This window comes from Burkholderia sp. Bp9140 (assembly GCF_003853425.1).
In the GTDB taxonomy this organism is placed as follows: domain Bacteria; phylum Pseudomonadota; class Gammaproteobacteria; order Burkholderiales; family Burkholderiaceae; genus Burkholderia.
Genome location: NZ_QTPQ01000018.1, coordinates 1 through 113,502, shown reverse-complemented (window position 1 = coordinate 113,502; position 113,502 = coordinate 1). Strand labels below are relative to the sequence as shown.

General features: G+C 68.6%; 104 protein-coding genes and 1 pseudogene (1 of these 105 only partly in view). 60 read left to right on the top strand and 45 right to left on the bottom strand.

Translation table 11 applies throughout. The annotated features are described in order from the left end of the window. Together DIE21_RS16900 and DIE21_RS16895 are read left to right on the top strand one after the other, a co-directional pair. A protein-coding gene (locus DIE21_RS16900) for a chemotaxis protein CheC (protein WP_124498771.1) crosses the window boundary here: on the top strand, positions 1-46 show its end. The gene continues 581 nt to the left of window position 1, outside the view; only the last 46 of its 627 coding nucleotides appear in the window; its start codon lies off the left edge, out of view; its stop codon occupies positions 44-46. Further along, complete coding sequence (locus DIE21_RS16895) at positions 43-993, top strand: GGDEF domain-containing protein (protein ID WP_124498770.1); 951 nt, start codon at positions 43-45, stop codon at positions 991-993. The genes DIE21_RS16900 and DIE21_RS16895 overlap by 4 nt, the downstream gene beginning before the upstream one ends. A 19-nt stretch (positions 994-1,012) precedes the next feature. On the opposite strand, the gene DIE21_RS16890 is transcribed toward DIE21_RS16895, so the two are convergent. After that, the gene (locus tag DIE21_RS16890; protein WP_124498769.1) at positions 1,013-1,897 is read right to left on the bottom strand and encodes an alpha/beta fold hydrolase; all 885 of its coding nucleotides are present in this window, start codon (positions 1,895-1,897) and stop codon (positions 1,013-1,015) included. A gap of 218 nt (positions 1,898-2,115) precedes the next feature. On the opposite strand from DIE21_RS16890, the gene DIE21_RS16885 reads away from it, so the two are divergent. From DIE21_RS16885 to DIE21_RS16865, 5 genes are all read left to right on the top strand, one after another. Then, a complete protein-coding gene (locus tag DIE21_RS16885) occupies positions 2,116-2,448 on the top strand; it encodes a hypothetical protein (RefSeq protein ID WP_124498768.1) in 333 nt (110 codons plus the stop codon). A 258-nt stretch (positions 2,449-2,706) separates the two neighbouring features. Further along, a complete protein-coding gene (hpnD, locus tag DIE21_RS16880; RefSeq protein ID WP_124498767.1) occupies positions 2,707-3,555 on the top strand; it encodes a presqualene diphosphate synthase HpnD in 849 nt (282 codons plus the stop codon). 4 nt (positions 3,556-3,559) lie between these two features. Continuing rightward, a complete protein-coding gene (hpnE, locus tag DIE21_RS16875; protein WP_124498766.1) occupies positions 3,560-4,813 on the top strand; it encodes a hydroxysqualene dehydroxylase HpnE in 1,254 nt (417 codons plus the stop codon). 15 nt (positions 4,814-4,828) lie between these two features. Beyond that, positions 4,829-6,802, top strand: coding sequence for a squalene--hopene cyclase (shc, locus tag DIE21_RS16870; RefSeq protein WP_124498765.1), 1,974 nt, complete (start codon positions 4,829-4,831; stop codon positions 6,800-6,802). Between the two features lie 3 nt (positions 6,803-6,805). After that, positions 6,806-7,513: a phosphorylase gene (locus DIE21_RS16865; protein ID WP_124498764.1), complete on the top strand. Its 708-nt coding sequence runs from the start codon at positions 6,806-6,808 to the stop codon at positions 7,511-7,513. Positions 7,514-7,627: 114 nt separating this feature from the next. On the opposite strand, the gene DIE21_RS16860 is transcribed toward DIE21_RS16865, so the two are convergent. Next, positions 7,628-8,632, bottom strand: a complete 1,005-nt coding sequence (locus tag DIE21_RS16860) for a VacJ family lipoprotein (protein WP_124498763.1) — start codon at positions 8,630-8,632, stop codon at positions 7,628-7,630. Next, the gene (locus DIE21_RS16855) at positions 8,625-11,258 is read right to left on the bottom strand and encodes an MMPL family transporter (RefSeq protein ID WP_124498762.1); all 2,634 of its coding nucleotides are present in this window, start codon (positions 11,256-11,258) and stop codon (positions 8,625-8,627) included. Before DIE21_RS16855 ends, DIE21_RS16860 begins: the two co-directional genes overlap by 8 nt. Before the next feature lie 328 nt (positions 11,259-11,586). Here DIE21_RS16855 and DIE21_RS16850 point away from each other — a divergent pair, with 328 nt between their 5' ends. Next, positions 11,587-12,183 (top strand): phospholipid-binding protein MlaC, encoded by a 597-nt coding sequence (locus DIE21_RS16850; RefSeq protein WP_124498761.1) that lies wholly within the window; start codon positions 11,587-11,589, stop codon positions 12,181-12,183. A 121-nt stretch (positions 12,184-12,304) separates the two neighbouring features. Here the strand turns inward: DIE21_RS16850 and DIE21_RS16845 are convergent, their stop codons facing one another. The 8 genes from DIE21_RS16845 to glcD all read right to left on the bottom strand — a co-directional run bounded on the left by DIE21_RS16845 (position 12,305) and on the right by glcD (position 23,056). Beyond that, positions 12,305-12,949 (bottom strand): response regulator transcription factor, encoded by a 645-nt coding sequence (locus tag DIE21_RS16845; RefSeq protein ID WP_124498760.1) that lies wholly within the window; start codon positions 12,947-12,949, stop codon positions 12,305-12,307. Positions 12,950-12,981: 32 nt separating this feature from the next. Then, on the bottom strand, positions 12,982-14,364 hold the full coding sequence (locus DIE21_RS16840) for a cache domain-containing protein (protein WP_124498759.1): 1,383 nt from the start codon (positions 14,362-14,364) through the stop codon (positions 12,982-12,984). A 128-nt stretch (positions 14,365-14,492) separates the two neighbouring features. Next, positions 14,493-16,055: a sensor domain-containing diguanylate cyclase gene (locus DIE21_RS16835; RefSeq protein WP_124498758.1), complete on the bottom strand. Its 1,563-nt coding sequence runs from the start codon at positions 16,053-16,055 to the stop codon at positions 14,493-14,495. A gap of 531 nt (positions 16,056-16,586) precedes the next feature. Continuing rightward, positions 16,587-18,761: a malate synthase G gene (locus DIE21_RS16830; RefSeq protein WP_124498757.1), complete on the bottom strand. Its 2,175-nt coding sequence runs from the start codon at positions 18,759-18,761 to the stop codon at positions 16,587-16,589. Between the two features lie 41 nt (positions 18,762-18,802). Continuing rightward, complete coding sequence (locus DIE21_RS16825) at positions 18,803-19,207, bottom strand: heme-binding protein (protein WP_124498756.1); 405 nt, start codon at positions 19,205-19,207, stop codon at positions 18,803-18,805. 22 nt (positions 19,208-19,229) lie between these two features. Beyond that, positions 19,230-20,450 carry a glycolate oxidase subunit GlcF gene (gene glcF, locus DIE21_RS16820; protein ID WP_124498755.1) on the bottom strand — a complete coding sequence of 407 codons (1,221 nt, stop codon included), beginning with the start codon at positions 20,448-20,450 and terminating at the stop codon, positions 19,230-19,232. A gap of 24 nt (positions 20,451-20,474) precedes the next feature. Continuing rightward, a complete protein-coding gene (glcE, locus tag DIE21_RS16815) occupies positions 20,475-21,557 on the bottom strand; it encodes a glycolate oxidase subunit GlcE (protein ID WP_124498754.1) in 1,083 nt (360 codons plus the stop codon). Further along, entirely contained in the window at positions 21,557-23,056 is a 1,500-nt protein-coding gene (gene glcD / locus DIE21_RS16810; protein WP_124498753.1) for a glycolate oxidase subunit GlcD, read from the bottom strand. Before glcD ends, glcE begins: the two co-directional genes overlap by 1 nt. A gap of 223 nt (positions 23,057-23,279) precedes the next feature. On the opposite strand from glcD, the gene glcC reads away from it, so the two are divergent. Beyond that, positions 23,280-24,050 (top strand): transcriptional regulator GlcC, encoded by a 771-nt coding sequence (gene glcC / locus DIE21_RS16805; protein ID WP_124498793.1) that lies wholly within the window; start codon positions 23,280-23,282, stop codon positions 24,048-24,050. A gap of 196 nt (positions 24,051-24,246) precedes the next feature. After that, the gene (locus DIE21_RS16800; protein WP_124498752.1) at positions 24,247-25,728 is read left to right on the top strand and encodes a nitronate monooxygenase; all 1,482 of its coding nucleotides are present in this window, start codon (positions 24,247-24,249) and stop codon (positions 25,726-25,728) included. 103 nt (positions 25,729-25,831) lie between these two features. On the opposite strand, the gene DIE21_RS16795 is transcribed toward DIE21_RS16800, so the two are convergent. The 6 genes from DIE21_RS16795 to DIE21_RS16770 form a co-directional block, all read right to left on the bottom strand. Beyond that, entirely contained in the window at positions 25,832-26,953 is a 1,122-nt protein-coding gene (locus tag DIE21_RS16795; RefSeq protein WP_221622390.1) for a Fic family protein, read from the bottom strand. A 245-nt stretch (positions 26,954-27,198) separates the two neighbouring features. Beyond that, positions 27,199-28,050 carry a carbohydrate ABC transporter permease gene (locus DIE21_RS16790; protein ID WP_124498751.1) on the bottom strand — a complete coding sequence of 284 codons (852 nt, stop codon included), beginning with the start codon at positions 28,048-28,050 and terminating at the stop codon, positions 27,199-27,201. A gap of 17 nt (positions 28,051-28,067) precedes the next feature. After that, positions 28,068-29,021 (bottom strand): carbohydrate ABC transporter permease, encoded by a 954-nt coding sequence (locus DIE21_RS16785; protein WP_124498750.1) that lies wholly within the window; start codon positions 29,019-29,021, stop codon positions 28,068-28,070. A 54-nt stretch (positions 29,022-29,075) separates the two neighbouring features. After that, complete coding sequence (locus tag DIE21_RS16780) at positions 29,076-30,335, bottom strand: ABC transporter substrate-binding protein (protein ID WP_124498749.1); 1,260 nt, start codon at positions 30,333-30,335, stop codon at positions 29,076-29,078. Between the two features lie 63 nt (positions 30,336-30,398). Beyond that, positions 30,399-32,390, bottom strand: a complete 1,992-nt coding sequence (locus DIE21_RS16775) for a beta-galactosidase (protein WP_124498748.1) — start codon at positions 32,388-32,390, stop codon at positions 30,399-30,401. 9 nt (positions 32,391-32,399) lie between these two features. Further along, entirely contained in the window at positions 32,400-33,548 is a 1,149-nt protein-coding gene (locus tag DIE21_RS16770) for an ABC transporter ATP-binding protein (protein ID WP_124498747.1), read from the bottom strand. A 190-nt stretch (positions 33,549-33,738) separates the two neighbouring features. On the opposite strand from DIE21_RS16770, the gene DIE21_RS16765 reads away from it, so the two are divergent. Further along, a complete protein-coding gene (locus tag DIE21_RS16765; protein ID WP_124498746.1) occupies positions 33,739-34,776 on the top strand; it encodes a LacI family DNA-binding transcriptional regulator in 1,038 nt (345 codons plus the stop codon). Between the two features lie 50 nt (positions 34,777-34,826). Continuing rightward, a complete protein-coding gene (locus DIE21_RS16760; protein WP_124498745.1) occupies positions 34,827-35,303 on the top strand; it encodes an OsmC family protein in 477 nt (158 codons plus the stop codon). 70 nt (positions 35,304-35,373) lie between these two features. Here the strand turns inward: DIE21_RS16760 and DIE21_RS16755 are convergent, their stop codons facing one another. Next, on the bottom strand, positions 35,374-36,324 hold the full coding sequence (locus DIE21_RS16755) for a LysR family transcriptional regulator (protein WP_124498744.1): 951 nt from the start codon (positions 36,322-36,324) through the stop codon (positions 35,374-35,376). 114 nt (positions 36,325-36,438) lie between these two features. Here DIE21_RS16755 and DIE21_RS16750 point away from each other — a divergent pair, with 114 nt between their 5' ends. From DIE21_RS16750 to DIE21_RS16680, 15 genes are all read left to right on the top strand, one after another. Beyond that, positions 36,439-38,190, top strand: a complete 1,752-nt coding sequence (locus DIE21_RS16750; protein ID WP_124498743.1) for an IlvD/Edd family dehydratase — start codon at positions 36,439-36,441, stop codon at positions 38,188-38,190. Between the two features lie 102 nt (positions 38,191-38,292). Continuing rightward, positions 38,293-39,222 (top strand): dihydrodipicolinate synthase family protein, encoded by a 930-nt coding sequence (locus DIE21_RS16745; protein ID WP_124498742.1) that lies wholly within the window; start codon positions 38,293-38,295, stop codon positions 39,220-39,222. Between the two features lie 17 nt (positions 39,223-39,239). Continuing rightward, a complete protein-coding gene (locus DIE21_RS16740) occupies positions 39,240-40,169 on the top strand; it encodes a Gfo/Idh/MocA family protein (protein ID WP_124498741.1) in 930 nt (309 codons plus the stop codon). An 80-nt stretch (positions 40,170-40,249) separates the two neighbouring features. Further along, positions 40,250-41,254: an arabinose ABC transporter substrate-binding protein gene (locus DIE21_RS16735; protein ID WP_124498740.1), complete on the top strand. Its 1,005-nt coding sequence runs from the start codon at positions 40,250-40,252 to the stop codon at positions 41,252-41,254. Positions 41,255-41,274: 20 nt separating this feature from the next. Next, complete coding sequence (gene araG / locus DIE21_RS16730; RefSeq protein WP_124498739.1) at positions 41,275-42,837, top strand: L-arabinose ABC transporter ATP-binding protein AraG; 1,563 nt, start codon at positions 41,275-41,277, stop codon at positions 42,835-42,837. Positions 42,838-42,868: 31 nt separating this feature from the next. After that, on the top strand, positions 42,869-43,891 hold the full coding sequence (gene araH, locus DIE21_RS16725) for an L-arabinose ABC transporter permease AraH (protein ID WP_124498738.1): 1,023 nt from the start codon (positions 42,869-42,871) through the stop codon (positions 43,889-43,891). A gap of 51 nt (positions 43,892-43,942) precedes the next feature. Further along, positions 43,943-44,845 carry an SMP-30/gluconolactonase/LRE family protein gene (locus DIE21_RS16720; protein WP_124498737.1) on the top strand — a complete coding sequence of 301 codons (903 nt, stop codon included), beginning with the start codon at positions 43,943-43,945 and terminating at the stop codon, positions 44,843-44,845. Positions 44,846-45,016: 171 nt separating this feature from the next. Then, positions 45,017-45,520: a MarR family winged helix-turn-helix transcriptional regulator gene (locus DIE21_RS16715; protein WP_124498736.1), complete on the top strand. Its 504-nt coding sequence runs from the start codon at positions 45,017-45,019 to the stop codon at positions 45,518-45,520. A gap of 219 nt (positions 45,521-45,739) precedes the next feature. Then, on the top strand, positions 45,740-46,570 hold the full coding sequence (locus DIE21_RS16710) for a p-hydroxycinnamoyl CoA hydratase/lyase (protein ID WP_124498735.1): 831 nt from the start codon (positions 45,740-45,742) through the stop codon (positions 46,568-46,570). 47 nt (positions 46,571-46,617) lie between these two features. Then, positions 46,618-48,066: an aldehyde dehydrogenase gene (locus DIE21_RS16705; protein ID WP_124498734.1), complete on the top strand. Its 1,449-nt coding sequence runs from the start codon at positions 46,618-46,620 to the stop codon at positions 48,064-48,066. Beyond that, complete coding sequence (locus DIE21_RS16700) at positions 48,063-49,970, top strand: feruloyl-CoA synthase (protein WP_124498733.1); 1,908 nt, start codon at positions 48,063-48,065, stop codon at positions 49,968-49,970. Before DIE21_RS16705 ends, DIE21_RS16700 begins: the two co-directional genes overlap by 4 nt. Before the next feature lie 230 nt (positions 49,971-50,200). Beyond that, entirely contained in the window at positions 50,201-51,406 is a 1,206-nt protein-coding gene (mhpT, locus tag DIE21_RS16695; RefSeq protein WP_124498732.1) for a 3-(3-hydroxy-phenyl)propionate transporter MhpT, read from the top strand. 60 nt (positions 51,407-51,466) lie between these two features. Beyond that, on the top strand, positions 51,467-52,615 hold the full coding sequence (locus DIE21_RS16690) for a porin (protein WP_124498731.1): 1,149 nt from the start codon (positions 51,467-51,469) through the stop codon (positions 52,613-52,615). Between the two features lie 28 nt (positions 52,616-52,643). Further along, complete coding sequence (locus DIE21_RS16685) at positions 52,644-54,368, top strand: tannase/feruloyl esterase family alpha/beta hydrolase (RefSeq protein ID WP_124498730.1); 1,725 nt, start codon at positions 52,644-52,646, stop codon at positions 54,366-54,368. 230 nt (positions 54,369-54,598) lie between these two features. Next, the gene (locus DIE21_RS16680; protein ID WP_124498729.1) at positions 54,599-55,216 is read left to right on the top strand and encodes a PolC-type DNA polymerase III; all 618 of its coding nucleotides are present in this window, start codon (positions 54,599-54,601) and stop codon (positions 55,214-55,216) included. Between the two features lie 2 nt (positions 55,217-55,218). On the opposite strand, the gene DIE21_RS16675 is transcribed toward DIE21_RS16680, so the two are convergent. Further along, positions 55,219-55,695 carry an Lrp/AsnC family transcriptional regulator gene (locus DIE21_RS16675; protein WP_124498728.1) on the bottom strand — a complete coding sequence of 159 codons (477 nt, stop codon included), beginning with the start codon at positions 55,693-55,695 and terminating at the stop codon, positions 55,219-55,221. Between the two features lie 180 nt (positions 55,696-55,875). Here DIE21_RS16675 and DIE21_RS16670 point away from each other — a divergent pair, with 180 nt between their 5' ends. Both DIE21_RS16670 and DIE21_RS16665 read left to right on the top strand, forming a co-directional pair. Continuing rightward, complete coding sequence (locus DIE21_RS16670; protein WP_124498727.1) at positions 55,876-57,111, top strand: diaminopropionate ammonia-lyase; 1,236 nt, start codon at positions 55,876-55,878, stop codon at positions 57,109-57,111. Between the two features lie 38 nt (positions 57,112-57,149). Beyond that, a complete protein-coding gene (locus DIE21_RS16665) occupies positions 57,150-58,334 on the top strand; it encodes a M20 aminoacylase family protein (protein ID WP_124498791.1) in 1,185 nt (394 codons plus the stop codon). Positions 58,335-58,383: 49 nt separating this feature from the next. Here the strand turns inward: DIE21_RS16665 and DIE21_RS16660 are convergent, their stop codons facing one another. Continuing rightward, positions 58,384-59,742 carry an aspartate aminotransferase family protein gene (locus DIE21_RS16660; RefSeq protein ID WP_124498726.1) on the bottom strand — a complete coding sequence of 453 codons (1,359 nt, stop codon included), beginning with the start codon at positions 59,740-59,742 and terminating at the stop codon, positions 58,384-58,386. 325 nt (positions 59,743-60,067) lie between these two features. On the opposite strand from DIE21_RS16660, the gene DIE21_RS16655 reads away from it, so the two are divergent. Beyond that, complete coding sequence (locus DIE21_RS16655; protein WP_124498725.1) at positions 60,068-62,062, top strand: glycosyl hydrolase family 28 protein; 1,995 nt, start codon at positions 60,068-60,070, stop codon at positions 62,060-62,062. Positions 62,063-62,136: 74 nt separating this feature from the next. On the opposite strand, the gene DIE21_RS16650 is transcribed toward DIE21_RS16655, so the two are convergent. Both DIE21_RS16650 and DIE21_RS16645 read right to left on the bottom strand, forming a co-directional pair. After that, positions 62,137-62,643, bottom strand: a complete 507-nt coding sequence (locus DIE21_RS16650) for a GNAT family N-acetyltransferase (RefSeq protein ID WP_124498724.1) — start codon at positions 62,641-62,643, stop codon at positions 62,137-62,139. 455 nt (positions 62,644-63,098) lie between these two features. Then, positions 63,099-63,710, bottom strand: a complete 612-nt coding sequence (locus DIE21_RS16645) for a glycine zipper 2TM domain-containing protein (RefSeq protein ID WP_124498723.1) — start codon at positions 63,708-63,710, stop codon at positions 63,099-63,101. 473 nt (positions 63,711-64,183) lie between these two features. Here DIE21_RS16645 and DIE21_RS16635 point away from each other — a divergent pair, with 473 nt between their 5' ends. Further along, positions 64,184-65,383, top strand: a complete 1,200-nt coding sequence (locus DIE21_RS16635) for an amidohydrolase family protein (RefSeq protein WP_124498721.1) — start codon at positions 64,184-64,186, stop codon at positions 65,381-65,383. A gap of 68 nt (positions 65,384-65,451) precedes the next feature. After that, complete coding sequence (locus tag DIE21_RS16630; RefSeq protein WP_124498720.1) at positions 65,452-66,636, top strand: amidohydrolase family protein; 1,185 nt, start codon at positions 65,452-65,454, stop codon at positions 66,634-66,636. Between the two features lie 28 nt (positions 66,637-66,664). On the opposite strand, the gene DIE21_RS16625 is transcribed toward DIE21_RS16630, so the two are convergent. Then, the gene (locus DIE21_RS16625; protein WP_124498719.1) at positions 66,665-67,531 is read right to left on the bottom strand and encodes a LysR family transcriptional regulator; all 867 of its coding nucleotides are present in this window, start codon (positions 67,529-67,531) and stop codon (positions 66,665-66,667) included. Between the two features lie 137 nt (positions 67,532-67,668). Here DIE21_RS16625 and DIE21_RS16620 point away from each other — a divergent pair, with 137 nt between their 5' ends. Next, positions 67,669-68,079, top strand: coding sequence for an ankyrin repeat domain-containing protein (locus DIE21_RS16620; protein WP_124498718.1), 411 nt, complete (start codon positions 67,669-67,671; stop codon positions 68,077-68,079). A gap of 2 nt (positions 68,080-68,081) precedes the next feature. Here the strand turns inward: DIE21_RS16620 and DIE21_RS37815 are convergent, their stop codons facing one another. Genes DIE21_RS37815 through DIE21_RS16610 form a run of 4 tightly spaced genes read right to left on the bottom strand, consistent with a single transcriptional unit; the run spans position 68,082 to position 69,256 of the window. Next, complete coding sequence (locus tag DIE21_RS37815; protein WP_260432507.1) at positions 68,082-68,213, bottom strand: hypothetical protein; 132 nt, start codon at positions 68,211-68,213, stop codon at positions 68,082-68,084. Beyond that, complete coding sequence (locus tag DIE21_RS37810) at positions 68,150-68,374, bottom strand: hypothetical protein (protein WP_260432506.1); 225 nt, start codon at positions 68,372-68,374, stop codon at positions 68,150-68,152. Before DIE21_RS37810 ends, DIE21_RS37815 begins: the two co-directional genes overlap by 64 nt. Next, positions 68,340-68,780 carry a nucleotidyl transferase AbiEii/AbiGii toxin family protein gene (locus tag DIE21_RS37805; RefSeq protein ID WP_260426731.1) on the bottom strand — a complete coding sequence of 147 codons (441 nt, stop codon included), beginning with the start codon at positions 68,778-68,780 and terminating at the stop codon, positions 68,340-68,342. Before DIE21_RS37805 ends, DIE21_RS37810 begins: the two co-directional genes overlap by 35 nt. Then, positions 68,777-69,256: a helix-turn-helix domain-containing protein gene (locus DIE21_RS16610; protein WP_124498717.1), complete on the bottom strand. Its 480-nt coding sequence runs from the start codon at positions 69,254-69,256 to the stop codon at positions 68,777-68,779. Before DIE21_RS16610 ends, DIE21_RS37805 begins: the two co-directional genes overlap by 4 nt. A gap of 138 nt (positions 69,257-69,394) precedes the next feature. Between DIE21_RS16610 and DIE21_RS16605 the strand changes: the two genes are divergently transcribed. The 3 genes from DIE21_RS16605 to DIE21_RS16595 all read left to right on the top strand — a co-directional run bounded on the left by DIE21_RS16605 (position 69,395) and on the right by DIE21_RS16595 (position 71,433). Beyond that, positions 69,395-69,616, top strand: a complete 222-nt coding sequence (locus DIE21_RS16605) for a hypothetical protein (RefSeq protein WP_124498716.1) — start codon at positions 69,395-69,397, stop codon at positions 69,614-69,616. A gap of 128 nt (positions 69,617-69,744) precedes the next feature. Further along, on the top strand, positions 69,745-70,545 hold the full coding sequence (locus DIE21_RS16600; RefSeq protein ID WP_124498715.1) for an ABC transporter substrate-binding protein: 801 nt from the start codon (positions 69,745-69,747) through the stop codon (positions 70,543-70,545). Between the two features lie 39 nt (positions 70,546-70,584). Then, the gene (locus DIE21_RS16595) at positions 70,585-71,433 is read left to right on the top strand and encodes a phytanoyl-CoA dioxygenase family protein (protein WP_124498714.1); all 849 of its coding nucleotides are present in this window, start codon (positions 70,585-70,587) and stop codon (positions 71,431-71,433) included. A gap of 100 nt (positions 71,434-71,533) precedes the next feature. On the opposite strand, the gene hutC is transcribed toward DIE21_RS16595, so the two are convergent. Next, on the bottom strand, positions 71,534-72,271 hold the full coding sequence (hutC, locus tag DIE21_RS16590) for a histidine utilization repressor (protein WP_124498713.1): 738 nt from the start codon (positions 72,269-72,271) through the stop codon (positions 71,534-71,536). Positions 72,272-72,302: 31 nt separating this feature from the next. Next, the gene (locus DIE21_RS16585; protein ID WP_124498712.1) at positions 72,303-72,845 is read right to left on the bottom strand and encodes a helix-turn-helix domain-containing protein; all 543 of its coding nucleotides are present in this window, start codon (positions 72,843-72,845) and stop codon (positions 72,303-72,305) included. A 134-nt stretch (positions 72,846-72,979) separates the two neighbouring features. Here DIE21_RS16585 and DIE21_RS16580 point away from each other — a divergent pair, with 134 nt between their 5' ends. Genes DIE21_RS16580 through DIE21_RS16570 form a run of 3 tightly spaced genes read left to right on the top strand, consistent with a single transcriptional unit; the run spans position 72,980 to position 75,410 of the window. Beyond that, positions 72,980-73,762, top strand: a complete 783-nt coding sequence (locus tag DIE21_RS16580; RefSeq protein WP_124498711.1) for an aldolase — start codon at positions 72,980-72,982, stop codon at positions 73,760-73,762. Between the two features lie 50 nt (positions 73,763-73,812). Continuing rightward, a complete protein-coding gene (locus DIE21_RS16575) occupies positions 73,813-74,709 on the top strand; it encodes a dihydrodipicolinate synthase family protein (RefSeq protein WP_124498710.1) in 897 nt (298 codons plus the stop codon). Beyond that, the gene (locus DIE21_RS16570; RefSeq protein ID WP_124498709.1) at positions 74,706-75,410 is read left to right on the top strand and encodes an MOSC domain-containing protein; all 705 of its coding nucleotides are present in this window, start codon (positions 74,706-74,708) and stop codon (positions 75,408-75,410) included. The genes DIE21_RS16575 and DIE21_RS16570 overlap by 4 nt, the downstream gene beginning before the upstream one ends. 17 nt (positions 75,411-75,427) lie before the next feature. Here the strand turns inward: DIE21_RS16570 and DIE21_RS16565 are convergent, their stop codons facing one another. Then, entirely contained in the window at positions 75,428-76,192 is a 765-nt protein-coding gene (locus DIE21_RS16565; protein ID WP_124498708.1) for an SDR family oxidoreductase, read from the bottom strand. 413 nt (positions 76,193-76,605) lie between these two features. Here DIE21_RS16565 and DIE21_RS16560 point away from each other — a divergent pair, with 413 nt between their 5' ends. Then, positions 76,606-77,316 (top strand): YceH family protein, encoded by a 711-nt coding sequence (locus DIE21_RS16560; RefSeq protein ID WP_124498707.1) that lies wholly within the window; start codon positions 76,606-76,608, stop codon positions 77,314-77,316. Positions 77,317-77,401: 85 nt separating this feature from the next. Here DIE21_RS16560 and DIE21_RS16555 read toward each other — a convergent pair whose 3' ends face one another. Further along, positions 77,402-77,827 carry a hypothetical protein gene (locus DIE21_RS16555; RefSeq protein ID WP_124498706.1) on the bottom strand — a complete coding sequence of 142 codons (426 nt, stop codon included), beginning with the start codon at positions 77,825-77,827 and terminating at the stop codon, positions 77,402-77,404. 28 nt (positions 77,828-77,855) lie between these two features. Further along, positions 77,856-78,410, bottom strand: coding sequence for a hypothetical protein (locus DIE21_RS16550; RefSeq protein WP_124498705.1), 555 nt, complete (start codon positions 78,408-78,410; stop codon positions 77,856-77,858). A gap of 458 nt (positions 78,411-78,868) precedes the next feature. Between DIE21_RS16550 and DIE21_RS37230 the strand changes: the two genes are divergently transcribed. From DIE21_RS37230 to trhA, 6 genes are all read left to right on the top strand, one after another. After that, on the top strand, positions 78,869-79,015 hold the full coding sequence (locus tag DIE21_RS37230; protein WP_185640655.1) for a hypothetical protein: 147 nt from the start codon (positions 78,869-78,871) through the stop codon (positions 79,013-79,015). 95 nt (positions 79,016-79,110) lie between these two features. Beyond that, the gene (locus DIE21_RS16545; RefSeq protein ID WP_124498704.1) at positions 79,111-80,241 is read left to right on the top strand and encodes a 3-deoxy-7-phosphoheptulonate synthase; all 1,131 of its coding nucleotides are present in this window, start codon (positions 79,111-79,113) and stop codon (positions 80,239-80,241) included. Between the two features lie 299 nt (positions 80,242-80,540). Beyond that, positions 80,541-80,969: a PRC-barrel domain-containing protein gene (locus DIE21_RS16540; protein ID WP_124498703.1), complete on the top strand. Its 429-nt coding sequence runs from the start codon at positions 80,541-80,543 to the stop codon at positions 80,967-80,969. A 282-nt stretch (positions 80,970-81,251) separates the two neighbouring features. Further along, positions 81,252-83,330, top strand: coding sequence for a carbon starvation CstA family protein (locus DIE21_RS16535; RefSeq protein WP_124498702.1), 2,079 nt, complete (start codon positions 81,252-81,254; stop codon positions 83,328-83,330). A gap of 12 nt (positions 83,331-83,342) precedes the next feature. Beyond that, a complete protein-coding gene (locus tag DIE21_RS16530) occupies positions 83,343-83,549 on the top strand; it encodes a YbdD/YjiX family protein (protein ID WP_014900797.1) in 207 nt (68 codons plus the stop codon). A gap of 212 nt (positions 83,550-83,761) precedes the next feature. Further along, complete coding sequence (gene trhA, locus DIE21_RS16525; protein WP_124498701.1) at positions 83,762-84,382, top strand: PAQR family membrane homeostasis protein TrhA; 621 nt, start codon at positions 83,762-83,764, stop codon at positions 84,380-84,382. Positions 84,383-84,403: 21 nt separating this feature from the next. Here the strand turns inward: trhA and DIE21_RS16520 are convergent, their stop codons facing one another. Both DIE21_RS16520 and DIE21_RS16515 read right to left on the bottom strand, forming a co-directional pair. Beyond that, on the bottom strand, positions 84,404-84,835 hold the full coding sequence (locus DIE21_RS16520; RefSeq protein ID WP_124498700.1) for a nuclear transport factor 2 family protein: 432 nt from the start codon (positions 84,833-84,835) through the stop codon (positions 84,404-84,406). 118 nt (positions 84,836-84,953) lie between these two features. Continuing rightward, positions 84,954-85,307 (bottom strand): DOPA 4,5-dioxygenase family protein, encoded by a 354-nt coding sequence (locus DIE21_RS16515; RefSeq protein WP_124498699.1) that lies wholly within the window; start codon positions 85,305-85,307, stop codon positions 84,954-84,956. A 494-nt stretch (positions 85,308-85,801) separates the two neighbouring features. On the opposite strand from DIE21_RS16515, the pseudogene DIE21_RS16510 reads away from it, so the two are divergent. After that, positions 85,802-86,068, top strand: a pseudogene (locus DIE21_RS16510) (hypothetical protein); the annotation flags it as partial. Between the two features lie 199 nt (positions 86,069-86,267). Then, on the top strand, positions 86,268-86,528 hold the full coding sequence (locus tag DIE21_RS16505) for a hypothetical protein (RefSeq protein WP_124498698.1): 261 nt from the start codon (positions 86,268-86,270) through the stop codon (positions 86,526-86,528). Positions 86,529-86,678: 150 nt separating this feature from the next. On the opposite strand, the gene hpnH is transcribed toward DIE21_RS16505, so the two are convergent. Both hpnH and ispH read right to left on the bottom strand, forming a co-directional pair. Next, the gene (hpnH, locus tag DIE21_RS16500; RefSeq protein ID WP_124498697.1) at positions 86,679-87,839 is read right to left on the bottom strand and encodes an adenosyl-hopene transferase HpnH; all 1,161 of its coding nucleotides are present in this window, start codon (positions 87,837-87,839) and stop codon (positions 86,679-86,681) included. Positions 87,840-87,851: 12 nt separating this feature from the next. Beyond that, a complete protein-coding gene (gene ispH, locus DIE21_RS16495) occupies positions 87,852-88,793 on the bottom strand; it encodes a 4-hydroxy-3-methylbut-2-enyl diphosphate reductase (RefSeq protein ID WP_124498696.1) in 942 nt (313 codons plus the stop codon). Between the two features lie 433 nt (positions 88,794-89,226). Between ispH and DIE21_RS16485 the strand changes: the two genes are divergently transcribed. Next, on the top strand, positions 89,227-90,414 hold the full coding sequence (locus DIE21_RS16485; RefSeq protein ID WP_124498695.1) for a glycosyltransferase: 1,188 nt from the start codon (positions 89,227-89,229) through the stop codon (positions 90,412-90,414). A gap of 110 nt (positions 90,415-90,524) precedes the next feature. Here DIE21_RS16485 and DIE21_RS16480 read toward each other — a convergent pair whose 3' ends face one another. Next, entirely contained in the window at positions 90,525-91,841 is a 1,317-nt protein-coding gene (locus tag DIE21_RS16480) for a phage tail protein (protein WP_124498694.1), read from the bottom strand. Between the two features lie 108 nt (positions 91,842-91,949). Next, a complete protein-coding gene (hpnA, locus tag DIE21_RS16475; RefSeq protein ID WP_124498693.1) occupies positions 91,950-92,957 on the bottom strand; it encodes a hopanoid-associated sugar epimerase in 1,008 nt (335 codons plus the stop codon). A 204-nt stretch (positions 92,958-93,161) separates the two neighbouring features. On the opposite strand from hpnA, the gene DIE21_RS16465 reads away from it, so the two are divergent. The 3 genes from DIE21_RS16465 (at position 93,162) to DIE21_RS16455 (ending at position 95,881) form a co-directional block, all read left to right on the top strand. After that, entirely contained in the window at positions 93,162-93,458 is a 297-nt protein-coding gene (locus DIE21_RS16465) for an acylphosphatase (RefSeq protein ID WP_124498692.1), read from the top strand. A gap of 12 nt (positions 93,459-93,470) precedes the next feature. Then, a complete protein-coding gene (gene rarD, locus DIE21_RS16460; protein ID WP_124498691.1) occupies positions 93,471-94,370 on the top strand; it encodes an EamA family transporter RarD in 900 nt (299 codons plus the stop codon). Positions 94,371-94,756: 386 nt separating this feature from the next. After that, complete coding sequence (locus DIE21_RS16455; RefSeq protein ID WP_124498690.1) at positions 94,757-95,881, top strand: OpgC domain-containing protein; 1,125 nt, start codon at positions 94,757-94,759, stop codon at positions 95,879-95,881. Between the two features lie 55 nt (positions 95,882-95,936). Here the strand turns inward: DIE21_RS16455 and DIE21_RS16450 are convergent, their stop codons facing one another. Beyond that, positions 95,937-96,143: a hypothetical protein gene (locus tag DIE21_RS16450; RefSeq protein ID WP_124498689.1), complete on the bottom strand. Its 207-nt coding sequence runs from the start codon at positions 96,141-96,143 to the stop codon at positions 95,937-95,939. 120 nt (positions 96,144-96,263) lie between these two features. After that, a complete protein-coding gene (locus tag DIE21_RS16445; protein ID WP_124498688.1) occupies positions 96,264-97,787 on the bottom strand; it encodes a peptide MFS transporter in 1,524 nt (507 codons plus the stop codon). A gap of 785 nt (positions 97,788-98,572) precedes the next feature. Here DIE21_RS16445 and DIE21_RS16435 point away from each other — a divergent pair. The 7 genes from DIE21_RS16435 to DIE21_RS16405 all read left to right on the top strand — a co-directional run bounded on the left by DIE21_RS16435 (position 98,573) and on the right by DIE21_RS16405 (position 106,455). After that, positions 98,573-99,151 (top strand): cupin domain-containing protein, encoded by a 579-nt coding sequence (locus DIE21_RS16435; RefSeq protein WP_124498687.1) that lies wholly within the window; start codon positions 98,573-98,575, stop codon positions 99,149-99,151. 178 nt (positions 99,152-99,329) lie between these two features. Next, complete coding sequence (locus DIE21_RS16430) at positions 99,330-100,943, top strand: peptide ABC transporter substrate-binding protein (protein ID WP_124498686.1); 1,614 nt, start codon at positions 99,330-99,332, stop codon at positions 100,941-100,943. Positions 100,944-100,954: 11 nt separating this feature from the next. Then, positions 100,955-101,893 (top strand): ABC transporter permease subunit, encoded by a 939-nt coding sequence (locus DIE21_RS16425; protein ID WP_124498685.1) that lies wholly within the window; start codon positions 100,955-100,957, stop codon positions 101,891-101,893. A 13-nt stretch (positions 101,894-101,906) separates the two neighbouring features. Beyond that, on the top strand, positions 101,907-102,809 hold the full coding sequence (locus DIE21_RS16420) for an ABC transporter permease (protein ID WP_124498684.1): 903 nt from the start codon (positions 101,907-101,909) through the stop codon (positions 102,807-102,809). Between the two features lies 1 nt (position 102,810). After that, positions 102,811-103,803 carry an ABC transporter ATP-binding protein gene (locus tag DIE21_RS16415; RefSeq protein ID WP_124498683.1) on the top strand — a complete coding sequence of 331 codons (993 nt, stop codon included), beginning with the start codon at positions 102,811-102,813 and terminating at the stop codon, positions 103,801-103,803. Beyond that, a complete protein-coding gene (locus DIE21_RS16410) occupies positions 103,800-104,822 on the top strand; it encodes an ABC transporter ATP-binding protein (RefSeq protein WP_124498682.1) in 1,023 nt (340 codons plus the stop codon). Before DIE21_RS16415 ends, DIE21_RS16410 begins: the two co-directional genes overlap by 4 nt. 160 nt (positions 104,823-104,982) lie before the next feature. Continuing rightward, positions 104,983-106,455, top strand: a complete 1,473-nt coding sequence (locus tag DIE21_RS16405; RefSeq protein ID WP_124498681.1) for an OprD family porin — start codon at positions 104,983-104,985, stop codon at positions 106,453-106,455. Between the two features lie 66 nt (positions 106,456-106,521). Here DIE21_RS16405 and DIE21_RS16400 read toward each other — a convergent pair whose 3' ends face one another. The 4 genes from DIE21_RS16400 to DIE21_RS16380 all read right to left on the bottom strand — a co-directional run bounded on the left by DIE21_RS16400 (position 106,522) and on the right by DIE21_RS16380 (position 111,194). Continuing rightward, entirely contained in the window at positions 106,522-107,514 is a 993-nt protein-coding gene (locus DIE21_RS16400) for a DedA family protein/thiosulfate sulfurtransferase GlpE (RefSeq protein WP_124498680.1), read from the bottom strand. A gap of 163 nt (positions 107,515-107,677) precedes the next feature. Then, positions 107,678-107,947 (bottom strand): hypothetical protein, encoded by a 270-nt coding sequence (locus tag DIE21_RS16390; RefSeq protein ID WP_040138862.1) that lies wholly within the window; start codon positions 107,945-107,947, stop codon positions 107,678-107,680. Between the two features lie 244 nt (positions 107,948-108,191). Continuing rightward, entirely contained in the window at positions 108,192-110,501 is a 2,310-nt protein-coding gene (locus DIE21_RS16385; protein ID WP_124498678.1) for a phosphocholine-specific phospholipase C, read from the bottom strand. 492 nt (positions 110,502-110,993) lie between these two features. Next, on the bottom strand, positions 110,994-111,194 hold the full coding sequence (locus DIE21_RS16380; protein ID WP_124498677.1) for a hypothetical protein: 201 nt from the start codon (positions 111,192-111,194) through the stop codon (positions 110,994-110,996). Positions 111,195-111,353: 159 nt separating this feature from the next. Between DIE21_RS16380 and DIE21_RS16375 the strand changes: the two genes are divergently transcribed. Beyond that, positions 111,354-112,949: a thioredoxin family protein gene (locus DIE21_RS16375; RefSeq protein WP_124498676.1), complete on the top strand. Its 1,596-nt coding sequence runs from the start codon at positions 111,354-111,356 to the stop codon at positions 112,947-112,949. 39 nt (positions 112,950-112,988) lie between these two features. Here DIE21_RS16375 and DIE21_RS16370 read toward each other — a convergent pair whose 3' ends face one another. Then, complete coding sequence (locus tag DIE21_RS16370) at positions 112,989-113,240, bottom strand: DUF4148 domain-containing protein (RefSeq protein WP_124498675.1); 252 nt, start codon at positions 113,238-113,240, stop codon at positions 112,989-112,991. Positions 113,241-113,502 lie beyond the last annotated feature (262 nt).

Here is a 113,502-nt window from a genome sequence, read left to right as displayed (position 1 = left end):
CCGGCTGATGGGCGATGCGCTCGACGCGTTGCTGTCCGCGCTATGACCGCTATCGCCACCTCCACCGCCGCGTCGCTGAGCGACCTCGTGATCGAACGGGTGGGCTTCGGCCTGTTCGTGCTCGACCGCACGATGACCGTGCTGATGTGGAATCGCTTCATGCAGGACCACAGCGGCATCCCGGCTGCCGACGTGATCGGCCGCAACCTGTTCGACTGCTTTCCGGCGCTGCCGCGCGCGTGGCTCGAGCGCAAGCTCGAGAGCGTGTTCCAGCTCGGCAGCTTCGCGTTCAGCTCGTGGGAGCAGCGGCCCTACCTGTTTCGCTTCGAGCACGACCGGCCGATCACCGGCGGCGTCGACTACATGCAGCAGGACTGCACGTTCATGCCGCTTACGCGCGGGCGCGAAGTCGAGGCCGTCTGCGTGACGATCTCGGACGTCACGCACGTGAGCGTGATGCAGCGCGAGCGCGAGGAGGCGGTCGCGAAGCTGCGCGAACATGCGAATCGCGACGGCCTCACCGGCATCGCGAATCGTCGTTTCTTCGAAACGCGGCTCGGTGACGAGTTCGCGCGCTGGCAGCGCTACGGCGGCGACCTGTCGGTGCTGCTGTTCGACCTCGACCACTTCAAGACGATCAACGACCGGTTCGGGCATGCGGCCGGCGACGCGGTATTGCGCGAGACGGCGCGCCGCGTTGCGTCGATCGTGCGCGCGCAGGATACGTTCGGCCGTTTCGGCGGCGAGGAATTCGCGCTGCTGCTGCCGTGCACGAATCTCGACGAGGCGATGCGGGTGGCCGACAAGGTGCGTGACGCGATCGGCGGCACGCCGGTCGACGCGGAAGGCGTCAGCGTGCCGGTGACGGCGAGCGTCGGCGGCGCGAGCGCGACGGCGGGCGCGCCGACGTCCGACGTGCTCGTCAACGAGGCCGACACCGCGCTCTATCGCGCGAAGCGGCTCGGGCGCGACCGGTCGATCGCGTACACGTAACCGCCGCGCCGCGCGCCGTTCAGCTTTTCGCGATATCGGCGAGCACGCCCGCCAGCACGGCCGGCTGCGACACGAACGGCGAATGGCTGCTGTCGAGCTGGTGCACGTGTGTCGGGTTGCCGGGCACGAACGTGTCGGCTTCGTCGATGAAGCGCTGCTGCAGCGCGGGCAGGATCACGCGATCCGCCAGGCACTTGATGTAGTGACGGTCGATCGCGCCCCAGCGTGCGGCGGTCGTCGGGATCGCGGTCGCGAACGGTGCGGCCGGCACGTCGCAGGTCATCAGGTTCGCCACCGCCTCGAAGTCGGCCTGCGGCACGTCGTCGTACAGCGCGCGCTTCGTCAGCTCGCGATACGCGGGTTCGCCGCTGCGCGGATCGATCCGCAGCGCGCCGGCGACGCGCGGGCTCGCCAGCATCAGCGGGCCCAGCATTTCACCCTTGTTCTCGGGCGCGCGCACGTAGTCGAGGCCCGGCACGCCCGACGCGGGCATGAACGCCGCGAGATAGACGATCTTCGCGATCTTCTCCGGCGCGCGTTCCGCCGCGGCCGTGATCGCGAGGCCGCCCATGCTGTGCCCGACGAGCACGACCTTGCCGCGGCCGAGCGCGTACGCGTCGTCGACGGCCTGCATCACCTGCGTCGCGTAATCGTCGAGCGTGGTATTCGCGACCGGCGACGGTTCGGCGCCGAAAGCGTCCTTGTCGAGCGGCCGTGCGAGATAGGACGCGGGAAAGCGGGCGTTGATGCCGTGCGCAGGCAGGTCGCGCGCGATCGACAGGTAGCCGCGCGCGGCCAGTGCGGCCGCGACGTGCGCATAGCACCACGCACCGTGCCACGCGCCGTGCACCAGCACGAAAACGGGATGGCCGGATTGCGGGGTGGCGGTTACGATCGTCTCCATGGTGTCCGTCTTTTTTTGAGAAAGAGGTTCATCTTAGACGAAGCCGCGCAGGCGCAGCCGCGTGCGTCCGGGCAGAACGCGCGGCCCGACCGTGCGCGTGCCTGGACCGCTTGTCGCAATGAGGCCCTTTTGTCTCGTACAGGCCACATTTCGTCCTGATCTGATTTGAATTTGCGCCGAAGCGCGCTAATTTGACACTTTGCTCCCGATTGCGCCCCATGAACGTCGACTACCTCTTCTACCGGCGGCCGGACAAGCCTGGCCCCTATTCCCTCGACGACCTGGGCGAGACCGCACCGCCGATCGGCCCGAGCGACGTGGTGCGCGCGGGGATCGCACGCGTGTTCGAGCAGATCGACTGGCAGGAGTCGCCCGACGTCCCGGGCGCGTGGTTCGGCACCGGCGGCCCGTCATTCCAGTTCACGGCGGAGCCCGATGGGCGCGTGACGAGCTTCATGGGCTCGCGGCTCGAGCGCCGTTCGATGCTGCAGCTGACCCGCGAAATGGGGCTCATCGCGCTCGATCTGCAGCGCGACATCGTCTACGGCTGACGGGCGGCGCGACGCCGTTCCACGCCGGGGCCGGCCACGCCGGCCCGCCAGCGTTCCGGCGGCCCGCCGGGCGCCGCGCATGTCCGCCATCGAACTTCAAAGATTGCTATACTTTCGCCCAATTCCGGCTTCCGGCCGGTAATTTGTGCCTGTCTGCGTCGATCGTTCGCATATCTCGCACGCATTTGACGCCCTGACCAACCCAGCCGGGCATGGCTTCTTCAATCGCCCCGCGTGGGTGTCTCCGTGGAGCTCGTCTTGGCCGTTTCCAATCTCGTCGTGGACGAACAAGAAACCGACGCCGCTGCCGTCACATCGGGCAGTTCTTTCTATCTGGCGATGCGCATCCTGCCGGCGGTGCAGCGCGACGCGATGTTCCAGGTCTACGCGTTCTGCCGCGCGGTCGACGACATCGCCGACAGCGACCTGCCGCGCGCTGAGCGCAACGCGGGCCTCGATCGCTGGCGCGCGGACATCGACGCATGCTTCGCCGGCCAGCCGCCGCGCCACCTGGTCGCGCTCGAGCGCGAGATCCGCGCGTTCGACCTGAAGCGCGAGGACTTCCACGCGATGATCGACGGGATGGCGATGGACGCGGCCGAAGACATCTGCGCGCCGGACGAACCGACGCTCGACCTGTTCTGCGATCGCGTGGCGAGCGCGGCCGGCCGTCTGTCGGTGAGGATTTTCGGGATCCCGGAAGCGGAAGGCATCGAGCTGTCGCACCACCTGGGCCGCGCACTGCAACTGACCAACATCCTGCGCGACATCGACGACGATGCGGCGATCAACCGCTGCTACCTGCCGCGCGAGCTGCTCGCGCGCGAAGGCATCGTGATCACCGATCCGGCGACGATCGTGCGCGACCCGGCGCTGCCGCGCGTCTGCGCGACGCTCGTCGAACGCGCGCTCGCGCATTTCCGCGCGGCGGACGCCGTGATGGATACCTGCACGCGTGCGCAGGTGAAGGCGCCGCGCATCATGTCGGGCGCGTATCGCTGCATTCTCGAGGCCGCGATCGCGCGCGGCTTCGCCGCCCCGCGCGCGCCGCTGCGCAAGCCGAAGGCGCGGATGCTGATGATCGCCGCGCGCTACGCGCTGTTCTGAGCCGATGCCCAGAACCGTCCACGTGATCGGTGCAGGAATCGCGGGCCTGTCGGCTGCCGTCGAGCTGCAACGCCGCGGGCGGCGCATCGTGCTGCACGACGCACATGCGCACGCGGGCGGCCGCTGCCGCTCGTGGTTCGACGGGACGCTGAACACGACGCTCGACAGCGGGCTGCACCAGGTTTTCGCGGGGCAGCCCGCGACGCAGCGCTACCTGCGCGCGATCGGCGCGGCCGATCAACTCACGGGGCCCGCGCTGGCTGAATGTCCCGTGGTCGACGTCGCGTCGCAGCAGCGCTGGACGCTGCGCTTCGGCAACGGACGCTGGCCGTCGTGGCTGTTCGACGCCGCGTCGCGTGCGCCGGGCACCACGCCGCTCGACTACCTCGTGCTGCCCTCGCTCGCGTTCGCGCGCACCGGCCGCTCGCTCGCACAGACGATGCGATGCGACGGCGTGCTGTGGGATCGTTGGCTGCGGCCGTTTTTCCTCGGCGTGCTGAACGTCGAGCCGCGCCACGCGAGTGCCGAGCTCGCGCGCGCGGCGCTGTGCGGCACGTTTGCCGCGGGCGGCCCCGGCTGCCGCCCGCTCGTCGCGCGCCATGGGCTCGGCAGCGCCTTCGTCGAACCGGCGCTGCGGATGCTGCAGCACGGCGGCGCGCAGATCAGGCTGAACTCGCGGCTCGACGCGTTCGAATTCGGCGCGCACGGCAATGCGCTCGACGCGGTCACGGTCGGCGGCGAGCGCGTGGATCTCGCGCCGGGCGATGCGGTCGTGCTGGCCGTGCCGCCCGAGGTCGCGCAGCCGCTCGTCCCGGATCTCGCCGCGCCCGACACGTTCAGTGCGGTCGTGACCGCGTATTTCGCGGTCGACACACCGGCCGGCAGCCCGCTGCAGACGACCGTCGTCAACGGCATCGTCGACGCGGTGCGCGCCGGCGACGGCCCGCTCGCGGCCACGATCCGCGACGCGGGCCGCTGGCTCGACATGCCGCGTGACGTGCTCGCGCGGCGCATCTGGGAAGACGTCGCGCGCGTGACCGGCGCGAACCCGGAAACGATCCCCGCGTGGCAGCTCGTCGTCGAGCCGCGCGCGGGTTTTGCGGCGGTGCCGTCGCAGGAAATGAAACGTCCGGCCGCGCGCACGCGCTGGACCAATCTCGTGCTGGCGGGCGACTGGATTGCCACCGGCTTGCCCGCCACGATCGAGGGCGCGATCCGTTCCGGCCAACTGGCCGCGGACGTGCTCCAGACACAGTAAGTAACAGAGGGACCGATGAACGATCTCACCGAAATGGCTACCCTGTCCGCCGGCACCGCACCGGCCGGGCTCGACGCGGCCGTTGCCAGCGCGACCGACGCGCTGCTGGCCGCGCAGAACGCGGACGGACACTGGGTCTACGAACTCGAGGCCGACTCGACGATTCCCGCCGAATACGTGCTGCTTGTCCACTATCTCGGCGAGACGCCGAACCTCGAGCTCGAACGGAAGATCGGCCGCTATCTGCGCCGCATCCAGCAGGCCGACGGCGGCTGGCCGCTGTTTACCGACGGCGCGCCGAACATCAGCGCGAGCGTGAAGGCGTATTTCGCGCTGAAGGTGATCGGCGACGACGAGAACGCCGAGCACATGCAGCGTGCGCGCCGTGCGATCCACGCGATGGGCGGCGCCGAGATGTCGAACGTGTTCACGCGGATCCAGCTCGCGCTGTACGGTGCGATTCCGTGGCGGGCGGTGCCGATGATGCCGGTCGAGATCATGCTGCTGCCGCAGTGGTTCCCGTTCCACCTGTCGAAGGTGTCGTACTGGGCGCGGACCGTGATCGTGCCGCTGCTGGTGCTGAACGCGAAGCGTCCGCTCGCGAAGAACCCGCGCGGCGTGCGCATCGACGAGCTGTTCGTCGACCCGCCCGTCAATGCAGGGCTGCTGCCGCGCCAGGGCCACCAGAGCGCCGGCTGGTTCGCGTTCTTCCGCGTGGTCGACCATGCGCTGCGCGCGGCGGACGGCCTGTTCCCGAGCTACACGCGCGAACGGGCGATCCGCCAGGCCGTGTCGTTCGTCGACGAGCGCCTGAACGGCGAGGACGGCCTCGGCGCGATCTATCCGGCGATGGCCAACGCGGTGATGATGTACGACGTGCTCGGCTACGCGGAAGATCATCCGAGTCGCGCGATCGCGCGCAAGTCGGTCGAGAAGCTGCTCGTCGTGCAAGAGGACGAAGCGTATTGCCAGCCGTGCCTGTCGCCGGTGTGGGACACGTCGCTCGCCGCGCATGCACTGCTCGAGACCGGCGATGCGCGCGCCGAGGAGGCCGTGATCCGCGGCCTCGAATGGCTGCGCCCGCTGCAGATCCTCGATGTGCGCGGCGACTGGATCTCGCGCCGCCCGCACGTGCGGCCCGGCGGCTGGGCGTTCCAGTACGCGAACGCGCACTACCCGGACGTCGACGATACGGCGGTGGTCGCGGTGGCGATGGATCGCGTGCAGAAACTCAGGCAGAACGACGCGTTTCGCGATTCGATCGCGCGTGCGCGCGAGTGGGTCGTCGGGATGCAGAGCAGCGACGGCGGCTGGGGCGCGTTCGAACCGGAAAACACGCAGTACTACCTGAACAACATCCCGTTCTCGGATCACGGCGCGCTGCTCGATCCGCCGACGGCCGACGTGTCGGGCCGCTGCCTGTCGATGCTGTCGCAGCTCGGCGAGACGCCGCTGAACAGCGAGCCGGCGCGCCGTGCGCTCGACTACATGCTGAAGGAGCAGGAGCCGGACGGCAGCTGGTACGGCCGCTGGGGGATGAACTACGTGTACGGCACGTGGACGGCCCTGTGCGCGCTGAACGCGGCAGGCCTGACGCCGGACGATCCGCGCGTGAAGCGTGGCGCGCAGTGGCTGTTGTCGATCCAGAACAAGGACGGCGGCTGGGGCGAGGACGGCGACAGCTACAAGCTGAACTACCGCGGCTTCGAGCAGGCGCCGAGCACCGCGTCGCAGACGGCCTGGGCGCTGCTCGGCCTGATGGCGGCCGGCGAGGTGAACCACCCGGCCGTCGCGCGCGGCGTCGAGTACCTGGTCGCGAACCAGAACGAAGAGGGCCTGTGGGACGAGACGCGCTTCACGGCGACGGGTTTCCCGCGCGTGTTCTACCTGCGCTACCACGGCTATCGCAAGTTCTTCCCGCTGTGGGCGCTCGCGCGCTATCGCAACCTGAAGCGCGACGACACCACGCGCGTGACGGTCGGGCTGTAACGCGTGGCGCCGACGCAGCACGACGGCACGTTGCCCGTCATCGCCGTCACGGGGATGGCGTTCGAGGCACGCATCGCGCGCGGTCACGGCGTCGAGGCCGTGTTCGCCGCACGGGCCGACCGGCTCGAGCGCGCCCTGACCGAGGCGACCGCGCGCGGTTGCGCGGGCATCGTCAGCTTCGGCACGGCGGGCGGCCTGGCGCCCGACCTGGCGCCCGGCGCGCTCGTGATCGCGGACGCGATCGACGGGCCGTTCGGTCGCGTGCAGACCGATCCGGGCTGGAGCGCGCGGCTCGTCGCCGCGCTGCACGACACGCCCGTGTGGGCGCGCGTCACGCGCGGCACGATCGCGGCGGTCGGCGCGCCGGTGATCAGCGAGCAGGAAAAGACGTCGCTGCATCGCACGAAGTGCGCGCTCGCCGTCGACATGGAATCGCACATCGCCGCGGCCTTCGCGGCGTCGCGCGGCGTGCCGTTCGCGGTGTGCCGCGCGATCGTCGACCCGGCATGGCGCACGCTGCCGCGCGCGGCGACGGCCGGCCTGCGCGACGACGGCAGCACCGCGATCCTGCCGATCCTGCGCGAACTGCTGAAGCAGCCGTCGCAGCTCGGCCCGCTGCTGCAGGTCGCGGGCGACGCGCGCGCGGCGCGCACGACGCTGATCCAGGCGCGGCACGCGTTCGAGCGTGCGGGCGCGATGCGGATCGTCTGAGCGGCGTTCGCCGCTGTCCGCCTCTCCCCTTCCTTTTTTCGTCCGCCGATGCGCAAAAAAAAGAGCGCTGCATGATGCAGCGCTCTTCGGCGTTCCGGCGGATTTCGTGGCGCGTTACTGCGCGGCCGGACTGCTCGCGGGTACCGTGGGCATTGCCGGCGCGATCGGCGCGCCGTTGGCGGCCGGCGTGGTCGCCGCTCCGGCCGACGCGGCCGCCGGTGTCGCGGCGGGCGCGCTCGCGGGTGCCGCGCCGTCCGCACCCGGATCGTCGTACTGCGGCAACCCCGGCGCGGCCGGCGCGTTGTTCGGCGCGGTGCCCGATGCGCCGCCCGACTCGCCCGGATCCTCGTAGTTCGGCAAGCCCGGCACGGCCGGCGTGGCCGCCGGCACCGCGCCTGCTTCACCCGGCTCGGTGTAGTTCGGCGGCGCGGCCGCCGCCGACTGGCCGTGATACGTCAGCGACTTGCGCTGCTGCAGATACGCATCGCGGACGAACGAGTACGGATCGAGTGCCGCCTGCTTCAGCAGATCGGTCGCGCCGAGCAGGTCCGAACGCGCGCTGACGAACTGCGCGATGTACATCGGGTTGCGCACGGCCGGCTCGATGTAGTTGAGCAGGTTGAAGCGGACATCGACCGCGCGGCCGACGCCGTCGCGGATCGTGCTCGGCCCGAACACGGGCAGCACGAGGTACGGGCCGGACGGCATGCCCCAGCGCGCCATCGTCAGCCCGAAATCCTGGTGATGCTTCGGCAGCCCGGCCGGCGTCGCGATGTCGATCAGGCCGCCGACGCCGAACACCGAGTTCATCGCCACGCGCATCAGGTCCTGCGTCGCATCGGTGATGCGCAGCTGCAACAGGTTGTTCGCCATGTTGCCGAGATCGCCGAGGTTCGAGAAGAAGTTGCTGATCGCGGTACGCACGGGCGTCGGCGTGATCTTCTGGTAACCCTTCGCGATCGGCACGGCGATGTTCGTGTCGACCGTGTCGTTGAACTTGTACATCGCCCGGTTCATCGGCTCGAGCGGGTCGTTGGGGTTGCGGTTCGGGCCCGTCGCGCAGCCGCTCAGCACCGCGCCGGCAGCGACGGTCGCCGCAATGATTCGCACCTTATTCATTGTTTCCTTGCATTTGGTTCTTGGCGCGTTTGACGCGCGGTTTGCCCATCAGGACGGGCTGAAACACCACGGCGCCGATCAGCGTGCAGGTCAACGCCAGCGCGAGCAGCTTGCCCATGCTCGACGTGCCCGGATGATGCGACAGCCACAGGCTGCCGAAGGCGGTTGCGGTCGTCGCGGCGCTGAACAGCACCGCGTGCGTGAGGCTTGAATGCAGCAGGCCCGTCTGGCCCGCGCGCCACGCCATCACGAAGTACACCTTGAACGCGACGCCGACGCCGAGCATCAGCGGCAGCGCGATGATGTTCGCGAAGTTCAGCGACATGCCGAGCACGACGCACATCTCGAGCGTCACGAGGCCCGACACGAGCAGCGGCACCAGCGTGCGCAGCACGTCGCCGAAGCGGCGCAGCGTGATCCACAGCAGGATCGTGATCGAGAGGATCGACCACAGCGCCGCGTGCAGGAACGCGTTGATGATCGTGTCGGCCGAATGCAGGATCGAGATCGGGCCGCCGATCGCGCCCGGCTCCGCGGCCTTCACCGCCTTCGCGAAGCGGCGCAGCATCGTGTCGTCGTTCGGGTCGACGCCCTTCGGCACCTTGGGCGAAATCTGCACGAGCGCATGGCCGTCCGGCGCGATCCAGTCGCGCACGAGCTGCGGCGGCAGCGATTCGCGCGTGACGTCCTGCGGCTGCAGCAGCGTCGCGAGCTGGTTGAGCGCGATGCGCAGCGTGTCGGAGAACGCGCGCTCGGCGCGGTCGCGCGTCGCGCTGTCGGCCGCGGCGAGCTTCGCGAGCGACGCCGACAGATGCTGTGCGGCGGCCGCGCCGGGGCCCGGGTGATCTTCCGCCGCATAGCTCAGCAGGTCCGACACGCGCTTGAGCGCGGTGACGCGCTGCGCGTCGGTCGCGCTCGGCGCGGCCGGCTGCGTCAGCGCGGGCAGCAGGTCGCTCGCGGCCGCGGCGATCGCCGCGCGCTTGGCCGGCTGGTCGGCCGGGACGAAGGTCGTGAGCGTCGTCGTGCGGCCGACTTCCGGCAGCGCGTCGAGGCGCTTCGCGGCCGCGTCGGCATCGGCGAGCGACGGCGCGAGCAGCGTGACGTCGTTGACGGCCGCTTCGGGCGAATCCTTCAGCGCGAGCAGCGTCGCCATCGATTCGCTGTGCGGATCCTTCAGGTGCAGCGGGTTGAAGTCGAAGTGCAGGAACGCGAGCAGCGGCAGCGCGCCGATCACGACCGCGAGCGTGCCGATCAGGATCGGCTTGCGATGGCGGTCGAGGAAGTCGTCGACCGGCGCGAGCCACGGGAAGCCCGGCGTCTTCGATTCGCCCGGCGGTGCGAACAGGCGCAGCAGCGCGGGCAGCAGCGTGAGCGTGGTCAGCAGCGCGACGAACATCCCGACGCCCGCGATCAGGCCGAGCTCGGACACGCCGCGATAGGCGGTGGGGATGAACGAGAAGAAGCTCGCCGCGACGGCCGCGGTGGCGAGCGCGAGCGGCATGCCCATCGAGTGCGCGGCACCGATCAGCGCGTGATCGATGCGCGGATCGCGGAAGCGTTCCTCGCGGTACTTCACGCCGTACTGGATCGAGAAGTCGACGCCGAGGCCGACGAACAGCACCATGAACGCGACCGAGATCATGTTCAGCGAACCGACCATCGCGAGGCCGAGCGCGGCCGTCACGACGAGGCCGACGAACAGCGTGACGAGCACCGAGCCGATCATCCGCTTCGAGCGCAGCGCGAGCCACAGGATGACGAGCACGGCGAGCAGCGTGAGCGCGCCGTTGAGTGCGGCGCCGTCCTCCACCGACGCGAATTCATCGTCGGCGAGCGGCTGTTCGCCGGTCAGGCGCACGACCGCGCCGTAGCGTTGCTCGAGGCCGAGCGCTGTCGCGGTGTCGCGGATCACCTGGGTCGTTTCCGCACCGGCCTTCAGCGCGCCGTAGTCCACGACCGGCTGCACGGTGACGAACGCGCGTGCGGGCTGGCGCGCGGCGTCGCTGTCGACCAGCCCGCGCCACGAGAACGCGGCCGGCTTGCCGGCCAGCACGTCGTCGACCGTCGCGGCGCTGCGTGCGAGCAGCTTGGCCATCGCGGGCAGCTTCACCTGGCCGGTCAGGAGCGGCTGGCCGAGCGTGGTGGACAACGTGGTCGCGAGCCCGGTCAGGCTCGGGTTCTTCGCGAGTTCGTTGACGAGCGGCCGCGCGCTCGCGAGCTGCGACGTGGTATCCGACACTTCCTGCGGCGACAGGAACAGCAGGCCGTTGTGCTCGAAGAACGGGCCGCCGCCGGGTTCGGCGACCTGGCCGATGCGGCCGGCGTCGGCCTGCTTCTGCAGTGCTCCGGTGAGCACGTGTGCGGCGGCAGTCGCGAATTCGGGGGCGGGCGCCTCGACCACCGCGAGGATCGTGCCGTTGCGTTGCGGGAAGGCCTTGTCGACGGCCTTGCCGAGCGCGGCCCATTGAGGCTCCGCGTCGACGAGCTTGCTGATGTCGGTATTGATCTTGAAGTGCTGGGCGACATAGACGCCGCTGAAGGCGGCAATGACGAACGACAGCACGACGACCCAGACGGGGCGGCGTACCGACCATGCAACGAGTCGGACGATGAGAGATGTCACCATGTGGCGGTGGGGAGGGGCTGGCAAGGGCAAAGGAACGAGTATACCGGCGCAACGTGGCGTCAGTCGCGACGTTGGAGCGTAAAGGGGCGGGAAGGATATTTGCGCCGGGCCGCACGAATCGGCGCGGAGGGCCCGGCGATTTGTATGGGGATATTTATATAATTGGCCGGAACCGCGCCGCAGCGGGCCCTGTGACAAAAAGGGTTCAAAGGTAACAGTCGGTCACTGCACGGCAGGCGGGCGTCCGGGCCGCTATACTTCGACCCACCGGCCGATGCAGTCGATGCAATCCGCCGGGCCGTTTTTTCTCATCGAGTGCGATATCCGTATGAAACGTCATCTGTTTGCTTTCGTCGCGGCGGCCGCCGTGTCGGTTTCCGCTTTCGCGCAGAGCGCGCCGGTCGACGTCGTCCGCACGGCGGTCGAAGGCACCGTCAACGCGATGAAGGCCGATCCGGGTGCGCGCGGCGGCGACATGACGAAAGTCACGCACGTCGTCGAGCAGCGCTTCCTGCCCGCGACGAACTTCGAGCGCACCACCCGCATCGCGGTCGGCGATGCGTGGAAGCAGGCGACGCCGCAACAGCAGCAGGAGCTGTACAAGCAGTTCAAGCTGCTGATGACGCGCACCTATGCCGCGTCGCTCGCGCAGCTCGGCAGCCAGGACGCGAAGTTCTCGTTCAAGGCCGGCGGCGCGTCGGGCGCCGATGCGCTGGTGCAGTCGACGGTCACGACGCCGGGCGACAGCCAGTCGGTCGGCTACCGGCTCGGCAAGGTCGGCAGCGACTGGAAGATCTACGACATCGACATGTCGGGCGCGTGGCTGATCCAGGTCTACCAGGGGCAGTTCAAGAGCCAGCTCGCATCCGGCGGCATTGACGGCCTGATCGCGTATCTGCAGAAGCACAACTCGCGGACGAACTGATCGGCGCGACGCGGTCCATTTTATTCAGCATGCATGCAGGGCGCCCGAGGGCGCCCTTTTTGCTGGCTGTTCGCCGGCGGTTTCGCGTCCGGAATGGCGCTGCGCCGGCATCGGGACGTCCCTACCGCCGCCGATGCTCGACCGCGAACTTGATCAGCTCCGCCTGCCCTTCGATCTCGAGCTTGCGTTTCAGGTTGAGCCGATGGGTTTCCACCGTGCGCACCGACAGCCCTGTCTGCTGCGCGATCTGCTTGCTCGACAGCCCCTCGGCCAGTGCGTCGAGGATGTCGCGTTCGCGCGGCGTCAAGCGGTCGAGCGGCGACGCGGTCGCGCTCGCCTGGATCATCCGCGCGGCGAGCCCTTCGCTGAAGAAGGTCTGCCCGGCCAGCACCGCGCCGATCGCACGCACGATCTCGCTCGCCGGCGAATCCTTCAGCAGGTAGCCGCTCGCGCCGGCGCGCACGGCCTGCGTCACGTATTCGACGTTGTCGTGCATCGACAGCATCAGCACGCGAATTCCCGGAAAGCGCTCGTGGAATACGCCGGCGAGCGTGATGCCGCTCATCCCGTTCATGCCGACGTCCATCAGCGCGAGATCGGGCTCGAGCGATGCAGCGAGCGCGAGCGCCTCGTCCGCGTTGCCGGCTTCGCCGACCACGGCCAGGTCGGCCGCCTCGAGCCGCATCCGCAGGCCGTCGCGCACCAGCGGGTGATCGTCGACGAGCAGCAGTCGGGCGGCGGGCCGGGCGGTGTCGGGGGCGCTCATGGGCAAAGGTCTCCGGTGATGGTGGCGCGTCGTCAGGCGGCGGCGCGCAGCGGCACGCGCGCGGCCACGACGGTGTGGCCGACCTGCGACGTGATCGTCAGCGTGCCGCCGAGCGCGTCGAGGCGCTCGCGCATGTTGCGCAGCCCGATGCCGCGGCGCGCGTCGGTCTGCGTACGCTCGGCATCGAAGCCGCAGCCGTTGTCGGCGATGGTCAGCGTGACGGCATGCGCGCCGACGTCGAGCGTGACGGCCGCGCGCGACGCCCGCGCATGATGCACGATGTTGCTGAGCGCTTCCTGCGCGATCCGGAACAGCGCCGTATTGACCGGCGCGGGCAACGGCCGCGCGCCGCTGTGCGCGACCTGCGCATAGCCGATGTCGATGCCGCTTTCCGCGCCGAGTTCGCGCACGAGCTGCTCGAGCGCGGCCGCGAGGCCGAGATCGTCGAGCATCGCCGGGCGCAGCGCATGCGAGATGCGCCGCACCTCGCGCAGCGTGTCGCCGAGCCGCCCGACACCCGACGCGAGCGCCTGCTCGGCTTCGGGCATGCGCGTCGCGCCGCGCTCGAAGCGGGCGAGCGCGGATTCGAGCATCAGCTTCGCGGACACCATCATCTGGCTGATCCCGTCATGCAGCTCGCGCGACAGCCGCTCGCGCTCCTGCTCCTGCGATTCGACGACGCGCTGCGCGAGCTGCTTGAGCTTCGCGTCGGCGCTGCGCGACTCGCTGACGTTCAGCACCAGCGCGCAGACGGCGATCGCCGCCGCGCCGGTCAGCGCGATCGCGGTGAGCCAGCTCATCGTGCGCTCGATGTTCGCGGACGCGCGCGCGTCGATGCGTTGCAGCGCGGTATCGACGTCGTCGAGATAGATGCCGGTGCCGACCATCCAGCCCCAGCGTTCGAGCGCGACGACGTAGCCGAGCTTCGGCGCGGCCTTGCCCGTCGACGGCCGCTGCCACGTGTAGCGCACATAGCCGCCGCCGTGCGACGCGGCGCCGATCAGCTGCTGGATCGTCAGCGCGCCCTGCGGGTCGCGCATCGACCAGAAGTTGTGGCCGACGCGCTCGGGCTCGCGCGGATGCATCAGCGCATTGCCGTGCAGGTCGTATACAAAGAAATAGCCGTCGGGGCCGAAGTCCATCTTCTGCAGCATCGCGAGCGCCTGCGTGCGCAGCAGTCCGTCGTCGCGCGCATTGCGGCCGCTCGCGTCGTAGAGCGGCATGATCGCGCTGGTCGCGAGCTCGACGTAATGCTTCAGCTCGACTTCCTTGCTCGACAGGTAGGCGGCCTGGATCGTCGCGTGCTGCGTGCGCGCGAGCGACGTCGCCTGCTGGCGCACGCCGAAGCCGATGCCGGCGATCGCGAGCAGGAACGGCACGATGGCCAGAAGGAAAATCTTTGCCTTGAGTCTCATGGTGGTGCGAAGCGGGCGCGGGCCGGCGGCGGGCGCGTGCGTCGCGCGGCGGCGCGGCGAGCCGACATTGTCGGCGATTTTGCCTGCAGGCGACGGGGTGGCGGCCGGACGGCCGGCCGACGCTCGGGTCAGGCGCGCCGCGACATGCGATCGACGGACGGGGCCGCCTGCACGACGACCTGATTGCGCCCGAGTTCCTTCGCGCGATACAGCGCGTCGTCGGCGCGCTTCAGCGCCGCCTGAATGCTGTCGTCGTACTCCGGATAGCAGGTCGTCACGCCGATGCTCGCGGTCAGGCGCCCGGCCGTGCCGGTGTCGTGCCGGATGCCGAGATCGAGGATGCCGGTGCGGATCGATTCGGCGATCGTCACGGCGCCGTACGTGTCGACGTCGGGCAGCACGACGACGAACTCCTCGCCGCCGTAGCGCGCTGCGTAGTCGGCCGGACGGCGCAGCGAGCCGGCGATGCAGCGGCCGACCGCGGCGAGCGCGTCGTCGCCGGCCTGGTGGCCCTGCGTGTCGTTGTAGCGCTTGAAGTGATCGACGTCGACGAACAGTAGCGACAGCGCGAGCTGCGAGCGCGCGGCACGACGCCATTCGCGCGCGAGCGTGACGTCGAGCATCCGGCGGTTGTCGAGGCCGGTGAGGCCGTCGGTGCGCGCAAGCGCCTGCAGTTCGGTTTCCGCGCGATGACGCTTGCGCAACTGCACGTCGAGCAGCAGCGACAGGGCGACGAAGCCGAGCGCGAGCATGGCCATCGCCGAGCCGATCGGGATCGCGCGGTCGTACCACGCGGCGTAGGTGTCGGCTTCCGAGCGCGCGACCATGATGATCAGCGGCAGATGTTCGAGGTGCCGGAACACGTACAGGCGGCGCACGCCATCGATCGACGCGGTATCGGCGAAGCTGCCTTCGCTGGCGGTCATGAAATGCCGGAACGTGCTCGCCTTGCTGATGTTGCGGCCGACGATCGCCGGATCATACGGCTGGCGCGCGAGCATCAGGCCCTTGGTATTGATCAGCGCCATCGACCCGCGATCGCCGAGCGAGAGGCGCGCGAACAGGTCCTGAAAATATTCGAGCCGGATCGACATCACGGCGACGCCGCCGAACGACCCGTCGGGCCGCGTGATTCGCCGGCTGAGCGCGACGCTCGGCGAGCCGGCGCGCAGTCGCGAATGGTATGGATCGCTGACGTACAGGCCGACGTCCGGGTGATCGCGGTGCACGGTGAAGTACGCCTCGTTGGCGAAGTTGGCCTTGCGCGGCACGTCGCTCTTGCCGTCGACCGCGATGTCGCCGTTCGCATCGAGCACATAGATGCCGCCAAGATATTTGGCCGTCGTCGCGCGGTCGAACAGCACCTGGCGGCGCAGCCGCATCGGCAGCGCGGTGACCGTCGGATCGTTCTCGCCTTCGACCACCGCCTGCAACGACAGCGAATAGAACTCGATGTTGCGCTCGATGTCCCACGACGCCATCAGCGCGATGTTCTGCTGCGTGGTGCGGGCGCGGTCGCGTGCGTCGATGCGGCCTTCGTACAGCACGATTGCGCAAAGGAGCAGCAGGAGCAGGCCGATCAGCAGCCCCGAATAGAAGATCAGGTGCGGTAGCAGGCGCCGGCGCAAATGAGCGGCGACACGGCCCGTCAGACCGGATTCGCTGGGCATTGCGTAGTCGGTTTCTGCCATGGTCCGTGGATCGATAGCCATCGTCGCCATGCGGCGGGCCGATGCGAATGTTCGTATGATTGATTGGCCGGCGGCGATCCGGTACGCGGCCCCCCGATGCGCATTCCGCCCGACCGACCGGAAAAACAGGTGCCGATTATCGGTATTTGCGGCCGGATAAACCGCCAGGTCACCCATTCCCCGATAGATCTGCCGCGATTCGACGATCCGACGAATCGGGCGGCGCGGATTGGTCCGAGTATAACGCGCGCATTCGTATGCGCGGAAAATGTTGTGGATCGTTGACCCGGATCAAATTATCGCGGCGACCGATACTTGCCAATCGTGCGCGGAGCGTTGCAGCGCAAGGCTTTGTGCCAAGGTCGGGCGCGCCGCGCATTCCACGCGCCGCCGATTTTCATGCTTTAACGGCCGGGCGATGCGGACCGATTATCCATTTCAGCGTTCGCGTCAATTCGCCTATGAAAACGGGCGGCCGTATCGGCCGCCCGTTTCGAGAAATCGCATGCGGGAAAGCCCGCATGCGGTGGTTCAGGCGCCGCGCTGTTGCGCCTTGAACGCGAGCCGGAACCGATGCAGCAGCGGCTCGGTATAACCGCTCGGTTGCGACGTGCCCTGCAGCGCCAGCGCGCACGCGGCCTTGAACGCGGTCGACTGGTCGTAGCCGGGCGCCATCGGGCGATAGTTCGGGTCGCCCGCGTTCTGCTGGTCGACGACGCGCGCCATCCGCTTGAACACGTCGAGCACGAACGCCTCGGTGATCACGCCGTGGCGCAGCCAGTTCGCGATGTGCTGGCTCGAGATGCGCAGCGTCGCGCGGTCTTCCATCAGGCCGACGTCGTGGATGTCGGGCACCTTCGAGCAGCCGACGCCCTGTTCGACCCAGCGCACCACGTAGCCGAGAATGCCCTGCGCGTTGTTCTCGACCTCGCTCAGGATCTCGCTCTCGCTCCAGGCGGCGCGCTCGACGACCGGCACGGTCAGCAGCCCTTCGAGCAGCGCGTCGCGCTCGCTCGCGTACGGCGTCTTCTCGAGTTCCTGCTGGACGGCCTGCACGTCGACGAGGTGGTAGTGCAGCGCGTGCAGCGTCGCGGCGGTCGGCGACGGCACCCACGCGGTGTTCGCGCCGGCGCGCGGATGCGCGATCTTCTGCTCGAGCATCGCGTGCATCAGGTCCGGCATCGCCCACATGCCCTTGCCGATCTGCGCGCGGCCGCGCAGGCCGGCCGACAGGCCCGCGAGCACGTTGTTGCGCTCGTATGACTGGATCCACGCCGACGACTTCATGTCGCCCTTGCGGATCATCGGGCCCGCTTCCATCGCGGTGTGCATCTCGTCGCCGGTGCGATCGAGGAAGCCGGTGTTGATGAACGCGACGCGCGCGGCGGCTGCCGCGATACAGGCGGCGAGGTTCACGCTGGTGCGGCGCTCCTCGTCCATGATGCCCATCTTCAGCGTGTTGCGCGGCAGGCCGTACAGATCCTCGATGCGCGCGAACAGCGTGTCGGCGAACGCGACTTCGACCGGGCCGTGCATCTTCGGCTTCACGATGTAGATCGAGCCCGTGCGCGAATTGCGCTTCGCCTGCAGGTCGTGCAGCGCGCACAGCGTCGTGACGACGCCGTCGAGAACCCCCTCCGGAATCTCGTTGCCGTCGCGGTCGAGCACCGCGCCGTTGGTCATCAGGTGGCCGACGTTGCGCACGAACAGCAGCGAGCGGCCGTGCAGCGACAGCGTGCCGCCGGCCGGCGTCGTGTATTCGCGATCGGCGTTCAGGCGGCGCGTGAAGGTCTTGCCGCCCTTCGCGACTTCCTCGACCAGCGTGCCCTGCATCAGGCCGAGCCAGTTGCGGTAGAGCTGGACCTTGTCGTCGGCGTCGACCGCCGCGACCGAATCCTCGCAGTCGATGATCGTGCTGACCGCGGCTTCGAGCACGACGTCCTTCACGTTCGCGAGATCGGCGCGACCGATGGGGGTCGATGCGTCGATCTGGATCTCGAGGTGCAGGCCGTTGTGCTGCAGCAGGATCGCGGACGGTGCGTCGGCCGCGCCCTGGTAGCCGACGAATTGCGCCGGCTGCGCGAGGTGCACGACCCCCTTGCCGGTTTCGACGGCGAGCTGGCCGTCCTGCACGCGGTAGCGCAGCGCGTCGTGGTGCGAGCCGCTCGCGAGCGGCGCCGCGTTGTCGAGCACGCCGCGCGCGTAGTCGATCACGTGCTGGCCGCGCGTCGGGTTGTAGGCCGTGGTGCGCTCCGCGCCGCCGTCCTCGGGCAGCGCATCGGTGCCGTACAGCGCGTCGTACAGGCTGCCCCAGCGTGCGTTCGCGGCGTTCAGCGCATAGCGCGCATTCGACAGCGGCACGACGAGCTGCGGGCCGGCCTGCGTCGCGATCTCGCTGTCGACGTTCGCGGTGGCTGCCGCGGCGCTCGACGGGACCGGCACGAGGTAACCGATTTCTTCCAGGAATGCGCGATACGCGGCGTGGTCGCGCACCGGGCCGGGGTGCGCGCGATGCCACGTGTCGAGTTCCTGCTGGAGGCGGTCGCGTTCCGCGAGCAGTTCGCGGTTGCGCGGCGCGAGGTCGTGCACCAGGGCCGAGAAACCGCTCCAGAACGCGGCCTTGTCGATACCGGTGCCCGGCAGTGCTTCGTTTTCAATGAACTGGCTCAGCGCTGGCGCGACTTGCAGTCCTGCTTGGTCGATCATCGTGATTCCTCCCGGGGAAAAATGCGCGCGCGGCTTGGCTGTTATACCGCGACGCTTTGTATGCCGGCGCGGGCAATCTGCGCGTCCTGTTCGGACTTTACGCCAGACACACCGATCGCGCCTGCAATGCAGCCGTCCACCGTGACCGGCACGCCGCCTTCGAGCAATCCCGTCAGCGGCACGCTCAGAAACGCGGTGCGGCCACCGTTGATCATATCCTCATACGCCTTCGTCTCGCGACGGCCGAGCGCCGCCGCGCGCGCCTTGTCCTGCGCGATACAGGCGCTGGCGGCCGACGCGCCGTCGAGGCGCGCGAACGCGAGCAGGTGGCCGCCGTCGTCGACGACGGCGATCGATACGGCCCAGCCGTGCCGCTCGGCTTCCGCGCGGGCGGCGGCGAGCATGCGTTCGACATCGGCGAGTTCGAGTTCGGGTTTCGTTTTCATGGTGTTCCTCCGGAATCAGCAGTCAATTGACGAGTCGGTTGTCGACGAGCTCGATCCAGTGGCGCACGGGCGTGCGGCCCGCACCGTTCAGATGAGTCTGGCAGCCGATGTTGGCCGTGACAATCAGGTCCGGCCGTGCGGCTTCGAGCGCGTCGAGCTTGTTGTCGCGCAGTTTCGTCGCGAGTTCGGGTTGCGTCAGCGCATAGGTGCCGGCCGAGCCGCAGCACAGGTGGCCGTCGGCGACAGGCGTCAGATCGAAGCCGAGCCGCGTCAGGATGCTTTCCACCGCGCCGCCGAGCCGCTGCGCGTGCTGCAGCGTGCACGGGCAGTGCACCGCGACGCGGCGCTGCGTCGCATCGGCCAGCGCGTCGAGCGGTTCGGCCGCGATCACTTCCGCGAGGTCGCGCGCGAGCGCGCTGACGCGCCGCGCCTTGTCCGCATAAACGGGGTCCGAACGCAGCAGGTCGCCGTATTCCTTCACGAACGCGCCGCAGCCGCTCGCCGTCAGCACGATCGCTTCCGCGCCGGCCTCGATCGCGGGCCACCACGCATCGATGTTGCGGCGGGCGCGCGCGAGCCCGGCGTCCTGCGCGTTCAGGTGGTATTCGGTCGCGCCGCAGCAGCCGGCTTCGCGCGCGGGCGTCACGCTGATGCCGAGCCGGTCGAGCACGCGCGCCGCGGCTGCGTTGGTGTTCGGCGACAGTGACGGCTGCACGCAGCCTTCGAGCATCAGCACGCGCCGTGCATGGCGCACCGGCGGGCGCGGCGTGGCCACGGGCACGGCGGCCGGGATCTTGTCCTGCAGCGCGCCGGGCAGCAGCGGGCGTAGCGCGCGGCCGGCCTTCAGCAGCGCGGCGAACGTTGCCGGCCGCGGCACGACGTGACGCAGGCCGGCGCGCAGCAGGCGCTCGCGCGCGGGACGCCGCGCGCGCTTCTCGGCTTCCGCGCGGCCGATGTCGAGCAGCGTGTGGTAGCGCACGCCGGACGGACAGGTCGTCTCGCAGTTGCGGCAGGTCAGGCAGCGGTCGAGATGCTGCTGCGTGCGCTCGCCGCACGGCTCGCCTTCGAGCATTTGCTTGATCAGGTAGATGCGCCCGCGCGGCCCGTCGAGCTCGTTGCCGAGCACCTGGTAGGTCGGGCAGGTCGCGTTGCAGAAGCCGCAGTGCACGCACGCGCGCAGGATCGCTTCCGCTTCGTCGGCCCGGTCGAGGGCCTTGCTTGCTTCGCTGAGATTGGTTTGCATCGGCGGTTCGAAGTCGGGTTGGCGTCAGACGTCCGCGTACAGGCGGCCAGGATTGAAGATCGCATGCGGATCGAGTTGCGCCTTCAGTTGCCGGTGCACGCGCAGCAGCGCGGGCGGCAGCGGCTGGAACGGCTCGGGCGTCGTGCCGGGCGTGAAGCAGGTCGCATGGCCGCCCCACTGCGCGGCGAACCGCTGCACGTCGGCCGGCGCGGCGTCGCTCTTCTGCCAGCGCTGCGCGCCGCCCCAGTCGACGAGCTGCACGCCGGGCAGCGCATCGAGCGGCGCGGCGGCCGGCACCGACACGCGCCACAACGGGCGCGGATCATCGAAGAACGGCAGCGACAGGTCGCGCAGCCGCGCCCAGAAGCCGTCGTCGTGATCGTCCATGCGCTCGCCGCCGATCGTGTTGCGCGCGGCCTTCACCGAGCCCTCGCCGCCTTCGAGCCGCACGCGCAGCACGCCGTCCGCGTGGCAGGCGCCCGCGAGCGGCAGCCCCGCGCGACGCCATCCGGCGACGTGCTGCACGGCTTCGCCTGCCGTGAGCGGCAACGCGAGATCGCCGGTCGCGCGCGGCTTCGGCAGCACCTTCAGCGATACCTCCGTCACGACGCCGAGGCAGCCGAAACTGCCCGCGAGCAGCCGCGACACGTCGTAGCCCGCGACGTTCTTCATCACCTCGCCGCCGAAGCGCAGGTGTTTCGCGTGGCCGGTGATCACGCGGCAGCCGAGCACGAAATCGCGCACCGCGCCGGCCCACGGGCGGCGCGGCCCCGACAGCGCGGCCGCGAACATGCCGCCGACCGTGGCCGCGCCGCCGAACGTCGGCGGCTCGCACGGCAGCATCTGGCCGGCCGCGTCGAGCATCGCCTCGAGTTCGGCGAGCGGCGTGCCCGCGCGCGCGGTGATGACGAGTTCGGTCGGGTCGTACGCGACGATGCCGCGGTGCGTGCGCACGTCGAGCGGGCGGCCTTCGACCGCGCGGCCGACGAACGCCTTCGTGCCCGCGCCGCGGATGTGCAGCGGCTGGCGATCGTGGATCGCGGCGTCGACCTGCGCGACGAGCGTCGCGCTGTCGTCGATCGATTCGGGTTCGCGTTCGCGTCGCATCAGAAGCGCTCCAGTTCGGGAAACGGCAGCTTGCCGTGATGGACGTGCATCGCGCCGAATTCGGCGCAGCGGTGCAGCGTCGGGATGTTCTTGCCGGGATTGAGCAGGCGCTGCGGATCGAATGCGGCCTTCACGGCGTGGAAGAACGTGATTTCGTCGGCGTTGAACTGCACGCACATCTGGTTGATCTTCTCGCGCCCGACGCCGTGTTCGCCGGTGATGCTGCCGCCCACCGCGACGCACAGCTCGAGGATCTTGCCGCCGAGCGCTTCCGCGCGGTCGAGTTCGCCGGCGCGGTTCGCGTCGAACAGGATCAGCGGATGCATGTTGCCGTCGCCGGCATGGAACACGTTCGCGACCGGCAGCGCGTATTCGGCGGACAACGCGGCGATCCCTTCGAGCACGCGCGGCAGCTCGCGGCGCGGGATCGTGCCGTCCATGCAGTAGTAATCGGGCGACATGCGCCCGACCGCCGGAAACGCGTTCTTGCGGCCGGCCCAGAAGCGCTGCCGCTCGGCCTCGTCGCGCGCGACGCGGATCTCCGACGCGCCGGTGTCGCGCAGCAGCGCGGCGACGCGTTCGGCGTCCTCTTCGACATCGGTCGCCGCGCCGTCGAGTTCGCACAGCAGGATCGCCTGCGCGTCGACCGGATAGCCGGCGTGGATGAAGTCCTCGGCCGCGCGGATCGCGAGGTTGTCCATCATCTCGAGCCCGCCCGGGATCACGCCCGCGCCGATGATCCGCGCGACCGCCGCGCCGGCTTCGGCGACGTCGTCGAAGCTCGCCATCAGCACCTTCACGCTCGGCGGCAACGGGCGCAGCTTCACCGTCACTTCGGTGACGATGCCGAGCATCCCCTCGGAGCCGGTGAACAGCGCGAGCAGGTCGAAGCCGGGCGCGTCGAGCGCGTCGGCGCCGAGCGTCAGCGTGTCGCCGTCGATCGTCAGGATCTCGACCTTCAGGATGTTGTGCACCGTCAGCCCGTATTTCAGGCAGTGCACGCCGCCCGCGTTTTCGGCGACGTTGCCGCCGATCGAGCATGCGATCTGCGACGACGGATCGGGCGCGTAATAGAGGCCGTAGGGCGCTGCGGCCTGCGAGATCGCGAGGTTGCGCACGCCGGGCTGCACGCGCGCGATGCCGGCGTCGGGGTCGATCTCGAGAATCTTGTTGAACTTCGCCATCACGAGCAGGAGGCCTTTTTCGAGCGGCATCGCGCCGCCCGACAGCCCGGTGCCCGCGCCGCGCGCGACGACCGGCACGCCGTGTGCCGCCGCGACGCGCAGCACCGCGCGCACCTGTTCGACGGTGTCGGGCAGCACGGCCGCGAGCGGCACCGTGCGGTAGGCGGCGAGGCCGTCGCATTCGAACGGCTTCAGCGCCTCGCGCTCGTGCAGCACGTCGAGGCCGGGCGCCGCCGCACCGAGCGCGGCGACGAGCGTGTCGCGGTCGACGGTCGCCAGCGGGCCGTCGATCCGTTCGTCGTAGGTGAAACTCATCGTGTGTCTCCGTCTCCACCATGCAGGCGGCCGCGGGATGCGCGGCGCGCCGGATGGACGGCATTCTTGGCGGGCGGCCGGCGCGTGTCCAGACGTCGCAGGCGTGGTCATACCAGTTTTTGGAAGCGTGCCTGGGCGGTGGCGGTGGTTGTGACGGAAAACCCAATCGCAACAAGGGTTTGTGAGAAAATCGGCGATGTTCTCCCGAAGTGGTCATACCAGTATGGAAATGCAGAATCGACAAGCGCCGGCGCGCAATGTGGCCGACGTCGTCGCCGAGCGGATCGAGCAGTTGATCGTCGACGGCGTGCTGAAGGCCGGACAGGCGCTGCCGTCCGAGCGGCGGCTCACCGAGAAGCTCGGCGTGTCGCGCACGGCCGTGCGCGAAGGGATGAAGCTGCTGCGTGCGCGCGGGATCATCGACACGACGCACGGCAAGGGTTCGTTCGTCGCGAGCCTGACCCCGCAGCGCGAAGTCTCGCCGATGATGCATCTGCTCGGCTCGCAGCCGCGCACGCTGTACGACCTGTTCGAGGTGCGCGGCATGCTCGAGGCGGAGGCTGCGCGGCTCGCCGCGCTGCGCGGGACGCCCGCCGACTTCATCCTGATCCGGCGCCGCTACGAGGAAATGACGGCGGCCGATGCGCAGGATCTCGATCCGGCCGCGCGTGCGAAGCTCGACCATGCGTTCCATCTCGCGATCTGCGAGGCGTCGCACAATCCGGTGCTCGTCAACACGCTGCAGTCGCTGACCGACCTGCTGCTCAGTTCCGTGTTCGCGTCGGTGAACAACCTCTATCATCGCGAGCCGCTGAAGAAGCAGATCGACCGCCAGCACGCGCGGCTCTACAACGCGGTGACCGGGCGGCTGCCCGACCAGGCGCGCAAGGCCGCGAGCGAGCATATCCGGCAGTGCGTCGACTATCTGCGCGAGATCGAGGAGGAGGAGCAGCGGCTCGTGCGCTCGACGCTGCGCCTCGAAGGCTGGACCTGACACCGAACGACCGGAGCGGCCATTGCCGCCATGACGTGTATCAAGCATGTCGGGCCGGCGCTGCGGCCTGGCGGTCGAATATGTCACAATGTGATCCATTCGATGCACGGCCCGACACGACCCGTTTCGCCTTTGCGCGACGCGCGCTTTGGCTGTCGACCGTGACGCGCCGCCGATCCTGAAAGGAGGACACTGCATGTCGATTCCGACGCGTGGCGACGGGCCCGAGGCCCGCGCCGTCCAGATCCTGCATCGCCCGGTCTGCGACCTGCTCGGCTGTGCCTGGCCGATCGTGCTCGCGGGCATGGGCGGCGTCGCGCGGGCCGAGCTCGCGAGCGCCGTGAGCGCGGCCGGCGGGTTCGGTTTTCTCGGGATGGTGCGCGAGCCGGTCACGCTGATCCGGCGCGAGGTCGAGCAGGTGCGCGCGGCCACCGAGCGGCCGTTCGGCGTCAACCTGATTCCCGCGTCGACGCCGCCCGGGTTGCTCGATGCGCAGCTCGACGCGTGTATCGAATTGCATGTGCCGGTCGTTGCGCTGTTCTGGGATGTCGTGCCGGGCGTCGTGCGGCGTCTGCGCGATGCGGGCGTGCGCGTGGTTCATCAGGTCGGCTCGCTCGACGACGCGCGCGCGGCCGAGGCGGCGGGTGCGCAGGCGCTGATCGTCCAGGGGCATGAGGCGGGTGGCCACGTGCGTGGTGATCGGCCGCTGGCCGAGTTGCTGCCAGACGTGGTTCGCGCGACGCGGTTGCCGGTGCTCGCGGCGGGCGGGATCGTCGACGGTGCGGACGTGGCCGCCGCGATGGCGCTCGGCGCGCAGGGCGCGGTGATGGGCACGGCCTTCATCGCGACGCACGAGTCGTTCGCGCATGCGTATCACCAGCAGCGGATCGTCGATGCGCGTGAAGGCGACACGCTGCTGACCGATATCTTTCACATCAACTGGCCGCGCGGCGCGCGGGTGCGTGTGCTGCCGTCGAGTGTCACGCGGGGCGAGCGGGGTGATCCGTTCAGTGACGAGCGCGTCGTGATCGGCGACGAGGAAGGTCGGCCGATCCATCTGTTCAGTACCGACTCGCCGCTGCGCACGATGACAGGCGATTTCGAAGCGATGGCGTTGTATGCGGGTATGGGCGCCGGGCGGATCGGCGCGATCGAATCGGCCGGCGACGTGCTGCGCCGGATCGTGCTCGATGCGGCGGCGATCGTCGAGAAAGCGGCGGCCGCGTCATCGGCGGGCGACGCGGGTGAGAATCGTACGGCGTTGCTCGCGGCGCTCGATGAATTGCTGGAAGCGGAGCGCGCGGGTGCTCGCGTCGCTTCGGAGACGGCGGCCGAGGTCAACGACGATCCCGAACTCCATCGGCTGATCGCGCATATTCGCCAGGACGAGGCGCATTGGTGCAGCGTGCTGGTCGATGCGATTCGCACGCTCGGTGCGACGCCGACGCGTGCGACCGGTTCGTTCCATGAAAAGGCGATGGCGATCGACGATCTGGCCGAGCGGATGGCGTTCTTGAACCGCGGCCAGAGGTGGGTCGTACGCAAGCTGCAGGCACTGCTGCCGACGCTCGCGAATCCGGATATTCATCACGCGCTGTCGCTGATGCTGGTCGCGCATGAGAAGAATATCGGGGCGGTGGATGTGAGGTTGCGGGAGGGGCGGTCGGGCGACGCGTAGCAGGCGGGGCCTGCGAGACATCCAGCGTCCGACCTGGCGGGAGGATCGAAAGGCGGGAAACTGCGACGACAGCCGTCGCCGGCTACGCCTGCAGGCGATGGCGTCAGCCGCCGAACGGCGCCAGCTCGTAGCTCGTGCTTCGGCCGGCGGACAGCGAGCGGCGCAGCACACCGTGCGCGACGAGTTCGCTGATATCGCGCAGCGCCGTGTCTTGCGAGCACTTCGCGAGGGCCGCCCACTTGGTGGTCGTCAGTTTCCCTTCGAAGCCGTCGAGCAAGCGATTCATGACCTTGGCCTGGCGTTCGTTCATCGCGAGGCCCGCATGTTGCTGCCAGAAGCGCGCCTTGACCAGGACCGCATCGAGCGTCGTGTGCGCGTGATCGACGGCCCGCCCCAGGGTGTTCAGAAACCACGCGAGCCATTCGGTGACGTCGAGCGAATCGCGCTGCGTACGTTCCAGCACGTCGTAATACGCGTGACGTTCGCGCTGGATTTGCGCCGACAGGCTATAGAAACGTTGTGGACTCCGATCGGCGCGCGCCAGGACCAGATCCCCGAGCGCGCGCGCGATCCGGCCGTTGCCGTCGTCGAACGGGTGAAGCGTGACGAACCACAGGTGGGCCAGGCCGGCCCGGATCAGCAAAGGCTCGGTTGGCGGCGCATTGAGCCACGCGAGAAAGCGTCCGATCTCGCCGGTCAGGCGCGCGGCGGGCGGCGCTTCGAAATGCACGCGCTGTCGACCGATCGGCCCGGACACCACCTGCATCGGCCCGCTCGCATCCGTACGCCATGCACCGACCGTGATGCGCGACATCCCCGAATAGCCGGTCGGGAAAAGAGCGGCATGCCACCCGAACAAACGGCCTTCGGTGACCGGCGCCGCCGAATGGGTCGTCGCATCCAGCACCATGTCGACCACGCCCTCGATGTGGCGATCGACTGGCGCCAGGGCGCCGATATCGACGCCAAGCCGACGCGCAATCGACGATCGAACCGATGCGACGTTCAGGCTTTCGCCCTCGATGGCGCTGGTCTTGACGACATCCTCCGTCAGCGCGGCCAGGCTGGCCTCGTCGCGCAGCGCCAGGCCGATATCCGCCAGTCGCCCGACCAGCATGCCTTGCGCACGGCTGACGTCGGCGAGTGGCGTGGCGAGTGCCGGGAGGTCGAAGCGCCATGCAGGCCAGTCGGCCGACTCCCAGATGAAGGTGTAATCTCCGCTCATGATGCGGAGATTATCCCACCGATTCGCCGCACGATTCAATATTCACCGCAATTTTTGCGGAGAATATCCGGTCTATTCACCGCACCGTCAAGGTCATCAAGCGCCGCGATGACAGGGGCGCGACGGGAAATACGGCTTCCCCAAAGGATCGCGTCGCGTTCGACGAAGAACCAGGAAAAAAGCCCGCCGAAGCGGGCAACCTCTCGATGAAGAGGAGGAGATGCGAATCCGCGACCAGCGCTTGCTCAACCTTTCGTCGCCCCGAACGTCAGCCCCGCGACGAAATGCTTCTGCATCGCGAAGAACATCGCGACCGACGGCAGCGCGGCAAGAATCGACCCGGCCGACACCAGATTCCACGACGTGGTCCATTGCCCCTTCAGCGCCGCCACCCCCGCGGTAATCGGCGCAGCCTCATCGCCTTGCGTGAGGCACAGCGCCCAGAAGTAATCGTTCCACACGAACGTGAACACGAGGATCGCGAGCGCGGCCAGCGCAGGCCGGATCAACGGCAAGACGATCCGCCAGAACACCGTCCACTCGCCCGCGCCTTCGATCCGCGCAGCCTCGATCAACTCGAACGGCAACTGCTTGATGAAGTTCCGCAGAAACAGCGTGCAGAACCCCGTCTGAAACGCGACGTGAAAGAGAATCAACGCCTCGACCGTGTTGAACACCCCGAGCCTGAGCGACAAATCCCGCACCGGAATCATCAACACCTGCACCGGCACGAAGTTCCCCGCGACGAACGTCCCGAACAGCGCGGCATTGCCACGAAACCGGTAAGTCGCGAGCGCGAACCCGGCCATCGCCGCAAGCGCGATCGAGCCGAGCACGGACGGCACCGTGATCTGCACGCTGTTCCAGAAGTAATGCAGCATCGGCGACGTGGTCAGCGCGTCGCGATAGTTCTCGATCATCGAGAAGTGCCGCGGCCAGCCCCAGTAGTGGCCTTCGACCAGCTCCTCGGTCGAGCGCACCGACGTGACGAACACCGCGATCATCGGCAGCAGCCAGATCACGAGCGCGACGGGCAGCGACAGCTTGTACAGCCGGCGCGAGACGGGCTTCCATTGGGTAACGGGCGTCGGAAACATGATGGCCACCGGTCAGGTTATTGCTCGTTGCGCAGCAGGCGGCGCAACTGGAACACGATGTAGACGAGCATGATCGCGAACAGCACGACCGCGATCGATGCGGAATAGCCGAGCCGGTAGTACTTGATCGCCTGGTCGTACATGTAATACGCGAGCACGGTCGAGCTCTCGAACGGGCCGCCGCCCGTCATCACCGAGATCAGGTCGAAGCTGCGCAGCGCACCGATCACCGTGACGACGATCGCCATGAACGTGGTCGGCCGCAACTGCGGCAGCACGACGTGCCACAGCAGCGCGAAGCCGCGCGCGCCCTCCATCCGCGCCGCTTCGATCTGCTCCGGGTTCACCGACGTGAGGCCGGTCAGGTACAGGATCATGCAGTACGCGGTTTGCGGCCACAGCGCGGCGAACACGATGCCGAACGTCGCATAGCGTGCATCGCCGAGCACCGGGATCCCGTGTCCGGCGATCAGCGCGAGCAGGCCGAAGGTCGGATCGTAGAACCACGAGAAGATCAGGCCGACCACCACGCCGGACAGCACGAACGGCGCGAAGAACAGCGACTTCACGAGCCGGATGCCGGCCACCGCCTGGTTCAGGTACAGCGCGAGCGCGAGCCCGAGCGGCGGCGCGAGCATGAACAGCGCGAGCCAGATCACGTTGTTGCGCAGCGCGGTGTAGAAGGTCGGCGCGTGCAGCAGCTCCGCGTAGTTCGCGAGACCGACGAACGTGCGCTCGGTCATCCCGTCCCAGTTGCAGAGGCTCAGCCACAGCGTCGACAGGATCGGCCAGATCACATAGACAGCAACCATCGCGCACGCAGGCGCGAGAAAGAGCCACGCGGCGCGCCGTTGCCGCCGCACGGCGGGCGACGGGCGACGTGCGGGCAGCGCGGTGGCGGTGGATGCGCCGCGCGGCGGCGGCGCGGCGCCAGCGCCGGCGGGCGGGGGGGACGTGATCGGACTGGACACGGCAAGCCTCCTGGGCGGACGCGGCGGCGCAGGGCCGCCGCATGGGTCGCGCGATTACTTCTTGTAGATCCGCTTGCGGGTCTGTTCGAGTTGCGCGAGCACGGTATCGAGCTGCGCGGGATTCGCGACGAACTGCTGCATGCCCTTCATCCCTTCGTCGGCCATTTCCTTCGTCATGTCGCGGTCGTAGAACTGCGCGACGCCGCCCTTCGTGTCGGCGAGGATCCGGAAGCCGATCCGCGAGATCGGATCGGCCGGCTCCGGCGACTTGCTGTTGGCCGACAGCGAGCCGAGCCCTTCCGCGAGCTTCGCGCCCATCTCGGGCGTTTCGACGAACGCGAGGAACGTGTGTGCGTCAGCCTTGTTCTTCGCCTTGGTCGGAATGTGCAGCGATTCGACCGGGCCGTCCTCGGCGGTCGGCACCTTCGGGTCGATGATCGGGAAGCGGTAGTAGCCCATTTCCTGCTTCACGTTCGGCGGGAAGCCCGCCGCGATGAAGGTGCCCATCAGCATCATCGCGGCCTTGCCCTGGAACAGGAACGGCTGCGCGCCGTCGAGATCGTAGGACAGCGCGTTGTCGATGAAGTAGCCCGAGTCGATCAGCGATTTCCACGTCGTGTAGACCTTCTTCACGCGCGGGTCGGTGTACGGCACGTCGCCGGCCATCAGCTGCTGGTGGAACGCGTTGCCGTTCAGGCGCAGGTCGAGATAGTCGAACCAGCCGGCGAGCGTCCACGCGTCGCGGCCGCCGACCGCGATCGGCGTGATGCCGGCCGCCTTCAGCTTCCTGCACGCGTCGAGGAATTGATCCCAGGTCTTCGGCTCGTCGGCGATGCCGACCTTGCCGAACAGGTCCTTGCGGTAGAACAGCCCCCACGAGTAATAGACGGTCGGCGCCGCGTACTGCTTGCCGTTATACGACGACGCGTCGCGCGTCGACGCGTACATCGCGCCCCAGCCGTTCTTCGTCCAGTCGCCGCTCAGGTCCTCGAACAGCCCGCGCTTCGCGTAGTACGCCATCCGCTCGCCCGCGTGCCAGTTCACCACGTCGGGCGCGACGGTCGTGAGCCACGCGGGGAGCTGCACCTTGTACGCTTCCTCGTCGACGAAGGTGGGCTTCACGTCGATGTCGGGATGGGCCTTGTGGAACGCCTCGAGCGTCGACTGCCAGACCGCGCGCTGGCTGGCGCCCTTGAACGCGATGTTGATCGTCAGCGTGCCCGCGCCGGCCGGCGCCGCGGCGCCGAACGAAGCGAACGCGATGGCGGCGGCGGTCGCAAGCCGGGCGGCGACGCGAAGGGGGCGATGTGTCATGGGTGTCTCCAGTCCTGTGTGTCGTTGTGCGTGACCGGCGCATCGCGGCGCCGGGGGCGGTTGCTACGAACGGCTTCGATACACGGCGACGCCTTGCGGCTCGACCTGCGCGGCGCCGACCACGAACGCGGACGGCGGCACCCCGTCGATCGTGTGCGGCGTGCCGCCATAGTTGAATACGTAGGTCAGGCCGCCGCGCCGGCTCATGCGCACGCCGTCGCCGAGCGGCGACGGTGCCAGGCCGGCTTCGGCCGCGACGTCGGCGAACAGGCGCGCGGTGGTCGCGTCGTCGAACAGCGCGGCCCAGTAGTGCAGCGTGCCATGCGACACGCAGGCCGGATGACCGTCGGCGAAGCGCGCACGCACGACGCTGCGTGCGTCGTCGTGCAGCTCGACGAGGTCGCGCCAGTGCCGTGCGTCGCCGGTGAGCGGCGCGCCGTCGCGCAACGTGCCGTCGATCCGCTCGGTCACGTTCGGCCGCAGCGATTCGACGCGCCATACGCGCACCGGCAGGATCGACGCGAGGGGGCCGGGCGGCAGCGCGGGCGGAATCTGCAGGTCGGCGGTCTTCGATCCGGTGCGCGGGCCGAACACCGCATGCGCGCCCGATGCGGCGAGCCGCGCCGCGAAGTCGTCCGGCACGACCGGCAGCGGCGGCACGGCGACGAGCCGGTAGCCGTCGAGCGGCGCGTGCGCGGAAATGATGTCGACGTCGAGGCCGAGCGAACGCAGTGCCGAGTAGTACTCGAACGCGAAGCGCGGGTAGTGGAAATCGGCGCCTTGCGGCTGCACGTCGAGCAGCCACTTCGCTTCGTAGTCGAACACCAGCGCGACGGGTGCGCGCACCGCGCCGTTCGCGTCGGCATCGGCACCGGCGTCGAGCACGGCCGCAACCTCGCGCGCGACGCGCTGCGCTTCGCGGCCGCCTTCGTCGAGCTTGTCGTCCGGCGTGTGCAGGCCCGCATGCATCTGCTCCTGCGCGAACGGCGCCTGCCGCCAGCGGAAGTAGGACACGCAGCCGGCGCCGTGCGCGAACGCTTCCCAGCTCCACAGGCGCACCATGCCCGGCAGCGGCGCGGGGTTCCACTGCGCCCAGTTCACGGGCCCCGGCTGCTGCTCCATCACCCAGAACGGCAGCTTCGACATCCCGCGATACAGATCGTGATTGAACGACGCGAAATCCGGATGGCCGGTGCGCAGCCAGCGCGCCTTCACGTCGGGCGCGAACCACTGCTCCTCGAGCGCGCCGAGCGGATAGCTGTCCCACGTCGCGACGTCGAGGTCGCGTGCGACTTCGTAGTGGTCGAACTCGGTGAAGAGCTGCATGAAGTTGTGCGCGACGGGGCGGCCCGGCGAATGCGCGCGGATCACGTCGACCTGCATCCGGTGATAGCGCGCGACTTCGTCGGACGCGAAGCGCCGGTAGTCGAGGCGATGCGACGGATGCGCCTCGGTCACGGTGCCGACCGGCGCGTCGACTTCGTCGAAATGCCGGTACTCCATGCTCCAGAACACGGTGCCCCAGGCGCGGTTCAGCGCGTCGATCGTGCCGTGGCGCGCCTTCAGCCATTCGCGAAAGCGCACGAGCGCGGCCGGCGAGTAGCTGACGACCGTCTGGTGGCAGCCGAGCTCGTTGTCGGTCTGCCAGTAGCGCACGGCCGGGTGGCGCCCGTAGCGTTCGGCGACCGCCGTGCAGATGCGGCGCGACGCTTCCAGATAGGTCGGCGACGAGAAGTCGTAGTGGCGGCGCGAACCGAACCTGCGCGGCCGGCCGTCCGCACCGATCGCGAGGATGTCGGGGTGACGGTCGACCAGCCATTTCGGCGGCGTCGCGGTCGGCGTGCACATCACGATGTCGAGGCCGGCCGCACCAAGCACGTCGACCGCGCGGTCGAGCCAGCCCCAGTCGTATTCGCCCGGCGACGGCTCGATGCGGCTCCATGCGAATTCGGCGATCCGCACCTGCGTGATGCCGAGCGCCTTCATCCGGCGGGCGTCGTCCGCCCACATCGATTCCGGCCAGTGTTCCGGGTAGTAGCAGACTCCGAGGCGCATGCCCGATCCTTATGCGTAGTGGTGGACGTGAACGTCGGCGCACGCGGGCACCGCGCGGCCGTCTTCGGTGAAGAGGTGACAGGCCGCGGCCGGCGCATGCGCGTGCACGCGCTCGCCGCCGCGCACGGCCGCGTCGCCGGGCACCTTCGCGATCAGCGGCGTGCCGCCGGGCTGGTCGAGGTGCACGTAGGTCTGCTCGCCGAGGCGTTCGACGAGCGCGACGTCGCGCGCGAGCGTCGTCGCGTCGCGCGCGGCGCCGAGCGTCAGGTGTTCGGGGCGGATGCCGAGCGTGACGGCAGCGCCCGGCGCGAGCGCGGAACCGTCGCGCGGCACCGTGAAGGTTTCGCCGGACGGCACGACGGTGACGGTCGTGCGTTGCGCGTTGCAGGCGGCGACGACGGCCGGCAGGAAGTTCATTCGCGGCGAGCCGATGAAGCCGGCGACGAAGCGGCTGGCCGGATGGTGATAGAGGTCGAGCGGCGCGCCGACCTGCGCGATGCTGCCGTGCCGCGCGGTGTCGGCACCGGCGTGCAGCAGCACGATCTTGTCGGCGAGCGTCATCGCCTCGGTCTGGTCGTGTGTCACGTAGACGACGCTCGCGCGTTCGAATTGCCGGTGCAGCTTCGCGATCTCGATGCGGGTCTGGCCGCGCAGCGCCGCGTCGAGGTTCGACAGCGGTTCGTCGAACAGGAACACGCCGGGCTCGCGCACGATCGCGCGGCCGATCGCGACGCGCTGCCGCTGGCCGCCGGACAGCGCCTTCGGCTTGCGCTCGAGCAGCGTGTCGAGCTGCAGGATCCGCGCGGCGTCGCGCACCTTCCGGTCGATCTCGGCCTTCGGCACGCGCGCGAGCTTCAGCCCGAACGCCATGTTCTCGTAGACCGTCATGTGCGGAAACAGCGCGTAGCTCTGGAACACCATCGCGACGCCGCGTTCGGCGGCCGGCACGTCGTCGACGCGGCGGCCGTCGATCGACAGCTCGCCGTCGCTCAGGTCCTCGAGCCCGGCGATCATCCGCAGCAGGGTCGACTTGCCGCAGCCGGACGGGCCGAGGAACACGCAGAACTCGTGCGCGCCGATCTCCAGATCGACGTCGCGAATGACCGGCGCGTGCTCGCCATAGGTTTTCTGCACGCGCCGCATCGAGATGCTCGCCATTGTCTCCGCTCCATGTTCTAATGCGCCTTCGTCGATGCTTAAGCGCTTAATCATCGCGATCGAAAAAAGAGCCGGTGGCGATCGCGGCCGAGTCGCGCCCATCGGGCGGGCGGCAGGGTGTGCGGCGATAGTGCGCCGCTTCGGTGAGCGAAGCAAATACTGGATCGACGTCTCATATAGTGAACAAGTGATGGCGACACTCGATGAAGTGGCCCGCCGCGCCGGCGTGACGGCCGCGACGGTCTCGAACGTGCTGCGCAACCGCGGCCGGGTCGGCGCAGCCACCCGCGCGCGGGTGCTCGACGCCGTGCAGGCGCTCGGGTACCGGCCGCATCTGGCCGCGCGGGCACTCGCGGAAGGGCGCGCGCCGACGGTCGCGCTGATGGTGTCGAGCATCGCGAACCCGTTCTATCCGGAATTCGCGCTCGCGGTCGAGCGCGCGGTGCGCCGCAACGGGCAGTTCCTGATCGTCTGCAATACGAATGAAGATCCGTTGCAGGGGCGCGCGTATCTCGACCAGATCGCCGGCACGATTTCCGAGGGCATCCTCGTGACCAACGCGAACCTGCACCTGCCGGATCTGGTCGACGTCGCGCGGCGCGGCGTGCCGGTCGTGCTGTGTCTGTGGGAGCGGCCCGATGCGCCGCCCGAAGGATTGCCGTGCGTGGCGGTGGATTTCCGCGAGGCGGGGCGGATCGCGACGCGGCATCTGCTCGAACTCGGGCACCGGACGATCGGCGTGATCGTCGGCGGGTCGGCGAGCGGCGTGCAGGCGGCGCGCTACGACGGCTTCGTCGACGTGATGCGTGAAGCGGGGCTCGACGCGTCGATCGTCGCGGCCGAGCACGATTCGATCGAAGGCGGCGTGCGCGCGGCGGGCCGGCTGCTCGACGCGCATCCCGGGTTGACCGCGCTGGTCGCGGCCAATGACCTGCCCGCGATCGGCGCGCTGCACGCGGCGGCCGATCGCGGCCGGCGCGTGCCCGACGACCTGTCGATCGTCGGCATCACCGATATTCATCTGGCCAGCGATACGCGTCCCACGTTGACGACCGTCGCGATCCCGACCGCCGAGGCCGCGGGGCTCGCGGTCGAACTGCTCAATGCGTTGCGCGAGGCGGGCGGGCAGATCGACGATGCGTCGCGCGTGCGGACGGCGTCGGTGCCGCGGCTGGTGGTGCGGGGGACGACGGGCGAGGTACCGGGGCGGACGAGCCGCATCACGTGATTCCGGTGCCACAATGGCGGCCTCACGTACCGATCACCCAGGAGAGCGAGATGGCGCATGGCGAACACAAGTACCGCGTGGCGGTGGAGTGGACCGGCAACCGCGGAACCGGCACGTCGGGGTACCGCGAATATGGCCGCGATCACGTGATCCGCGCGGGTTCGAAGCCGGACATTCCGGGCTCGTCGGACGCGGCGTTTCGCGGCGACGCGGCGCGCTGGAACCCGGAGGACCTGCTGCTGGCGTCGGCATCGGCGTGCCACAAGCTCTGGTATCTGCATCTGTGTTCCGATGCGGGCATCCGCGTGCTCGCGTATCTCGACGACGCCGAAGGGACGATGCTCGATACCGCCGAGCCGGGGCGCTTCACCGAAATCGTGCTGCATCCGCGCGTGACCATTCGCGCCGGCGACGATCGCGAGCTGGCCGGGCGGCTGCATCATGACGCGCATGCGAAGTGCTACGTGGCGAACTCCGTCAATTTCCCGATCCGGTGCGAGCCGGTGATCGAGTTCGCCGCCGCGTGACGCACGCGGCGGGCGTCAAAGACCGCCGCGCGCGACGCGGTGAGCGGGCGCGCGGAATCTGATCGCCGCGCTACAACCCGATCCCGTAAACCTCCCGCGCCGCCGCACGAATCGCGTCGGCCATCACCGCGACGGCCGGCGAATGCAGCCGGTCGGTGCGCGTGATGATCCCGAAATCGTCCATCCGGCAATCCATCTGCAGCGGCAGCACCGAGACGATCCCATGTCGCGCGTAGTACAGCGCGACATCTTCCGCGAGCACCGCGATCATGTCGCTCTGCTCGATCAGCTGCGTGATGAACAGCAGCGCGGCCGTCTCGACCACATTCGCCGGCGGCGCCAGGCTCGCGCGCTGGAACACGAGCTCGAAGCGATGGCGCAGCACGCTGCCGGCCGGCGGCATGACCCACGCGGCGCGCTGCACGTCGGCGAGCGACAGCGGCGCCTGCGCGAGCAGCGGATGGCCGGGCCGCACGACCGCGGCGACCGGCTCGCCGGTCAGCGGCTCGTAGCGCAGGTGCAGCTTGTCGTGTTCGGCGGACAGCCGGCCGAGCACGATGTCGAGCTTGTCCTGCGCGAGGTGTTCGAGCAGCGCGTTGCTTGTGTCGATCTCGACGGACACCCGCACGTTCGCATGCGTACCCTTCACCGCGGCGACGGCCGGCGGCACGAGCCGCAGCCCCGGCGACGTGATCGCGCCCACCGCCACGTGCCCGAGATGGCCGGCCTTCAGCGCCGCCAGCTCCTCGCGCGCCTGGTCGAGGCTGCCGAGCGCCGCGCGCGCGTGGCGGATCAGCGCGTCGCCGTACAGCGTCGGCCGCATCCCGCGCGGCAGGCGCTCGAACAGCACCGCGCCGATCGACTCCTCGAGCTCGCGCAGCAGCTTCGACGCGGCCGGCTGCGTCATGTTCAGCGCGGCCGCCGCGCGGTGAATGCTGCCTTCGTCGGCGAGCGCGACGACCAGCAGGAGCTGGCGGGTCTTCAGGCGGCTGCGGTTTCCCCACGGACTGGCTTCGTGCATCGTACGGGTTTATATCGATATCTGAATCGATATCGTAATCGCCTAAAACGTCATTAGCCAGTTATCAAAATTCTGCCTAGACTGCGCCGGTATCCCGTCACCACAGGACTGACGATGTCGGCAACAAAACCCAGGCTGCGCTCCACCCAATGGTTCGGCACCAACGACAAGAACGGCTTCATGTACCGGAGCTGGATGAAGAACCAGGGCATTCCCGATCACGAGTTCGACGGTCGGCCGATCATCGGCATCTGCAACACGTGGTCCGAACTGACGCCGTGCAATGCGCACTTCCGCAAGCTCGCCGAGCACGTGAAGCGCGGGATCTCCGAAGCCGGCGGCTTCCCGGTCGAGTTCCCGGTGTTCTCGAACGGCGAATCGAACCTGCGGCCGTCGGCGATGCTCACGCGCAACCTGGCGTCGATGGACGTCGAGGAAGCGATCCGCGGCAACCCGATCGATGCGGTCGTGCTGCTCGCCGGCTGCGACAAGACGACCCCCGCGCTGCTGATGGGCGCGGCGAGCTGCGACGTGCCGGCGATCGTCGTGTCGGGCGGGCCGATGCTGAACGGCAAGCTCGAGGGCCGGAACATCGGTTCCGGCACGGCCGTGTGGCAGCTGCACGAATCGCTGAAGGCGGGCGAGATCGACCTGCATCACTTCCTGTCGGCCGAAGCCGGCATGTCGCGCTCGGCCGGCACCTGCAACACGATGGGCACCGCGTCGACGATGGCGTGCATGGCCGAGGCGCTCGGCGTCGCGCTGCCGCACAACGCGGCGATTCCGGCCGTCGACTCGCGCCGCTACGTGCTCGCGCACATGTCGGGCATCCGCATCGTCGAGATGGCGCTCGAAGGGCTCGTGCTGTCGAAGGTGCTGACGCGCGCCGCGTTCGAGAACGCGATCCGCGCGAACGCGGCGATCGGCGGCTCGACCAACGCGGTGATCCACCTGAAGGCGATCGCGGGCCGCATCGGCGTGCCGCTCGAACTCGAGGACTGGATGCGCATCGGCCGCGACACGCCGACGATCGTCGACCTGATGCCGTCGGGGCGCTTCCTGATGGAGGAGTTCTATTACGCGGGCGGCCTGCCGGCCGTGCTGCGCCGGCTCGGCGAAGGCGGGCTGCTGCCGAACCCGGACGCGCTGACGGTCAACGGCAAGTCGCTGTGGGACAACGTGCGCGAAGCGCCGAACTACGACGACGAGGTGATCCGCCCGCTCGACCGGCCGCTGATCGCGGACGGCGGGATCTGCATCCTGCGCGGCAATCTCGCGCCGCGCGGCGCGGTGCTGAAGCCGTCGGCGGCGAGCCCCGAGCTGCTGAAGCATCGCGGCCGCGCGGTGGTGTTCGAGAACCTCGACCACTACAAGGCGACGATCAATGACGAAGCGCTCGACGTCGACGCCAGCTCGGTGCTGGTGCTGAAGAACTGCGGGCCGCGCGGTTATCCGGGGATGGCCGAGGTTGGCAACATGGGGCTGCCGCCGAAGCTGCTGCGCCAGGGCGTGAAGGACATGGTGCGGATCTCGGACGCGCGGATGAGCGGCACCGCGTACGGCACGGTCGTGCTGCACGTCGCGCCGGAAGCGGCCGCGGGCGGGCCGCTCGCCGCCGTGCGCAACGGCGACTGGATCGAACTCGACTGTGAGGCCGGCACGTTGCATCTGGATATTCCGGACGACGAACTGCAGCGCCGTTTGTCGGACGTCGATCCGACCGCGGCGCCGGGCGTGGCCGGGCAGCTCGGCAAGGGCGGCTACGCGCGGCTGTATATCGATCACGTGCTGCAGGCCGACGAGGGGTGCGACCTCGACTTCCTGGTCGGCACGCGCGGCGCGGACGTGCCGAGCCATTCGCATTGAACAGCAGGCGCGGCGCGGGCGACGGTCCGCGCCACGCGAAGTGGTGATGTGAAACCGTGAACGCTTGATGGCCTCGCCTCGAGGCCGACGCAGGACCGAACCATGACATCGAGCAGCACACCGCGCTATCGCGGCATCTTCCCCGTCGTCCCGACGACGTTTTCCGAAACCGGCGAGCTCGACCTCGCGAGCCAGAAGCGTGCGGTCGATTTCATGATCGACGCGGGCTCCGACGGGCTGTGCATCCTCGCGAACTTCTCCGAGCAATTCGCGATCACCGACGACGAACGCGACGTGCTCACGCGCACGATCCTCGAACACGTCGCCGGCCGCGTGCCGGTGATCGTCACGACGTCGCACTACAGCACGCAGGTGTGCGCGGCGCGCAGCCTGCGCGCGCAGCAGCTCGGCGCCGCGATGGTGATGGCAATGCCGCCGTATCATGGCGCGACCTTTCGCGTGCCCGAAGCGCGGATCTACGATTTCTTTGCACGCGTGTCGGACGCGATCGCCATCCCGATCATGATCCAGGACGCGCCCGCGAGCGGCACCGCGCTGTCCGCGCCGTTCCTTGCGCGGATGGCGCGGGAGATCGAGCAGGTCTCATACTTCAAGATCGAGACGCCGGGTGCGGCGAACAAGCTGCGCGAGCTGATCCGGCTCGGCGGCGATGCGATCGAAGGGCCGTGGGACGGCGAGGAGGCGATCACGCTGCTCGCCGACCTGCATGCGGGCGCGACCGGTGCGATGACGGGCGGCGGGTTTCCGGACGGGATCCGGCCGATCCTCGAGGCGTTCCGCGACGGGCGGCACGACGATGCGTTCGCGCGCTATCAGGCGTGGCTGCCGCTGATCAATCACGAGAACCGCCAGTCCGGGATCCTCACCGCGAAGGCGCTGATGCGCGAAGGCGGCGTGATCGCGTGCGAGCGGCCGCGGCATCCGATGCCGGAACTGCATCCGGACACGCGCGCGGAGCTGCTCGCGATCGCGCGCCGGCTCGATCCGCTCGTGCTGCGCTGGGCGCACTGAGCGAAGGAGGAACGCAGATGAGCAAGGAGATTTCGCTGGCGGTGATCGGGATCGGCAAGATCGCGCGCGACCAGCATTTGCCGGCGATCGCCGCCGAACCGGGTTTCGTGCTGACCGCTTGCGCGAGCCGGCACGCGGAAGTCGGCGGCGTGCGCAATTATCCGGACCTGCGCGCGCTGCTGGCCGCCGAGCCCGAGCTCGACGCGGTGTCGCTGTGCGCGCCGCCGCAGGTGCGTTATGCACAGGCACGCGCCGCGCTCGAAGCCGGCAATCACGTGATGCTGGAGAAGCCGCCGGGCGCGACGCTCGGCGAAGTGGCCGCGCTGGACGCGCTCGCGCGCGAACGCGGCCTCACGCTGTTCGCGACCTGGCATTCGCGCTGCGCGAGCGCGGTGGAACCGGCGCGCGCGTGGCTCGCGACGCGCACGATCCGCGCGGTGCAGGTGCGCTGGAAGGAGGACGTGCGGCGCTGGCATCCGGGGCAGCAGTGGATCTGGGAACCCGGCGGGCTCGGCGTGTTCGATCCCGGCATCAACGCGCTGTCGATCGTCACGCGGATCCTGCCGCGCGAGCTCGTGCTGCGCGAGGCGACGCTCTATGTGCCGAGCGACGCGCAGATGCCGATCGCGGCCGAACTCGATTGCGCCGATACGGAGGGCGTGCCCGTGCATGCCGAATTCGACTGGCGCCACGGCCCCGTCGAGCAATGGGAGATCGCGGTCGACACGTCGGACGGCGTGCTCGCGATCAGCCGCGGCGGCGCGCAGTTGTCGATCGACGGCGCGCCGGTCGAGATCGGGCCGGAGCGCGAGTATCCTGCGCTGTATGCGCAATTCCGCGCGCTGATCGCGCGCGGCGAAAGCGACGTCGACGTACGGCCGTTGCGGCTCGTCGCCGACGCGTTCCTGTTCGGGCGGCGCGTCGGGACCGACGCGTTCGGCCGCTGAAAACGTGCCGGCGCGCTCCATCGCGATCGCGACCGCGCACGACGGATGTTGAAGACCCAAGCCAATACAAGGAGACACGCATGAACCGCACGATTCGCCGACACACCCTGCGCGCGCTGTTGGCCGCGCTTTGCCTCGCGCCGCTCGGGATGCAGGGCGCCGCGCACGCCGACGCGCCGCTGAAGATCGGCTTCCTGGTGAAGATGCCCGAGCAGGCATGGTTCATCAACGAGCAGAACGCAGCCGCCGCGCTCGGCCAGAAGGAGAACTTCTCGGTCGTGAAGATCGGCACGCCGGACGGCGAGAAGGTGCTGGCCGCGATCGACAACCTCGGCTCGCAAGGCGCGCAGGGCTTCGTGATCTGCGCGCCCGACGTGCGCCTCGGCCCGGCGATCGCGTCGCGCGCGAAGCGCTACAACATGAAGTTCGTGACGGTTGACGACCAGCTGGTCGACTCGACTGGCAAGCCGCTGTCGAACGTGCCGCACCTCGGGATGTCGGCGACCAAGATCGGCAACCAGGTGGGCCAGGCGATCGCCGACGAGATGAAGCGGCGCGGCTGGAAGCCGGAAGAAGTCGGCGCGCTGCGCATCACCAACTACGAGCTGCCGACCGCGAAGCTGCGCACCGACGGCGCGACGCAGGCGCTGCTCGCGAACGGCTTCCGCAAGGAGAACATCTTCGACGCGCCGCAGAAGACGACCGACGACGAAGGCGGTTTCAGCGCGGCGGCGCCGGTGCTCGCGCGCCATCCGAACATCAAGAAATGGGTGGTCTATGCGCTGAACGAGGAAAGCGTGCTTGGCGCGGTGCGCGCGACCGAACAGCTGCACATCCCGGCCGCGGACGTGATCGGCGTCGGCATCAACGGCGCGGGCGAGGCGTTCGCCGAATTCCAGAAGAAGGAGCCGACCGGCTTCTACGGGACGATCGCGGTCAGCTCGACGAACCACGGCAAGGACAGCACGCAGAACCTCGTCGAATGGATCCGCAACGGCAAGGCGCCGCCGGCCGACACGCAGACGAGCGGCAAGCTGATGACGCGCGCGAACTGGCAGGCCGTGCGCGCCGAGCTCGGCATCTGAGCGTGCGGGGCGCAGACGCAATGACGATGCAGACGATGACGGCCGTGCCCGGCAACGGCGACGCGGCGACGGCCGGTGCCGCTGCGCCGCCGCCCGGCGGCGCGCTGCTCGCGCTCGACGGGATCACGGTGACGTTCCCGGGCGTGCGCGCGCTCGATGGCGTGTCGCTGTCGGTGCGCGCGGGCGAAGTGCACGGGCTGATGGGCGAGAACGGCGCGGGCAAGTCGACGCTGCTGAAGGTGCTGTCCGGCGTGAACCAGCCGCAGGCCGGCACGCTGATGCTGAACGGCACGGTGCAGCGCTTCGCGTCGACGCGCGCCGCGCTCGAGGCCGGCATCGCGATCATCTACCAGGAGCTGCATCTGGTGCCCGAGCTGACGGTCGCGGAGAACCTGATGCTCGGCCAGCTGCCGAGCCGGCTCGGCGTGGTCGACGAGCGCGCGCTCGCGGTGCGTGCGCTCGATGCGCTGGAGCGGCTCGGCGAGCACATCGATCCGGACATCCCGGTGAAGTATCTGTCGATCGGCCAGCGCCAGATGATCGAGATCGGCAAGGCGCTGATGCGCGACGCACGCGTGATCGCGTTCGACGAACCGACCAGTTCGCTGTCCGCGCGCGAGACGACGCAGCTGTTCCGGATCATCCGGTCGCTGCGCGCGGAGGGCCGCGCGATCATCTACGTCACGCACCGGATGGAGGAAGTCGACGCGCTGTGCGATCGCGTGACGGTGTTCCGCGACGGCCGCCGGATCGAGACGTTCGAATCGGTCGCCGACCTCGATCGCGACCGGCTGATCGGCTGCATGGTCGGCCGCTCGATCGAGGACGTGTACGGCTACCGGCCGCGCACGGCCGGCGACGTCATGATCGAGGCGAAGGGGCTGACCGGGCCCGGCCTGTCCGAGCCGGTGTCGTTCGCCGCGCGGCGCGGCGAGATCGTCGGCTTCTTCGGGCTCGTCGGCGCGGGCCGCTCGGAGCTGATGAAGCTGCTGTACGGCGCGGCACGCCCGAGCGGCGGGCACGTCGAGCTGGGCGGCAAGCGCGTCGCGTTCGCGAGCCCGCGCCATGCGGTGCGCGCCGGCATCGCCCTGTGCCCCGAGGACCGCAAGCAGGAAGGCATCGTCGCGATCGCGTCGGTGGCCGACAACCTGAACATCAGCGCGCGCCGCCACTTCAGCCCGGCGCGCATGCTGCTCGACGCGCGGCGCGAACGCGAACTCGCGCAGAAATACATCGAGCGGCTCGCGATCAAGACCCGCGACGGCGACACGCCGATCGGCGCGCTGTCGGGCGGCAACCAGCAGAAGGTCGTGCTCGCGCGCTGGCTGGCCGAGCGCATCGACGTGTTCCTGATGGACGAGCCGACGCGCGGCATCGACGTCGGCGCGCGCGCGGAAATCTACAACCTGTTCTACGAACTCGCGGAAGCGGGCCGCACGGTGATCATCGTGTCGAGCGATCTGGCCGAGGTGATCGGCGTGTCGGACCGCATCATCGTGATGAAGGAAGGACGGATCGCGGGCGAGATCGTGAAGGCGCAGGCGACGCCCGACGCGCTGATCAAGCTCGCGCTGCCGCGCTGAGCGGCCTGCAGTCAACCGGAATGCAAACGTTATGAGCCAGGCAATGCAACCCCAACGTAGTTCCCCGTCCCCCGATGCCACGGCAGCCGTGCCCGCGCGAGCGCGCGGCGGCATGTGGCAACTGATCAACCGCTCCGGCATCGTGATGGTGTTTCTCGTGCTGTTCGCGACGCTGTCGCTGACCGTGCCGGACTTCCTCACGCCGCGCAACATCCAGGGCCTGCTGCTGTCGGTCACGCTGATCGGCTCGATCGCGGTGACGATGATGTTCGTGCTCGCGCTCGGCGAGGTCGACCTGTCGGTCGCGTCGATCGTCGCGTTCTCGGGCGTCGTCGCGTCGACGCTGATCACCGCGACGCACAGCGTGCTGTTCGGCACGGTGGCCGGCATTCTCGCGGGCGGCGCGGTCGGGCTCGTGAACGGCGTGCTGATCGCGCGCTGGCGGATCAATTCGCTGATCGTCACGCTCGCGATGATGGAAGTCGTGCGCGGGCTCGCGTTCATCACGTCGAATGGCGACGCGGTGATGATCTCCGAGGAACGCTTCTTCGAGCTCGGCTCCGGCGCATTCCTCGGCATCTCGTATCCGATCTGGAGCAACATCGTCGGCTTCGTCGTGTTCGGCTTCCTGCTGCGCAAGACGGTGTTCGGCAAGAACGTGCTGGCGGTCGGCGGCAACGGCGAGGCCGCGCTGCTCGCGGGGCTGCCGGTGATGCGCATCAAGATCGCGGTGTTCGTGCTGCAGGGGCTCGTGACCGGCTTCGCCGGCGTGATGCTCGCGTCGCGGATGAGCCTCGGCGACCCGAAGACGTCCGTCGGCCTCGAGCTCGGCGTGATCTCCGCGTGCGTGCTCGGCGGCGTGTCGCTGACGGGCGGCGTCGCGACGATCTCCGGCGTGCTGGTCGGCGTGCTGATCATGGGCTCCGTGCAGGACGCGATGAGCCTCTTGAACGTGCCGACCTTTTACCAATATCTGATACGCGGCGGAATTCTGTTGCTCGCGGTGCTGTTCGACCAGTATCGTCGCAACCAGCGGCGCGCGATGAAGATCTGACCCTGACGAACGCGTAGCCGCCTGCGAATGCGACAGATATCGGGAGACGGCATGCAACAGACTCATCCGGGCGCGGTGGCGGCGCTGCTGGCAGACAGCCGCAACACGCTCGGCGAAGGCGCGACGTGGTGCGACTCGACACACGCGCTGTACTGGACGGACATCGAAGGCGCGCGGCTGTGGCGCTGCCGCGCGGACGGCTCCGACGTCGCGCAGTGGCCGATGCCCGAACGGCTCGCATGCTTCGCGCTGACGCACGAGCCGGACGTGCTGCTCGTCGGGCTCGCGACGCATCTCGCGTTCTTCGACCTGCGCAGCGGCGCGTTCACGCGCATCGTCGACGTCGAGCCCGACCTGCCGACGCGGCTGAACGACGGCCGCTGCGATCCGTTCGGCGCGTTCGTGTTCGGGATGAAGGACGAAGGCGGCGACCCGCCGCGCGCGGTCGGCGGGTTCTATCGGCTCAATCCCGATCTCACGCTCGAACGGCTTGCGCTGCCGGCGGCGGCGATCGCGAACAGCATCGCGTTCTCGCCGGACGGCACGAAGATGACTTTCTGCGATTCGATGGTGCGCGAGATTCTCGTCTGCGATTACCGCGCGGGCGGCGACGTCGCCAACGTCCGGCCGTTCGCGCGGCTCACCGACGCGGACGGCGACCCGGACGGCTCGACGATGGATCGCGACGGCGGGCTATGGAACGCGCAGTGGGGCGGCCGGCGGGTGGTGCGCTACGGGCCGGACGGGGTCGAGACGGACCGCGTGGCGGTGCCGACCGCGCAGCCGAGCTGCGTGGCGCTCGACGGCGAAGGCCGGCTGTATGTGACGAGCGCACGCGTCGGGCTCGGCGACGACGCGCTGGCGGGCGACGCGCATGCCGGCGGCGTGTTCGTCGCGCGGACGCGCCATGCGGGGCTGCCGACCGCGCGGTTCGCGGGTACGCCGCGCGGCTGACCGCGTACTGGATCCCGTCCATGGGATGCCGCCGACGCGGCGGCCTTCGCGGTCAGGCCCGCAGATGGCCGCCCGTGCGTGCACGCGCAGCGGCTGTCCGATTGCCTGGAACGCCCCATTTGCCCCCCGACCTGCTGGTAAGATGGCCCGCAACGCCATCCCGCCCGCACCATGAGCTCCACCCCGACCAAGCCCGCGAATCCGAAAACCGCCGCGAAGAACGCCGCCCGCGCGACGGGCGACAAGCCGAAGGCGCGCGTGCAGCAGCGCCTGACCTACGTGATCGGCGGTCTCGACAGGCTGCTGCGCCGGCACATGACCGACGCGCTCGCACCGCTCGGCATCACGCTCGCGCAATACACGGCGCTGTCGGTGCTCGAGGCGCGCGGCGCGTCGTCGAATGCGCAACTGGCCGAGCGCTCGTGGATCACGCCGCAATCGGCGAACGAGGTGATGAGCGTGATGGCCGCCCGCGGTTTCGTCACGCGCGAAGCGGACCCTTCGCACGGCCGCATCATCCTGCTGACGCTGACCGACGAAGGCGCGGCGATGCTGCGCGAATGTGAAGCCGTGCTGCGCCCGCTCGAGACTCGAATGCTCGGCGACATCTCCGCCGACGACGCCGCGCACGTGCAGCACGCGCTCGAACTGTTCTCGCGCAACCTGCGCGGCTGATCCCTTCCCGAACCTTCCCTGCGCGGGCCCGTGCGGCCCGCGTTCGCGTTGCCGGTCGCCGGACCGTTCCCTGCTTCGTTCGTTTCCTCCACTTCGTGCTCCGGGTTTACACCGGCGCTCGTGCCGCTTGCAATATCAGGTAGCCTGATATTAAATGAAGCCGTCCGCAGCAGGAATGCTGCGCACCGAATCGCACAGGAACGAACGACAGGAACAGACATGAGCAAGTACGACAATCGCTGGCAGACCGTTGAAGTGAACGTGGAGGCCGGCATCGCGTGGGTGACGCTGAACCGTCCCGAGAAGCGCAACGCAATGAGCCCGACGTTGAACCGGGAGATGCTGCAGGTCCTCGACGCGGTCGAGTTCGACGACGAGGCGAAGGTGCTGGTGCTGACCGGCGCGGGCGCCGCGTGGACGGCCGGCATGGATCTGAAGGAATATTTCCGCGAGATCGACGGCGGCTCCGACGCGCTGCAGGAAAAGGTGCGCCGCGACGCATCGGAATGGCAGTGGCGCCGCCTGCGGATGTACAACAAGCCGACGATCGCGATGGTGAACGGCTGGTGCTTCGGTGGCGGGTTCTCGCCGCTCGTCGCGTGCGACCTCGCGATCGCGGCGGACGAAGCGGTGTTCGGGCTGTCGGAGATCAACTGGGGCATCCCGCCGGGCAACCTCGTCAGCAAGGCGATGGCGGACACGGTCGGGCATCGCCGCGCACTGCACTACATCATGACCGGCGACACGTTCACCGGCGTCGAAGCGGCGGAAATGGGCCTCGTGAACAGCAGCGTGCCGCTGGCCGGCCTGCGCGACGCGACGATCGCGCTCGCCGCGCGGCTGATGGACAAGAACCCGGTCGTGCTGCGCGCCGCGAAACACGGCTTCAAGCGTTCGCGCGAACTCACGTGGGAGCAGTGCGAGGATTACCTGTATGCGAAGCTCGACCAGGCGCAGCTGCGCGATCCGGAGCGCGGCCGCGAGCAGGGGCTGAAGCAGTTCCTCGACGACAAGGCGATCAAGCCGGGCCTGCAGGCATACAAGCGCTGATACAAGCGCCGACGCAACCCCGACAGACAGGCAAGGCAGGAGACGACATGACCGACAGACGGATGCTGATCGCCGGCGAATGGTGCACCGCCCGCGACGGACGCACCTTCGACCGATTCAACCCCGCAACGGGCGCGCTTGCGTCGCGCGCGCCGGCGGCCGGCCCGGCCGACGCTGACGCGGCGATCGACGCCGCGCATCGCGCGTTCCCCGCGTGGTCGGCGCTCGCGCCGACCGAGCGGCGCCGCCGGCTGCTGAAGGCGGCCGACCTGATGGACGCGCGTATCGACGAGATCATCGCGACGGGCGTCGCCGAAACCGGCGCGACGCCCGGCTGGCTCGGCTTCAACGTGACGCTCGCGGCGAACATGCTGCGCGAGGCCGCGTCGATGACGACGCAGATCGACGGCGACGTGATCCCGTCCGACGTGCCCGGCAATCTCGCGCTCGCGCTGCGCGTGCCGTGCGGCGTCGTGCTCGGCATCGCGCCGTGGAATGCGCCGGTGATCCTCGGCACGCGCGCGCTGGCGATGCCGCTCGCATGCGGCAACACGGTCGTGCTGAAGGCGTCCGAAGCATGCCCGGGCGTGCACGCGCTGATCGGCGCGGTGCTCGACGAAGCCGGGCTCGGCGCGGGCGTCGTCAACGTGATCACGCACGCGGCGGCCGATGCCCCCGAACTCGTCGAGCGGATGATCGCGCATCCGCACGTGAAGCGGATCAACTTCACCGGGTCGACGCACGTCGGGCGCATCATCGCGCGCCACGCGGCCACCCACCTGAAACCCGTGCTGCTCGAACTCGGCGGCAAGGCGCCGGTGCTCGTGCTCGACGATGCGGATCTCGACGCGGCCGTCGACGCGATCGCATTCGGCGCGTTCTTCAACCAGGGGCAGATCTGCATGTCGACCGAGCGCGTGATCGCCGCGCGGCCGATCGCCGACGCGCTGGTCGAACGGCTGACCGCGAAGACGCGCACGCTGGTCGCCGGCGATCCGCTGGCCGGCCATCCGCTCGGCACGATGGTCGATGCGGCCGCCGCCGCGCGTGCCGCGTCGCTCGTCGAGGACGCGCGTGCGCAGGGCGCGCGGCTGCCGCTCGGCTGCCGGGTCGAGGGCGCGACGATGCAGCCCGCGATCGTCGACGGCGTCACGCGCGACATGCGGCTCTACCGCGAGGAATCGTTCGCGCCGGTCGTCGCGATCCTGCGCGCGGACAGCGACGACGAAGCGGTCTCGCTCGCGAACGACAGCGAGTTCGGGCTGTCGGCGAGCGTGTTCGGCCGCGACATCGCGCGGGCGATGACGGTCGCGCGCCGGATCGAATCGGGAATCTGCCACATCAACGGGCCGACCGTGCACGACGAGGCGCAGATGCCGTTCGGCGGCACGAAGGCGAGCGGCTACGGCCGCTTCGGCAGCCGCGCGTCGATCGCCGAATTCACCGAGCTGCGCTGGATCACCGTGCAGACCACGCCGCGTCACTACCCGATATGAGCGAGGCAACGATGAATGCATCGAAGCCCGCCAGCGGGCCGACGAACGACACGGGCGGCGTGCGTTATCGCGCGGCGGCCGTCGCGGTGGGCGCGGCCGAGATCCGCCGCGCGGAGAACGGCGCGTGGTACCTGCGTTCGCGCGAACCGCTCGGCGACTACCCGACGCGCCTGACCGACTGCCTCGTACGCGGCGCGCAAGCGCACCCCGACCGCGTGCTGGCCGCGCGACGCGGCGCCGACGGCCGCTGGATCGAGATCACCTACGCGCGGATGCTCGAACGCGCCCGCGCGCTCGGCCAGGGCCTCGTCGATCTCGGGCTGTCGGTCGAGCGTCCGCTCGCGGTGCTGTCCGGCAACGATCTCGAGCATCTGCAGCTGATGTTCGCGGCGATGCTGACCGGCGTGCCGTACGCACCGATCTCGCCCGCGTATTCGCTGGTGTCGACCGATTACGGCAAGCTGCGCCACACGCTCGGCGTGCTGAAGCCGGGCGCGGTGTTCGTCGCCGAACGCGCGCCGTTCGCGCGTGCGCTCGACGCCACGTTGCCGGCCGATGCGGCGCTGATCGTCGCACGCGACGACGATCTCGATGCCGACGGAAAGGGCCCCGCGGTGCCGCTGTCGCGCTTGCTCGCCACCGTGCCGCGCACGATCGACGCGATCCACGCGGCGGTCGGCCCCGATCATCTCGCGAAGATCCTGTTCACGTCCGGCTCGACGAAACAGCCGAAGGCCGTGCCGACCACGCACCGGATGCTGTGCAGCAACCAGCAGATGCTGTGCCAGACGATGCCGGAACTGACGCGCGAACCGCCGGTGCTGGTCGACTGGCTGCCGTGGAATCACACGTTCGGCGGCAGTCACAACCTCGGCATCGCGCTGTACAACGGCGGCACGCTGTACATCGACGACGGCCGCCCGGTGCCGGGCCGCTTCGACGAAACCGTGCGCAACCTGCGCGAGATCGCGCCGACGATCTACTTCAACGTGCCGAAGGGCTGGGAGGAGCTGACCGCCGCGCTCGAACGCGATGCCGTGCTGCGCGACACGTTCTTCTCGCGCGTGAAGCTGTATTTCTTCGGCGGCGCGGGGCTGTCGCAGGCCGCGTGGGACCGGCTCGACCGTGTGACCCACGCGCATTGCGGCGAGCGGATCCGGATCATGGCGGGCCTTGGGATGACGGAGGCGTCGCCGTCGTGCCTGTTCACGACGGGGCCGCTGATGCGCGCCGGCTATATCGGGCTGCCCGCGCCCGGCTGCGACGCGAAGCTCGCGCCGTGCGGCGGCAAGCTCGAACTGCGTTTCAAGGGGCCGAACGTGATGCGCGGCTACTGGCACGCGGACGCCGATCCGCGCGACGTGTTCGACGACGAAGGGTATTACCGCAGCGGCGACGCGGGCGTCTTCGCCGATCCGCAGCGGCCGGAGCTCGGGCTGCTCTTCGACGGGCGGCTGACCGAGGACTTCAAGCTGAGCAGCGGCACCTTCGTCAGCGTCGGGCCGTTGCGCGCGAACGCGGTGTCGAGCGGCGCGCCGTACGTGCAGGACGTGGTCGTCACCGGGATCAATCGCGACGACATCGGGCTGCTGGTGTTTCCGCGCGTCGATGCATGCCGCGCGCTCGCGGGGCTCGCCGCCGACGCGTCCGTGACCGACGTGCTGCGCGCGCCGGCCGTGCGCGCGGCGTTCGCGGTGTGGCTTGCCGCGCTGAACCGGAACGCGAGCGGCGGTTCGACGTTCGTCGCGCGGATCCGGCTGATCGACACGCCGCCGTCGCTCGATCTCGGCGAAGTGACCGACAAGGGGTCGCTGAACCAGGCGGCCGTGCAGCAGCATCGCGCGGCGACGATCGACGCGCTGTACGACCCGGCGCGGCGCGATCCCGATGTGATTTACGCGTAGGCAACACCAGCAGGCATAAGCAGGCATAAGCAGGAACAAGCAGGAACAAGCAGGAACAACGACCGGCCGGCCACGACACCGGCAGGCGTTCTTGCGGCCAGTGAATCAGGCTGCCTGATAAGGGCGGCCGTTCATGCGACACCTCGCGCGCCGATCCGCCACTGGCCGGCGTCGGCGCGCGGCGGCCATTGCATGGTCGACCGACGACAAGACATGGGACTGGAGACAAGATGAACACTTACGTTGCCGAAAAACCCACGGTCGCGACCACGCTCGCGCTGTGTTTCGCGATCGCCCTTCTCGAAGGGCTCGACCTGCAGTCGGTCGGCGTCGCCGCGCCGCGCATGGCGCGCGAATTCGGGCTGAGCGTGTCGCAGATGGGCATCGCGTTCAGCGCGGGCACCTTCGGGCTGCTGCCGGGCGCGATGCTCGGCGGTCGGCTCGCCGACCGGATCGGGCGCAAGCGCGTGCTGATCGCATCGGTCGTGCTGTTCGGACTGCTGTCGATCGCCACCGCGCAGGTATCGAGCTTCGCGATGCTGGTCGTCGTGCGCGTGCTGACCGGCATCGGCCTCGGCGGTGCGATGCCGAACCTGATCGCGCTGTCGTCCGAAGCGGTCGAGCCGCGCTCGCGCAGCAGCGCGGTGGCCACGATGTATTGCGGCATTCCGTTCGGTGGCGTGATCGCGTCGTTGATCGGCGTGCTGCTCGCCGGCGATACCGAATGGCGGCACATCTTCTACGTCGGCGGCGCCGGGCCGCTGCTGCTCGTCCCGCTGCTCGTATGGTTCCTGCCGGAATCGCGCGCGTATCTCGACGTCGCCGGCACGCCGGCCGCGCGCACGAGCGTCACGCACACGCTGTTTGGCGACGGCCGCACGACGTCGACGATCGCGCTGTGGGTCAGCTACTTCTGCACGCTGATCGTCCTCTACTTCCTGCTGAACTGGCTGCCGTCGCTGATGGCCGCGCGCGGGCTCGACCGCGGGCACGTCGGCCTCGTGCAGATCGCGTTCAACGTCGGCGCGGGGCTCGGCGCGCTCGGCATCGGCGCGGCGCTCGACCGGATGCGCGCGTCGCGCGTGGTCGGCGGCATGTATGTCGGGATCGTGCTGTCGCTCGCCGCGCTCGCGGCCGCGCCCGGGTTCGCGTCGCTCGCGGCGGCCGCGTTCGCGGCCGGGATGTTCGTGGTCGGCGGGCAGTCGGTGCTGTATGCGCTCGCGGCGATCTACTACCCGACCGCGATGCGCGGCACCGGCGTCGGCACGGCAGTGGCCGTCGGCCGGCTCGGTTCCGTCGTCGGGCCGCTCGCGGCCGCGACGCTGCTGGCCGCCGGTCGCAGCGCGCCGGTCGTGATCGGCGCGAGCATCCCCGTCACGCTCGTCGCGGCCGTCGCCGCGCTGGTGCTGATTCGCCGCCCGCAAGCCGGCGACTGACGCTTCGTTTCTTTAATGCGCGCCGTCAGAGCGCGCGATTCACCCAGGTCTGGAGACGACATGAAAACGAAGACAAGGAACGGCCTGCTGGCCGCCGGCGCATGCTGCGCGCTCGCCGCGCCGGGCGCGCACGCGCAGTCGAGCGTGACGCTGTACGGGATCATCGACACGGGCGTCGAGTTCGTGTCGCACGCGAACGCGGCCGGCGATCACGTGGTGCGCATGCCGGGCGTGACGGGCGAACTGCCGTCGCGCTGGGGCCTGCGCGGCACCGAGGATCTCGGTGGCGGCTACCAGGCGGTATTCACGCTCGAAAGCGGTTTCAACGTGCGCGGCGGCGATCTCGGGCAGGGCGGCCGGCTGTTCGGGCGGCAGGCGTTCGTCGGACTGAAGAGCGGGTTCGGCACGCTCGCGTTCGGCCGGCAGTACACGATGACCTATCTCGCGCTGCAGGGCGCGGACATCATCGGCCCCGACATCTACGGGCTCGGCTCGTTCGACGCGTACGTGCCGAACGGCCGAGCCGACAACGCGGTGACCTACGTCGGTTCGTATCGCGGCGTGACGCTCGGCGCCGCGTATTCGTTCGGCCGCGACGGCGCGGGCACCGGCAACTCGCCGGGGCAGGGCACGTGTGCGGGGCAGGTGCCGGGCGATGCGGTGCAGTGCCGCAACTGGTCGGTGATGCTCAAGTACGACAGCGCGTATTTTGGCGCGGCGGCGTCGTACGAGGAGCAGCGCGGCGGCACCGGCGCGGCCGCGAACTTCTTCGACGGCGTCGCGCCGGTCCCGTTCACGAGCAGCGGCGGCAAGGACGCGCGCACGCACGTGAGCGCCTATGCGCAGGCGGCCGGCGCGCGGATCGGCGCGGGCTGGATCGGGCGGCGCGTGTCGACCGGTTCGCCGGCCGCGGCCGGTGCGCATTCGGACCTGTTCTTCGTCGGCGCGTCGTATGCGGTGAAGTCCGATTTCGTCGTCGACGGCGAAGGCTACCGGATCGTCAACAGCGCGCACGACACGCGCGCGACGATGGCCACGCTGCGCGCGACCTATCTGCTGACCAAGCGCACGGCCGTCTACGCGCAATCGTCGTATCTGTGGAACAGCGCGCATGCGCGCTACGCGGTCAGCGGCGGCGGTGCCGGCACGACGCCCGGCGCGGGGATGGGGCAGCTCGGCGCGATGGTCGGCGTGCGGCACATGTTCTGATCCGGCAGCCTGACGAACGGGAGATATCTTGAACAGGAAATCTGCATTCCTCTGTATCGCGCCGCTGTCCGCGGCGGCCATGCTCGCCGGCTGCGGCGGCGACGATTCGGTCAGCGCCGCGCCGACGCATATGAGCGCCGCGACGCCGGCCGCGATGACGCAGGCCTGCGACGCGCTCGCCGCGAAGCTCGCGTATGCGAACACGTCGTTCACGTCGGTGACGACCGCGGCCGCCGGCGCGCTGACGGTGGCCGGCAAGCCGATCGCCGAACACTGCGTGATCGAAGGGAAGATGAACGAGCGCGTGAGCGCGGTGGACGGCAAGACCTACGCGATCGGCTTCGAGATGCGCTTGCCGAAGGCGTGGAACGGCCGCTTCTTCTACCAGGCGAACGGCGGGTTCGACGGCAACGTGTTGACCGCGACCGGCGAAATCGGCGGCGGCGGGCCGTTGACCGACGCGCTGAACATGGGCTTCGCGGTGATCAGCTCGGATTCCGGGCACAGCGCCGCGCAGAATCCGCTGTTCGGCCTCGATCCGCAGGCGCGGCTCGACTACGGCTACGGTGCCGTCGACGCGCTCACGCCGATGGCGAAGCAGGTGATCCGGCTCGCGTACGGGAAGGCGCCGGATCGCAGCTATTTCGGCGGCTGCTCGAACGGCGGCCGTCACGCAATGGTCACGGCCGTGCGCAACGCGGGCGACTATGACGGGATCATCGCGGGCGATCCGGGCTTCCACCTGCCGAAGGCGGCGATCGGCGAGATATACGGCGCGCAGCAGTTCGCGAAGATCGCGTCGGCGACCGGGACGAACGGGCTGCCGGACATCCGCAGCGGCTTCACCGACGCGGAGCGCCGGTACGTCGGCGCGAGGATTCTCGACAAGTGCGATGCGCTCGACGGCACGACCGACGGGATGGTGCAGGACGTCGCCGCGTGCCAGGCGCACTTCAGTGTCGAAGCGGACGTCCCGACCTGCGCGAACGACACGCGCACCGGCGCCTGCCTGACCACCGCGCAGAAGAGCGCGCTCGAGAACGTGTTCGCGGGCGCGCGCAACAGCGCGGGCACGGCGCTCTATGCGAGCTTCCCGTACGATCCCGGCATGGCCGCCGGCGGCTGGGCCGCGTGGAAGCAGTCGAACTCGGTCACGCTCGACCCGGCCGCGCTGGCGTTCGTGTTCATGACGCCGCCCAAGACCGCCGCGACGCTCGCGAACCTCGCCGGCTTCGCGTTCGGCTTCGACATGGACAACGACGCGCTGGCGATCTTCGCGACGAGCGGCGTGTACACGCAATCCGCGTGGTCGTTCATGACGCCGCCCGACGAGACCAACCTGTCCGCGCTGAAGTCGCGCGGCGCGAAGCTGCTCGTCTATCACGGCACCGGCGACCCGGTGTTCTCGTTCAACGACACGAGCGACTGGTACGGCCGGCTCGCGCAGGCGAACGGCGGCGACGCGTCGGGCTTCGCGCGCTTCTATCCGGTGCCGGGCATGAACCATTGCTCGGGCGGGCCGGCGGCCGACCAGTTCGACATGCTGACGCCGCTCGTCGCGTGGGTCGAGCAGGGGCAGGCGCCCACGGCGATCGTCGCGGCCGCGCGCGACACGACGAACGCGGTGCCGAATGCCGACGTGCCGGCGTCGTGGGGGGCGGCACGCACGCGTCCGCTGTGCCCGTATCCGCAGGTCGCGCGCTACAACGGATCGGGCGACGTGAACTCGGCGGCGAGCTTCAGTTGCCGCTGACCGGGAGGGCGTGTGAATGTACCGATGTGCAGACGCATCGGTACATTCGCCGTTGCTCGCGGCGGATGTGGCGAGCGTGCTGGCCTGTCCGCACGGAAACGTCGATGAGCCGTGCATGACGATGGCGTTTGCCGCCGGACGCCGCATCCGGGGATACTATGGCGCTTTCTCGTCGGTGTGACGCGTCCTGACCGACGCGCCTCGCCAGGTATCCTTCCTCTGATTCGACCATGCAAACCGTAGCGGTACTCGACTTCGAAACAACCGGGCTTTCTCCGAACATGGGGGACAGGGCGACCGAGATCGCCGTGATCCTTCTGCGCGACGGCGAGATCGTCGACCGTTACCAGAGCCTCATGAACGCGGGGCGCCGCATTCCGTCCGACGTCGTCGCGCTCACCGGGATCACCAACGAGATGATTGCATCGGCGCCGCCGGTGTCGAAGGTCATGAAGGAAGCCGCCGCGTTTGTCGGCAGCCATCCCGTCGTCGCGCACAACGCCGGTTTCGACAAGCGGTTCTGGCAGGCGGAGCTCGGGATGCTCGGCATGGCGGCCGAGCATGCGTTTGCCTGCACGCTGCTCGTCGCGCGGCGCATCTACCCGCATGCGCGAAGTCACCGCCTGTCGAGCCTCGCGGACATGCTGCGCCTGCCGCAGGCGGGCCGCGCTCACCGGGCGATGGTCGACGCGGAGATCGCGAGCCATCTGTGGTGCCGGTTGCAGCGCGACATCGGCGAGACCTACGGGCTGCGGCACGTCGATCACGGGCTCATGTCGCGCCTGCAGAAGACGAGCAAGGCGAAGGTCGCGACGTTTTTCGGGTCATTGGCCGCCGACGGGCGCTGACGTCACGCGTCGGGATCCACCGGCACCTCGAGCCCGACCTTCACGCGGCTCATGCTCACCAGCGTCTTGAACCGCTTCACGTTGTTGTTCGCGAAGAACAGCTCGCGCGTGAGCGCGTTGTACTGATCCATGTTGCGCACGGCGAGGATCAGCACGAAATCCCATTCCCCGGTCACGTAGTAGCACTGCTGGATCTGCGGGCAGCGCTCGAAAGTCCGCTTCATCGCGTCGAGCTGGTCGATCTGCTCGCTCTCGACCTCGACGTTCACGACGATCGTCAGCGGATGATCGACCTTCTCCGGCGCGACGACGGCCGTATAGCGCTCGATCACGCCGTCTTCCGCGAGCCGCCGCAGGCGGCGGTTCACGGCGGCGGTCGACAGGTTCACGCGGGCGCCGAGTTCGTTCTGCGGCGTGTTCGCGTCGCGCTGGACTTCCATCAGCAGCTTGCGATCGAACGCATCGAGTGGGGTGGGCATGATGGCGTGGCAACCTCGAAAGAATGAGAAATTTTTGCGTCCGGGCCGCCGATTTGGCGATTTTGTTGCCCGGCATGTGCAATATTATTTTTCGGACCGACGGCGAGCGCAACCCGTATGCGCACGCACCGCATCCATCGACGGGCCGCCCGCGCGGCCCTTATCCGGAGTCTTCCCGCCATGCTGATCGCCAATCCCCGCGCGTCGCGCACCGACTATCCCGACGCCCTGCACCGCGTCATGAACATCGCCGCGGCCGACGAGAACGGCGCGTGGCTGTCGCACTGGCCGCTCGTCGGCGCCGCGCACACGCCGCTGCGCGCGCTGCCCGGCCTGGCCGCGCGGCTCGGCGTCGCGAGCGTCAGCGTGAAGGACGAGGCGTGCCGCTCGCCGCTCGGCAGCTTCAAGGCGCTCGGCGCGCCGATCGCGCTGATGCGGCTCGTGAAGCGGCTGCGGCGCAACGAGGCGCTCGATCCGCAGGGGCTCGTCACGGGCCGTTACGCGGCGTCGCTGGCCGATCTCACGGTGATCAGCGCGACCGACGGCAATCACGGCCGCGCACTGGCCGCGGCCGCGCGCGCGATCGGCTGCCGCTGCGTGATCGTGCTGCACGCGCACGTCGACGCGGAGCGCGAGCACGCGATCGCCGCGCACGGCGCACGGATCGTGCGGATCGCCGGCAACTACGACGAATCGGTCGTCCATGCCGCGCAGCTTGCGGACGCGAACGGCTGGCACGTGGTGTCGGATACATCGTACGACGGCTATGAAGCGATTCCGCGCGACGTGATGCAGGGCTACGGCGTGATCGCGGCCGAAGTGCTCGCGCAGCAGCCGGCGGGTGCCGACGGCCGGCCGTTCACGCACGTGTTCCTGCAGGGCGGCGTCGGCGGTCTCGCGGCCGGCATCGCGAGCTATCTTTGGGAGCATGCTGGCGCGCAGCGGCCGCATTTCATCGTCGTCGAGCCGCGCCAGGCCGACTGCCTGTACCAGAGCGCGCTCGCCGGGCGCGCGGCGAAGGCGACCGGCAGCGTCGACTCGGTGATGGCCGGGCTCGCGTGCGGCGAGGCGTCGCCACTCGCATGGGATTTCCTCGAGCCGTGCATCGACCACTTCATGCTGATCGACGACGACGAAGCGGTGCAGGCGATGCGCGCGCTCGCTGCCGGCAGCGAACGCGACGTGCCGTTCGTGTCCGGCGAATCGGGCGCGGCGGGCATCGCGGGGCTGACCGCGCTGATGCGCGACCCGGCGCTGGCGCGTGAGGCCGGGCTCGATGCGCATTCGCGCGTGCTGGCGATCAACACGGAAGGCGCGACCGCGCCGTCCGTCTACCGGCGCTGCGTCGGCGACACGGCCGATGCGGTGCTGGCGCGCCAGCGCGACTGGCTGAACCGCGCGGCCGCGATGGCCTGAGCGGACCGAACGACATGACGACCGACGAGGCAGGCACGATGGACACAATCGACGCGACGGAAGAAAGCACGCTGCAGGGGCGGCTGAAGACCTGGCGCCGGCATCTGCACCAGCACCCGGAGACGGGTTTCGAGGAAGTGAACACGTCGGACTACGTCGCGCGCATCCTGACGACGCTCGGGCTCGACGTGCATCGCGGGATCGGCGGCACCGGCCTCGTCGCGAACCTGACGGCCGGCACCGGCAAGCGCGCGATCGGCATCCGCGCGGACATGGACGCGCTGAACATCGTCGAGCACGCGCCGGGCCGCGAGCATGCGTCGCGCACGCCGGGCAAGATGCACGCGTGCGGGCACGACGGTCACATGTCGATGGTGCTCGGCGCCGCGCAGCTGCTCGCCGAGCGCAAGGACTTCGACGGCACGGTGCGCTTCATCTTCCAGCCGGCCGAGGAGCATGGCCGCGGCGCGAAGGCGATGATGGCCGACGGCCTGTTCGAGCGCTTTCCGGTCGACGCGATCTTCGGCGCGCACAACATGCCGGGCATGCGCGCCGGCACGTTCTCGACGCGCGCGGGCGGCATCATGGCGAGCGAGGACAACTTCGTGATCCGGATCGACGGGCGCGGCACGCATGCGGCGCGCCCGCACATGGGCATCGATCCGATCGTGATCGGTTCGCAGATCGTGCTCGCGCTGCAGACGATCGTGTCGCGCAATCTCGATCCGGGCCAGCAGGCCGTGATCTCGTGCACGGAGTTCATCACCGACGGGCTGCGCAACGTGATTCCGTCGACGGTGACGATCAAGGGCGACACGCGCAGCTATGCGCGCGACGTGCAGGCGCTGCTGGAAACGCGGATGCGCGAGATCAGCGAAGGGATCTGCCGCACGCACGGCGCGACCTGCACGTTCGAGTACACGCACGAGTTCGCGCCGACGGTGAATTCCCCGGAATGGGTCGACACGGCCGTGCAGGCCGCCGCGCAGGTCGCGGGCGCCGACGCGGTGAACGCCGGCGTGCAGCCGATGATGATCTCGGAAGACTTCGGCGCGTTCCTGCAGGCGGTGCCGGGCAACTTCGTGTTCATCGGCAACGGCGAAGCGGCCGGGCGCGGCGGGGTGCCGCTGCACAACGCGGGCTACGATTTCAACGACGAGATCCTGCCGGTCGGCGCGCGCTATTTCGCGGAAGTGGCGCGGCGCGCGCTGAAGGCCGCGTAGCGGGCGGTGCGGCGCTCGCCTGCGCCGTGCCGCACCGCGCGTCGACACGTCACGCCAGTTCGCCCAGGCACGCGTCGAACTGCGCGACGAGCGTGTCGACGTCGTCGGCCGTGGTCTGCGGACAGACGAGCATCATGTTGTGGAACGGCGTGATCAGCACGCCGCGATTCAGCAGGTACAGATGCACGATGTGCTCGAGCTCGCTGTCGAGCTGCTCGCCCGCGATCGTGCCGTTGCGCGGCGGGGTCGGCGTGAACTGGAACTCGGTGCGCGCGCCGATGCGTGTCACGCACCACGGCAGACCGTGTTTCGCGATCGTCCGTTCGAGCCCGGTGGCGAGCCGCGCGGCCAGCCCGAACATGTGCGCATACGCGGCGTCGGTCGCGACTTCCGCGAGCGTCGCACGCATCGCATGCATCGCGAGCATGTTCGCGGTGAGCGTCGTGCCGATCCCGGAATGGCCGGGCGGCGCGTTCAGCTTGGCCTGCTTCGCCCGTTCCGCGAATTCGGCGCTGAACCCGTACACCGCGCACGGCACGCCGCCGGCGATCGGCTTGCCGACCACCAGCGCATCCGGTTCGAGACCGTGCGCGGCCGCGTAGCCGCCCGGGCCGCTGCTGATCGTGTGCGTTTCGTCGATCACGAGCAGCGTGCCGTAGCGGCGCGTCAGTGCGCGCGCCGCCTCCCAGAAGCCCGGCTCGGGCAGCACCATTCCGATATTCGTCATCGCGGGTTCGGCGAGCACGCACGCGACGTCGCCTTCCTTCAGCGCCGCTTCGAGCGCATCGAGATCGTTGAACTCGACGACGCGCGTGTTCGCGAGCAGGTTGCAGGCTTGCCCGAGCAGGCTGTCGCGCTGCACCGGGCGGCCGTCGACGAGATCGACGAACACGTCGTCGACCGTGCCGTGATAGCAGCCGTTGAACACGACGATCGTGTTGCGGCCGGTGGCCGCGCGTGCCCAGCGCAGCACGAAGCGGTTCGCGTCGCTCGCGCTCAGTGCGAATTGCCAGACCGGCAGCCTGAAGCGCCGCGCGAGTTCGCGCGACACCCACGCGGCGTCCTCGCTCGGCAGCATCGTCGTGTAGCCGCGCGTCGCCTGTTCGGCGAGCGCGCGCGCGACCGGTTCGGGCGCATGGCCGAACATCGCGCCCGTGTCGCCGAGGCAGAAGTCCGCGTAGCGGTGACCGTCGACGTCGGTGAAGGTCGCGCCGCGCGCTTCCTTCACGACCAGCGAGAACGGGGTCGACCAGTCCTGCATCCAGTGCAGCGGCACACCGAACAGCAAATGCTCGGCGGCTTCCGTGGACAACGCGCGGGAGGCCGGCATGGCGTCGGTGAAGGCACGGCGCTCGCGATCGAACAGCGCGCGGGCGCGGATGAGGTCGACTCCGTGGCGGGTCTGCAATTGAGGCTCCTGGGACGGGTTTGAATGGGCGGCAGATGCCTCCGCCAGCTTGTCATATTCCATGCGCACGGTCGATTCGGGCTCGACTACGTGTCCGTCAGCCCCGGAGTTTTCGCGCATAAAGATACGACAACTTATGTCTTCATTCGGAAATCGTGGAGTGAGTGTGCGCTCACATAAGCGGCATTGGGTCAGCAAAAACAGGGTAAACGACAGATACATCCCCGGCTTCGATCGCGTCTAGACTGCGCGATGTAGTACGACGACGTATGAATAGCGATCCGCCGTCCGGCGCATCGATCCCCCAACCACTGAAGGAGTGCCCATGGCCGCAAACCGTCGCCGTTCGTCTTCGTCTGTCCGATCACCCGCGCCGCAGCGGGTATCGCGTCGCGACTTCATCGGCTGGACCGGCGCGCTCGCGGGCGGCGCCATGCTCGGCGGGCCGCTCGCGGCCACCCGCGCGTTCGCGGCCGGCACGCCGCCCCATGCGGCGGTCGACCTGATCTGGGGCGAGCATGGCGCGGCGGCGCGCATCGCGGCATCGCTCGCGCATGTGTCGCGCCTCGCGTTCCGCAGGCGCGACTTCGACGTCACGCACTACGGCGCCCGCGCATGCGCGACCGTCGCGCAGACATCGCCGTACCCGGCGGCGAAATCGCCGGTCAGCCCCGGTTCCGAACTGACGACCGCGCCCGGTGCGTTCGACTCGCGCCCGGCGTTTCTCGCGGCGATCGACGCGTGCGTGCGCGAAGGCGGCGGCCGCGTGGTCGTGCCGCCCGGCAACTGGTATTGCGCGGGGCCGGTCGTGCTGCAGAGCAACGTGAATTTCCACCTGAGCGCGAACTGCACGATCTATTTCAGCCCGAACCCGGCCGACTATGCGAAGGACGGCCCGGTCGACTGCGGCGCGAACGGCCGCCTGTACTACAGCCGCTGGCAGGCGAACGACTGCCTGAACTACGGCGCGCCCGTCTACGCGCGCAACGCGACGAACATCGCGCTGACCGGCGAAGGGCCGACGTCGGTGCTGAACGGCCAGGCGATGACGCCGTTCTCCGGCTCCGGGAGCAGCAGCGTGTGCTGGTGGACCTACAAGGGGTCATCGGGTGCATACGGTGCCGGCGCGACGGTGCCGGCCCAGAACTACGCGAATCCGAACAACGTCGACCTGCGGATCGTCGCGCCCGCGATCCCCGACGCGCTCCATGCGCTGCTCACGTCGCCCGTCACGCCGTGGCAGCAGGACCAGAACTACCTGCCCGCGCTGTCCGAGGCCGGCGTGCCGGTCGAGAAGCGCATCTTCGGCCTCGGCCACTACCTGCGGCCGTGCATGGTCGAATTCATCGGCTGCACCAACGTGCTGATGGAGCACTACCAGACGCAGAACACGCCGTTCTGGCAGCACCATCCGACCGCCAGCCGCAACGTCGTGATCCGCGGCGTGACGACGAACAGCATCGGCCCGAACAACGACGGCTTCGACCCGGATGCGTGCACCGACGTGCTGTGCGAAGGCTGCACGTTCAACACCGGCGACGACTGCATCGCGATCAAGTCGGGCAAGGACCGCGACACCGAATACGGCCCGGCAAAGCGGCACCTGATCCGCAACTGCACGATGAACAGCGGGCACGGCGGCATCACGCTCGGCAGCGAGATGGGCGGCGGCGTCGAGCAGATCTACGCGACCAACCTGTCGATGCTGAACGCGAACTGGCAGACCAACCCGCTGAACATCGCGATTCGCGTGAAGACCAACATGAACCGCGGCGGCTACGTGAAGGACTTCCACGTGAAGGGTGTCACGCTGCCGAACGGCGTGAACCTGAAGGGCGGCGGCTACGGCAGCGCGCTGCTCGCAGGCAGCCCGATCAACGCGAGCGTGCCGCTTGGCGTTGTCACGCCCGCGGCCGGCAACCCGTCGGCCGCGCAGGGCGGCATCGTCACGTTCGACTGCGATTACCAGCCCGCGAACGACGCGGTGCGCACGCGGCCGCCGGTCGTGCGGAACGTGACGATCTCGGACGTGAAGGCGAGCAACGTGACGCTGAACGGCGTGACCGCGTCGTGCTTCCAGGCGATCGTCGCGCAGGGGCCGGTCGCGTTCGACTACAACGGCACGCCGCCGACGCCCGCCGTGCAGCCGATTTCCGGCGTGACGATCAGCAACTGCGACTTCGGCACGCCGGTCGCGTCGGGCACGCCGACCGTCACGTCGCCGGGGCCGATCTATGCGTTCAACGTGAACGCGATGACGCTGACGAACGTGACGATCGCCGGGCAGGCGGTCAATACGACGGTCACCGACCAGCGGTGATGCGGCTGGCGTGACGGCAGGGCGTTCGCGTGCGGTCGGTCGACGCACGCGAACGCGAACCGGCTGCGAACGCGCTACGTCAGCGTCTTGACCATGTGGTGTTCGTCGTAGAAGCGGCCGTCGACGAACAGTGAACGCGGTTCGGTGCCGAACCGGACGAACCCCTGCGATGCGTACAGCCGTTCCGCGGTGCCGTTGATTTCGTTCACGCACAGCACCAGTTGCCTGCACTGCCACGCTTGCGCCGCATGCGCGGTCGCACGGTCGAGCAGCGACTGCGCGATGCCGCGCCCGCGATACGCAGGGTCGACGAACACGCCCCAGATCGTCGCCTTGTGCGCAACCTTCGCCCGCGCGTCGCGGCGCACGCCGGCGATGCCGACGAGCGTGTGGCCGTCGAACGCGCCGAACACGGCCTGCACGCCGGTCGGCGTGATGCGCGTCGCGAATTCGTCGACCGGGACGCCGGCCTCTTCGTCGCGGGTCGGCAGGAACGAGGTCGGCGACGTGTCGACCGCGCGCAGGCGCACGGACTGGAACTGCGCCGCGTCGGCGGCGTCGAGCAGGCGGATCGTGATCATCGGGGTGCGATTGTCGTTGGTGCGCCGGGATATCGGAATCTGCGGCGCGCTGCGCGGCAGGGCATCGACAATGCTAAGCGGAAACGCACGCATTTGCTGGCTCGATCGCCACGCTGCATCGGCATCCGTGAAGCACGGCACCGATGTGCGAATGGTGCAGGCGATGGCGTGCGTGCAATCGACACGCGTGCGCGGTGCGTCGGTGATCGCGCGATCGGCGTCTGACGTGTGCAGTCGGAGACGAACCGGGCGCGGAGGTGCCGGCCGTCGCGTTCGATGCGAACGCGGGCGTGGACGGCGTGCGGAGGAGGGCGGTGACGCGCGATGCGCGACAAGCGTGCCGCGCTGACTGCAAGATGGAGATGAAGCGGCGCGCGTGCGCCGTGGCGCGGAAGCGGCCTGCAGCGTCGACCGGGCGCGATGCGCCCGATCAGGTCACGCGCACGCGATCCGGATCAATAACGCGACAGTTGATTGCCGTTGATCTGCACGCGATCGCCCGGGCGCAGGTCGCCCGGCGACTGCACGTCGAACGAGCGCGTCGAGCCGTCGCTGACCTGCACGTCGATCCGGTAGCTGCTCGGCGGTTGGGCCGCGCCCATCTGCTGGCCGATCTGGTTGCCGGCGACGGCACCGCCCAGCGCGCCGATCACGGTGGCCGCATCGCGGCCGTGGCCGCGGCCGAACTGGTTGCCCACCAGGCCGCCGACCAGCGCACCGACGACGGTGCCGGCGACGCCCGACGCGCCGACCGAGCCACTGACCGGCCGGATGTTCGCGACGGTGCCGTATTGCGTGCCGTAGCCGTTGCCGTACTGGCCGCCGTAAGGCTGCGGGTTGCCGTATTGGTCGTACTGCGGCGCCTGGTTCGGATACGCCGGTTGCTGCTGCACGTAGCCCGGTTGCGAATACGCGGGCTGTGCATAGCCGGGCGTCGCGTATTGCTGCTGCGGATAGCCCGGTTGCGCGCCGTAGTAGCCGGGCGCGACACAGGCGGTCAGCGGAAGCGCCGCCACGGCGACGAGCGTGGCGAACAGGACGGTCTTCGTGGAAGGCATGCGCATCATGATGTTTCCCTGCATCGGCAACGTGTCCGCCTACGGATTCCGGGACGGGTGGCGAACTCGGCGTGAGTATAAGGAATGGCCGGATGCGCGTCCGGTGCGGCCGGGTAACAACGTGTAAAGTCTGTTGCCGCGTAACTCGCCGCCCGGGCGGGGCGCCGAAGCCGGCGCCGGCGACGGCGCGACGCGGCCTCGGGGCGCCCGCAATCCGCTGAAGCGGCCGCTGCGCGGCCAGTGGCATTTTCGCGGTTCCGCCGTGATCCAGCCCCATCGCCGCGCCAGGCCGGGCGGCCCTGCGCACCACACATCGCGAAATCGAATGCGCGGCATCGCGACATTTAATTGGCCTCGGGCGGTGGCGTCCGATATCGTGGCCGGATTCCCAGCCTGCCCTGCCAACGGTCGCGCCGCGCCGGCCAAGGTTCGTTCCCCTGTCCGCGCCGGGGTCGCGCAGCGACCGCCCCACATTCCGAGTCATGACCGATCGTCTCTTCATCAACGCCGTCGATGCCGGCGGCCAGCCCATCAACCTCGTCGTCCGCGACGGCCGTTTCATCGCGATCGGCGCCGATCGCACCGCCGAGCCCGGCGCGGAAACGATCGATCTCGACGGCCGCGTCGTGCTGCCCGGCTTCGTCGACGGCCATATCCATCTCGACAAGAGCTTCGTCGGCGACCGGTGGGTGCCGCACGAACCGGTCGGCTCGCTGCGCGAGCGGCTCGCGGTCGAGAAGCGCCAGCTCGCGGCCGCGCCGCCGATCGTCGAGCGCGCGAATGCGCTGATCGCGCAGGCCGCCGCGTTCGGCACGATCGCGATGCGCAGCCACGTCGACGTCGACGCGACGACGGGCCTGTCGAACCTGCAGGCCGTGATGGCCGCGCGCGAACAGTGGCGCGGGATCGTCGACATCGAACTGGTCGCGTTCCCGCAGGCCGGCGTGGTGACGTGCCCGGGCACCGCCGCGATCCTCGATGCCGCCGTGCGCGAAGGCGCGGACGTGGTCGGCGGGATCGACCCGACGACGCTCGACGGCGACGCGGACGGCCAGCTCGACATCGTGTTCGGCATCGCCGAGACGCGCGGTGCGAAGATCGACATCCACCTGCACGAACCGGGCGAGACCGGCATCGCGCAACTGCTGCGGATCGCGGCGCGCACGCGCGCGGCGGGTCTCGGCGGCCGCGTGAACGTGAGCCATGCGTATGCGCTCGGCCAGGTCGGCCATGGCGACGTCGAGCGCGCGGCCGCGGCGCTCGCCGACGCCGGCGTGTCGATCCTGACGAATGCACCGGGCGACTGCGCGTTCCCGCCGGTGCAGCAACTGCGCGACGCGGGCGTGCACGTGTTCGCCGGCAACGACAACATTCGCGATGCGTGGTGGCCGTACGGCAACGGCGACATGCTGCAGCGCGCGATGATGGTCGGCTACCGCTCGGGCTTTCATACCGACGCAGCGCTCGGCATCGCGCTCGACATGGCGACGCACGCCGGCGCGCGCGTGATCGGCAAGGACAACTATGGAATCGCGGTGGGTTGCGACGCGACCTTCGTCGCGGTACGCGCGCCGAATGCGGCGGCCGCCGTCGCGGGCGTGCCGGCCGAACGCTGGGTGTTCCGCCGCGGCGAAAGCGATACCGGCGCGCCGTTCGCGCCGGCGCTGCGCTTCACGCGATAACGACCTGATTGCCGTCACGGTGCGTGCATCGCGACGGACCTGCACTGACCGACCAAACCGGAACCGACATGACGAACCTGCTGATCCGCAACGTCCGCACGCACGCCGACGAAGCGCTCGACATCCTGATCGAAGACGAGCGCATCGCGCGCGTCGGCCCGTCGCTCGACGCGCCCCCCGGCTGCGCGATCGAGGACGGCGCGTGCGCGCTGGCACTGCCCGGCCTCGTCGAAGGTCACACGCACCTCGACAAGACCCACTGGGGGATGCCGTGGTATCGCAACGCGGTGGGGCCGCGCCTCGTCGACCGCATCGAGAACGAGCGCCACTACCGCGCGACGAGCGGCCACGATGCGGGTGCCGCGTCGCTCGCGCTGTCGCGCGCGTTCCTCGCGGCCGGCACGACGCGCATCCGCACGCACGTCGACGTCGACACCGAGGCCGGGCTGCGGCATCTGCACGGCGTGCTCGCGACGCGCGAGACGCTGCGCGGCCAGGTGGACATCCAGATCGTCGCGTTTCCGCAGTCGGGCGTGCTCAAGCGGCCCGGCACCGCCGCGCTGCTGTCCGACGCGCTGCGCGCGGGCGCCGACCTGCTCGGCGGCCTTGACCCGTGCGCGATCGAAGGCGATCCGGTTGAGGCGGTGGACGTGCTGTTCGGCGTCGCCGAGCGCCACGGCCGCGGGCTCGACCTGCACCTGCACGAGCGCGGGTCGATGGGCGCGTACTCGCTCGACCTGATCCTGCAGCGCACGGCCGCGCTCGGCATGCAGGGCAAGGTCACGATCAGCCACGGCTTCTGCCTCGGCGACATCGCCGACCGTGAGCGCGACGCGCTGCTCGCGCGGATGGCCGAACTCGGCGTCGCGATCGTCACGACCGCGCCGGCCGCGGTGCCGGTGCCGTCGGTCGCCGCCTGCCGCGCGGCCGGCGTGACCGTCATCGGCGGCAACGACGGCGTGCGCGATACGTGGACGCCGTACGGTTCGCCCGACATGCTGGAGCGCGCGATGCTGATCGGCATGCGCAACGATTTCCGCCGCGACGACGCGCTCGAAGTCGCGCTCGACTGCGTGACGCACGGCGCGGCGCGCGGTTGCGGCTTCGCCGACTACGGTCTGGAGGCGGGCAAGCGTGCGGACGTCGTGCTCGTCGATGCACTGACGTTCGCCGAGGCCGTCGTCGCGCGGCCGACGCGGCGGCTTGTCGTGTCGTCGGGGAAGATCGTCGCGCGCAACGGCGCGCTGGTCTGAGCTGAGCGCCGCATCGCGCCGGCTGCGCTCATTCCCGCTCGTGCTCGAGCAGCGCCGCGAGCGCTTTCGTCAGCTCGCTGACCATCGGATCGGCCGTCGGCCGATGCAGGATCGCGATGTCCATGTTCTCGATCGGCGCGAAGCCGCCGTGCTCCTCGGTCAGCACCACGTGGTCGTCGGTCACCACGCGCGCGGGCAGCACGCTGATGCCGAGCCCGTCCGCGACGGCCGCCTGGATACCGCTCAGGCTCGACGTCGTGAAGCTGATCCGCCAGCGGCGGCCGCGCTCCTCGATCGCCTTGATCATGTCGTCGCGATAGAGCCCGCGCGGCGGAAACACGACGATCGGCACCGGGTCGAGCTCGATCGTCGGATGCTGCGCGCTGTCGATCCAGCGCAGCTTCTCCGGCCAGCGCACCACCGCTTCGCGGCTGTCGCGCCGCTGCTTGATCAGCACGAGATCGAGCTCGCCGCGATCGTAGGCCGCGCAGATGTCGCGGCTCAGCCCGCACATCACTTCGAGCTTCACCTGCGGGTGATCGCGCTTGAACGCGGCGAGCGCATGGGTCGTGCGGCCCGCCGCGAAATCGTCGGGCACGCCGAGCCGGATCGTCAGCGCGACGGTTGCGCCCGACAGCGCTTCCAGCATCTCGTCGTTCAGCGCGATCATGCGCCGCGCGTAGCTGAGCACCGTCACGCCGGCGTCGGTCGGCCGCACGTCGCGCGTGCCGCGGTCGAGCAGGCGATGCCCGGCGATCTCCTCCAGCCGCCGCACCTTCTGGCTGACCGTCGACTGCGTCGAATGCAGGCGCGCGGACGCGGTCGTGAAGCTGCCGCAGTCGGCGACCATCACGAGCGCGCGCAACAGGTCGAGGTCGAACAAAGGTCTATTCATTTCTGCACTTTTATGGATTCGAGCATTTCATTTCCAAATGCGTGCGACGACTTTTAACATGGCCGGAGGCCGCGGGCAATCGCGGTTTCGCCGGACCCGGCGCGGCTGCGCGGGCGCACATGCAAGGAGGGCACCGGATGAGGTTCAAATGGATGGCGATCGTCGGCTCGTTTGCGTTGACGACGCTTGCCACGGCCGTCGCGGCCGCCGACGGCGGCGCGCTCGAAGGGCGGCTGCGCAGCACGAACCGGTACCGCGGCACCGCGCTGATTCCGGCGGCCGAGCGCGGCCACGTCGACACGGTGCGCACGCCGATCCATGCGGGTGTGGACGTCGATCACGTGAACCAGCTCGGCTGGAGCGCGCTGCTGGAGGCGATCATGCTCGGCGACGGCAGCGGGCGCTATGTGCGGATCGTGCAGTTGCTGGTCGATGCGACGGCGAACGTGAACCTGGCCGATTCGAACGGCGAGACGCCCCTGCAGCATGCGCGCAGCCGCGGGTATGCGCCGATCGAGCGGATTCTGGTGGCGGCGGGAGGGCGGTAGGGTTAGCGGCGGCGCGAGGTGTGCGCGGGGCTGGCAGCGGGAAGCTGCCGGAGGAACTCGCCGGCCAGATTCACGCAGTAGTCGAACGACGGCGTATAGCCGAGCGTCCGGATATCGTCGAAGCGCGACTGCACGAACGCACGAACGCACGCCGCTCGTTGAGCAGACTCAGGAAGGTATCGCGATGGCGAACGAGAAATGCACTTGCCTCCATCAAGCTCTCCGGTTCCCGCTCGATGACCAGACAGAGATCGAACAGGTCACGCGCAGCGGGCCGATCTCCGCGATGCCACATTTTCTTGGCCACGATTTCCGCTGAAGTCTCGACCTTGACGACGTGGGTCCATCAGCGTCCACTCGTCGTAACCGGGGGACATCAGGTTTCGGGAGACCACGAAGTCGATTTCGCCGTCGGGCAACACCAGTTTCACGAAACCGGCGTGCTCCTCGTACTCGGTCGTGAGGTCGGATGCGGCGTCGCTGATGCGCGGGTTCACGTACCCGAGATACTGCGGATCGGGTACGAAGATGTCGATGTCCTTACTGACACGATGTCCGTGACGCAGCATGAGGACGGTGCCGCCGCCGAATGTCCAGAACGGACGGGATGTGCCGTGCTTCCGTATCGCGTCGACGAGCGTCAGCGCTTGACGGAAAAGGCCCTGCCACGGGCCGTCGGGCAAATCGGCTGGTGCAATCATGCCCATACCTCCCGGTATAGATGAAGATTCTTCGACCATGCGGCAAGGTTTTTCCAGATAGCGCGAAGCGGCGTGCCGGAGCGTTCGGCAGCTTCTTCGGCGGCCTTCACCACCACCGGCAACGGTACCTCGTCGAGGATGACGGAGATCTGCGATTCGTATCCTGCCGGAATCTGTCCCGTGGTCAACGCGTCGGCCAGCAGTCGCTCGGTCAATTCGCCCTTGTAGCTGACGTTTGAGCTCACAACGGCTTTGTATAGACCACTTTGGGCCTGTCGCGGTTGCGCCAGGAGTTCGATGCCGAGCACGCTGAGCAAAGGGATCAGCTTGTTGATTCCAAGATCCCTGATCTTGCCGGTTTCAAGCTGGTTTACCGTGAGGCGAGACAAACCGGCGAGTTTTGCAAGCTGGGCCTGTGTGAGGTCGAGTTCGGCCCTCCGTTTTGCAACGGCCTGTCCGATTTCATAGAGTTGCATGTTGACCTCCCGGGGCAGGATCATCGCGCATGAATGTAAAGTATATCTTACATCCCCGCGATGCTCATCGCCAGCCATGGTCGTCGATGCGGTATAGGCTGCATGAGCTGTGCAGGCGGAAAGGTATCGGGAGAGGCTATGGTCGGCCGCGTTGTATCGATATCCTCTTCCGGAGGATATCCGCAAAAACGCATTCTGTGGCAGCCAAGCATCATGCCGGGTAAACGCTCGAAATTTCAGGAGAATTCTGCGCTGACGGCGATTGTCGGGCCGTCGATCCAGCTTTTTTCCCAGATTTCACCCTCCCGCTCCCGCTACTTCGTTTCGCCGCCATTTCCCCCGCTTGCGCTCGAGAATTGAGTGGTCTAGACTGCATCGCAGTTTCAGCGCAGTCCAGTCTTTCGCGTACCGTGCCGGGCCTGCCGGCACGACGCTCCCCAACGGACGCCCGGCGCTTGCCCGCCACGTCGAGACCACCAGGACACACCATGAACCGCACTGCAAAGCTCGTCGCATCCGCGCTGGCGTTCGCGCCGCTCGTCTCGTTCGCGCAGGACACGGCGACGATCCGCTGGGGCATCGATCCCACCTATCCGCCGTTCGAGGCGAAGCAGCCCGACGGCTCGCTCGCCGGCTTTGACATCGACCTGCGCAATGCGATCTGCGAGCAGCTGCGCGCGAAGTGCGCATGGGTCGAGCAGGGCTTCGACGGAATGATTCCGGCACTGCGCGCGCGCAAGTTCGACGTGATCATGTCCGCGATGACGGCCACCGACGAGCGGCTCAAGCAGATCGACTTCTCGAACAAGCTGTATGCGTCGCCGGGCGCGCTCGTCGCGCCGGCCGGCTCGACGCTGCTGCCGACGGCCGCGTCACTCGCCGGCAAGCGGGTCGGGATCGACCAGGGCACCACGCAAGAGGCGTACGCGAAGGCCGAATGGGCGACCAAGGGCGTGACGATCGTGTCGTACCAGAACCAGGACCAGGTGTATCAGGACCTGGTGAACGGCCGTCTCGACGCGACCTTCCAGGACAAGACGCAGGCCGGCTACGCGTTCCTGAAGACGCCGCGCGGCAAGGGCTACGCATTCGCGGGCCCCGATGTGACCGACGTGCGCATCACCGGCTACGGCGTCGCGATGGGCGTGCGCAAGGGCGATGCCGACATGAAGAAGCGGCTGAACGACGCGATCGCCGCGATCCGCGCGAACGGCACGTACCGGAAGATCGCCGCGAAATACTTCGACTTCGACATCTACGGCGCCAAGCAACTGACGTCCGCACCGTGACCCGATGATCCCGTGACGCATTCAATCGACAGGCAAGCCATGACGAGTATCCAGGACCGCGTCGCGAAAGCCGTGACGCCCGAACTGATCGCCGCCTTCCGCGACGAAGGCGCGGTGTGCATCAAGGGCATCTTCTCGCCCGACGAAGTGGCCGCGCTGCGTGCCGGCATCGACGCGAACCTCGCGCAGCCGAGCGAGCGCGCGAAGGTCGCGAGCCGGCCCGACGATCCGGGCTGGTTCTTCGAGGACTTCTGCAACTGGCGGCACAACGGCGCATACCGCGACTTCATCGTGCGAACGCCCGCGCCATCGGTGGCCGCCGCGCTGATGGGCACGCGCACGGTGCGGCTGCATCACGACCACCTGCTCGTGAAGGAGCCCGGCACGCGGCAGCGCACGCCGTGGCACCAGGACCAGCCGTACTACAACATCGAAGGCGACGACAACGTCAGCATGTGGATTCCGGTCGATCCGGTGCCGCTCGAATCGACGCTGGAATTCGTCGCGGGGTCGCACCTCGGGCCGTGGCTGATGCCGCGCACGTTCATGGACAAGGAGGCGAAGTGGTTTCCGGAAGGCAGCCTCGCCGACCTGCCCGACATCGAGGCCGACCGTTCCGCGTTCCCGATCCGCCACTGGGCGCTCGAGCCGGGCGACATGGTGTGCTTCCGGATGCTGACGCTGCACGCGTCGGGCGGCACGCGGAACCGCCGGCGCGCGTTCTCGATCCGCTTCGTCGGCGACGACATCCGGCACGCGCCGCGCCGCTGGAAGACGTCGCCCGATTTCCCGGGGCTGGCCGACGAACTGCCGGACGGCGCGCCGCTCGAGCATGCGCTGTTTCCGGTCGTGTGGTCGCGCGACGCGGGGCAGGTCGCGGCGATCTGAGCGGCGCAGAACGACGACAACACACAGGACCACGCGCGCGGCGGCCGTTTCGCGATGAAGCGGCCGCCGCGCGTGGTCGTGTTCAGGTGTCGAAGCGGGTTCAGGTCGGGTGACGCCCGGCGCCGGGCTTGAAGCGCGAGCCGAGCCGGTAGCGGTTGCCCGGATGCAGGAAGTGCACGAACGTGACGGGCAGCCCGTTCGTCCAGGTGCGGCGCGTGAGCGTGAGGCACGGCTCGTCGGCGCGCATGTCGAGCAGCCGCGCCTGTTCGCCGGTCGGCAGCGACGCATCGACGACGTGCTCGATCTCCAGTTCGTCGTGCGACACGTTGTTGAACAGGTACTCGGACGGCGGCTCGGCCTGGAAGTCCTGATCGATGAATTCGGGTGCGGCGGCCGGGTTCACGTAGCGATCCTCGAGCTGGATCGGGCGGCCGTTTTCCTCGTGCACGCACACCACGTGAAAGACCGGCGTGTTGACCGCCAGCCCGAACGCGGCCGCGACGTCGAACGACGCGGGCTCGCGCGACTGGCTGAGCACGCGGCAGCGATATTCGTGCCCGCGCGCGCGGATCTCGTCGCGGATATGCGCGATCATCAGCAGGTTCGACTGCGGCTTCACTTCGGCGACGAAGGTGCCGACGCCCGCGACGCGCTTCAGCACGCCTTCCTCGGTCAGCTCGCGCAGCGCGCGGTTGACCGTCATGCGCGCGACGCCGAATTGCGCGGCGAGATCGAGTTCGGACGGAATGCGGTCCCCGGGGCGCCAGTCGCCCGCATCGACATGCTGGCGCACGAGCGCCTTGATCTGCTGGAACGGCGCGGTGGCCTTTGTGACCATCGAAGGATCCTTGCGCGAAGAGGTGACGAGGCTAGTCGTCGTGACTGACGATGACCAGGATCTCCGCCTGCGCGGCGCCGAGGCTGCGCGTGCGGTGCGGGATAAGTGCGTTGAAATAGACTGAATCGCCGGTCTTGAGTTGCACGGTCTCGTTCGGAAATTCGATTTCGATGCGCCCCTTGTGCACGAACAGGAATTCCTCGCCTTCATGCTCGCGGAACGTCGATGCGACGAATTCGTGCGGCGGGCGCACGACGAACGGCAGCATCTTCTTCGGCGCGACGCCGGCCGCGATGCTCTCGAAGCGGTGCGCGTGGCTGTCGGCCGCCGCACCCATCGCCGTGCGCTCGCCGGCGCGCGTGACCGTGATCAGCTCGCGGTTGCGGCTTTCCGAGAACAGCTGCTCGACGTCGACGTTCAGCGCCTTCGACAGCTTCAGCGCGACCGCGATCGACGGCACGCTCAGGCCGCGCTCGACTTTCGACAGGTAGCTCTTGGTCAGGCCGGTCTCGTCGGCCAGCACATCGAGCGTCCAGCCCTTCTGTTTTCTGAGCAGCTTCAGGCGAATCGTCATGGGGCGCCAGGTGTCCTTCAAAAAACCGATTGTAACGCATGACACAAAGTGTCCTATGATGTATCGTGTGTCTTGTATTGCCAGGGACACGGCCGCGGACGGCGCGGCACACCCGATCCATTCAGGAGGTGAACATGGCGGAAACGCTGAATTTGACGAAGGAGGCGCTGGTCGCGCTGGCGGAGCGGCGTCTCGAGAACGAGGTGGGCGACAGCGGCTGGTCCGCGCGGCAAAAGCTCGCACTCACGTGCCGGATCCTGTTCGACGCCGGTCACGATTCGGGGCTGGCCGGGCAGATCACCTGCCGCGCGGGCGACGCCGGCACGTACTACACGCAGCGGCTCGGGCTCGGCTTCGACGAGATCTCGGCCGCGAACCTGCTGCGCGTGAACGAGGATCTCGACGTCGTCGACGGCGAAGGCATTCCGAACCCGGCCAACCGGTTCCATACGTGGATCTATCGCGAGCGCCCGGACGTGAACTGCATCATCCATACGCATCCGGCGCACGTCGCCGCGCTGTCGATGCTCGAGCAGCCGCTCGTGGTGTCGCACATGGACACCTGCCCGCTGTACGACGATTGCGCGTTCCTGAAGGACTGGCCCGGCGTGCCGGTCGGCAACGAGGAAGGCGAGATCATTTCGAAGGCGCTCGGCGGCAAGCGTGCGATCCTGCTGTCGCATCACGGCCAGCTCGTGGTCGGCAAGACGATCGAGGAAGCCTGCATGCTCGCGCTGCTGATCGAGCGGGCCGCGAAGCTGCAGCTGCTTGCGATGTCGGCAGGCGAGATCAGGCCGGTTCCGCCGGCGCTGGCGCGGGAAGCGCACGACTGGATTTCGAAGCCGAAGCGCGACACCGTGACGTTCGACTACTACGCGCGCCGCGCATTGCGCACGCATCGAGACTGCGTCGCATGAGCGGGCGCGCCGCTTCCGTCGTGTCAATCCATCATTGAGGAATCCACATCGTGTCCATTCTTTTGCAAGGCATTATCGCCTACCCGGTTACGCCGTTCTCCGCCGATGGCGGCGTCGATCTGCCGGCGCTCGATGCGCTGATCGAGCGCCTGATCGCCGACGGCGTCCACGCGATCGCTCCGCTGGGCAGTACCGGCGAGAGCGCGTACCTGTCCGACGCCGAATGGGAGTCGGTCGCCACTGCATCGATGCGCGCAGTGCGCCGGCGCGTGCCGACCGTCGTCGGCATCTCCGATCTCACGACGGCCGGTGCGGTGCGCCGCGCGCGCTTCGCCGAACGGGCCGGCGCCGATGCGGTGATGGTGCTGCCCGTGTCGTACTGGAAGCTCGGCAACGACGAGATCGTCGCGCACTACCGCGCGATCGGCGACGCCATCGGCATCCCGATCATGCTGTACAACAACCCCGCGACGAGCGGCGTCGACATGTCGCCGGACCTGATCGCGACGATCTGCAGGACCGTCGACAACGTGACGATGGTCAAGGAGAGCACCGGCGACATCGGGCGGATGCACCGGCTCGCGCAGTTGAGCGACGGGGCGATCCCGTTCTACAACGGCAGCAACCCGATGGCGCTTGCCGCGCTGGCCGCGGGCGCGGCCGGATGGTGCACGGCCGCGCCGAACCTGAATGCCGCGTTGCCGATTGCGCTGGTCGACGCGATGCGCGCGGGCGACCTGGTGCGCGCCCGGGCGGTGTTTCACGCGCAGCTGCCGCTGCTGCAGTTCATCGTCAACGGCGGCCTGCCGGTGACCGTGAAGGCCGGGTTGCGCCTGCGCGGCTTCGATGCGGGCGAGCCGAGAAGGCCGCTGCTGCCGCTCGGCGACGTGCGCATTCGCGAGCTCGAACGCCTGCTTGCGGCACTGCCGGACGGTGTCCCGGCATGAGCGCCGACGCACGGCCGGCGATCGCGGCCGCCATCGCCGCGGTGCGGGTCGGCGCGAGCCGGCCGCTGGCCGGCACGCCGCACGCGAGCGCGATCGACAAGCAGCCGGTCGACGCGCGTCTGTGGCTCGGCGCGCTCGGCTTTGCGGGCGACGAGCAGGCCGATGCGCGGTATCACGGCGGGCCCGACAAGGCGGTTCATCACTATGCGCGCGATCACTATGCGTGGTGGTCCGCGCAGATCGGGGGGCGCGACGTGCTCGCGCGGCCGGGCGCATTCGGCGAGAACCTGTCGACGCACGGCGTGACCGAGCGCGACGTGTGTCTCGGCGACGTGTTCACGCTGGGTGGTGCCGTGCTGCAGGTGTCGCAGTCGCGGCAGCCGTGCTGGAAGCTCAATGCGCGCTTCGATCATCCGCGCATGGCGGCGCTCGTGCAGCAAAGCGGCCGGACCGGCTGGTACTACCGCGTGCTGCACGAGGGCTGGGTGGCGCCGGGCGATGTGCTGGCGCTGCACGAGCGCCGGTATCCGCAATGGCCGCTGTCGACGGTGCTCGACGTGCTGTACCGGCGCACGCTCGACATGGCCGCGCTCGACGCGCTGTGCGACGTTCCGTTATTGCCGCCCGGCTGGCGCAAGATGTTCGACAAGCGCCGGACGGAGCGGCAGGTCGAAGACTGGACGAAGCGGCTCGAAGGATGACGGGCCGCGTGTGCGGCTCACTTGGCCGGCAGGTTCCGCACGTCGGCCGTCGGTTCGGCGCCGAACGCGTCGCTCAGCGCATGACCGATCAACTGCCGCGCGGCGGCCTCGGGCGTCGACAGTGCGCCGCTCGCCTTCAACTGGTCGAATTTCTCGCGCATCGGGAAGTGCTCTTCGCTGGTCGAGCGGATCGTCGCCTGCATGCCCGTATCGACGACGCCCGGCGCGACGCTGCAGATCCGCAGCGCGCGGTTCGCGTCGAGCGCGACGGCGCGTGCATGGTGGTCGAGCGCGGCCTTGGTCGCGCAATAGACGCTCCAGCCGGCGTATGCGTTGCGCGCGGCGCCGCTCGATACATGCAGGATCCGGCATTCGGTCGGGGCCGATACCGCCTGCACGAGCGCGGCCGACAACATTAGCGGCGCCGCGACGTTCAGGCCGACCGCGCGCGCGACGAGCGCCGGGTCCTGCGCGTCGAGCGGTCCGATCGGATCGACGATGCCCGCGTTGTTGAAGAGCAGCACGATCGACGCGCCGTCGACGAAGCTGCGCAGCGTGTCGCCGGCGAGCCAGGCCGCGACGGCCGACGTGTCCGACAGATCGAGTTCGATTTCGGCGAAGCGGCCGCCGGCCTGCGCGGCGAGCGACGGATGGCGGCTGCGCGACACGCCGAGCACGGCGATGCCTTCCTGCAGCAGTTGTTCGGCGATCGACGCGCCGAGGCCGCGCGCGTGTCCGGTGACGATGGCGCGCACATTCGGCGCTGAAGAGGATGCGGTCATGGCGGTGAACGAGTGAACGGATGAGCCGTGTCGACGGGTGGCGCGCATGCGCGGCGGCACGGCGTGCGGGACGGGCGATGCGCGGTGTTGGCGTTGCGGGCGAAGGCGGCCGCGCGCCGCGACGTGTTTCCGGATGAACGCGTATCGTAGCGCCGGCCTGCGCGACGCGCAAACGCGCAGCGACGCCGCGCGCGGGCGACGCGCGTGAATGCGCGGCGGCGCCGAACGTGGGCCTCGTCGCGCGACGCCGCACGGCCCATCCGTTGGACGAATGCCGGCTGCGGCAAGTCCGCGCGCCGCGGCGGCGAGTGGCGCCGGGCCCGACGTCGCGAGCTATCATATGGCTCGCCCGTTCGCGACGCCGGACGGGCGCGACGGTTTCCCTTCACCTGCTGCACGCTGCGACGCCATCCATGAACACCACGCCGGACATGCCCACGCCACGCGCCCTGCGCGAACTCACGCCCCTCGAGGCCCGGATTCTCGGGGTGCTCGTCGAGAAGCAGCACACGGTGCCGGACACCTATCCGCTGTCGCTGAATGCGCTGACCGCGGGCTGCAACCAGAAAACCGCACGCTCGCCGGTGATGAGCGCCAGCGATGACGAAGTCACGACCGCGCTCGACGGGCTCAAGCACCTGAGCCTCGTGATGGAGGGCAGCAGCAGCCGCGTGCCGCGTTTCGAGCACAACGTGAATCGCGTGCTCGGGATCCCGAGCCAGGCGATCGCGCTGCTGACGATCCTGCTGCTGCGCGGCCCGCAGACGGCCGCCGAACTGCGCCTGAACAGCGCACGCCTGCACGGCTTCGCGGACATCTCGTCGGTCGAGGCGTTCCTCGACGAACTCGCGGCGCGTGCGCAACCGCTCGTCGTCCGGCTGCCACGCGCGTCCGGTGCGCGCGAGAACCGCTGGATGCATCTGATGTGCGGCGAGGTGAACGTGGCCGATTTCGCCGGTTCGGATGCGGGTGGCGGCGCGGATTCCGTTCCGCCGTCCGAGTTCGAGGCGCTGAAGGCCGAGCAGAAGCGGCTTGCGGATGAAGTGGCGCGGCTGAGCGCACTCGTTCAGCGGATGGCGACCGAACTCGGGATCGACGTCGACGCGACGGGCGACGCGGGCTGACGGGGCCCCTGAGCCATCTCGATACCGGCGCGCCCGCGGGTGCGCCGGATGATGAACCTGCGCCGCTCGGCGGACCGAACCCGCACTACCAGCGGCACCCCGTCTTCGCGGACGCATCGACGTCCTGCGCCCACGCGAAATCGGTCTTCTTGCCGGTGCGCGCATTGGTGTACGTCATCGAGTAGACGATCGCACCCTGGCTCATCATCTCGTATTCGCCGTTGATCCTGCCGTCGACCATTTCCCACCAGATTGTCGTGAACTGGTACGGGCGGCCTTCCGCGAGTTCCTCCTGATCCATGTGCTTGAACAGCAGCGGAATCGCCGACTTCGATTTCGCGTACCGGACGACACCGCCTTGCCATTTGGCGACGTCGTCGTAATACGTGCGCAGCTCGAAGCGCACGGGTTTGTCGCCGGTCGTCCTGAAGCACAGCACTTCCGTGCTGACTTCGGCCGACACGGGCAATGCAAGGCATAGCAGCAGCGACGCGGCGAATGCTTTTTTCATGTTGGGATGTCAGTAATGGAGAAGCGCTTCAGCCGACGCTGATGCGCGTCGCGCCCGCATCGACGAGCCGGAACAGCAGGTCCTCGACGGCCGCGCCCGGCGCCGAGCCGAGATCCGCGCTCACGCGCCATCCCTGTTCCGTGCGCGCCGGCTCCGACAGATAGTGCACGATGCCGTGCAGGCCGTCCTCGGCCGGCACGCCTGCGTCGTCGGTGTCGAACCACGCGAAGAACCATGTCTTGAACGCGTCGGTGGCCGCGGCTTCGCCGAGACCATCGGCTTCGATCGTCGCCCAGTCCCACACGAACGGCCGGATCGACACGGCCGCCGTTTCGAGTTCGAACGCGAACGGCTCGAAATCCAGTTGCGCGGTCGAGTCGACCATCGCCGGCTGGCCGGCCGAGTCGCCTTCGGTGTGAACGACGTCGGCGCGGCACGGCAGCGCGAGCGGACCTTCGGTGGCCAGCGTGCCGTCGGCTTTCCGGTAGGCCGGTTCGACGACGGCCGCCGGTTGCGCTGCCGCTTGCGCGAGCAGGTCGGCGTAGGGCTGGCGGATGGCGCTGAGCAGTTCGGATACGGTCATCTTGGCGGGTCGGGTCATATTGCGAACGGTCAATCACGGACGGATGGTGCGTCGTGCCGCCTGCGTCGAACGACGGGCCGCATCGGCAGCGGACAGTCATGATCGTACGGTACTTCGGTGACGCGCGACCACTCGGCCGAACGGCCGGATCGCATCGCGACGAGCGATCATTGCGGCGGGGTTCAGGCGCTTACCTTCGAACAACGGAATCCGCATCGCTTGCGTCCTCGCCGCGCTTCGATTCATCCGGTCTGGAGTCCTGCACAATTGCATATCGAAAACGGACCGGACAGTTCACGCGAACGAGACCGTCGCTGGCACGGAATCCGCGTTGAAGCGGCCATCCGGTCAAGTCGCAACACAGCGAACGTCCTCGATGAAAGGCAGGTTATCCCCAGGGGCAACTCCGATGTCTTCCAGAGGTTCGATGACGATCGCCGTGTCATCGGCCTACGCCATTGGAATCGATTCCACCCGGCACGTTGCGCGACGGCGCGGAATCGATTCCGCCGTCGACGCCGCTGCTGCCCGGCTGCAACGTGATCGTGCCCGATACGGAAGGCCGGACGGCGGACTTCGCGGCCGGCGCCGAATCGGCGTCCTGACGTCGATCGCATTCCGCCGCCGCGCGTCGCTGCCGCCCCGCGCGAGTGCCATAATCGAGCCTGCCCATCATTCCAGACGTCCCCGGAGAATCCCCATGCAGAACCTCGACAATCCTTCCCACGATCGCGAGGTAGGCAGCGCCGACGCGACGCAGGACACCACCCGCATCGACGACGTCCGCATCGGCGCCGTGCGTCCGCTGATTTCCCCGGCGCTGCTGCAGGACGAGCTGCCGGTGCCGGCCGCCACGCAGACGCTCGTCGAGGACACGCGCCGCGCGATCGGCGACATCCTGCACGGCCGCGACGACCGGCTGCTGCTCGTCGTCGGCCCGTGCTCGATCCACGACCACGACCAGGCGCTCGAGTACGCCCGCCGCCTCAAGGCCGCCGCCGATGCGCTGAAGGACGACCTGCTGATCACGATGCGCGTGTACTTCGAGAAGCCGCGCACGACGGTCGGCTGGAAGGGGTACATCAACGATCCGCGGCTGGACGGCAGCTTCCGCATCAACGAAGGGCTGCGCGCCGCGCGGCAACTGCTGCTCGACATCAACGCGCTCGGCCTGCCGGCGTCGACCGAATTCCTCGACCTGCTGAGCCCGCAGTACATTGCCGACCTGATCGCGTGGGGCGCGATCGGCGCGCGCACGACCGAGAGCCAGAGCCATCGCCAGCTCGCGTCGGGGCTGAGCTGCCCGATCGGCTTCAAGAACGGCACCGACGGCGGCGTGCAGGTCGCGTCGGACGCGATCGTCGCCGCGCGCGCGAGCCATGCGTTCATGGGGATGACGAAGATGGGGATGGCCGCGATCTTCGAGACGCGCGGCAACGACGACGCGCACGTGATCCTGCGCGGCGGCAAGAGCGGGCCGAACTACGACGCCGGGCACGTCGAGGCGAGCTGCGCGGTGCTGCGCAAGAGCGGGTTGCGCGAGCAGGTGATGGTCGATTGCTCGCATGCGAATTCGAACAAGTCGCATGAGCGGCAGATCGACGTCGCGCAGGATCTCGCGCGGCAGCTGTCGCAGGGCGAGCACCGGATCGTCGGCGTGATGGTGGAGAGCCATCTCGAGGCCGGGCGCCAGGATCTGAAGCCGGGCGTGCCGTTGCAGTACGGCGTGTCGATCACCGATGCGTGCCTGAGCTGGTCGCAGACCGAGCCGGTGCTCGATGTGCTGGCGGAGGCGGTGCGGCATCGCCGGGTGTATTCGCGCAACGCGTGATGCAGCGTGGCGGGGCGCCGGGGCGGCGCGCACCGCCTATCCGCACGATCGTTGATCTCCATCCGGTCCGGCCCGCCTGCCATGTTGCACCCTGGACGCACGATCCGGCGAATGTCGCTACCATGAACGCCGTGTTGCATGCCGCGGCCCGGCCATGCCGGTCCGTCATGCGCGCGCGCAGTGGCGGCGCGGCCGGCTGCCACGCGACCGACGAAGCGCGGGGCGCTCACCGATCAGCCGTTGCGCCCGCGTCGCTTCGCTCCCGGAATCAACAACAACCGAACCGGAGTGCAATACTCATGAAGTTCTACAAGACCCTCATCGCAGCAACCGTCCTCGCGTCGAGCGTCAGCGCGCACGCGCAGATCGCCGGCGCGCAGCCGCTCAGCGTGACCGTCGAGCAATCGCAGGCGCTGCTCGAAGGCTGGAGCGTGAAGAAGAGCGTGCTCGGCAAGGCCGTGTACAACGACGCGAACCAGAAGGTCGGCACGGTGCGCGACCTGATCGTCGCGCCGGACGGCTCGGTGTCGGCGGCGATCGTGTCGGCCGGCGGCTTCCTCGGCGTGGCCGCGCATGACGTCGCGGTGCCGATCGCGTCGCTCGACGTGCGCAACGGCAACATCTACCTGCCGGGCGCGACGAAGGATGCGCTGAAGGCGACGCCGGCGTTCCAGTACGCGAAGGTGCCGTCGGCGCCGAAGCCGAAGAAGCTCGACGAACAGCACTGATGCACGCGGCCCGGCGAGCGACGTGCCGGGCCCGGCCGATGCGGGCCACGTCGCGCCGCGCGTCGGTCGATCGCGGGCGCACCCGCGCCCGCATCCCCTCCGTCTACGTAATTCTACGTAGCCACGCATACGTAATTGTGCGCTTGTAAGCCGCCCCCGTCGCGCGGAATACTACGGCCCATCGCCGTGGCCTCCACGAGGCGCGGCGCGACGCATCGACGTCACGCGGTTTCGGCCCCTCGCCGGATCCACTCAAAACCACATTGGAGACCAGGAGACGCCATGAATCGGGCTTCCAGTACCCTGCTCTGGATCGCGGTCGCGCTGCTCGGCGCGTTCGCGTTCGGGACGATCGCACTTGCGCACGGCGAACGCGTCAGCGCGCTCTGGATCGTGATTGCCGCAGTCTGCGTGTATCTGATCGCATATCGCTTCTACAGCCGTTTCATCGCCAGCAAGGTCATGCAGCTCGACGGGCTGCGGATGACGCCGGCGGTCAAGTACAACGACGGCCTCGACTACGTGCCGACCAACAAGTACGTGCTGTTCGGCCATCACTTCGCCGCGATCGCCGGCGCCGGGCCGCTCGTCGGCCCCGTGCTCGCCGCGCAGATGGGCTACACGCCCGGCATGCTGTGGATCCTGGCCGGCGTCGTGTTTGCCGGCGCGGTGCAGGACTTCATCGTGCTGTTCATCTCGACGCGCCGCGACGGCCGCTCGCTCGGCGACCTCGTCAAGATGGAGCTCGGCACGGTGCCCGGCGTGATCGCGCTGTTCGGCGCGTTCCTGATCATGGTGATCATCCTCGCGGTGCTCGCGCTGATCGTCGTGAAGGCGCTGACGAATTCGCCGTGGGGCACGTTCACCGTCGCCGCGACGATTCCGATCGCGCTGTTCATGGGCGTCTACACGCGCTACATCCGGCCGGGCCGCATCGGCGAAGTGTCGATCATCGGCTTCTTCGGGCTGATGGCGGCGATCGCGTTCGGCCAGAATGTGAGCGCGTCGCCGACGCTCGCCGCATGGTTCACGTTCAACGGCACGCAGCTCACGTGGATCCTGATCGGCTACGGCTTCGTCGCGTCGGTGCTGCCGGTGTGGCTGCTGCTCGCGCCGCGCGACTACCTGTCGACGTTCCTGAAGATCGGCACGATCCTCGGCCTCGCGATCGGCATCCTGGTCGTCGCGCCGGAGCTGAAGATGCCCGCGCTGACGAAGTTCGTCGACGGCACGGGCCCGGTGTGGTCGGGCAACCTGTTCCCGTTCCTGTTCATCACGATCGCGTGCGGCGCGGTGTCGGGCTTCCACGCGCTGATCTCGTCGGGCACGACGCCGAAGCTGATCGACAACGAAACCAACGCGCGCTTCATCGGTTACGGCGCGATGCTGATGGAATCGTTCGTCGCGATCATGGCGCTGGTCGCCGCGTGCGTGATCGAGCCGGGCATCTATTTCGCGATGAACGCGCCGGCGGCCGTGCTCGGCTCGACGCCGGAAGCCGTCGCGAACACGGTCACGCAATGGGGCTTCGTGCTGACGCCCGACATGCTGACGCAGACCGCGAAGGCCGTCGGCGAGACGACGATCATCGCGCGCGCGGGCGGCGCGCCGACGCTGGCCGTCGGCATGGCGCACATCCTGCACCAGGTGATCGGCGGCGAAGCGATGATGGCGTTCTGGTATCACTTCGCGATCCTGTTCGAGGCGCTGTTCATCCTGACGGCCGTCGATGCCGGCACGCGCGCGGGCCGCTTCATGCTGCAGGACCTGCTCGGCACGTTCCACCCGGCGCTCAAGCGCACCGAGTCGCTGCCCGCGAACCTGGTCGCCACCGCGCTGTGCGTGGCCGCGTGGGGCTACTTCCTGTACCAGGGCGTGGTCGATCCGCTCGGCGGCATCAACACGCTGTGGCCGCTGTTCGGCATCTCGAACCAGATGCTCGCCGCGATCGCGCTGGTGCTCGGCACCGTCGTGCTGTTCAAGATGAAGCGCGAGCGCTACGCATGGGTGACGCTCGTGCCGACCGCATGGCTGCTGATCTGCACGCTGACGGCCGGCTGGCAGAAGATCTTCGATGCGAATCCGAAGGTCAGCTTCCTCGCGCACGCCGCGAAGCTGCAGGCCGCGGTGGACGAAGGCAAGGTGCTCGCGCCGGCGAAGTCGGTCGCGCAGATGCAGCGGATCATCTTCAACGACTATATCGATGCGGCGCTGGCCGGCCTGTTCATGTTCGTCGTCGTGTCGATCGCGGCGTACGGCCTGCTCGCCGTGCTGCGCGCGCGCCGCGAGTCGAGGCCGACCGTGCGCGAGACGCCGTACGAGCCGATGCCGGCCGCGCAGGCGCTCGGCAGCGGACGATAACGGGAGGCCGCGATGTTCAGCGATCTTGGCAGCGACTTGCGGAGCGCGGGGCGTTACCTCGGGCAGGCGTTGCGGCTGATGGTCGGCCTGCCCGACTACGACACCTATGTCGCGCACATGCGCGAAACCCATCCGGACCGCGAGCCGATGACGTACGAGGCATTTTTCCGCGAGCGTCAGAATGCGCGGTACGGGTCGGGGGCGGGGAAGTGTTGCTGAAGCTGGCGGGTATGGCCTGACGGCAAGACGGTCCGGTGACGGAACGGGAAGCGCCGCGAAGGGATTCGCGGCGCTTTTTCTTTCCGGGCCCGGCGGCATGCTTGCGACCCGCCGTCGCCACGGTGTTTGACGGCGTTCAGCGCGACATGATCCGCCCGCCGGTATCATAAGGCCCAGCTTTGTTCCGATGAATTCGCGCAGGAGAACCCGTCGTGCATGCCGGTGAGCGTTTCAACAGCATTTCCCATCTCGTCGGCGCGGTGCTGTCGGTGGCAGGCCTCGTCGCGCTCGTGACGATGGGCGCGCTCGAAGGCGACCCGTACAAGATCGTGAGCTTCAGCGTGTACGGCGCGATGCTGATCCTGCTCTACGCGATCTCGACGCTGTATCACAGCGTGCGCAACCCGCGGCTCAAGGCGATCCTGCAGAAGTGCGACCATTCGGCCATTTATCTGCTGATCGCGGGCAGCTACACCCCGTTCACGCTCGTCACGCTGCGCGGCCCGTGGGGCTGGTCGCTGTTCGGCGTGAGCTGGGGGCTCGCCGCATTCGGGATCGCGCAGGAACTCACGCTCGGACGGCGCACGCGCATCGTGTCGATGGTGCTGTACGTGCTGATGGGCTGGCTCGCGCTCGTCGCGATCCGCCCGCTGATCCATGCGCTGCCGCCGGTGGGCGCCGCCTGGCTCGTGGCCGGCGGCGTCATCTACAGCGCGGGCATCTACTTCTTCATCAACGACGAGCGCATCCGTCACGGGCACGGTATCTGGCACCTTTTCGTGCTGGCCGGCAGCCTGTGCCAGTTCGTCAGCGTCGCGATCTATGTCGCGTGAGCGGGTGCGGCACGGCGCGCGTCATGCGTGCCCGGCCGCCCGGGCTGCATCACGCAGCGCCACGAATCCGACCCACCCCCAATAGACGCGATGATGCGCGATCAGCCCGTCGCGCAGTTCCATCACCTCGACGAGATCGACCTGATCGCCTTCCGGCGTTGCGCGCGGATATTCCCACGTGAGTTGCCGGCCGTTCGAGAAGAACAGCCCGGTCCGATACCAGCGTCCGAGCTTGTTGCCCGGATTGCGCAGGCCCGCGGCGAAGAATTCGCCGATCGCGGCCTTGCCGTGCAGCACGCCCGAGCCGTGGTCGGGCAGCGTGACGACGATCAGCGGCGTTTCGAGTATCGCGTCGTCCGCGTACAGCGACATCAGCGCGTCGAGGTCGCGGGCGACGACCGCGGCGTGCCAGTCTCGATGAACGCGTTGCGCATCGGTCTCGGGGTGTGTCATGGCGGGTTCCGGCAAGTGTGGGCAACGGAGCCACTGTATTGACGCAACGCCGCCGGACGTTTCAGCGCGACCCGAAACATGGATGTCGCGTGGGCCGCACGCGACCGCGTGCCGCCCGTCAGCCCGTCAGCGCGCCGAGATTCAGTTCATGCGACTTGCCGATCCACACGGCGCTGTCCCGGTGGTCGCGCAGTTCGTCGTTCGTATTCGGGTGCAGGAAGATGTCGAGCGCGCCGTGATTCAGCACGAGCCACGGCACGATGGTGTCGAAGCGCGCGGCGTCGAATGCGATCTGGTACGACCAGGCCGGATGCGGACCGACGAGGCGTTCGTGAAAGCGGCCGAGTTCGATGATCGTGCCGAACCGCTCTTCGATGACGAGGCGAAACGCCCAGGCCGTGTCGCGGCTGGCGGCGTCGAAGTAGACGTGTGCGTGCCAACTGTCGATGGCGGTGGTGTCGATGGCGGCCATGGCGGAACTCGAGAGAAGAATAGGGAAGGCATGAGAGCCGTGACATACGGCCGACATGTAATTATCGCGCGTCCTTGTTGGACACGTCTTGTCGCGGAACGGTAAGTCGACGCGGAGGATTTGCCGCCCGTCAGGGAAACCGGATCGTTCGATGAGATTTTTCTCGCGTGTGTCCACGCATGCGGCATCGCGCCGAAAGCCTGGCCGGCCGGTGATCCGGCCGCAATCTCGACGGCAATACGTCATTTCGAAAACCGCAAAGGCGATTCACGCGCCGCTTCGCATGGTCTGCGAAAACGCGATCAGGCAGTTGAATGAAATAAAGAAATTCCGGTCAGGCAGCAGTGGCGAAACACGCGGATCGCGGCCAGGCTGCGGGTGCCGAAAATATCAATTGCGGAATCGGCTATTCAAGCGCACAGCCACGCGACATACGATGATCGCACCGCATCGACGACGACGATCGATGCGGAAACAACCATCTGGAGGCCGTGATGCGATCCGTTGTTTCCCTCGCTGTCCTGTCCGGCGCGCTTGCCGTGCTGCCCGCCGCGAGCTTTGCGCAGTCCGTCGACACGGAGTGGCAGTCGAACGTTGCACCGTTGAACTGGTCGGCGGCGCGTGCCGAGACCGACGTGCAACTGATGCAGATGACGCGCGCCGGCTATCGTGCGACGACAGCCGGCAACCAGAACTATCCGCTCGCGATGCAGCGTGCGCTCGAACGCGTGAGGAACCCGGTGCCCGACCGCATGCGGGAACCGGCCGTTCTGCATTGAGCGGCGGCAGCGCGGCCGACGCCCGGGCCGTGTTTCATACTTGTCCCATTCACTGGGGCTGACGCTCGCCGTCTAATGTCACGACAGGAGCCGAACGGGTTCGGGCGATAACGATCCATCCTCGCGTTTGCGATGATCGTGCGTGTCGGCGCGAACGCATTCGTTTCGGTCAGGAGGAGCGATGGCGCTATACAGGATCGGCGGTTACTTCACGTGCGGAAGCGGCCGCGCATTCAGCGAGAACCTGCCGCCGGGCAGCGAAGTGACGGTCGCGGGCATCTATCGATGCACCGTGTGCGGCGACGAGGTCGGCATCGCGAAGTGGCAGACGCTGCCGTCCGAGGACGCACATCGGCACGATCTCGATCCGCCGTCCGACCCGCTGCTCGATCCCGGCCCGACCGCATGGCAGCTGATCGCGGCGGCGCAGTCGAGGCATTGAGCGAGCGGCGTTCGCATGCGCATGCGTATGCGTATGCGCACCGGCCCATGACGACGTCCGACAAAACAAAAGCGCCACGGAGCGAACTCCGTGGCGCTTTCTTGCTGCCTGACTGCGCGGCGGCGCCCGCCCCCGCGCAGCGACACGCGCTTAAGCCGCCGTTGCCGGCTTCGCCGGCTTCTGCAGCTTGCCCTTGCCGGCGCGCTGGATTTCATCGAGCTTGATCTCGACGTGGCGCGAGAACACGTACTCGGCCGGACGCTGCTTCGCGATCGAGATGTCCGGTGCGAACGGGCCGTCGGTCTTGATGCCCTTCTTGCTCACGCGCAGCGCCTTCAGCGGATGCGCGATCGTGTCCATCACGGCGGTGGCTTCGAAGCCGCAGTGGACCATGCAGTCCGCGCACTTCTCGTAGTTGCCGACGCCGTAGTTGTCCCAGTTCGTGTCTTCCATCAGCTCCTTGAAGGTCTTCACGTAACCTTCGCCGACCAGATAGCACGGCTTCTGCCAGCCGAACACGGTGCGCGCCGGGTTGCCCCACGGCGTGCACTTGTACGTCTGGTTGCCGGCCAGGAAGTCGAGGAACAGCGACGACTGGCTGAACGACCAGCGCTTGCCGCCTTCGCCGCGCTTCAGGATTTCGCGGAACAGGTTCTTCGTCTTGTCGCGGTTCAGGAAGTGCTGCTGATCCGGCGCGCGCTCGTACGCATAGCCCGGCGACACGGTGATGCCGTCGACGCCGATCGGCTTCAACGTATCGAAGAACTTCGCGACGCGCTCGGGGATCGCATCGTTGAACAGCGTGCAGTTGATGTTCACGCGGAAGCCGCGGCGCTTCGCTTCCTTGATCGCTGCGACCGCCTTGTCGTACACGCCTTCCTGCGACACGGAATGGTCGTGCATGTCTTTGTCGCCGTCGAGGTGGACCGACCAGACGAAGTACGGATTCGGCTCGTAGTCGTCCATCTTCTTTTCCATCAGGAGCGCGTTCGTGCACAGGTACACGAACTTCTTGCGCTTCATGATGCCCTTGACGATCTCCGGCATCTCCTTGTGGAGCAGCGGCTCGCCGCCGGCGATCGACACGATGGGCGCGCCGCACTCGTCGACGGCTTCCAGGCATTCCTCGATGGACAGGCGCTGGTTCAGGATCGGGTCCGGATAATCGATCTTGCCGCAGCCGTTACAGGCGAGGTTGCAGCGGAACAGCGGCTCGAGCATCAGCGCGAGCGGATAGCGTTTGTTGCCGGACAGGTGTTGGCGCATGATGTATGCGCCGACGCGGACTTGCTGGAGCAGCGGAATAGACAAGAGTTGTCCTCCTTAAACTTCGCGGGCGACAGCTTGCGTAAGCTTCGCCGGCAACTTGAATTCGACTTTTTCTTCACGGCCCGCCATCGTCGTGACATCGACGGACCCCAGCGCGCGCAGCGCGCCGATTACATCCTCAACCATTTCCTCGGGTGCCGACGCGCCGGCGGTCAGGCCGACCGTCTGCACGCCCGCGAACCATTCGGGCTTCACTTCCGAGCCGTCGGCGACGAGATAGCTCGGCACGCCGCTTTCGGTGCCGATCTCGCGCAGGCGGTTCGAGTTCGAGCTGTTCGTTGCACCGACGACCAGCAGCACGTCGACCTGGCCGCTCAGTTCGCGCACGGCGGCCTGGCGGTTCTGCGTCGCATAGCAGATGTCGCGCGTGTCCGGGCCGACGATGTCGGTGAACCGGCGCTGCAGCGCTTCGATGATGCCGCGCGTGTCGTCGACCGACAGGGTCGTCTGCGTGACATACGCGACCGGCGTGTCGACCGGCAGCGTCAGCGTATCGACTTCGGCCTCGCTCTGCACGAGGATCACCTCGGCCGGAATCTGGCCGATCGTGCCCTCGACTTCCGGGTGGCCCGCATGGCCGATCAGGATCAGCCGGCGGCCCGCCGCGACATACTGGCGGCCCTGCACGTGCACTTTCGTGACGAGCGGGCAGGTTGCATCCAGCACGTCGAGCCCGCGCGTTTGCGCATCGCGCTCGACCGTCTGGGCGACACCGTGCGCACTGAAGATCGCCACGGCGCCGTGCGGCACCTCGTCGAGTTCCTCAACGAATCGTGCCCCTTTATTACGCAGGTTTTCGACGACATGCCGGTTATGCACGATCTCATGACGCACATAGACCGGCGCGCCGTGCTGTTGCAGCGCGCGATCGACGATCTCGATCGCACGGACAACCCCCGCACAGAAGCCGCGGGGCTGGGCAAGGATGACTCGCATAAGTGAGCGAACTCCGACGACAGACGCCGGGGTTCGAGGAGCTGGCACCGCTCGCTCGCCCCGGCTTGATGTTATGAAGGCAGGAAACGAACCGGCCAGGCCAGGCCCCGGAACCCCGAATTAGTCGCGCATTTTAACCCTATCGGGCCGTCCTTGCTCTGGTGGTGTAGCGGCCGTGTTGCATCCGCCGCAGCGCCGCGTCGGCACTCGTGCGCGCGGAACCCGGTAAACTGCGCGGTTTCGCGGGCAGCCTGTCCGGCTGCCCGGCGTCGCGCTCATTTCAAGGCCATTCGATGACCGTCGATTCTTACGCGTATTGCCCTGCCGCCCGCGCGGTCAAGGGTGCTTTCAATCCGACCCTGATTGTGATCGAACGATTCGGCGCCACGGGCGGCCGGACTGCTCGCGCCGGCGTCCGGCAGGAGGCTTGCCGATGATGCTGGCGATGACCTTCCTGGTGTCCGGCCTGTCGCTGCTGATCTGGATCGTGCTGCTCGTCGCGCGCGGCGGCTTCTGGCGCGCGCGGCCCGCGCGGGCACTGCCGCCGGAGGCGCGCGGCGCCGCGGCCGAGGCCGGCTGGCCGGCCGTCGTCGCGGTCGTGCCGGCGCGCAACGAGGCCGACGTGATCGCCCAGGCGGCGACGTCGCTGCTCGAGCAGGACTATCCGGGCGACTTTCATCTGATCATTGTCGACGACCATAGCGACGACGGCACCGCCGACGCGGCCCGCGCGGCCGCGCTCGCGATCAACCGCGCCGAGCGCCTGACGGTGCTGGCCGCGAAGCCGCTGCCGGCCGGCTGGTCGGGCAAGGTGTGGGCGCAGTCGCAGGGCATCGCCGCGGTGCGCACGCTCGGGCTGCCGGCCGACTACCTGCTGCTGACGGATGCCGACATCGGCCATCCGCCCGACGCCGTCGCCCAGCTCGTCACGCGCGCGCAGGCCGAGCAGCGCGATCTCGTGTCGCTGATGGTGCGGCTGCGCTGCGATTCGTTCTGGGAAAAGGCGCTGATCCCGGCGTTCGTGTTCTTCTTCGCGAAGCTCTATCCGTTCTCGTGGATCAACGATCCGCGCAACCGGACGGCAGGCGCCGCGGGCGGTTGCATGCTGGTCAAGCGCAGCGCGCTCGAGGAGGCGGGCGGTATCGAATCGATCCGCGGCGCGCTGATCGACGACTGCAGCCTCGCCGCGCAGATCAAGCATCGCGGCAGCGGCCGGCATCCGATCCGGCTGGACCTCGCCGACCGCAGCGTGTCGCTGCGCCCGTACGACAGCTGGCGCGACATCTGGAACATGATCGCGCGCACCGCGTTCACGCAGCTCCATTATTCGCCGCTGCTGCTGGCCGGCACGCTGCTCGGGATGACGATCATCTACCTCGTGCCGCCCGTCGCCGCGATCGTCTACGGCGCGCGTGCCTGGCCGGCGTGGCTCGCGTGGGCGTCGATGTGTACCGCGTATGCGCCGATGCTGCGCTACTACCGGCGCTCGCCGCTGTGGGCGCCCGCGCTGCCGCTCGTCGCGCTGTTCTACGTCGGCGCGACGTTCGCGTCCGCGTGGCGCTACTGGCGCGGCAAGGGCGGCCAGTGGAAGGCGCGCGTGCAGGCGCCGGTGGAGCGCTGAACCGAACCACGCCGGCGCATGCCGGCTGGCTGTACGGATGCTGGAAAGCAGACAGCCCGATCGGTGCGAACCGATCGGGCTGTTTCGCTTGCGGCGGCGCCGCGCGTTGCTTACCGCTGCGTCAGCATCATGTACATCTGGATCACGACGTCCGGCGAGAACGTGAACGGCACCCAGCCGTAGCCGGTGTGGCGCGCGACCAGCAGGCGGTCGCCGTTCGACTGCTTCTGCACGGCCATCATCGGGTTCTTCGTCGTCACGAAGCGCCAGCCGGCCGGGATGCCGGGCGGCGGTTCCGGCTGCATCGACGCGCGCGCGTGCGCGAGTTCCTCGATCAGCTGGCCCAGCTGCTCCGGGTTCAGCGTGATCGACTGGCCGTTGACGGTCAGCGTCAGCTCGTTCTGCGACGGGCGGGCGACGTGCAGCGTCGCCTTGTCCGCGGGGGCCTCCGTGGCTTCGGCATCGGGGGCGACTTCGATCGCGGCGTCGGCTGCCGTCGTCGCGACGACGGCGGTGGTCGCGTCGGCCGGCGCTGCATCGACTGCATCGGCGACAATCGGCGCGGCTGCGTCTGCCACCGGCTCGACAACCGGTTCGACGACTTCGACCGCGACGGCCGGCCCGGCTGCCACGGCCGCCGCGTTCGTCGCGGCGTCCTTCACGACGGCTTCGACCAGCGCCTCCGCGTCGGCGATCGCTTTCGCGTGACGCTCGGCGGCCGCTTCGGCCTGCGCGATCGCTTCGGTATGGCGATGCGCGACGGCCTCGGCCTGCGCAGTCGCGTCCGCGTGGCGTTGCGCCGCGGCTTCCGTGTCGGCGATCGCCTGCGTGTGACGCTGCGCGAGCGCTTCGGCCTCCGCGATCGCGGCCGCGTGGCGCTGCGTCGCGGCCTCGGCTGCGGCGGTCGCTTCCGCATGACGCTTCGCGGCAGCCTGGGCCTCCGTGGTGGCGGCGGCCTGACGCTGCGCGGCCGCGTCCGCTTCGGTCGCGGCGGCGTGGTGACGTTGCGCGGCGGCCTCGGCTTCGGCGATCGCGGCCGCATGGCGCTGCGACGCGGCTTCGGCATCCGCGTGACGCTGCGCGAGCGCCTCGGTCAGCGCGGTCGCTTCGGCGTGCCGCTGGACGGCGGCTTCGGCCTGCGCGGCGGCATCGGTGTGGCGTTGGGCGGCGGCTTCGGCCGCGGCGGTGGCGTCGGCGTGGCGCTGCCGCGCGGCATCGGCGTCGGCGGCTGCGGCCGTGTGGCGCTGCGCGGCGGCCTGTGCTTCGGTCTCCGCCGCGGCGTGACGTTCAGCGGCCGCCTGGGCTTCCGCCGCGGCGGCGCGCGCGAACGCTTCCGCGCTGCGTGCCGCCTGCTGCGCGGCGTGGTGATCGTGGAGGAGCCGATCGACGCCCGCGTTGAGCGAATCGATCTGTTCGTTCAGGTTCATGCGTGTCTTCTCTGCGTAAGACCCGCGATTTTAACCGCTGCGCCGGTGCCGGTCCGTCAGCGACGTGTAACAAAGTGCGCAAAGCGGCGTGGAACACGCCGCGTTGTGTTACTTCAGGTAGCCCGCCGAGCCGAACCAGTCGAGCGCGTCGCGCAGCCCTTCGCGGTACGGACGCGCGCGGTAGCCGAGCTCGCGCTCGGCCTTCGCGGACGTGAAGTACATCTTGTTCTTCGACATCCGCAGCCCGTCGACCGTCACGAACGGCTCCTTCTTCGTGAACTTCGCGACGGCCTCCGCGCCGAGCGCGAGCGGGTAGAGCGGCCAGCGCGGCAGCGCGATCGTCGGCGCCTTGCGGCCCGTCATCTGCGCGATGTCGGCGAGCATCTGCTGCAGCGGCAGGTTCTCGCCGCCGAGGATGTAGCGCTCGCCGATCCGGCCGCGCTCGAGCGCGAGGAAATGGCCGTGCGCGACGTCGTCGACGTGCACGAGGTTCAGCCCCGTGTCGACGAACGCGGGAATCTTGCCGAGCGCGGCCTCGACGATGATGCGGCCGGTCGGCGTCGGCTTCACGTCACGCGGGCCGATCGGCGTCGACGGGTTGACGATCACGGCCGGCAGCCCTTCGTCGGCGATCATCCGCTCGACCGCGCGCTCGGCCAGCACCTTGCTGCGCTTGTAGACGCCGATCGCCTGCTCCGCCGTCAGCGGCCGGTTCTCGTCGGACGGATCGCCCGCGCTCGTGACCTTCAGCGTCGCGACGCTGCTCGTGTAGACGATCCGCTCGACGCCTTCGGCGCGTGCGGCGCGCATCGTCGCGACCGCGCCTTCGAGGTTCGCGCGCTCGATCTCGTCCGGATCCGGCGCCCACAGCCGGTAGTCGGCCGCCACGTGCAGCAGGTAGCGCACGCCGCGCAGCGCGGCGCGCATCGACGTCTCGTCGCGCATGTCGCCGGTGACGATCTCGGCGTCGAGATCCGCGACGTTCGTGCGCGGGCTGGTCGGGCGTACCAGCACGCGCACCGCGAAGCCTTTCTGCTGCGCGATGCGTGCGACGGCCGAGCCGACGAAACCGGACGCGCCGGTGACGAGAACGAGATCGCGGGAAGTATCAGTCATGCGTTTCCTTCAGGGCCGCGCGCGGGCGGCGCGGCGGTTGTGCGTCGGCGAGATTGTACGTGGTCGGCGCGCACCGCGACGCAAGCGCCGCGCGGCGGCCGCACCGGTCGCGGACGGCCGCCTGCGACCGCCCCGCCGGGCACGTGTGCGAAGCGGCCGACGCGACTACAATGCCGGGCTTGAATGCAACGGGAGGGCGACGCGATGAGCCGCAATGAACTGGACGAACGGATCGAGACCTACTACGTGCGGGTGCGCGGCGTCGTGCAGGGCGTCGGTTTCCGTCACGCGACGGTGCGCGAGGCGCACGCGCTGAAGCTGCGCGGCTGGGTCGCGAATCGCGAGGACGGCAGCGTCGAGGCGATGATCCAGGGCCCCGGCGCGCAGATCGACCGGATGCTCGCATGGCTGCGCCACGGGCCGCCGTCCGCGCGCGTGACCGAGGTGACGTTCGAGGAGCGCAAGATCGAAAAGCGCTTCGAGCGCTTCCAGCAGCAGTAAGGCGAAAACAACATGACGGGGTATCCGGAGGCCGGGCGCGGCCTCATGCTGTCGGTGATGGCGTCGACGCTGTTCGCGCTGATGTCCGCTTACGCGAAACTGCTCGCGCCGCTCACGGGGCTCGACATCTTCGCGTGGCGTGTCCTGTGGACCGCACCGGGCGCGCTCGCGCTGATCGCGCTGCGCGGCCGCTGGCCGGCGCTCGTCGAACTCGTGCGGCGCAGCGTGCGCGACGGGCGCCTGCTGATCGCGCTGCCGGCGAGCGCGGCGCTGCTCGGCCTGCAACTGTGGCTGTTCCTGTGGGCGCCGTTGCACGGACGCATGCTCGAAGTGTCGCTCGGCTATTTCCTGCTGCCGCTGACGATGGTGCTCGTCGGCCGCTTCTACTATCACGAACGGCTCGACCCGCTGCAATGGGCGGCGGTCGTCTGCGCGGCGCTCGGCGTCGTGCACGAGGTGTGGGCGACGCGCGCGTTCGCGTGGCCGACGCTCGTCGTCGCGCTCGGCTATCCGCCGTATTTCGTGCTGCGCCGCCGGATCAACGCCGATTCGCTGGCCGCGTTCGCGCTCGAGATCGCGCTGCTGTGCCCGGTCGCGCTCGTGATGGTCTCGGCGAGCGCGACGCAGGTCGGCGGCCATCCGCTGCTGTGGGCCTTGCTGCTGCCGGGGCTCGGCGTGCTCAGCACGCTCGCGCTCGCGAGCTACCTGAAGGCGAGCCGGATGCTGCCGATGGCGCTGTTCGGGATTCTCGGCTACGTCGAGCCGGTGCTGCTCGTCGCGGTGTCGCTGCTGCTGCTCGGCGAGACGCTGAGCGTCGCGCAGCTCGCGACCTACGGGCCGATCTGGGCCGCGGTCGCGCTGACCGCGTGGCACAGCGCGATGCTGATGCGGCGCTTGCCCGTGCGCGGCTGAGCGTCGTCGCTCGGCCGCGCGACGGCGACAACGGACGTGCTGCGCATCGCGCGTTCCTTGCGTCGAATCCCGCGATGCCGGCGTCGAACTGGCGTTGAGCTGACATCGGGCTGGCCGCCTCGCCAGCGTTGCATCGCCGATGTCACGCCTGTAATCGAACAGAAGATTCCGTTGCACTTTGTTACTTAGGGTATCCCCGACCGGCCGCTAGACTGACCTGACCGTCTTCTCTTCGTATGCGGCTTTTCCATGAACGGTCATCTCCGTGCCGGGCCGGCCGGGTTGGCGCGATGCGGGCATACGCGCATCGCCGCTGATCGCGCGCGTCTTCTCCTTTCCGAACCTTTCGCCGGTGCGTGCCGCGCCGTCGTCGCGCAGGTGCGGCCATGCCGCTGAGCGCGCCGCCCGTCGCCACGACGCCGCCGGCGCGCGGCGGCCGCCTGATCGAAGTCGATTTCTTCCGCGGGATCGTGCTGCTGATGATCGTCGTCGATCACATCGGCGCGAGCGTGCTGTCGCGCGTGACGCTCCACGCATTCGCGCTGTGCGACGCGGCCGAGGTATTCGTGTTCCTCGGCGGCTTCGCGACCGCGAGCGCATACGGCGCGATCGCCGACCGGCACGGCGCGCGCGCCGCGCAGCAGCGGTTCGTGCGCCGCGCGATGCAGATCTACCGCGCGTTTCTCGCGACGTCGACGCTGATGCTCGTCGTGTCCGCCGTGCTCGACCATTACGGGATCGACGCGCCGAACCTCGCGCTCGACGACGTCAGCGTGATGCTCGCGTCGCCGCTCACGGGCGCAGCCGAGCTGCTCACGTTCCAGCGCCAGCCGTATCTCGCGTCGGTGCTGCCGATGTACGTGCTGTTCGCGCTCGCGTCGCCGGTGATCGTGCCGTTCGCGCGCCGCCATCCGTGGCTGCTCGTCGCGTTCAGCGCGGCGTCGTGGCTCGCGGCCGGCTGGCTCGGCCCCGAGTTGCTGGACACCGATTCGTTCCGCTGGAGCTTCAACCCGTTTGCGTGGCAGCTGATGTTTGTCGCCGGCGTGCTTGCGCGCTGCCAGCCCGTGTACCGGCACATCGCGCTCGGGCGCTGGAGCGCCGCGGCGACCGGCGTCGCCTGCGCGATCGTGCTCGGTTGCGCGAGCTACAAGCTGTTCTCCGGATTGCCGGTGCCGGAAGGCGTGCTCAAACGCGATCTCGCGCTGCCGCGCATCGTGAGCTTCGCGGCGATCGCGTGGCTGATGGCCGACTGCGTGCGCTACGGCTGGATCGCGCGCATTGCGCAGGCCGTGCAGCCCGTCGTCGCGGTCGGCCGGCGCGGCTTGATCTGCTTCGTCGCGGGCGCGGCGATCTCGCTCGTCATCGATTCGCTGCTGCATCCGGTCGCGAACGGCGCCGAGCTGCGGCATCTCGGCGTGGGCCTCGCGGCCGACGCATGCGCGGTCGGGCTGATGATGGCCGTGGCGGGTTCGGGAACGTGGTTCGCGCGCTGGCGCGGCGCGGCCGCGTGAGCGGTACGGGAAAACGCGCAGGCGGCGCGCAACGTGCCGCGCGGCGTCGATGACGTCAGTGAGGTGAGCCGATGCGGGAGCGGGGGACGATGGTCGCGTCGTCGGATTCGGCGTCGTCGCGTTCGTCGGACTCCGGATCGTCCTGCTGCGCGAGCACCGCGTCGGCTTCGGCCGCGGCCCGGGCGGCGCGCAGTGCGGTGCAGCGCTGCGCGTGCCGGATGTCCGACAGTATCCTCAAGAGCCGAGTCGTTTTGCTTTTCATGATCTTCTCCCACCGGTGCGCATCGCGACGGAGCGGATGCGCCGTTGCAACCAGTGTAGGACGTGCCGGCCGCGGCGGCGGGAGAATGTGGCGTGCACGCCGCACGCCGAGGGATAGTACTTACTGGGCCGAGGCCATCGCCTGCGCCTGCACCGCTTCTTCCTCGCGGCGCTCTTCCGTGCAGCGCTGATGCTGGCGTGACAGGCGGTTCATCATCGGCAGCAGCAGCAGGGCGAGCAGCATGCCGATCGCGGCGAGCCAGCCGAGCTTCTCGAACAGCGACAGGTAGAGCGGCAGCGATTCGGTGGCCGGCAGGTCGTGCGACGGCATCTGCGCGAAGTTGGCGACGACGCTGCCGAGATACTGCGACACACCCGTCGCGACGAAATACGCGCCCATCATGAAGCCGCTCATGCGCGCCGGCACGTAGCGGGCGATCATCGCCAGGCCGAGGCCGCTCACCAGCAGTTCGCCGAGCGAGTAGAGGCCGTAGCCCCACACCATGAACCACGACGACACGCGGCCGTCCACCGCGTAGCGGCCGCTGATCGTGAACACCAGGTAGCCGGCCGCCACCGCGCCGAAGCCGAGTGCGTACTTCGCCGCGACCGGCAGGTCACGGCCGCTCTTCGAGACCGCGTTGTAGATCCACACGAGCACCGGGCTCAGCATCATGATCCAGATCGGGTTCAGTGCCTGGAACTGCGCGGCGCTCCACGTGAACAGCGTCGTGCCGAACAGGATGAAGCGCGGATCGACGTTGCGCAGCGCGAACAGCGTCAGCGACGTCGACATCTGCACGTAGAAGATGAAGAACAGGATCACCTGGCCGATCAGCACGAGCGCCGCGATCAGGCCCGCCCGCTCCGAACGCTCCGACTTCGCGATCATGTACGCGAAGATCGCGAGGATCGCGAACGCCGCCGTCCACACGCTCGCGACCGCGAGCTGCTTGTGCTGCAGCACGTACAGCGTGATCAGCGCGAGCGCGACGCCGCCTGCCGCCACGCCGCCGAGGCGCTTCCAGCGGATCGGTTCGTCGTCGGGCTGCGAGCCGATGTGCGCGAGCGTGCGGTGCATCAGCATGAAGTTCAGGATCGCGAGCAGCATGCCGGCGCAGCAGACCGCGAACGCGGTGTGCCAGCCCCAGTGATCCTTGATCCACGGCGTCGCGAGCATCGACACCGTCGAGCCGATGTTGACCGCCATGTAGTAGATCGTGAACGCGCTGTCGATGCGCGCATCGTCGCCTTCGTAGATGCGGCGCACGAGGTTCGCCGCGTTGGCCTTGAACAGGCCGTTGCCGACGACGATCACGCCGAGCGATGCGTACATGTACGCCAGTGCGTCGTTCGGAACCGCCAGCATCAGGTAGCCGGCGCACAGCACGGCCGCGCCGATGATCATCGTGCGGCGGGCGCCGAGCACCTTGTCGCCGATCCAGCCGCCGATCGACGGCGACGCGTAGACGAGCGCGGTAAACGCGCCCCAGGTCAGGTTCGCATGGCTGTCGGTGAAACCGAGCCGGTCGACCATGAAGAGGACCAGGAGCGCGGCCATGCCGTAGTAGCCGAAGCGCTCCCACATTTCGATGAGGAAGACCGTCGTAAACGATCGGGTTTGTGAAACAGGTGCGTGCATCATCAATCTCGTTTGAAACGGACGGCGCGGATCGCGCGTCGCCTTGGGGGTCGAACTGGCGCCGGAGCACGGTGGCCGGGTAGGCTTTGCGTCGGCGATGGAGCAGTCGGGCTAGGGTCTGTTCCCGCTAATAACGGGCTTGCGCTGGCCCCCAGAAGGGCCGAGCGCAAGGAATGCGACGAAGCGAATACTCGACGTATTCGCGAGGAGCATGACGCGGCGATCGGCCCTTCTGGGGGCCAGCCCCACGAATGATTTTTTCCAAACAGGTGAACGTACCTTGCCGGCCGCACTGCGGCGTCGATCGTCGCTTGTTTGGCTCGGCCAAACGGCGCTCCTCGCTCCTTGCATTGCAACCGGCAAGGCACGTTCGCAAGCCCGTTATTAGCGGGAACAGACCCTGGCCCGGGCCGGAGCCGGACGCCGCCGGGCAAGGCGGTGCGAGGCCCCGACCGGCGCGCGAGTGGTAACGTTCGCCGGTCCGGTGCGTCAGGTCCGCGCCACTCAGGGAAACTCCCGATATGGCAGCAGCTTTCAGGAACATTCGTCTCATCATCTATTTGTAAACTTTCCCGCCCGGCCTCCGAAGATTCCCGGAGAGCCGCTTGCAGCTTGCCTGTGAAGCCGGCGAGTCTGGCAAGATAGCGCGTCGTTTCGCTCGCTTCGGGCCCTGTTTAGTGCACCGGGCTCAACGCCGAAGACGTGTGCGAACCCGAAGATTAAGCTATCTCGATTTAACTTAGTTACTTTCCATCAAACATTTTTTGACGACCACTTTTCGGCCTGCTATGGTTCCCCCCACTGAAAACTCGCGGTCGGCAGACGCCGTCGCACTGGGCAGCAAGATTCGCGCGTTGCGCCAACGTCTGAAGCGCACGCTCGACGACACCGCTACCGCCGCGGGGATTTCGAAGCCGTTTCTGTCTCAAGTCGAACGCGGGCTCGCGTCGCCGTCGCTGACGTCGCTGGCCGGTATCGCCCAGGCGCTCGGCGTGACGGTGCAGTACTTCGTGGATACGCCGAGCGAGGAACGCTCGGTCTGCAGAGGCGAGCAGTTGCGCTTCTTCGGATTCGCCGATTCGGCGAACCTGTTCGCGAGGCTGACCAACGTGACCGAAGGGCGTCAGCTCGAGGCGATCCTCGTGCGGATGCCGCCGGGGCAGAAACGGTCGGAGGTGACGACACATGCAGGAGAGGAGTTCCTGTACGTGATCGAAGGGGAAGTGTCGCTGACGCTGGAAGGCAAGACGTTCGTCCTGCAGGCCGGAGACAGTTCGCACTATCAGTCGACGGTCCCGCACAGCTGGGTCAACACCGCGAAGATCGAGTCGGTGGTGGTCTGGGTCGGTACGCCGCGGCTGTTCTAACGCACAGGTATTCCTTCGTTTCCTCGACGGGATACTTGTCGAAAGAAACGTAAGGAATACTAAGATGCAATACGAGAATCACGGGCCTCCTCAATCGCTGTACCCGTCAGCGTCTCACGCGTAATCCGCGGCATCCGCCGCGCAACGCTCACCGAACAACCTTCTCAAGACTGCCACGATGAAATCCTTGCATGCCATGTCGGCCGTGCTGGCCGCGCTCGCCCTGACGACGCCCGCCGCTCACGCCGTGACCGTTCCGTCGAACGTCGCGCTCGCTCCTCAACAGGACCTGACGCGCCAGGTGCCTGCCGAAGTCGAGTCGCTCGACCCGGCGCACATCGAGTCGTGGACCGGCAACACGATCGGCCTCGACCTGTTCGAAGGGCTCGCCCGCATCGACGCGGCCGGCCAGGTCGTGCCGGGCGTCGCGCAGTCGTGGGAGCGCAAGACGCCGCAGACGTGGATCTTCAAGCTGCGCCACGATGCGAAGTGGAGCAACGGCCAGCCCGTGACGGCCGCCGATTTCGTCTACGCGTGGCAGCGTCTCGTCGATCCGAAGACGGGCTCGAAGTACACGATTCTCGTCGAGTTCGTGAAGAACTCGAAGGACATCATCGCCGGCAAGGCCGCGCCGACGACGCTCGGCGTGCGCGCGGTCGACCCGTACACGCTGGAAGTGACGACCGACGTGCCCGTCGCGTTCTTCCCCGAGCTGACCGCGATGGCACCGCTCGCGCCGGTGAACAAGGACACCATCGCGAAGTTCGGCGACGCATGGACGCGCCCGGGCAATCTCGTCAGCAACGGCGCGTACCAGCTCGTCGACTGGCAGCCGAACAACCGCATCGTCGCGACGAAGGATGCGAAGTACTGGAACGCGTCGAAGGTCGTGATCAACAAGGTCACGTACCTGCCGATCGAAAGCGACGAAACCGCGATGCGCATGTACCAGGCCGGCCAGATCGACTACAGCTACTCGATCCCGTCGGGCATCTTCCAGCAGGTCAGCAAGCAGTTCGGCGGCGAACTGCGCCCGGGCCTGCAACTCGCGACCTACTACTACTACCTGAACAACAGCGACGCGGCGCTCAAGGACAAGCGCGTGCGCCAGGCGCTGTCGATGGTGATCGATCGCGACGTGCTGACGTCGAAGCTCACGCAGGCCGGCGAGAAGCCGATGTACGGCCTGATGCCGAACGGTACGAAGGGCGTGCAGCCGTTCACGCCGGAATGGGCGGCGTGGCCGATGGCCAGGCGCGTCGCGACCGCGAAGGACCTGCTGAAGCAGGCCGGCTTCTCGGACGCGAAGCCGCTGTCGTTCACGCTCACGTACAACACCAACGACCTGCACAAGAAGGTCGCGCTGTTCACGGCATCGGAATGGCGCACCAAGCTCGGCATCAACACGAAGCTCGAGAACGTCGAGTTCAAGGTGCTGATGAAGGAGCGCCATGACGGCAAGGTGCAGATCGCGCGCGACGGCTGGTTCGCCGACTACAACGACGCGATGACCTTCTTCGACCTGATCCGCTGCGGCAGCTCGCAGAACACCGTCGGCTACTGCAACAAGCAGGTCGACACGTTCGTCGAGGACGGCAACCAGAAGCTCGACGACAAGGCGCGCGCCGCGCTGCTCACGCAGGCGCACGACACGGCGATGAACGATACGCCGATGGTGCCGCTGTTCCAGTACTCGGCCGATCGTCTCGTGAAGCCCTACGTGGGCGGCTACTCGCTGAAGAACGTGATCGACATGCGTGCTTCGCAGGACATGTACCTGATCAAGCACTGAGCGGAGCGATCATGCTGGCCTACGCATTGAGACGCACGTTGTGGGCGGTGCCGACGATTCTCGCCGTCATCACCGTCTGCTACCTGCTGCTGCATTTCACGCCCGGCGGTCCGTTCGATACGGAGAAGCAACTGTCCGCCGCGACGCTCGCGAACCTGAACGCGAAGTATCACCTCGACGAGCCGCTGTGGAAGCAGTACCTGCTGTATCTCGGCTCGCTGCTGCACGGCGATCTCGGCCCGTCGTTCCGCTACGTCGACTGGTCGGTGAACGATCTCGTGAAGAAGGCGCTGCCCGTGAGTCTCGGCGTGGGCGGCGTGTCGATCCCGGTCTCGATCGTGTTTGGCGTGCTGCTCGGCACCGTCGCGGCGGTGCGCCGCGACAGCCTGATCGACCGCTTCGTGATGCTGATCGGCAACTTCGGCAACGTCGTGCCGCCGTTCGTGCTCGGCCCGGTGCTGGTGTGGATCTTCGCGATCCTGCTGAAGACGTCGGCCGGCAACGGCTGGCTGCCGGCCGGCGGCTGGGGCGACGGCGGCTGGCAGTACCGGCTGCTGCCGATCGTGCTGCTGACCTTCATCAACGTGTCGCTGCTCGCACGCGTGATGCGCGGCTCGATGATCGAGACGCTGTCGAGCAACTACATCCGCACCGCGCGCGCGAAGGGCCTGCCGGGCTCGACGATCGTGCTGCGCCACGCGCTCAAGCCCGCGCTGATGCCGGTCGTGTCGCTGTTCGGCACGGTCTGCATCACGTCGATCACGGCGGCCGTCGTCACCGAATCGGTGTTCGCGCTGCCGGGGCTCGGGCAGCTCGTCGTGAACGGCGCGATCAACCGCGACTACACGCTGGTGCTCGGCCTCGTCGTGCTGACGACCGTCTTCGCGGTGCTGTTCAACCTGCTGGTCGACCTCGCGTACGCGTGGCTCGATCCGCGCATCCGTTATTGAGCGAGGCACTGCGATGACCCCGACTACTCCCGTCGTCGGCCTGCCCGTGCAGACCGACTCGCCGCCGCGTTCGCGCTCGCCGCTCGCGCTCGCGTTCGCGCGCTTCCTTCACAACCGCGCGGCCGTGTTCAGCCTCGTGCTGCTCGCGCTGATCACGCTCGCGTGCTTCGTCGGCCCGTGGCTGCTCGCGGCCGATCCCGCCGCGAGCGACTGGGGCTCGATCAGCCTGCCGCCGACGCTCGCGAACCAGCACTGGTTCGGCACCGACGAACTCGGCCGCGACCTCCTGGTGCGCACGCTGATCGGCGGCCGCGTATCGATCGAGGTCGGCTTGCTCGGCACGCTGGTGTCCGGCCTGTTCGGCGTCGCGTGGGGCGCGACCGCCGGCTTCGCGGGCGGCCGTGTCGACTCCGCGATGATGCGCGTCGTCGACATGATGTACGCGATCCCGTACCTGCTGATCGCGATCCTGATGATGACCCTGTTCGGCCGCTCGTTCATGCTGGTCGTGCTGACCATCAGCGCGTTCTCGTGGATCGACATGGCGCGCGTCGTGCGCGGCCAGACGCTGTCGCTGCGCAATCGCGAGTTCGTCGACGCGGCGCGCGCGATCGGCGTGTCGCCGGCGTCGATCGTGCTGCGCCACGTCGTGCCGAACCTGCTCGGCGTGGTCGTCGTGTACGCGACGGTCTCGGTGCCGAACATCGTGCTGACCGAATCGGTGCTGTCGTTCCTCGGCCTCGGCGTGCAGGAGCCGATGACGAGCTGGGGCGTGCTGATCCAGGACGGCGCGCAGAAACTGGAATCGATGCCGTGGCTGCTGCTGGCGCCGGCCGTCATGCTGTGCGTGACGCTTTACTGCGTGAACTTCGTTGGCGACGGCCTGCGTGACGCGCTCGACCCGAAGGATCGCTGAAATGGCAGCTCTGCTGGAAGTAGAAAACCTCGGCGTGCGCTTCTCGCGCAAGGACGCACCGCCGATCGACGCCGTGAGCGGCGTGTCGTTCTCGCTCGAAGCCGGCAAGACGCTCGGCATCGTCGGCGAATCGGGCTCGGGCAAGAGCCAGACCGTGATGGCGCTGCTCGGCCTGCTGGCCGGCAACGGCACGACGACGGGCGCCGCGCGCTATCGCGGCGACAACCTGCTCGAGATGGACACGCGCGCGCTGAACGCGGTGCGCGGCGACCGGATCGCGATGATCTTCCAGGATCCGATGACGTCGCTCAATCCGTTCCTGACGATCGAGCGGCAGATGACCGAGACGTTGCAGCTGCATCGCAAGCTGTCGCGCAAGGAAGCGACCCGGCGCGCGATCGAGGCGCTCGAATCGGTGCGGATTCCCGATGCGGCGCGCCGCATCCGCATGTATCCGCACGAGTTCTCCGGCGGCATGCGCCAGCGCGTGATGATCGCGATGGCGCTCTTGTCCGAGCCGGAAATCCTGATCGCCGACGAGCCGACCACCGCGCTCGACGTGACCGTGCAAGCGCAGATCATCGACCTGCTGCGCGAGCTGAACCGCGAGCGCGGCACCGCGATCGTGCTGATCACCCACGACATGGGCGTGGTCGCGGGCCTCGCGGACGACGTGATGGTCATGTATGCGGGCCGCACCGTCGAATACGCGCCGGCCGAGTCGATCTTCGCGGCGCCGTCGCATCCGTACACGATCGGCCTGCTCAATGCGCTGCCGCGCCTGACCGATGCGGACGACGCGCCGCTCGTCGCGATTCCCGGCAATCCGCCGATGCCCGGCACCGCGCCGGCCGGCTGCGCGTTCGCGAAACGCTGCACGTACGCGGAGGAGCGCTGCGGTGCCGTGCGCCCCGCGCTCGAAACCTATGACGCGGCGGGCGCGGTGCGCGCGTGCCACCGGCCGCTGGCCGATCTGACGGGAGGTCTGCGATGAGCGTAGATGAACACCGCCATGCCGGCGCGACGGGCGACACGCTGCTGTCCGTCGAGGATCTGAAAGTGCATTTCCGCGTGCCGCTCGGCGCCTATCCGTGGTCGCCGAAGGGCACGCTGCGCGCGGTCGACGGCGTGTCGTTCGACGTGAAGCGCGGCGAGACGGTCGGGCTCGTCGGCGAGTCGGGCTGCGGGAAGTCGACGCTCGCGCGCGCGCTGATCGGCCTCGTGCCGATGACCGCCGGCACGGTGCGCTGGCGCGGCGAAGCCGTCGCGCCCGATCACCTGCGCGGCACCGCGATGCGCCGCGAAGTGCAGATGATCTTCCAGGATCCGCTCGCGTCGCTCGATCCGCGCATGACGATCGAACAGATCGTCGCGGAGCCGCTCGTCACGCACCACGCGGGCCTCGGCCGCACCGAGGTGCGGCGCCGCGTGGTCACGATGCTCGAGCGCGTCGGCCTGAATGCGCATCACCTGCTGCGCTATCCGCACGAATTTTCCGGCGGGCAGTGCCAGCGCGTCGGTATCGCGCGCGCGCTGATCGGCGATCCCAGGCTCGTGATCTGCGACGAACCCGTATCGGCACTCGACGTGTCGATCCAGGCGCAGATCGTGAACCTGCTGCGCGATCTGCAGCGCGAACTGTCGTTGTCCTATCTGTTCGTCGCGCACGACCTGGCGGTGGTGAAGGCCATCAGCCAGCGCGTGCTCGTGATGTATCTCGGCCGCGTGATGGAGTTCGGCACGCGGCATGACGTGTACGGCGTGCCGCAGCACCCGTACACGAAGGCGCTGCTCGATGCGGCGCCGACGCCTGAGCCGGCGCGCGAGCGTGCTCGCCGTCCGATGCTGCTGGCGGGCGAGATGCCGTCGCCGCTCAACCCGCCGTCCGGCTGCGCGTTCCGCACGCGCTGCCCGGTCGCGATCGACGCGTGCGCGCAGGACATGCCGCTGCCGGAAGTGCGGCACGGCTCGGCGGCGCGTGTCGCGTGCATCCGGGCGGGCGTGGCGGCGTGAAGTGACGCAGCAAACATAACCAGGCAGGTCAACAGGGGCAGGGTGCGGCGCGAACGATCTTCGCGCCGCGGGTAAAGGCGCGTCCGCAGCCGGGCTCGCCGGGGGGCCGGAAGCGGATCGCAACCGGCATGGACGATATCAACACAAGACGAGAATGACGATGAAAAAGCAAAAGACGATCGGGACGGCATCGAAGATGCTGCTCGCATGGGGCTTGCCGGCGCTTGCCGGCGTATCGCTGACCGGCATCGCGCACGCCGACGACGCGGCCCCCGCACCGCTGACGGTCGCGCAGGCCGCGCCGTCCGCCGGCGCAAGCACGTCGGTTGCGCAGGCAACGACCCCGAACGCCATTATCAACGCCGAGGCGAACCAGGCCGTCACGCCGCCCGATGAGCCGTCGGCGCAGTCGAAGTCGAACGGCTTCATTGCCGACAGCCACCTGAACTTCCTGTTCCGCAACTATGCGGACACGCTCGACAACAAGGGCGGACCGCATCGTCACGCGTGGGTCCAGGGCGCGATGGCGAACTTCGAGTCGGGCTACACGACCGGCCTGATCGGCATCGGCTTCGACGCGTCGCTGTATGCGGCGTTGAAGCTCGACGGCGGCGCCGGCGCCGGCAGCATGGTGCACATCGCGAAGGGCGGCGGCGGTTCGAACCAGCTCGCGTGGGCCTATCCGGGCATCTACGACGTGAAGGCGCGCATCTCGAACACGGTGGTCAAGTACGGTCTGCAGGCCGTCGACAACCCGTTCATGGAGCAGCACGACAACCGTGCGCTGCCGCCGACCTTCCTCGGCGCGACGATCGTCAGCAATGAATTCAAGAACGTGATGCTCGAGGCCGGCAGCTTCACGAAGACCGATGCGCGCGGCCACACGACGCTCACCAACCTCACCACGCAGTACGGCGGCACGCGCGTCAATCGCCTGACCTACGTCGGCGGCACGTGGGACTATTCGCCGAACGGCGAGCTCGCGCTGTACGCGAACCAGGCCGATGACGTGTGGCATCAGTACTACGCGTCGCTGAAGCACAGCATCGGCGAGACGAAGTCGGTCAAGTGGACGGGCTTCGCGAACGTCTACTCGACGCACGATACGGGCGACGCGCTGCAGGGCAAGATCAACAACAACGCATACAGCCTGTCGCTGGCCGCGCAACACGGCCCGCACGAGCTGCTGCTCGGCTTCCAGCAGGTGCTCGGTGACCAGTTCTTCGACTACCTGAACGAAACCAACGGCATCTTCCTGACCAACTCGATGGACGTCGACTACAACGCGCCGCACGAAAAGTCGCTGCAGCTGCGTTACACGTTCTACGGCAAGGAAGCGGGCCTGCCGGGCTTCAAGGCGATGGTCTGGGGCGTGACGGGCTGGGGGGCGGACGGCAGCGCGGGTGCCGCGAACGATCCGGGCAAGTCGAGCATCTACTGGAGCAACGGCGCGCCGGTGCAGGGCCGTCACCACGAGTTCGGCTTCATCCCGTCGTACACGTTCCAGAGCGGCAAGCTGAAGGATACGAAGGTCACGTTCATCGCGATGTGGCACACCGGTTCCACGCACACGTCGGACGCGACCAACAAGGAGTACCGCCTGGTCGTGAACGTGCCGCTGCACGCGTTCTGATGGAAGGGGGACGCAAGGTCCCGTCGGTATGTCCCGTCTCGCGCGGCCGGCCTGCAGTCAGTTCGCTCAGGCCGGCTTGTGCAACCCCGCCACCGGATCGTTCGCGGCGGGCATGTCCTCCACCAGCGACGCGAGCTGGCGGCCGGTGTCGCGCCACGCATCGAGGCCGCCGCGCAGCGGCAGCGCGTCGGTGAACCCTGCGTCGAGCAGGCGCCTGGCCATCAGCGCGGCCGTCACTTCGTTCGGGCACGAGCAATACACGACGAACTTCTGCGAGAGCGGATAGCGCGCGACGATGTCGTCGATCTGCCGCTCGTCCGCGAACTGTGCGCCAGGAATCGTGAATGGGTCGAGCTTGCGGTGCTCGGGCGAACGCACGTCGAGCACCACCGGCGCGGTCGGATCGCGCAGCAGCACGTCGAGCTCGTCGACGCCGATCCGCGCGCTCGCGAGCTGGCGGATCAGCGCGCGGCGGCGCATCCAGCGCACGGCCGCATAGATCGCCAGCAGCGCGACGATCACCAGCAGCACCGCGCGGCCGAGCCGGCTCGCGCCGGCGAACAGCCAGTCGATCTGCCGGTAGAACACGAGCCCCGCGATGAGTCCGACGATCGTCCACAGCGCGGCGCCGAGCGCATCGTAGCCGGCGAACGTGCGATAGCGCGTGCCGAGCGCGCCGGCCATCGGCACCGACACGAGCGACAGTCCGGGAATGAAGCGGGCGACCGCGAGCACGCGCACGCCGTAGCGGCCGAAGAACCGTTCGGTCTTCTTCACGCAGGTATCGCGCGACAGCGACAGCCGGCAGATCGTCTTCAGCGTCGAGCCGCCGTAGCGTCGCCCGGCGACGTACCAGATGGTGTCGCCGATCAGCGCACCGAGCACCGACAGCGCCAGCACCGTCACGAGCTGCGAGCCGATCATCGCCGGATGCATCGCGGCCATCGCGCCGAACAGCACGAGCGTCGGCATTGCCGGCACGGGCAGGCCGACGGCCGCCGCGAGCACATTGGCGAACACGAGAAGCGGCCCGTATTGGGCGACGAGGTCACGGAGCATGACGGCTGGCCGAAAAGGAAGCGCGTGAGGAGGATACGGAGATGGGCCGATTATCGGCCATTTTCAACCGGGCGGCGGGGAATGACGTAAAGCGCCTGACGGCGGCAGGGGGATGCGGGCAGATCGGTGAGCCGGTGCGTTGCGCGCGGCTCACCGATCGACATCAGGAAGGGGTGCGGGCGAGCGATGCGGCGCCGTGGTTTTCGCCGGGCAGCTCGGCGCCGTGCGAGCGGATCGCCGCGATCAGTTCGGCCGGCGTGATCTCGTAGCGGACCTCGCGGTGAATGCCGGGCTTGCGTTCGTCGATCTCGATCAGCAGCACGCTCTTGCCGTCGCCGGTCGATTCGAGCCGGAGCGAGCGCAGTTCACGGCCGTCGGCCGGGTCGTGTTCGGTGAGCAGGGTCATTGCCCCGGATGAGCCGGTAGTGCGCATCGAACCTATCCTCGTGTCGTGTGTGCCGGGTTGGCGAAGATGTCGTTGTTGAATGCAGCTTGACGAAGTTTAACGCGAACGGGCCGCAATACGGAGCATTTTCGTGGGCACGAAATGAGGGCTGCACCAGCCATCCTTCTGAAGTTTGTCCCGCGCCGGGCAAGCGTTTCAGCCGGATCGGGCGGCGCCGCGCCCGGTGCCCGGGCGGTGTTTCCGGCCGGGCAGGCGCGGTGCCGTGGTGCCGTCAGAAGCGGTCGGCGAGCCCCATCGCCGGGTCGCTGACCGAGTGGCGGCCGGTTTCGACGCGGCCGGCCACGCGGCGCGAGAAGCGCGCGTCGCTGTCGGCGGTGACGACGAAGTCGTACCAGTGGCCGGTCGAGTCGAGCTTCCAGTGCAGCTCCGACTGGCCGCCGGCGCGCACCGTGACGGTCCACGTCGTGCCCGCGTCGTTGCCGTGGCCGCGATCGTCGTTCGCGCCGCGGCCGGCCAGCGGGCCGTACACCTGGTTCGATTGCACCGTGAAGCGCACGGTGCTGCCGCCGTCGTTGCGCAACCGCAGATGCAGGTTGCCGCTCGCGCCCGCATAGCCGACCCGGATTTCCGGGTGCGGGGCGCGCGCATCGGCCAGCCGGGCGAGATCGCCGGTGAAGCGGCGGTGATAGCCGTTCGGGCCGAGCACCCACAGGTCATATTTGCCGCTGTCGTCGGCCAGCGCCGCCCAGTCGCCGCGCAGCGCCTTGCCCGGCTCCACGACGTAACGGCGCGGCACGCGGTCGAGGTGCAGCTTGTCGTAGACGTGGAACACCGCCGCCGCGCGGCCGGTGTTCGCGAACTTCAGCGTGACGGTGCCCTTGCCGGCATCGACCTGCGCGCTTGCATGCAGCTCGTACGGCAGCGCGCGCGACGGGCGCACGCCGGTGGCCTGCGCGGGCAGCGACGGCGTGGCCGGCGGCGTGATCTTCGGTGCGGCCTGCTGCGCGGCGCTCAATGCGTCGACCTGGCTTTTCGTCGTGCGGCCCGCGAGCGTCGGCAACGGTTCGTCGTTCGGCGCGCGGAAGTTGAACGCGCTCGTCAGGTCGCCGCACACCGCGCGGCGATACGCGCTGATCTGCGGCTCGACGACGCCGAAGCGCTTCTCGAGGAAGAGCAGCGTCGACGTATGGTCGAACACCTGCGAGTTGACCCAGCCGCCGCGGCTCCACGGCGACACGACCCACATCGGCACGCGCGGGCCCGGGCCGTACGGACGGCCGTCGGCCGCGGGCTGGCTCGACGTGGCCGGCGCGAAGTCGTGGTACTCGACGGCGACGTCGGTGTCCGCGAGTGTGTGGCCGCCCGCGAGCGAGCCGTCCGCGTTGCGCGACGGCACCGCCGGCGACGGCATGTGGTCGAAGAAGCCGTCGTTCTCGTCGTAGTTGATCAGCAGGGCGGTTTTGCTCCACACGTCCGGATTCGCGGTCAACGCGTCGAGCACCGCCTGCACGTACCACGCGCCCTGCGCGGGGCTCGACGGCCCCGGGTGTTCGCTGTACACCGACGGCGGGATGATCCACGACACTTCGGGCAGCGTGCCGTTGCGGATGTCGTCGCGGAACGTCTCGAGGAAGCCGTACGGCATCGTGTTGCCGAAGCCCTTCGCGAGCGGACTCAACGGATCGTCGATCGCCGGATCGTAGAACGCGCCGGCCGCCGTCACCGGCTGCGTGATGTCCGTCGACGCGACGTACGCGGGCCGGCGCGCGGCCGGCATCTGCTCGATGGCCGCGCGCCAGTGGCGAAAGCTCATCATCTCGTTGCAGCCGAAATTGTCGATCAGGCTCTGGTAGACCTTCCAGTGCACGCCGGCCTGCTGCAGCCGGTCCGCGTAGGTCGTCCACGTCCAGCCCTGGCTCGACGGGCCGATGTCGTTGCCGCCGTTGAACTGGTTGTTCAGCGCGGCGAGCTTCACACGGCTGCCGTCGGCCGGGCTGATGCCGTTCGGGCCGTTGGTGCCGCTCCAGTAGAACAGCCGGTTCGCGATCGTGCCCGTGTGCATCCCGCAGTGGTAGTGGTCGCACAGCGTGAACGCGTCGGCGAGCGCGCGCTGGAACGGCACTTCGGCGGCGTCGTAATAACCCATCGACAGCGGCGTCTTTGCATCGGGCCAGCGGTTCATCCGCCCATGGTCCCACGCGGCCTGCGCGTCGGCCCACGAGTGCGGCGTGCCGCCCGCGCGCTGCGCGTTGCCCTGGCTCGCGTCGAGGTGGTACGGCGTGAAGGTCGTCGCGGGCGTCGCTTTCGTGTAGGTCTGGTAGAACACGTCGCGGCCGTTCGGCGACGGCACCGCGAAGCGGTCGCCGTAACCGCGCACGCCCTTGAACGTGCCGAAGTAGCCGTCGAACGCGCGGTTCTCCATCATCAGCAGCACGACGTGCTTGACGTCCTTGATGGTCCCCGTTTCGTGAAACGCGGGAATCGCGAGCGCGCGGCGGATGCTCGGCGGAAACGCGGACAGCGCGGCGGCGGCGAGGCCGGAAGTGGCGGTCTGCTGGAGGAATGTGCGGCGTGACGTCATGGCGTTCTGATCCTGTGATGATGGGAGCGTTCGTGACTTCGTCTGGTTGCGCCCGTGTGTCGGCCCCCCCTCCGGGACCGTCCGCGATGCGTGTGCGTTCGAGTGCGTCGGCCGTTGCTCGATCCTGTGCGCCGCGCGCTCGTGATGCGCGGGGCGGGACGTCGGCACACGCCGGCCCGGCGCGTGCCGGGCAGGGCGGCGCCCAGTCTAGGGAGCGCAGATGACGTCGGCGTGATGCGGAAATGACATGCGTGACGTGCCGGTGACGTTGCGTGTGCAACCAATATGCGACGCGCCGTGACGACGTCGGCATGGTGAGAAATTACCGGTTTACCTTGAGATGAACGGTCAGGAATTGCCGATTGCATGAAACCTGCGTGACGCCGTGTGGTTGCGCATGCAACGGCATCGCGTTGTGTGGCGGCGGGCGGCAGCCGACGAAGCATGCGTGCAGCACGATGCGTCGTTGCGCCGACGACACATGAGCGCGCGTCAGCGATGCCCCATGTCATATCCATTCGAGAATTCGTTGGTTTTCAACCGGCCGCGCGAATCGTATCGTCGAGCGATTTGCCGGTCGTCGTAGTCGTCGTAGTCGTTGCAGTTGGCACGGTTGCGTGGTGTGTGCATGGCGCTGTCGGTCGTGGCTTTCCGCGTCGATGCCCGCGCGCCGTGCGCGGCCGATTCCGGCATGCGTGGTGCCATCCGTCGATGGCTTTCATTGTTTCGTCGCTTCGTCGTGTTTTCGCTTCGCCGCTTCGCGCGCATGGGACGGCCGTCGCTGACGTGCAGGCTCCGACCGTCGCGCGACGCCGCGTCCCGCAACCGTCTCTTTCAACGGAACCCGCCTTGATGAAAACCGTTCTCCGGAACCTGACCGCCGCCTGCCTGTTCGCCGCCGCGGGTGCGGCGTTCGCCACCACCGCGCCGCAGGGCGCCGCCGTATCGAGCCCGTCGGGCGACGGCGCGCATCTGCCGCCCGGCATCGCGTGGCAGCAGGGCGATGTCGATGCCGCGTTCGCGCTCGCGAAGCGCACCGGCAAGCCGCTGCTGCTCTACTGGGGCGCGGTGTGGTGTCCGTCGTGCAACCAGGTGAAGTCGACGATCTTCAGCCAGCAGGCATTCAAGACCCGCTCGTCGTTCTTCGTGCCCGTGTATCTCGACGGCGATACCGAAAGCGCGCAGAAGCTCGGCGAGCGCTTCAAGGTGCACGGCTATCCGACGATGATCCTGTTCCGCCCGGACGGCACCGAAGTGACGCGGCTGCCGGGCGAAGCCGATCTCGAGCGCTACATGCAGGCGCTGTCGCTCGGGATGACGGCCGCGCATCCGGTGCGGCAGACGCTCGCGACCGCGTTGAACGGCGGCGCGACGCTGACGCCGGACGAATGGCATCTGCTCGCCGACTATTCATGGGACACCGACGGCGCGCTGCCGGTGCCGGCCGATCGTGTCGCGGTGACGCTGCAGACGCTGTCGCAGCGGGCGCGCGCGGCCGGCGCGAAGGCGGATGCCGCGCGGTTCGCGCTGAAGTCGGCGGTGGTCGCGGCCTCGGACGATCCCGCGCAGGCCGGTGCGCTCGACAAGGCCGCGCTCGCCGATGCGCTGCGCGCGGTGCTGCGCGAGCCGGCGCTGGCGCGGGCCGATTCGGACGTGCTCGTCGCGGCGCCCGCGCGCGTGGTCGTCTACCTCGGCGTCGATGCCGCGCAGCGTGCGAAGCTGCGCGGCGCGTACGACACGGCGCTCGCGAGCCTGTCGACTGACACCACGCTGTCGTCGATCGACCGCCTGATGGCGCTGCACGGCCGCGTGCTGCTCGCGCGCGGCGACGCGCGCGCCGGCGCGCCGCTCGCTGCGCCGGCGCTGGTTGACACCGCACGCAAGCAGATTGCGGTGTCGGTGCAGGGCGCCGTGAACGCATACGAGCGGCAGGCGCTGGTCAGTGAAGCGGCCGATACGCTGACCGATGCGGGGCTGTACGACGAATCCGATGTCTTGCTGAAGGCCGAGTTGCCGCGTTCTGCGACGCCGTACTACTTCATGTCCGGACTGGCCGCGAATGCGAAGGCGCGCGGCGACAAGGCCGCAGCGCTCGACTGGTACCGGAAGGCGTACGACTCGGCAAGCGGACCGGCGACGAAGCTGCGCTGGGGCGCGACCTACTTCGCGAATGCGGTCGCGCTGGCGCCGGACGATTCGGCGCGGATCGAGGCGATCGCCGCGAGCGTGCTCGCGCAGGCCGGCAGGACCAAGGATGCGTTTTATGGGGCGAACCTGCGTGCGCTGACCAAGGTCGTCACGCAACTGAACCGCTGGCGCGGCGGCGGCGCGCACGATGCGTCGGTCAGGTCGGTCGTGAGGCAGTTCGACGGGGTGTGCGCGAAGCTGCCTGCGGGCGATCCGCAGGCAGCGGCATGCGCGAAATTGATTCAGCCGGTGAAGGCGTAATGATGTGAGGGCGCGCGCCCGGGCGCATCGTTACGGCGATTACCGGCCGGACTCAGACGATGTGCCGCGATCGCTGCCATACCCGGCACGCTGCTGGCTGGCAATCTTCGCTTCGGCGGAAACGATGCTGGCCGGATAGAACCAGTCGCTCGGCTGGAAGCCGGCTTGCTTGAGCGCCTTCACTTCGGCGTGGACCTGCGCGCGCGTGAGCGGCGGGTTCGACTGCGCTTGCGCGGCGAGCGGGGCGGATACGGCCAGGGCAATGGCAGCTGCACGAATCAGGCGCTTCATGATCGGGACCTCCATGTTGTCGACCGGGCGGCCGGCCTTCGTTCGACGAAGCGGCAGCGGTTGAAAACAGTGTAGGCCCGGCCCCGCGCGGGAAAAATGCGATCGCTCCCAACGCAGTGTTCTGCTGCCGGCAACAATGGGCGGGTCGGGGCGGGGGGGGGGGGGGGAGGCCGCCCCCGCCGCCGGCCTGAACCAGCGCCGGCGGGTTGTAAAACGCGGTAACGAAGAAAAACCCCCCCCGCTTGTTAACCGGGGACCCGAA

Excerpts from the sequence above, each read along its gene's own strand:
- DIE21_RS16895 (WP_124498770.1), top strand. The coding sequence starts at position 43 with ATGACCGCTATCGCCACCTCCACCGCCGCGTCGCTGAGCGACCTCGTG.
- DIE21_RS16890 (WP_124498769.1), bottom strand. The coding sequence starts at position 1,897 with ATGGAGACGATCGTAACCGCCACCCCGCAATCCGGCCATCCCGTTTTC.
- DIE21_RS16885 (WP_124498768.1), top strand. The coding sequence starts at position 2,116 with ATGAACGTCGACTACCTCTTCTACCGGCGGCCGGACAAGCCTGGCCCC.
- hpnE (WP_124498766.1), top strand. The coding sequence starts at position 3,560 with ATGCCCAGAACCGTCCACGTGATCGGTGCAGGAATCGCGGGCCTGTCG.
- shc (WP_124498765.1), top strand. The coding sequence starts at position 4,829 with ATGAACGATCTCACCGAAATGGCTACCCTGTCCGCCGGCACCGCACCG.
- DIE21_RS16860 (WP_124498763.1), bottom strand. The coding sequence starts at position 8,632 with ATGAATAAGGTGCGAATCATTGCGGCGACCGTCGCTGCCGGCGCGGTG.
- DIE21_RS16855 (WP_124498762.1), bottom strand. The coding sequence starts at position 11,258 with ATGGTGACATCTCTCATCGTCCGACTCGTTGCATGGTCGGTACGCCGC.
- DIE21_RS16850 (WP_124498761.1), top strand. The coding sequence starts at position 11,587 with ATGAAACGTCATCTGTTTGCTTTCGTCGCGGCGGCCGCCGTGTCGGTT.
- DIE21_RS16845 (WP_124498760.1), bottom strand. The coding sequence starts at position 12,949 with ATGAGCGCCCCCGACACCGCCCGGCCCGCCGCCCGACTGCTGCTCGTC.
- DIE21_RS16840 (WP_124498759.1), bottom strand. The coding sequence starts at position 14,364 with ATGAGACTCAAGGCAAAGATTTTCCTTCTGGCCATCGTGCCGTTCCTG.
- DIE21_RS16835 (WP_124498758.1), bottom strand. The coding sequence starts at position 16,055 with ATGGCAGAAACCGACTACGCAATGCCCAGCGAATCCGGTCTGACGGGC.
- DIE21_RS16830 (WP_124498757.1), bottom strand. The coding sequence starts at position 18,761 with ATGATCGACCAAGCAGGACTGCAAGTCGCGCCAGCGCTGAGCCAGTTC.
- DIE21_RS16825 (WP_124498756.1), bottom strand. The coding sequence starts at position 19,207 with ATGAAAACGAAACCCGAACTCGAACTCGCCGATGTCGAACGCATGCTC.
- glcF (WP_124498755.1), bottom strand. The coding sequence starts at position 20,450 with ATGCAAACCAATCTCAGCGAAGCAAGCAAGGCCCTCGACCGGGCCGAC.
- glcE (WP_124498754.1), bottom strand. The coding sequence starts at position 21,557 with ATGCGACGCGAACGCGAACCCGAATCGATCGACGACAGCGCGACGCTC.
- glcD (WP_124498753.1), bottom strand. The coding sequence starts at position 23,056 with ATGAGTTTCACCTACGACGAACGGATCGACGGCCCGCTGGCGACCGTC.
- glcC (WP_124498793.1), top strand. The coding sequence starts at position 23,280 with ATGGAAATGCAGAATCGACAAGCGCCGGCGCGCAATGTGGCCGACGTC.
- DIE21_RS16800 (WP_124498752.1), top strand. The coding sequence starts at position 24,247 with ATGTCGATTCCGACGCGTGGCGACGGGCCCGAGGCCCGCGCCGTCCAG.
- DIE21_RS16795 (WP_221622390.1), bottom strand. The coding sequence starts at position 26,953 with ATGAGCGGAGATTACACCTTCATCTGGGAGTCGGCCGACTGGCCTGCA.
- DIE21_RS16790 (WP_124498751.1), bottom strand. The coding sequence starts at position 28,050 with ATGTTTCCGACGCCCGTTACCCAATGGAAGCCCGTCTCGCGCCGGCTG.
- DIE21_RS16780 (WP_124498749.1), bottom strand. The coding sequence starts at position 30,335 with ATGACACATCGCCCCCTTCGCGTCGCCGCCCGGCTTGCGACCGCCGCC.
- DIE21_RS16775 (WP_124498748.1), bottom strand. The coding sequence starts at position 32,390 with ATGCGCCTCGGAGTCTGCTACTACCCGGAACACTGGCCGGAATCGATG.
- DIE21_RS16770 (WP_124498747.1), bottom strand. The coding sequence starts at position 33,548 with ATGGCGAGCATCTCGATGCGGCGCGTGCAGAAAACCTATGGCGAGCAC.
- DIE21_RS16765 (WP_124498746.1), top strand. The coding sequence starts at position 33,739 with ATGGCGACACTCGATGAAGTGGCCCGCCGCGCCGGCGTGACGGCCGCG.
- DIE21_RS16760 (WP_124498745.1), top strand. The coding sequence starts at position 34,827 with ATGGCGCATGGCGAACACAAGTACCGCGTGGCGGTGGAGTGGACCGGC.
- DIE21_RS16755 (WP_124498744.1), bottom strand. The coding sequence starts at position 36,324 with ATGCACGAAGCCAGTCCGTGGGGAAACCGCAGCCGCCTGAAGACCCGC.
- DIE21_RS16750 (WP_124498743.1), top strand. The coding sequence starts at position 36,439 with ATGTCGGCAACAAAACCCAGGCTGCGCTCCACCCAATGGTTCGGCACC.
- DIE21_RS16745 (WP_124498742.1), top strand. The coding sequence starts at position 38,293 with ATGACATCGAGCAGCACACCGCGCTATCGCGGCATCTTCCCCGTCGTC.
- DIE21_RS16740 (WP_124498741.1), top strand. The coding sequence starts at position 39,240 with ATGAGCAAGGAGATTTCGCTGGCGGTGATCGGGATCGGCAAGATCGCG.
- DIE21_RS16735 (WP_124498740.1), top strand. The coding sequence starts at position 40,250 with ATGAACCGCACGATTCGCCGACACACCCTGCGCGCGCTGTTGGCCGCG.
- araG (WP_124498739.1), top strand. The coding sequence starts at position 41,275 with ATGACGATGCAGACGATGACGGCCGTGCCCGGCAACGGCGACGCGGCG.
- araH (WP_124498738.1), top strand. The coding sequence starts at position 42,869 with ATGAGCCAGGCAATGCAACCCCAACGTAGTTCCCCGTCCCCCGATGCC.
- DIE21_RS16720 (WP_124498737.1), top strand. The coding sequence starts at position 43,943 with ATGCAACAGACTCATCCGGGCGCGGTGGCGGCGCTGCTGGCAGACAGC.
- DIE21_RS16715 (WP_124498736.1), top strand. The coding sequence starts at position 45,017 with ATGAGCTCCACCCCGACCAAGCCCGCGAATCCGAAAACCGCCGCGAAG.
- DIE21_RS16710 (WP_124498735.1), top strand. The coding sequence starts at position 45,740 with ATGAGCAAGTACGACAATCGCTGGCAGACCGTTGAAGTGAACGTGGAG.
- DIE21_RS16705 (WP_124498734.1), top strand. The coding sequence starts at position 46,618 with ATGACCGACAGACGGATGCTGATCGCCGGCGAATGGTGCACCGCCCGC.
- DIE21_RS16700 (WP_124498733.1), top strand. The coding sequence starts at position 48,063 with ATGAGCGAGGCAACGATGAATGCATCGAAGCCCGCCAGCGGGCCGACG.
- mhpT (WP_124498732.1), top strand. The coding sequence starts at position 50,201 with ATGAACACTTACGTTGCCGAAAAACCCACGGTCGCGACCACGCTCGCG.
- DIE21_RS16690 (WP_124498731.1), top strand. The coding sequence starts at position 51,467 with ATGAAAACGAAGACAAGGAACGGCCTGCTGGCCGCCGGCGCATGCTGC.
- DIE21_RS16680 (WP_124498729.1), top strand. The coding sequence starts at position 54,599 with ATGCAAACCGTAGCGGTACTCGACTTCGAAACAACCGGGCTTTCTCCG.
- DIE21_RS16675 (WP_124498728.1), bottom strand. The coding sequence starts at position 55,695 with ATGCCCACCCCACTCGATGCGTTCGATCGCAAGCTGCTGATGGAAGTC.
- DIE21_RS16670 (WP_124498727.1), top strand. The coding sequence starts at position 55,876 with ATGCTGATCGCCAATCCCCGCGCGTCGCGCACCGACTATCCCGACGCC.
- DIE21_RS16665 (WP_124498791.1), top strand. The coding sequence starts at position 57,150 with ATGGACACAATCGACGCGACGGAAGAAAGCACGCTGCAGGGGCGGCTG.
- DIE21_RS16655 (WP_124498725.1), top strand. The coding sequence starts at position 60,068 with ATGGCCGCAAACCGTCGCCGTTCGTCTTCGTCTGTCCGATCACCCGCG.
- DIE21_RS16650 (WP_124498724.1), bottom strand. The coding sequence starts at position 62,643 with ATGATCACGATCCGCCTGCTCGACGCCGCCGACGCGGCGCAGTTCCAG.
- DIE21_RS16645 (WP_124498723.1), bottom strand. The coding sequence starts at position 63,710 with ATGATGCGCATGCCTTCCACGAAGACCGTCCTGTTCGCCACGCTCGTC.
- DIE21_RS16635 (WP_124498721.1), top strand. The coding sequence starts at position 64,184 with ATGACCGATCGTCTCTTCATCAACGCCGTCGATGCCGGCGGCCAGCCC.
- DIE21_RS16630 (WP_124498720.1), top strand. The coding sequence starts at position 65,452 with ATGACGAACCTGCTGATCCGCAACGTCCGCACGCACGCCGACGAAGCG.
- DIE21_RS16625 (WP_124498719.1), bottom strand. The coding sequence starts at position 67,531 with ATGAATAGACCTTTGTTCGACCTCGACCTGTTGCGCGCGCTCGTGATG.
- DIE21_RS16620 (WP_124498718.1), top strand. The coding sequence starts at position 67,669 with ATGAGGTTCAAATGGATGGCGATCGTCGGCTCGTTTGCGTTGACGACG.
- DIE21_RS37810 (WP_260432506.1), bottom strand. The coding sequence starts at position 68,374 with ATGTGGCATCGCGGAGATCGGCCCGCTGCGCGTGACCTGTTCGATCTC.
- DIE21_RS37805 (WP_260426731.1), bottom strand. The coding sequence starts at position 68,780 with ATGATTGCACCAGCCGATTTGCCCGACGGCCCGTGGCAGGGCCTTTTC.
- DIE21_RS16610 (WP_124498717.1), bottom strand. The coding sequence starts at position 69,256 with ATGCAACTCTATGAAATCGGACAGGCCGTTGCAAAACGGAGGGCCGAA.
- DIE21_RS16605 (WP_124498716.1), top strand. The coding sequence starts at position 69,395 with ATGGTCGGCCGCGTTGTATCGATATCCTCTTCCGGAGGATATCCGCAA.
- DIE21_RS16600 (WP_124498715.1), top strand. The coding sequence starts at position 69,745 with ATGAACCGCACTGCAAAGCTCGTCGCATCCGCGCTGGCGTTCGCGCCG.
- DIE21_RS16595 (WP_124498714.1), top strand. The coding sequence starts at position 70,585 with ATGACGAGTATCCAGGACCGCGTCGCGAAAGCCGTGACGCCCGAACTG.
- hutC (WP_124498713.1), bottom strand. The coding sequence starts at position 72,271 with ATGGTCACAAAGGCCACCGCGCCGTTCCAGCAGATCAAGGCGCTCGTG.
- DIE21_RS16585 (WP_124498712.1), bottom strand. The coding sequence starts at position 72,845 with ATGACGATTCGCCTGAAGCTGCTCAGAAAACAGAAGGGCTGGACGCTC.
- DIE21_RS16580 (WP_124498711.1), top strand. The coding sequence starts at position 72,980 with ATGGCGGAAACGCTGAATTTGACGAAGGAGGCGCTGGTCGCGCTGGCG.
- DIE21_RS16570 (WP_124498709.1), top strand. The coding sequence starts at position 74,706 with ATGAGCGCCGACGCACGGCCGGCGATCGCGGCCGCCATCGCCGCGGTG.
- DIE21_RS16565 (WP_124498708.1), bottom strand. The coding sequence starts at position 76,192 with ATGACCGCATCCTCTTCAGCGCCGAATGTGCGCGCCATCGTCACCGGA.
- DIE21_RS16560 (WP_124498707.1), top strand. The coding sequence starts at position 76,606 with ATGAACACCACGCCGGACATGCCCACGCCACGCGCCCTGCGCGAACTC.
- DIE21_RS16555 (WP_124498706.1), bottom strand. The coding sequence starts at position 77,827 with ATGAAAAAAGCATTCGCCGCGTCGCTGCTGCTATGCCTTGCATTGCCC.
- DIE21_RS16550 (WP_124498705.1), bottom strand. The coding sequence starts at position 78,410 with ATGACCGTATCCGAACTGCTCAGCGCCATCCGCCAGCCCTACGCCGAC.
- DIE21_RS16545 (WP_124498704.1), top strand. The coding sequence starts at position 79,111 with ATGCAGAACCTCGACAATCCTTCCCACGATCGCGAGGTAGGCAGCGCC.
- DIE21_RS16540 (WP_124498703.1), top strand. The coding sequence starts at position 80,541 with ATGAAGTTCTACAAGACCCTCATCGCAGCAACCGTCCTCGCGTCGAGC.
- DIE21_RS16535 (WP_124498702.1), top strand. The coding sequence starts at position 81,252 with ATGAATCGGGCTTCCAGTACCCTGCTCTGGATCGCGGTCGCGCTGCTC.
- DIE21_RS16530 (WP_014900797.1), top strand. The coding sequence starts at position 83,343 with ATGTTCAGCGATCTTGGCAGCGACTTGCGGAGCGCGGGGCGTTACCTC.
- DIE21_RS16520 (WP_124498700.1), bottom strand. The coding sequence starts at position 84,835 with ATGACACACCCCGAGACCGATGCGCAACGCGTTCATCGAGACTGGCAC.
- DIE21_RS16515 (WP_124498699.1), bottom strand. The coding sequence starts at position 85,307 with ATGGCCGCCATCGACACCACCGCCATCGACAGTTGGCACGCACACGTC.
- DIE21_RS16505 (WP_124498698.1), top strand. The coding sequence starts at position 86,268 with ATGGCGCTATACAGGATCGGCGGTTACTTCACGTGCGGAAGCGGCCGC.
- ispH (WP_124498696.1), bottom strand. The coding sequence starts at position 88,793 with ATGCGAGTCATCCTTGCCCAGCCCCGCGGCTTCTGTGCGGGGGTTGTC.
- DIE21_RS16485 (WP_124498695.1), top strand. The coding sequence starts at position 89,227 with ATGATGCTGGCGATGACCTTCCTGGTGTCCGGCCTGTCGCTGCTGATC.
- DIE21_RS16480 (WP_124498694.1), bottom strand. The coding sequence starts at position 91,841 with ATGAACCTGAACGAACAGATCGATTCGCTCAACGCGGGCGTCGATCGG.
- hpnA (WP_124498693.1), bottom strand. The coding sequence starts at position 92,957 with ATGACTGATACTTCCCGCGATCTCGTTCTCGTCACCGGCGCGTCCGGT.
- DIE21_RS16465 (WP_124498692.1), top strand. The coding sequence starts at position 93,162 with ATGAGCCGCAATGAACTGGACGAACGGATCGAGACCTACTACGTGCGG.
- rarD (WP_124498691.1), top strand. The coding sequence starts at position 93,471 with ATGACGGGGTATCCGGAGGCCGGGCGCGGCCTCATGCTGTCGGTGATG.
- DIE21_RS16455 (WP_124498690.1), top strand. The coding sequence starts at position 94,757 with ATGCCGCTGAGCGCGCCGCCCGTCGCCACGACGCCGCCGGCGCGCGGC.
- DIE21_RS16450 (WP_124498689.1), bottom strand. The coding sequence starts at position 96,143 with ATGAAAAGCAAAACGACTCGGCTCTTGAGGATACTGTCGGACATCCGG.
- DIE21_RS16445 (WP_124498688.1), bottom strand. The coding sequence starts at position 97,787 with ATGATGCACGCACCTGTTTCACAAACCCGATCGTTTACGACGGTCTTC.
- DIE21_RS16435 (WP_124498687.1), top strand. The coding sequence starts at position 98,573 with ATGGTTCCCCCCACTGAAAACTCGCGGTCGGCAGACGCCGTCGCACTG.
- DIE21_RS16430 (WP_124498686.1), top strand. The coding sequence starts at position 99,330 with ATGAAATCCTTGCATGCCATGTCGGCCGTGCTGGCCGCGCTCGCCCTG.
- DIE21_RS16425 (WP_124498685.1), top strand. The coding sequence starts at position 100,955 with ATGCTGGCCTACGCATTGAGACGCACGTTGTGGGCGGTGCCGACGATT.
- DIE21_RS16420 (WP_124498684.1), top strand. The coding sequence starts at position 101,907 with ATGACCCCGACTACTCCCGTCGTCGGCCTGCCCGTGCAGACCGACTCG.
- DIE21_RS16415 (WP_124498683.1), top strand. The coding sequence starts at position 102,811 with ATGGCAGCTCTGCTGGAAGTAGAAAACCTCGGCGTGCGCTTCTCGCGC.
- DIE21_RS16410 (WP_124498682.1), top strand. The coding sequence starts at position 103,800 with ATGAGCGTAGATGAACACCGCCATGCCGGCGCGACGGGCGACACGCTG.
- DIE21_RS16405 (WP_124498681.1), top strand. The coding sequence starts at position 104,983 with ATGAAAAAGCAAAAGACGATCGGGACGGCATCGAAGATGCTGCTCGCA.
- DIE21_RS16400 (WP_124498680.1), bottom strand. The coding sequence starts at position 107,514 with ATGCTCCGTGACCTCGTCGCCCAATACGGGCCGCTTCTCGTGTTCGCC.
- DIE21_RS16390 (WP_040138862.1), bottom strand. The coding sequence starts at position 107,947 with ATGCGCACTACCGGCTCATCCGGGGCAATGACCCTGCTCACCGAACAC.
- DIE21_RS16385 (WP_124498678.1), bottom strand. The coding sequence starts at position 110,501 with ATGACGTCACGCCGCACATTCCTCCAGCAGACCGCCACTTCCGGCCTC.
- DIE21_RS16380 (WP_124498677.1), bottom strand. The coding sequence starts at position 111,194 with ATGCCGGAATCGGCCGCGCACGGCGCGCGGGCATCGACGCGGAAAGCC.
- DIE21_RS16375 (WP_124498676.1), top strand. The coding sequence starts at position 111,354 with ATGAAAACCGTTCTCCGGAACCTGACCGCCGCCTGCCTGTTCGCCGCC.
- DIE21_RS16370 (WP_124498675.1), bottom strand. The coding sequence starts at position 113,240 with ATGAAGCGCCTGATTCGTGCAGCTGCCATTGCCCTGGCCGTATCCGCC.